Origin of the sequence: Candidatus Solirubrobacter pratensis, from assembly GCF_000425945.1 — a bacterium.
GTDB classification, from domain to species: domain Bacteria; phylum Actinomycetota; class Thermoleophilia; order Solirubrobacterales; family Solirubrobacteraceae; genus Solirubrobacter; species Solirubrobacter pratensis.
In genome coordinates this window covers 223,111-333,853 of record NZ_AUEK01000008.1, presented here as the reverse complement: position 1 = coordinate 333,853, position 110,743 = coordinate 223,111, and the positions used below count along the sequence as shown (strand labels likewise).

The window sequence follows — 110,743 nt, the reverse complement described above, 5'->3', positions numbered from 1 at the left end:
GGCCGCATGGTCGTCGTTCGAGGTCACGACGCCGTACACCGATCAGCCGACCTCGACGCACGGCAAGGTGTTCTTCACGCTGGGCGGCGTCGATTACGTCTGCTCGGGCACGGCGCTGCTGAGCGCGAACAAGAGCGTGGTGTGGACGGCGGGCCACTGCGTCAACGAAGGCCCCGGCGCCTACGCCACCCGATGGGCGTTCGTCCCCGGCTACAAGGATGGGGCCGCTCCGTTCGGCGTGTTCGCCTCGCGGGCCCTGATGACGACGTCGGCGTGGGGGAGCGGCGGCGACTTCGGCCACGACGAGGGAGCGGCCGTCGTCGGCACCGCGAACGGCAAGGCGCTGACCGATGCGGTCGGCGGCCGCGGGATCACGTTCAACTACAGCCGCTCCCAGCAGTTCCAGTCGCACGGCTATCCGGCCGCGCCGCCGTTCAACGGCGAGCGCCACTGGGTCTGCGACTCGGCGCCGGCGGCGTCCGACAGCTCGGCGTCACCGGCGACGATGGGGATCGGCTGCGACATGACGGGCGGCTCGAGCGGCGGCGGCTGGATCGTCGGCTCCACGCTGTACTCGGTCAACTCGTACGGCTACGCGAACCAGCCGAATGTGATGTACGGGCCCTACATGGACTCGACCGCGCAGTCGCTGTACACGGCGGCGGCGGCGGCGTGAGTGCGTGAGCGCGGGGCGGGCGCCCGAGCGCCCGCCCCCTCACCCCATCTCGTGGTGCGCGTGCGACTCGGGCAAGCGCGACGGCTTCCCGTCGCGGAGCCGGAACGCGGCTCCGGTCGCGAGCACAGGGCCGCCCGGCTTGCGTGAGATCGCGACCCGCGCGCGGCCCACGCGCGCGCCGTGGTGCATGAGCGAGCCGCGCCCGCGCGAGTCGAGCCTCACGTGCCCCGCGGCGCGCCACATGAAGCGCTCGCGCGAGTAGACCTGCAGGGTCGCGATCAGGCCCGGGCGCGCGCTGACGCGCACCATGTGGCCCGACAGCTTCACGCGCACGTCGATCCGCTCGGCCACCGTCACCGTCGCGCCCGGGCTCTCGCCCCAGGCGGTCCGCGCGCGGTAGACCGAGGTCGCCTCCGGGCGCACCCGGGCGGTGAACGAGCCGTCGGCGCCCGGCACGACGTCTCCCATCGGCGCCCACGCCGCGCCCGCTTGGCGCTCGATCGCCACCCCGGGCGTGCCCGCCGGCACGCGCCCTGCGAGCGACACGGTCTCGCCCGCGAACGCCGAGCCGCCGGCCAGCGTCGCCGCCACGACGTCGACCTCGCCCGCCATGAACGGGTGGATCGTGCACACGAACGGCTGGGGGCCCACGGAGTCGAACTCGTGCGTGAAGAACGAGGACGACGCCAGCGGCCCCGACTCGAATCCTCCGCCCTTGACGTCGTGCGCCGTCAGGTCGCCGTTGCGGAACAGCACGGCGTCGCCCGGGAGGATCGTGACCCGCGCCGGGGAGAACGACTTGCCGGGCATCGAGATCGTCGTCGTCTCGGCCGAGGCGGCGGCCGGCGCGGCGGCGAGGATCGCGGCGGCGCCGAGGATCAGGCGCTTCATCGGCTCACCCGGTAAAGCCCGATCATCCCCTGCATCATGTGGCTCTCGACGTGGCAGTGATAGAGCCACGTGCCCGGCGCGTCCTCGCGCCAGCGCACCGACCAGCTCTCCGCCGGCCCGACCGACCGCGTGTCCTGCGTCACGCCCGACGACGCGCGCCAGCGGTGCCCGTGCACGTGGAAGGTGTGGAACTCGTCGCCGAGCGAGAGCACGTCCCACTGCACCACGTCGCCGACGCGCGCCTTGAACACCGGCGTGTTGCCGACGAACGCCCGGCCGTCGATCGTCTCGAAGCCGCCGAGCGCGGTGAAGAACGCGACGAACTCGCGGTCGGGGCGCCGCTCGCCGCGCCGCAGGATGGACAGCGCGCCGTACATGCCGCCCTTCAGCGACGCCTCCATCGCCGGCCCGTGGTCGTGGTAGGACCACACGCCGCCTGAGTCGCGACCGGCGTGCAGCGTGTAGGTGACGGACTGCCCGACCTTCACCTCGGCGTCGCGGCCGGAGAAGCCGGGCACATAGGAGCCGTCGGAGGACGGCTTGTACTCGACGCCGTGGAAGTGCATGGAGTGCGGTGCGCGGGTCAGCGTGTCGAGGTTCTTGAAGTGGACCTTCAGCGTGTCCCCGACGCGCGCCTTGAGCAGCGGGCCGGGGATGCGGCCGACGCCCGACGCGGTGTCCTCGGCCGACGGCGCGGGCGCGCGGAAGCCGCGCGAGTAGCGCCGGTAGGTCACCGTCGGGAAGATCGTCGCAGCCGCGTCGTAGCGCGCGCCGTGGATCGCGTCCTGCCCGTTGATCACGGGGTTCCAGCGCGTGGGCACGGCGGCCACCCAGTACTCGCGCGTGGCGGCGGCGGACTCCGCCGGGTACGCCGCGGCGGCGAGGACCGCGCACAGCAGCCCTCGCCGGATTCCGCGCATCACTTGACGGTGATCGTGCCCTGCATCCACGGGTGGACGGCGCAGAAGTAGCTCAGCTTGCTGCCCTTCTTCGCGGTCACCTTGAACGTCACCTTGCCCTTGGGCGGCAGGAAGATCGAGTCGCCGGCCGTGGTCTTGGTGCCCTCGGTGTCGAAGCCGGGCCGGCCGGCGTCCACGAGCGGCTGCTTGACCTCACCGGTCGTCGGATCGGCCTGATGGGCCGCCAGCAGCGGCCCGCACGCCGCGCACTGCATGACCTGGGCGGCCGTCCTCGGCAGCGCCGACTTCTTCAGCAGCGACAGCGAGTGCGGAGCGCCGTCCTTGCTCTTGTTGCGCAGCGTGATCGTCGCGCCGGACTTGACGGTGATGTCGCCCGGGACGAACTTCTGGCCGTCCTGGATGTACTCGTTGATCTTGACCTTCGACGTTCCTTGGGCCTCGATCGTGTTGGCCTTCGGCGCGGCCAGCGCCGGCGCCGCCACGGCGAGCGCCGCGACGGCGGCGAGCGCCGGCGGGGTGCGACGGATCATCCTTGTCCTCCTTAGGTCACTGGGAAGGCGCATCCTCGTCGCACGGCCCCGGCGCCGCATCGGGGATATCCCTAGAACAGCCCTCGTGCTGCCCACACCACGCGCGGCGAGCCGCGCGGGCGCAGGCGCCATGTCGCGAGCGCGCGACGCGCGTCCAGGCGCCCCGCGACGACGTCGACCCAGTCCGCGTAGCGGCAGCGCAGCTCGACGTCGACGGACGCCGCGCGGCCTGCGGCCGCGCTCGCAGCGCCGTCGTGCACGACCAGGTGCCACGGCTCGGCATCGGAGAACTCCCACTGCACGGTGAACGGCCCCGCCGGTGCCGTGCGGTGATCGACGGCGCGCCGCAGCACGTCGAACAGCAGCTTCATCGCGTCCGGGTCGCGCGCGGGCGCGCCGTCGGCCGGCCCGGCGAAGCCGGCGCGCAGCATCGCAAGCGCCCGCTCGCCGCGCTGCTCGGGCGTCATGTCGAGCGGGAACACCTGCGGGCCCGGCAGCGACTCCAGCGGCAGTCCCGCCGCGCGCATCTTGGCCTCGAACGAGCGCGCCGCCTCGGCATAGATCTCCTCCAGCGTGAAGCCGAAGACCTCGGTGTACTCGCGGTTCCAGGCGGGCGGGACGAACACGGCGATCGAGTACGGCGTCGCGGTCCGGATCAGCGCAGCGACGGCATCGACCACGCCCGGATCCGACTCGGCCAGGTCGTGCAGCAGCCGCACGCCGAACGCGATGTGGCGCTGCTCGTCGAGCGCCACCTGCTTCATGCCCGCACGGAAGCCGGGCAGCAGCCCACGCCGCTCGAGCGCGTCGGAGATGAAGTGCTGGCCCGGCTGCGCGAGCGTCGCCTCGACGACGAGGTGGTACATCGTCACCGCCCGCGCCAGCGCGGCGCGCGAGCGGTCGCGCCGCAGCCTGCCGGTCTCCTCGCGCAGCAGGTCGAACGTGCGCCGGAAGCCCCACGTGAGCTCCGGCTCGGTCGCGCACAGGCCGGAGGCCACCGTCCCGTCGCCGCGCCCCACGACCTCGTGCATGAAGCGCTTGAAGAAGACGGCGTGGCGCGCCTCGTCGACCTGCTGCGTCGCGAGGAAGTACCTCTGCTCCTCCAGCGGCGCCGCGTCGATGAACGGCGCGAGGTCGGCGGCCACCGCGTCCTCGCCGTGGAAGAAGAGCGCGTAGTTCCACAGCGCCGCACGCCGCTCCAGCTCGCTCATCGCCGCCCACTGCGCGCGGTCCTCGGTGAAGTCGATCTCGGTCGCCCGCCAGTTGCCGCGCTCCCAGCGGGCGTAGAGATCGTCGTAGGAGACCTGCGCGACGGCCGGCACGAGGCCGGAACCTACTCCCCGCCGCCTATGCGGGGGTGCGATTCGTCACACGCCGCCCGAGCTCGTCGGCGAGCTCGGCGATCGGCACGCGCTCCTGCGTCAGCGAGTCGCGGTCGCGCAGCGTGACGGTGCGGTCCTCGATCGTCTGGTGGTCGATCGTGACCGCGTACGGCGTTCCGATCTCGTCCTGGCGCCGGTAGCGCCGGCCGATCGCGCCGCCGTCGTCGTACTCGGCGCTCATGCGCGTGCGCAGCGACTCGTAGACCTCGCGCGCGACCTCGGGATGCCCGGCCTTGCGCAGCAGCGGCAGCACCGCGACCTTCACCGGGGCGACCGACGGGTGCAGGCGCAGGACCGTGCGCTCCTCGCCGCCCAGCTCGTCGGTGTCGTAGGCCTCGCACAGCAGCGCGAGGATCGTCCGCCCGACGCCGGCGGCCGGCTCGATCACGTGCGGGACGTAGCCCTTGCCGGTCTGCGGGTCCTTCCACTCGAGCTTCTCGCCCGAGAACTTCGCGTGCTGCGTGAGGTCGAAGTCGCCGCGGTTGGCGACGCCCTCGAGCTCCGACCAGCCGATCGGGTACAGGTACTCGACGTCGGCGGTGCCGGAGGAGTAGTGCGAGAGCTCCTCGAGGGTGTGCTCGCGCAGCCGCAGCCGCTCGCGCGAGATCCCCAGGCGCGCGTACCAGTCCAGCCGCTCCTGGCGCCAGTAGTCGTACCACTTGCCCGCCTCGTCCGGCGGGACGAAGAACTCCATCTCCATCTGCTCGAACTCGAGCGTGCGGAAGATGAAGTTGCCCGGCGTGATCTCGTTGCGGAACGACTTGCCGACCTGCGCGATCCCGAACGGCGGCCGCTTGCGCGCGTATTGAAGCGTCTGCTTGAAGTCGAGGAAGATGCCCTGCGCCGTCTCCGGCCGCAGGTAGACCGCCGCGCCGGCCTCCTGTACGGGGCCGATCGTGGTCTCGAACATCAGGTTGAACGCGCGCGGCTCGCTCAGCTCGCCGCCGCAGACGGGGCAGACGACCTTCGCGGGGTCCTCGCCGCGCGCCTCGGCCTCCTCCTGGAGGTGATCCAGGCGGAAGCGCCGCTTGCACTTGCCGAGGCACTGGACAAGCGGATCGGTGAAGCCGGCGAGGTGCCCGGAGGCCTCCCACGTCCGCGGGTGCTGGATGATCGCGGAGTCCAGCGCGACGATGTCGTCGCGCTCGAAGACCATCGCGCGCCACCACTCGTCGATGACGTTGCGCTTGAGGAGCACGCCGTAGTGCCCGTAGTCGTACGTGTTGGCGATGCCGCCGTAGATCTCGGAGGCGGGGAAGATGAGGCCCCGGCGCTTGGCCAGGGCCACGACCTCGTCCATGGTGGCTGCGGGCATGGCCGCTGAGTCTAGGGCGCCTATACTCGGCCGCCGGCATGCCGATTTACGAGTACCGCTGTGAGAACGGGCACCTCTTCGAGGTGATGCAGAGGATCACCGAAGACCCGGTGACCGAGTGCGAGGTCTGCGGAGCGCCGGTGCAGCGGGTGTTCCATCCCGTCGCCGTGCACTTCAAGGGATCGGGCTTCTACAACACCGACTACGGCACGGCCAAGCGGCGCCGCGAGAGCGCGGACTCCGCCGCGTCGGGCGCCGACAAGCACGACGCCAAGGCCGCCGAGAAGAAGTCCGACAGCTCGGGGTCCTCCGCGCCCAGCACGTCGCCCTCGAGCGGCGGCTCGTCGTCCGACAAGCCATAAGCGGACCTGATCGGGCGGCCTACGGATCGTCATTGGTGCTGACGGGTGGGCGCTGGGACACTCGGTGTCCATGTCCGCACGCCACGCCTCGCTGCTCGCCGCGCTGGCCGCCATCTGGGGCGGCTCCTACCTGCTGATCAAGTACGCCCTCGACGGCTTCTCGGCCGCCGCGATCGTCTCGTTCCGCTGCCTGCTCGCCTCGGCGGTCCTGTACGCCGCGCTGCGCGCGACCGGCGCCGCCAAGCCGGCGCTCGCGGATCTCCGCGCGCGGCCGAAGTTGGCGCTGATCCTCGGCCTCACGGCGGTCGCGTTCCCGTTCCTGTTGATCACGTTCGGCGAGCACGTCGTCCCGAGCGGACTGACGGCCGTGCTGATCTCGCCCACCTCGCTGTTCGTCGCCCTGTTCGCGCCCGCCATCGACCCGAGCGAACGCATCGACCGCCGCCAGGCGGCCGGCATGGGACTCGGGCTGCTCGGCGTCGCGATGGTGGTCGGCGTCGACTCGGTGAGCACGGCGGGCGAGTTCCTCGGCGCGCTCGCGATGGTCGGCGCGGCGGCGTTCTACGGGCTCTCGACGTTCGTCGTGAAGGGCCGCTTCGGCCACCTGGCGTCGATGCAGACCTCGTGGATCTCGGTGACCGTGGCCGGCGTCGTCACGCTGCCGGTCGCGATCGCCACCACGCCCGGCCACACGCCGACGCTCGGCGCGAGCGCGGCGCTGGTCGTGCTCGGCGCCGTGGGGACGGCGATCGCGTTCGTGATCTTCTACAAGCTGATCAACGAGATCGGCGCCGGCCGCGCCTCGCTCGTCTCCTACCTGGCCCCGGGCGTCGCGCTGTTCTACGGCGCGGTCTTCCGCGACGAGGCGATCACGGTCGCGGCGGTCGCGGGCCTGGCGCTGATCCTCGGCGGCGTCTACATCGCGTCGCGCAAGCGCAAGGCCGCGCGACTGGTGAAGCCGGCGCCTTCCGCCGCCCGCGCGTAGTAGCGTGCCCCGGCAGTGGACCTGACGCTCTCGCCGGCCGAGGAGGAGTTCCGGGACGGGCTGCGCGCCTGGATCGCCGAGCATCACCCTGGCCGCGAGCCGGACGCCGACGAGGAGGCGTTCAGGTTCCGCCGCGACTGGCAGCGCAAGCTCAACGATCGCGGCTGGGCGGGACTGACGTGGCCGAGCGAGTTCGGCGGCGCGGGCGCGACGATGATCGAGCAGGCGATCTTCTTCGAGGAGATCGCCCGCGCCCGCGCGCCGCAGATGGCGAACGTGCTCGGGCTGACGATGGGCGGCCCGACCGTGATCGCGCACGGGACCGACGAGCAGAAGGAGCGCTTCCTCGCCCCGATCCTGAGTGCCGACGAGATCTGGTGCCAGGGGTTCTCCGAGCCGGAGTCGGGCTCCGACCTCGCCTCGCTGAAGACGCGCGCGGTTCCCTCCGGCGACGGCTACGTGGTCACCGGGCAGAAGGTGTGGACGACGTTCGCGCACGAGTCCAAGTGGTGCATGCTGCTCGCGCGCACCAACCAGGACGCGCCCAAGCACCGCGGCCTCACGTACTTCCTGATGGACATGGAGCAGGACGGCGTCGAGGTCCGCCCGCTCGTGCAGATCACCGGCGAGGCGGAGTTCAACGAGCTCTTCATCGAGGAGGCGCACATCCCGGCCGAGAACGTCGTCGGCGGGGTGGACAACGGCTGGCGCGTCGCGATCACGACGTTGATGCACGAGCGCGCGGGGCTCGCGTTCGCGCTCCAGGCGCGCGTGCAGATCGCGCTCGGCGAGCTGATCGACGAGCTCAAGGGGACCACCGATCCGATCGTGCGCCAGCGGCTGGCGCAGCTGTCGATCGAGGCCAACGTCCTGCGGCTGCTCGCCTACCGCGGGCTGACGACCGCGATGAAGTCCGGCGAGCCGGGGCCGGAGGGCTCGCTCGGCAAGTGGCTGTGGGCCGATGTCAACCAGGGGCTGACCGAGCTCGCGCAGGACGTGCGCGGCCCGCGCGCCGCGCTGGTCGACGACCGCTGGACCTACCGCTACCTGCGCGCCCGGGCCAACTCGATCGAGGGCGGGACGACGGAGATCCTCAAGAACATCGTGGCCGAGCGCGTCCTGGGGCTGCCGCGCGGATGAACTTCGACCTGACCGAGGACCAGCGCGAGATCAAGCGCACGGCGCGCGAGTTCCTGGCCGCCCGCTATCCGCTGGAGAAGGTGCGGCGGATCGCGCTCGACGGCGAGCCCGACCCGCACTGGGACGAGATCGTCGAGCTCGGCTGGCCGGGCATCGCCGAGTTCGGGATCGTCGAGCTGGCGGTCGTGGCGGAGGAGCTCGGCTACGCGCTGGCGCCGTCGCCGCTGTTCTCCACCTGGGCGGCGTCGCTCCTGCATCCGGGACTCGAGGGGCGCGGGACGATCGCGATGTGGGACGAGGACGGGCCGCCGCGCGAGGACGGCGGCCGCCTGACCGGCGCGAAGATCGCGGTCCCGAACGCCGACGCCGCCGACACGATCGTCGTGACCGCCGGGGACCGGCTCTTCGCGGTGGCGGAGGCCCAGGTCGAGTCGGCGCGCGCGCTCGACGCGACGCGGCCGCTGTCCACCGTGCGCTTCGACGGCACGCCCGCGCAGGAGCTGCCGGCGCGCCCGTGGGACCCCGTGTACGTCGCCGCCGCGGCCGAGGCCGTCGGGGTGGCGGAGCGCGTGACCCGGATGACCGTGGACTACGCGAAGGAGCGCAAGCAGTTCGGCCGCGCGATCGGCTCCTACCAGGCCGTCTCGCACGCCTGCGCGCAGATGTACCTCGAGACCGAGGGCGCGCGCTCGGTGACCTACTGGGCGGCCTGGGCGCTCGACCACGACCCGCAGGCCGCGCGGGCGGCGGCGTGCTCGGCCAAGGCCTACGCGTCCGACGCGGCGGTCAACGTCACGCGCCGCGCGCTCCAGCTCCACGGCGGGATCGGCTTCACGTGGGAGCACGACCTGCACCTCTTCCTCAAGCGCGCCGAGGCGAGCGCGCACGCGTACGGCGACGCCCGCTGGCACCGCGAGCAGCTCGCCTCGATCCTCCTCTAGTCAGCGTCGCTTGCGCGAGCGGCGGCGTCCGGCGCTAGCCCGCGAGGAACTTCTGGACGGCGCGGTGCTTGCTCGCGTCGTCGACGGTCAGGCCGGCGCCGCCGGCCGCGGTCGTGACCGTGCCCGTCGGCTTGAGCACCTGCGGCACCGAGGAGCCGGCGGTCAGCTCGGCGCCGACGAGGCCGAGCAGCGACGGGCCGGCCATGTCGGACCGGATCGCCTTCGGCGCCGCCCAGGACACCCAGGGCAGGCGCACGAACGTCTCGAACGACTTCACCTTCGCCTTGATCGCGCCGAGGATCTTCTGCTGGCGGCGGGCGCGCGTGAGGTCGCTCTCGCGCGGGTTGCAGTCGTTGTGCCGGGTCCGTGCGAGGGCGAGCGCCTGCTTGCCATTGATCTCGTGCGTGCCCGACGGCAGCCGCAGCGTGTAGCCGCCGTTCTTGAAGCCGCCGTTGAGCCGGGACACGACGCAGCTGCCCTTGTAGGTGACGCCGCCGAGCGCGTCGACCAGCTGCGGGAAGTTCTCGAAGTTGACCTCGATCAGGTGGTTGACGTCGATGCCGAGGAACTGCTCGACGGTGCGGATGGCGAGCGCCGGACCCCCGTACGCGTACGCGGCATTGATCTTGTCCTGGCCGTGGCCGGGGATGTTCACGACGGTGTCGCGCGGGATCGAGAGCGTCGCGTTCGCGCCGCCGCCGATCCGCATCAGCAGGATCGAGTCCGAGCGCGATCCGGCCTCGCCGATCGTCTGCGCTCCCGCCTCGTGCGTGCCCTTCGGGCGCGCGTCGGAGCCGAGCACGAGGATCGTGTTCGGCGACGTGAGCGGGTAGCCGGCGCCGCCGAGCTGCGCGTCGGCCGCACTCGAGGTCTTCGCCGACTGGATCTGCGCGGAGACGAGGAAGAGCACGAGCGAGACCAGCACCCAGCCGACCAGCGCCAGCGCGAGGTAGGCGAGGATGCGACCGGGGCGAAGGCGGCGACGCCGGCGCCTGGGCTTGTCCGGCTGGAAGCGCCGCGGCTCCTCGGGACGGGCCGGCGCAAGGTCCTCCTCGCCGCGCCGGAACAGCTTCGGCCGGGTCCGATAGAGCGTGTACTGCGGCTGTTCGTCGTCGTGCTGATCGGCCATGGCGGCTCGCGATATCGTGGCCGGCACATGGCCGAGGGACACGTCATCGGCGTCGATCTCGGCGGCACGAAGCTCCTGGCCGGCGCGGTCGGCTCCGATCTTTCGGTGATCCACCGTACCAACCGCCCGGTCCTCGGGCTCACCCAGGATCAACTCGTGCAGATGGTCGCCGACGCCGTCGAGGAGATCCGGACGGCGGTCGGCACGCCGATCGAGGCAGTCGGCTTCGGCATCCCGTGCACGTTCGACACCCGCACGGGGATGGCGGTGCAGGCGGTCAACGTGCCGCTCAGGGACATCGCGTTCGCGGAGGTGATGGCGAACCGGCTCGGCGTCCCGGTCATCGTCGACAACGACGCGAACTGCCACGTCTACTGCGAGGCGAAGCTCGGCATCGCGCAGGGCGCGTCCGAGGTGGTGCTGCTCACGCTCGGCACCGGCATCGGCGGGGGGCTCTTCCTGCGCGGCGAGGTCTACCGCGGCTGGATCGGCGGGGGCGCGGAGCTCGGGCACATGGTGGTCGAGATGAACGGGCGGCCGTGCCAGGGCAACTGCCCGAACTGGGGCTGCCTGGAGTCGGTCGCCTCCGGCTCGGCGCTCGTGCGCGAGGCGTCGCTGGCCGTCGCCCGCCGGCCGGACACGGAGCTGGGCGCGGCGCTCGAGGAGGGCCGCGAGCTCACGGGACCGCTGATCACCGAGCTTGCCAACGCGGGCGACCCGGTCGCCGCGGGCGCGATCGAGACGATCGGGCGCGCGCTCGGCGTCGGGATCGTGAACCTGCTGAACATCTTCAACCCGCAGGTCGTCGTCGTCGGCGGCGGCGTGATCGCGGCCGGCGAGCTGCTGCTGGCGCCCGCGCGCGGCGTGATGATGGAGCGCGCGCTGGCGCCCGGGAAGGACGTCGTGCGCGTCGAGGCGGCCCGCTACGGCCCCGAGGCGGGGATGATCGGCGCGGCGCTGTTCGCGCGCGAGCTGGCGGCTGGTCGCGCGACGGGGGCGATCGAGGCTCGCCCGTCGTGAGCGGGCGGCTGGTCGTCTGCCCGACGCCGATCGGCAACCTCGAGGACGTGACACTGCGGGTCCTGGCGGCGCTGCGCGAGGCCGACGTGGTGGCGTGCGAGGACACCCGCCACACGCGCGTGCTGCTGGAGCGCTACGGGGTGAGCGCGTCGCTGGTCTCCTACCACGAGCACAACGAGCGCGCGCGGGCCGCCGAGCTGGTGGGACGGATGCAGGAGGGCGCCGTGGTCGCGCTGGTGTCCGACGCCGGGATGCCGCTGGTGAGCGATCCCGGCTACGCGCTCGTGCATGGCTGCGTCGCCGCCGGGCTGGCCGTCGAGGTGCTGCCCGGGCCGTCGGCCGCGCTCACCGCGCTGGTGGCGAGCGGGCTTCCCTCCGATGCGTGGCGCTTCGCCGGGTTCCTGCCGCGCAAGCGCGGGGCGCTCGAGGACGTGCTGCGGTCGCCCGAGACGGTCGTGGCGTTCGAGTCGCCGCGGCGGGTGGCGGCGTCCTTGGCGGTGCTCGCTTCGCTCGATCCGCAGCGGCCCGTCGCGGTCTGCCGCGAGCTCACGAAGGTGCACGAGGAGATCGTGCGCGGGACGGCCGCCGAGCTCGCGGAGCGCTACGCGTCCCAGGACCCGCGCGGCGAGATCGTGCTCGTGATCGGCGGCGCTCCGGCTCGCTCGGAGCCGGACCCGGCCGCCGTCGAGGCGGTGCGGCGGCTCGTCGAGGCGGGCGCGCGGGCGAAGGTCGCCGCCGCGGTCGTCTCGGAGCTCACCGGCGCGCCCGCGAACGCGCTCTACCGCGCGGTCGCGACCTAGCCGTCTGACCCGCGCGCTTTGATCCCGCGGTCGTGGGGCGTGAAACGGGGCGACGGTTCGCTTGGCTGTGGGCGGCATATGCCGTCAGCACGTTCGGCACCTGGATCGCGTTCGACGCGTTCCCGCTGATCGCGATCCTCGCGCTGCACGCCGGCCCCGGCCAGGTCTCGCTGCTGGCCGCCGCGGGGCTCGCCGTGGGCGCGGCGGTCGCGGTGCCGCTCGGCCCGTGGGTCGAGTTCCGCCGCAAGCGGCCGGTGATGGTCGCGATGGACCTGATCCGGTTCGCGGCGCTGATGAGCGTTCCCGCCGCGTTCGCGCTCGGCCGGCTCACGTTCGCCCAGCTGCTGGTCGTGGCGGTCGTCGCCGGGGCTGCGGACATCGCGTTCAAGGCGGCGAGCGGCGCGTTCCTGAAGGCGCTCGTGGAGCCGGAGGACCTACTCGTCGCGAACGGCCGGTTCGAGTCCACGACCTGGACCGCGACCGCGCTCGGGCCGCCGCTCGGCGGCGCGGCGATCGGGCTGTTCGGCCCGGTCACGACCGTGGCGGCGAACGCGGTCAGCTTCCTGCTCTCGGCGCTGGGCATCCGCGCGATCGGCGGGCGCGAGCCGCGCCCCGTCCGAGCCGGCGCCCCGCGGTTGCGGGCCCGCGACCTGCTGGACGGCTGGCGCTACATCCTGTCGCACCCGGCGCTGCGGCCGCTGTTGTTCAACACGGTGCTCGTCAACGGGCTGATCATGGCGACCGCGCCGGTGATCGCCGTCCTGATGCTCGGCGACCTCGGGTTCGCGCCGTGGCAGTACGGCCTCGCGTTCGGCGCGCCGTGCGTCGGCGGCCTGATCGGCTCGCGGCTGTCGCGCCGGCTGGTCGCGCGGGCGGGGCAGCACCGGGTCATGCTCGCCGCGGGCGCGTTGCGCGCCTGCTGGTCGCTCGGGCTCGCCTTCGTCGGCCCGGGCGCCGCCGGCCTGGCGCTCGTGATCGTCGTCCAGCTCGGCCTGGTCACGTGCATGGGCGTGTACAACCCGGTGTTCGCGACCTACCGGCTCGAGCAGACGGCGAGCGACCGCGTCGCCCGCACGCTCTCGGCGTGGTCGGTCACCAGCAACGCGACGATCGCGGCGCTGACCGCGCTGTGGGGCCTGCTCGCCGCGGCCACCAGCCCGCGCGCCGCGATCGCGATCGCCGGCGTCCTGATGCTCGCGACCCCGGCGCTGCTCCCACGACGCGCGCTCGCACGGATCTAGTCGGTCAGCCTGCGATACCGCCTCACCGCCGGCGGCGCGAAGACGGCGACGAACACGACCGACCACGCCATCGTCGCGACCACCGGGTGCTGCTGCGGCCACACGTCGGGAACCGTCCGACCGGATTGTCGAACAGCTGCCGGCACGCGGTCGCGGCCGAGCTGAGCGGGTTGACCCAGGAGGCGGCGCGGTCCGTCGCGCCTCCGCGGGCGGCTCCCCGAGCGCGCGTGATTCCCGCCGCGTCCCGATGTCCGGGCGCAACCGCGCCTCGCCTCGCCGCGCCCGAGTCGCGCGCTCCGCGCGCGCGGTGATCTCGCCGCGCCCCGATGTCCGGGCGCGCCGCGCCTCGTCTCGTCCGGTGCGCCGGGGTCGCGCCTCGGCCGCGCTCGTCTCGCCTCGCTGCGCTCGCGCCGCCTGGCCGTGGCCGGACGCGTGCGCGGGCCGCGGCTCGCCCCCGGCGTGCGGCGCCTCTTCTCCCCGCGGCTCGGCAGGTCCGGCGAACTGCGCTGGTAAGGGAGCGGGTCAGGTTGCCTGCGCGGTTCGCGGGGCCGCGTGATCGGTTCGTGATCGGTTCGGGGGCACTACGCGAGGGGGTGCCTCACGAACCTTCGAATAGTTCGAAGGTTCGTGAGGCACCCCTCGGGGAACCCGCGCGAGGATGATCGAACATGCGCGAACCCGCCACCGCGATGATCGATCGTGATCGTCAGTCCGCCCCCCATCCCTTACCCGCACCGTTCGCCGATCCCGGAACGCGCCGCCGCCGAGGTTCGCGCACGAGCGAACCATCCGTGGCCCCGTCGGCCCGCCGAGCGGGATCGACCCGCATCCCTTACCCGCGCAGTTCGCCGATCCCGGAACGCGCGCCCGAGGTCGAAGTCACGCACCACCCACCTACCGCGCGGCCTTGACCCCGCCCACCACGGCCCACGTCTGCGTGATCTCGAGCGCGTCGCCGGCGAACCGTGCGCGCAACCCCGTCTCGGCGCCGCCTGACGCCTCGGCCCGCAGCGCTTCGCGGACGGGCTCGGGAGCGCCGTGTGCCTGCGCGAGCCAGCGCTCGGCGTCGATCCGGTGCTCGTGCTCGGAGACCACCGCCGCGTCGAAGCCCGCGTCGCCCACCAGCTCCAGCAGCCGCTCCCGGCTCAGCGCCGCGACGTGGCTCGTCCCGCAGGCGCTCGAGCTCGTTGTGTGTGAACCCGCCGTCGACCATGTCGACGATCGCGACCCGCGCTCCCGCGACGCCGACCCGCGCCATCTCGCGGAACGCCGCGACCGGATCGTCGAGGTGGTGGACCGCGAAGCGCGAGACGACCAGGTCGAACTGCGCGTCTGCGAACGGCATTGCCGAGGCGTCGCCGAGCACGTAGAGGACGTCGGGCCGCTTCGGGGCCGCGGCGAGCATCTCCGGGAGGAGGTCGAGCACCACGCAGGAGGAGGCACGGCCGACCAGATGCCGCCTCCACTCCGCGATCACGCGCAGGACCGGCGGCATCCCCGTCGTGGGCACGAAGATCCCGCTCACGAACATCAGCGGGAAGATGACGATGAAGAGCATCTGCTGCGCGCCTTCGCCGCTGCGCGCGATGGCGCCGGCGCCGACGATCAGCGGCCGTTCGTCGTCGCGTCGGCGCTCGCCGCGGTGCACGCGTCGGTCTTCGAGGTGGTGAAGCGGCGCGTCGTCGCGGGCGAGCGGCCGCGCGCGTTCATCCCCGAGCTGCTCGCCGAGGCCGACCGCGCGTACGACATGCTCGAAGCCGGTCTCTAGGTGAGGCTGGCGGCGACGACGAGCGCCGTCGCGACCTGGACGCCGCTCATGGTCCACGCGGCGGGGTGCAGCTTCGGCTCGAAGCAGTGCTGCGCGAGCTTGCCGGGGATCAGCAGGTCGAGGATGAAGATCCCGACCGCCTGCGTCGCGACGCCGACCGCGCCGTAGATCGCCGCGTCGTCGAGGTGCTCCCAGCCGGCGCCGGTGAAGAAGATCGCGAACCACATCACCACGCCGAGCGACACGAGCGACGTCGCCGACAGGAGCGCCGCGCCCGGGTTCCCGCCCATCACCTGCTCCCCGAGCTTGCCCGGCGTGAGGAGGTCCAGCACGTAGAAGCCGGCGACGAGGATGCCGAGGCCGACGCCGGTGTACGCGAGGATCAGCAGGACGTTCTCGAACATGGGGCTCCCGTCAGTCGGCGATGACGTGCGGCACGAACCGCGAGAGATTGTTGGTCACGAGCCCGTCGGACTCGCGGATTCCCAGCCCGGCGGGCTCCATGTCGACGGTCCAGACCCCGAGCACCGGGTGGTTGCCGTCGTAGTCGCCGAGGTCGGTGAACTGCTGGACGACGAAGCCCTCCTCGCCGTAGCCCTGGTCGGGCCCGCGGTCGGCCTCCTCGCCGTCGATCACGATCAGCGAGTTCGCGCCTTCGCGGGCGAGCAGCGGCTTGCGGACATAGCTCGTGAGGGAGTGGTCCTCGTCCTCGAAGTACGCGGGGAGGAGGTTCGGGTGGTCCGGGTACAGGCGCCAGAGCACCGGCAGGATGCCCTTGTTGGACCACAGCATCTTCCAGATCGGCTCGATCCAGAGCGTCTCGCCCTGGTTGTCGCCCATGCGCTGCAGCGCCTCGTCGGCGAACTCCTCGTGGACCAGCCACTCCCACGGGTAGAGCTTGAACGCGCTTCGGACCGGCCGGTTCTGGTCGTCGACGAAGCCCTTCTCCTCGTGGTGGCCGAGGCTCTCGATGGGCAACAGCTCGCAGTTGAAGCCGGCTTCGCGGGCCGTCTCGATCATGTAGCCGACGGTCATGAAATCCTCGCCGGAGCTCTCCGCCGTCGTGTGGAGGAAGTACAGGCGGTCGCCCGGGATGCGGGGCAGCAGCTCCTTCCAGCGCGCCACGAGCGACTCGTGGACCATGTTCCACTGGTCGCCGCCCTGACCGTAGACGTCCTGCACCCAGTGCCACTGCACGGCGGTCTCGACCAGCGACGTGGGCGTGTCGGCGTTGTACTCGAGCAGCTTGAAGCCTTCGGGACCGTAGGAGAAGTCGAAGCGCCCGTAGACCATCGGCGGCTCGGACTCCCACGTCTCCTTGATGCGCGGAACGGCCCAGCCGGGGATGCCCATCCGGGAGAACAGGTTCTCCTCGATGATGTAGTCGCCGGCCTCGACGAGCAGATCGAGCAGCACCTTCGCGGCGCCTTCCATCTCGTAGACCTCGGCGCCGGTCAGCGTGTAGGCGTGCGACTCGTGCCAGTACGGCATCGTCGAGCCGTCGGGCAACTCGGTCTTCCAGTAGACCAGCCCTTGCTCCTCGATGATCGCCGGCCACCCCTTGCGGGGCTCGACTTCAATCCGGTTCATCCGCCGCCGCTGTGCGCGATCGAGCGCCCGACGCCGCCGCTCTTGGCGCTCGATCCGAAGCCGCCGCGGCGCGCGTTCTCCGCGATGTCGGTGGAGACCACCCGGTCGCCGCCGCTGAGCTTGGTCCCGACGCGGGCGGCGCCGGCGCCGCCGTAGTACCAGAAGAAGCCGGGGTTGCCGCGGCCGTCGCAGTTGCGGTTCTCGACGACCTGGTCGTTCTTGTCGACGCAGTACGCGGTGTCGTTGCCGCCGCAGCCAGTCACCGCGGCGGCGAGCAGGGGCACGACGACGAGCGCGACGTCGCGGGAACGCCGGCGTTGACTCAACGAACGTCCTCCTGGGGCAGGGCGGCGGCGCGCTCGTGCGCGGCCACGACTTCGGGATCGCGGATCGCCCTCCCGGGCCGGCGGGCGAGGAAGTGACGCATGAGGCTGCGCGTCACCTCTGCGGCGAGAGGGCTCGTCACTGCGACGGAACAGTAACGCGAGTGCACCAACTCCGTGTCATGCGGGCCTCATCTCCCGCTCCCGCCGTACCGTCGCCCGATGACCCGCGCCACCGCCGCTCTCGCAGCCGCCGCGATCACGCTCGCCGCGACACTCCGGGGCACGGCGAGCGCCGAAGCGCGGCCACGTCCGGCGCCTCCGCCCGCCGTCGTCGCGGCATCGCCCCCGCCCGCGGCGTCTCCACGCGCCGTCGTCGCGGCATCGCCCCCGCCCGCGGCGTCTCCACGCGCCGTCGTCGCGGCGGCGTCCCCGCCCGCGGCGTCTCCTGGCGCCGAGTGGCGCCGGCCCGTCCCCGGCGCGGTCTCGCGGCCCTTCGCCTACTTGGCCGCCGAGCCGTTCGTCGCCGGCCGCCACCGCGGGGTCGATCTCGCGGCCCGCCCGGGCGCGGCGGTTCGCGCGGCGTGCTCAGGCCGCGTGGCCTTCGCCGGGCGCGATGTCGTCACCTTGCGCTGCGGCGAGTGGCGCGTCACGCACCTGCCGCTCACGGCGGTCGCCGTCCGGAGCGGGCAGCGGCTGCGCGCGGGGACGCGGCTGGGGTCGCTCGCGCAGTCGCCCGAGCATGCGGGGCTGCACCTCGGCGTCCGCCGCGCCGGTGACCGCTTCGGCTACGTCGACCCGCTCCCGTTCCTCCGCGGACCGAAGCCGCCGGTGGCGGTCCTGGGGCCGCGGCGCCGCGTGGGGCCGGCGCCGCGCCGGGGGCCGCTGCCCCACGCGGTGCCGGCGCCGCTCAAGAGGCCCGCGCCGCGCGAGCTCCTCCGTCTCCCGCGATCTCCGGCCCCGGCCGCGCGGGTTCGAGTCCCCCCGGAGCGGCCGATGGCGCCGTGGCCCGTGTGGGCCGGGCTCGCCCTCGCGCTGCTCGGCGCGGTCGGCGGCGGGATCCGCGTGCGCGTCCGCAGGAAGCGCCTCTTGGCGGAGGCTGTAGCGTCATGAGCGATGCTGGCCGCGCTCATCATCGGCTTCGGCCTCGGCGCCTCCGTGGCCGCGCAGCTCGGCCCGATCTCGCTGCTCGCGATCCGGTCGACGCTTCGCAACGGGATCGCGGTCGGGCTGGCGATCGGCGCCGGCGTGGCCGTGATCGACACGCTGTACGCGGCGGCGGGCGCGGCTGGTGCCGCGGGCGTCATGAGCTTCGAGCCGGTCCGCCTCGCCGCGGGCGTGATCGGGGCCGCCGTGCTGCTCTACCTCGGCGCCAAGACGCTCTGGTCCGCGTTCCGGATCCGGATGGGCGGCGAGGCGCGCGAGGAGCTCGCGACGCCGCGCTCCGCGTTCGTCACCACGCTCGGCGCGACCGCCTCGAACCCGCTGACGATCATCTCATGGGCCGCGATCTTCGCCGCCGCCTCCACCGCCGGCGCCGCCAAGGGCGCCACTGTCCTCGCGCTGCTCGCCGGCGTCGGGCTCGGCAGCCTGACGTGGATGTGCGTGCTGACCGGCGGCGTCTCGATCGCGGGCCGCTTCGTGGGCGACCGGATGCTGCGCGCCGTCGACGGCGTGGCGGGAGCCGGCCTCGTCGCCTTCGGCGGCCTGCTCGCCTACCGCACCCTGCGCGACTGAGGATCGCTCCGAGCCCCGGGCGCGGGAGAATCGCCCTGTGGGCGATCGCTCACGGCGACGCGAGCCCGCGGGCCGAGCTGATGCCACCCTCTAGCCTTCGACGCCGCGCATGAGCTTCTACGTCACCACGCCGATCTACTACGTCAACGCGGCCCCGCACCTCGGGCACGCGTACTCAACCATCGGCGCGGACATCCTCGCCCGTCACATGCGCCAGCGCGGCGAGGAGGTGTTCTTCCTCACGGGCACCGACGAGCATGGGGAGCCCGTCGCCCAGGCGGCCGAGCGCGAGGGCGTGACGCCGAAGGAGCTCGCCGACCGCAACGCCGCGCGCTTCGAGGCGCTGATGCCGCGCATCAACGCGTCCAACGACTTCTTCATCCGCACGTCGGACCCGCGCCACAAGCGCCGGGTCCAGGACGTGATGCAGAAGGTCTACGACAACGGCTACGCCTACAAGGGCATGTACGAGGGCTGGTATTGCCCGCGCTGTGCGGACTTCAAGACCGAGGCCGAGGTCGGGCCCGACCAGACGTGCCCGATCCACAAGATCGCGCTCGACCGCGAGCAGGAGGAGAACTGGTTCTTCCAGCTCTCCGCGTTCCAGGACCGGCTGGAGCAGCTCTTCGTCGACAACCCCGGGTTCGTCAGGCCGCGCCAGCGCTACAACGAGGCGCTCAGCTTCATCCGCGGCGGCCTGCAGGACATCAGCCTCAGCCGCTCCAAGATCACCTGGGGCATCGATGTCCCCTGGGCGCCGGGCCACGTCTTCTACGTCTGGTTCGACGCGCTCCTGAACTACTACACGGCGCTCTCGTTCGCCAAGGACGGCACGGACCTGACGGACGCGTTCTGGCCGGCGAACTTCCACATCATCGGCAAGGACATCCTCAAGTTCCACACGATCTACTGGCCCGCGACCCTGATGGCGGCAGGGATCGAGCTTCCCCAGCAGGTCTTCAGCCACGGCTACCTGCTGATGCGCGACGCGAGCGGGTCCGAGCACAAGATGTCCAAGTCGCTCGGCAACGTGCTCGATCCGTTCGAGGTGATGGACCGCTTCGGCACCGACGCGCTGCGCTACTACTGCTTCCGCGAGGTCTCGTTCGGCCAGGACGGCGGGGTCTCGACCGTCACGTTCGGCGAGCGCTACGAGTCCGAGCTCGCGAACGAGCTCGGCAACCTCGCCAGCCGCACCCTCGCGATGATCGGCCGCTACCGCGACGGCGTGGTGCCCGCGGTCGGCGTCGATCCCGAGCTGGAGCCGGACTTCGCCGGTCTCCACGCCGACGTGACCGGCCTGCTCGACCAGGCGGAGATCACCCAGGCGCTCGACCGCATCTGGACGCGCGTGCGCCGACTCAACCGCTACGTGGAGGAGCGCGCGCCCTGGCAGCTCGCCAAGGACGAGGCCAAGGCGGACGAGCTCGACCGCACGCTGCGCAGCCTCGCCGAGGGTCTGCGGGTCGTCGCGGTCTTCCTGCACCCGTACATGCCCGAGTCCACGACGAAGCTGCTCACCGCGCTCGGCACGCCTGAGACGCAGCTCTCGGACTTCGGATCGCACCCCGGCGGGCAGGCTGTGGAGAAGCTGCCCCCGCTGTTCCCCAAGCCCGAGTGAACGACAGCCACACCCACCTCGATCGCGGGCCCGCGCCCGAGGCCGAGCTCGTGGCCGAGGCCAGGGAGGCCGGCCTCACGCGCATCCTCACGATCGGCATGGATGCCGAGTCGTGCGCCGGCGCACTCGCGGCGACCGAGACGTACCCCGAGGTGTTCGCCGCCATCGGGCGCCATCCCAACGAGGCGACCGGCTACGACCAAGCCGTCACCGAGCAGCTGCGCGAGCTCGCCGCCCACCCCAACTGCCGAGCGATCGGCGAGACCGGCCTGGACTACTACCGCGACTACGCGCCGCGCGAGGACCAGGAGAAGGCGTTCGCCGCGCAGATCGGGATCGCGCGCGAGCACGGCAAGCCGCTGATCATCCACACGCGCGCGGCCGAGGACGACACGATCGCCGCGCTCGCCCGCGACGCGCGGGGCCTGCATGTCGTGCTGCACTGCTTCTCGATGCCCGATCGCCTCGAGGAGTGCCTCGACCACGGCTGGTGGATCTCGTTCGCCGGCAACGTGACGTACCCGAAGGCGACGGACCTGGCGGATGCAGCCGAACGCGTCCCACTCGACCGCCTGCTCGTCGAGACCGACGCCCCCTACCTGACGCCGCAGGTGCTGCGCAAGGAGCGCAACCGTCCGGCGTACGTCGCGCACACCGCGCGCTTCATCGCGGAGCGCCGCGGGATCGCCTACGCCGAGCTGGAGGCCGCGGTCGACGCCAACGCGGCGGCCCTGTTCGGCTGGTGAGCGAGCTCCCCGCGCAGCCGAGCCTGCGGCGGCTGAGGCAGTTCGGCATCCGCCCCAACCGCGAGCTCGGCCAGAACTTCCTGGTCGACTCGAACATCCTCGACGTGATCGGCCGCGCCGCGGAGCTCTCGGGCGACGACGTCGTGCTCGAGGTCGGCGGCGGCCTCGGCGTCCTCTCCGAGTACCTCGCCGAGCGCACCGCGCACGTCCACGTCGTCGAGATCGACCGCACGCTCGAGTCCGCGCTGCGCGACGCGCTGGACCCGCACGCCAACACGACGCTGCACGTCGGCGACGCCGTCAAGCTCGACCTGGCCGCGCTCGACCCCCATCCGACCAAGGTCGTCGCGAACCTGCCGTACGGCGTCGCGGCCACGGTCCTGATCCGTACGCTCGAGCTGGAGAGCGTGATGCTGTGGGTGGCGATGGTGCAACGCGAGGTCGGCGAGCGGCTCGCCGCGGCGCCGCGGACGGCGGCCTACGGCGTCCCCTCCGTGATCGCCCAGCTCGCCGCCGACGTACGTGTGCTGCGCCCCGTCTCCCGCAACGTCTTCTCGCCCGTGCCCAACGTCGACTCCGTGCTCGTCGGGCTCCGCCGCCACGGCCCCGCGGCCCCGAAGGAGCTGCGCGCCCTCGTGCAGCACGGCTTCGCGCACCGGCGCAAGGCGCTCGCCCGCTCGCTCGCGCTCTCGCCCGGGGGGAGCAACGAGCTGCGCGACCGCGTGCGCGAGGCGCTGCAGGCGCTCGGCCACCCCGCCGACGCCCGCGCCGAGACGCTCTCCCCGCCGGAATGGCGGGCGCTGTGGGAGCGGCTCGCGTGAAGGCGCGCGGCAAGGTCAACCTGTGCCTGCTCGTCGGCGCGCCGCGCACGGACGGCCTGCATCCGCTCGTGTCCGTGTTCCAGCCGACCGCGCTCGCCGACGAGGTGACGATCGAGCCGGCGTCGCCGGAGGAGATCGTGGCGATCGCGCGCCGGGAGGCCGCGGCGCGGCGCCGCGACGGCGCGTCCGGAGTCCGCGACCTCGTCGTCTGCCCCGGCGTCTACGGCGACAACCTCGCTCTCCGCGCGTTCACCGAGTTCCGCGCCGCCACGGGCTGGGACGGCGCGCCCCAGCGCATCTCGATCGCGAAGCGGATCCCGGTGGCCGGCGGCATGGCGGGAGGCTCGGCCGACGCCGCCGCCGCGCTGCGCCTCGCCGGGCAGGTCTCCGGCATCCCCGTCCCGAATCACCTCGCGATGCGCCTCGGCGCCGACGTCCCCGCCCTCCTGCACGACACCCGCGCGCTCGTCACCGGCGCCGGCGAGCACGTCGAGCCGGTCGCGGGCGCCGAGCTGCCCCTCGTGATCGTGCCGCTCGACGCGGCGCTCACCGCCAAGGAGGTCTACCGCGCGTTCGACATCCTCGGCGCCGCGCGCAGCGACGAGGAGCTCGCCGAGGCCGCCGCGCGGATCAGGGCCGGCCACGACCCGCCGCTCGTCAACGACCTCGAGCCGGCGGCGCGCAGGCTCTGCCGCGCGATCGACCCCGCGCTCGAAGCGCTCGAGAAGGAGGGCGCCGAGCACCCGATGGTGACGGGATCCGGCCCGACGGTCTTCGGCCGCGCCGCCGATCCGGAGCGCGTCGCGGCGCGCCTGCGCGAAGCCGGGTACAACCGCGCCGTCGCGGCATGATCGTCACCGCGCAGATCAAGTTCACCTGGCTGCTCGCCGCAGTCGCGCTCGCGGGGTGGCTGATCACCCGCCGGCACAAGCAGCAGCGCTGGTTCCAGGTGGTCGAGCTGATCGCGATCGCCGGCTTCGTGCTGATCGGCGTCGGGATCATCCACCTGCCGAACTTCGAGAAGGTGCTCGAGGACGCCGGCAAGCGGCTCGGGCAGTGGACCTACCTGGTCGTCGGCTTGCTCGCGTTCGCCGAGACGGGCGCGTTCCTCGGCTTCATCGCGCCCGGCGAGACCGCGGTGATCGTCGGCGGCCTGGTCGCCGGACAGGGGCAGATCTCGCTGCTGGTCCTGATCGCGATCGTATGGGCGTGCGCGGTCCTCGGCGACGTCACGTCCTACGAGCTCGGCCGCCGGCTCGGCCGCCAGTGGTTGCTGCGCCACGGCGAGCGCCTGAAGATCACCGACGAGCGGCTGGACCAGGTCGAGGGCTTCTTCGAGCGCCGCGGCGGCGTGACCATCCTGATCGGCCGCTTCATCGGCTTCGTGCGGCCGATCGCGCCGTTCATCGCCGGCGCCTCGAAGATGCCGTTCCGCCGCTTCCTGCCCTACGACGTGCTCGCCGCGGGAGCGTGGTCGACCACGTTCTGCGTGCTCGGCTTCCTGTTCTGGCGCTCGATCAACCAGCTGACCACGTACGTCAGCCGTGGCCTGTTCGCGTTCGGGACGCTCGTCGTGGTGATCGCGATCATCGTCGCCCTGATCCGCCTGCGCCGCGATCCCGAGGCGCGGGCGAGGGTCGCCGGGTGGCTGGACGAGCGCGCCGACCGGCGCGGCTGGCGCCCCGTCGTCAAGCTCGCGCGGCCGGCATGGCGGACGATCGGCCGGCCCGCCGCCGCCGTCGCCGACATGACCGCGCGCTTCTCGGCCGAGCGCCTGACACCCGGGAACCTCGGGCTCGAGCTGACGACGATGCTGGCGCTGCTGGCGGTCGGGACGTTCACCTTCTTCCTGCTCGGCGATGCGATCCTCGAGCCGGGCGAGCCGCGGATCGACCGCTGGGCGGAGGACGTCGCGAGCCGGCTGAACGCCGACGCGCTGGTGCAGGTCGCGAAGGTCGTGACCACGCTCGGCACGTTCGTCGTCGCCGTCGTCGCCGTCGTCCTGACCGGCGGCTGGGCGCTGATGCGCCGGCGCCACCTCGAGGCGGGGGCGCTCGTGCTCGGCCTCGCCGCCTCCTACGCCGCCGTGCACATCGCCAAGGCCGCCTACGACCGCCCGCGGCCGCCCGGCGCGCTGGTGCACACCGACCTCTCGGGCTTCCCCTCCGGCCACGCCTGCTACGCCGTGACGCTTGTCGCGTGCGCCACCGTCCTCGTCCGCGGCGGCGTCGGCTGGGCCGGACGCGTCGCGGCGGTGACGGTCGCCGTGATCGTCGTCGCGGTCGTCGCGATCACCCGCGTCTACCTGCGCGCCCACTACCTCACCGACGTGCTCGCCGGGGTCGCGCTGGGCGTGGCGATCTGGTCGCTGGTCGGCATCCTCGCGCTGTTCACGCGGCGCGTACGTCACAATGGCCGCGTCGCGAGATGACGCTCAACGAGGATCAGAAGACCTACATCATCGCCGGAGCGGCGGGCGCGATCTCCCTGATCGCCTGGCTCACGCTCGTGGTGGTGCCGGCGTGGAAGTCGTATTGGCGCCTGCGCGACCGCGTGATGGCGACGTTCCTGAGCGTCTACATCCTCGCCGCGTTCGTGCTCGCGGGCGCGGGCGTGGGTGCCGCGGCGCTGTGGTACTTCAGCGACCGCCTGGGCTGAGCCCCGGAGCCCGCGCTGAACTAGACTGGACGGGTGTCACAGCCCGCTCGCAAGGAGGCGGCGGCGCCTGACCTCGGTGCTCTCGAGGCCATCTCCGACGCCGTCGAGGCGGGCCTCGGACTCCCGGAGGTCGTTCGAGCCGCCGCCCGCGCGCTCGATGCGTCGCTTGTCCTGATCGACCGTTCGAGCGCCGTGCTCGCGGTCGCCGCGCGCTCGACGGCGGACGAGCGGGCGCTGATGCGCGACGCGGCGGGGGTGGAGACCCACGAGCTGCGGGTCGGCGACGAGATCGTCGGCCGCCTGCGGATGCGGGCTCGCGGCGGCGGGTCGCTGCCGCCGGCGATGCTGCGGATCGCGACGACGATGATGGCGTCCGAGGTCGAGCGCCTGCGCGCGCCGGATCGCGCATCGGAGGCCGCGCAGGCCGCGTTCCTGAGCGCGCTGTTCAAGCGCCGCGTGACCGATCGCGGCGACATCGTGGCCCGCGGCGAGGAGCTTGGGGCCGGGCTGGGCGAAGGCGGCGCCGTCGTCGTCGTACGCGCGCACCACTTCGCCCCCGCCGACGAGGATTGGCGCGCGCGCGTGCTCGCCGCCGCCGAGCGTGCTGCCCGCGCCGGCGCGCCCGGGTCGCTGGCCGCGGTGGTCGACGATCCCGCCAACCCGTCGGGCCACGTCGTCGTGCTGCTGCCCACGGCCGAGGACGCCGCGCTGCGGCGCGTCGCCGACGGGATCGCGCGCGAGCTGCACGCGTCCGTGCATGGGTTCCGGTTCGCGGTCGGGCACTCGCGGGTCGCGCACGACCCGGTCGACCTCTACCGCGCCGGCAACGAGGCGCTGCTGGCCGCCAACGTCGCCACCGCGGGCGGAGAAGGCCCGGCGGTGCTCGCGTTCGAGGACACCGGCGCCTACCGGCTGCTGCTGCCCGCGATGAGCGAGGATCCGGCCGAGCTGCAGCGCTTCTACGAGGAGACCGTCGCCCCGCTGGTCGCCTACGACGACCAGTACGAGACCGACCTCGTCCAGACGCTCGAGACGTTCCTGGAGGCGGACGGCAACGTCGCCGGCACCGCCGCCCGCCTCTACACGCATCGCCACACGGTCCGCTACCGGCTCGAGCGCGTGCGCGACCTCTCGGGCCTCGACGTCGCCTCGACCGACGGCCGCGAGAAGCTCGGGCTCGGCTTGAAGGCGATGCGCGTGCTCGGCATCGCCGCGCCGAGCGGGCCCGCCGCCGAGGCCGGAGCCGGCGGCGGGCGCGTCCGGCGCGAGGCGAAGGACCGCTAGCCCGCGTTCACTGTGAGCGAGCGGCCGCCCTTGACGGTCACCTCGACGCCGCGGTCGGTCGTCGCCGTGGCGAACTTCTTCACGCGCCGGCCGTCGACGTAGACCGACGACGCCGTCGAGCCGGGTGGCAGCGTCACGCCGAGCGTGAGCTTGACCCGCAGGTGCTCGAGCGAGACGCGCGTCGAGTACCGCTTGCCCGAACGCGCGCCGATGACCGTGGCCGAGCCGCCGCCGAGGCGGATGTCCTCGCCCTTGACGCTCGGCTGGCCGTCGGGGATCTGCGGCACGATCGCGAGCTTCCCGGCGTTGAGCGCCGGGCGCACGCCGAGCTGCTGGTGGATCACCGGCCATGCCGTGCCGTAGGTGCCCCAGGCCTGCAGGAACATCGAGCGGCACGTCCAGCAGCGGTCGATGTTCTTGCCGAAGCCCTCCGACGGGAGGATCTCCGGCATCGCCCCGGGCTGCTCGTCCGGCGTCCCGTTGGTGGCGGGCTCGCTGAACATCGTCTCGGCGTTGGCGTCCGTGTAGCGCTGCTGCTGCCCGGCGCCCATGCGGCCGTAGTTGCCGTCGCCAACGGCCTGGATCGAGGTGTTGAGCGAGAAGATCGACAAGTCGCCCTTGCCGTCCGCCCCGCCGCCGCGGCCGGTGTGGAAGAGGCCCTGGTTGTAGGGGCGGTCGCCGCTGTAGGTGGAGTTCTCGCGCCCGGCCAGCGCCGTCCGGCCGTGCTCGGTGCTCGCGAGCCCGGAGCCGTCCGCCAGCTCGGCCTCCATCGGCACCTGGCCGATCCAGTGCTTCTGGAACAGTTGCGCGTTGCCGTCGGTCAGCGAGTCGGCGTACTGGTTGTTCGCCGCGCTCCACCAGGTCGACTCGAAGCGCTGTTGCAGGTCGCGCGCCGTACGGGTCGTCCACGCCAGCGTGCCGGCGTCGCGCTTGGACTTCGCCATGTCGGCGAGGTCCAGCAGGGCGCGGATGTAGTAGACGGCGTTGTCGAGCTTCTCCGGTCCCATGCCGGTGCGCTCGACGTTGCCGGAGCCCTCGGGCCAGCCGTCCCCGTCCGCGTCCAGGTGGTCGCGCACGTAGAGCAGGTTGCGCTTGGCGAAGTCGTACATCTCGTCGCGGAAGCGATCGTCGCCGGTCCAGCGCCAGACGAGCGCGACGATGCTCGGGAACTTGACCGTCTCGTCGGTGTTGAAGTCGTTGGTCCCGTTGGCCTGCTTGGAGTCGTGCCCGAAGTAGATCGAGCCGTCCTGCACCGCCTCGTGGACGACCACGCCCGAGCGGTCGTTGAGGATGTCCGAGACGTCGCGCAGCGCGCGCAGGTGCGACTCGACCGTCTCGAACTGGCCGAGCGCGAGGCCGGCGAACGAGGTGTACTCGCCGTCGGTCGCGAACAGCCACGGATAGTCGGGGAAGCCGGCGCCGAACCACGTGGCCGACTTCACCGTGCCGAGCGGGGGCGGGAACTGCTGCTTGCCCTGGTTGGTCCAGCGGATCTGCAGGTTCTCGGCCGTCTGGGTGGCGTCGGCGAGGTTCTGCTTGCCCCACTCGACCGCGTCCTGCAGCAGCGGGTCGCCGGGCAGCGTGACCTTCGAGCGGCTCGCGAGCGCGGCGCGCGAGGCGAGCTTCTGGGCGAACAGCCGGTCCGGGTCCTTGACGGCGGCCGCCAGCTCCTGGCGGGCGGCATCCAGGCCCTGGTCGGAGCCGGCCGCGGCGACCCACACGGTCGCGCTGCGCCCGGCGGGAACGGTGACGCTGTAGCGCAGCTCGCCGCCGGTGCCCTTGCCGTACGGGCCGTCGTCGCAGGCGCTCGGCATCGACGTGCCGTCGCTCGCGGCGCACACCTTCCCCGGCTGCGGCCCGCGGTAGCCGCCGCCGGTCGCGGCCGCCTCGCCGGAGGCCGGCGTGCGGTCGGAGGCGACGAGCGCAGCGTAGTGGTGCTCAGGCGCGCCGTCGCCGAGCGAGCCGTCGTCGGTGAAGACGAGGGCGCCGTCGCTGTAGGCGCCCTTGTCGGGGATGTTGGCGCTCGCGTCCGGCGTGCCGCGGTTCGGATCGGTGCCCCACGGCCACGAGCCCATCAGCTCGGAGTGCGCGTCGACCTTGACCGTGACGGTCTTGGCCGTGCCGCCGGGGTTGCTCAGCTCGAGCCCGTACAGCGCGGCGCGCCGGCCGTCGGGGACGAAGTCGGTGCGGCGCAGGCTCAGCCCGCTCAGCGGCGGCAGGTCGTAGCGCACGTAGCCCTTGCCGCTGGTGAACTTCGTCGCCTGGCCGGCCCACTGGTCGCCGACCCCGAACCAGATCCCGTCGAGCATCTTCATCGGCGGCGTCCAGACGCCGCCCATCTCGCCGGTGATGTGCCAGCCGTTGGCGTAGAAGCGGCCGTCCTCGAAGCCGACCGAGTACGCCCGCGTCCCGCTCGCGATCTCGCGCCGGTCCTGGAGCCGGTCGCTCGTCGACACCTCATCCGCGGCGCGCGCCGCGGTCCCCGACACCAGGGTCATCGCGACCCCGAGTACGAGTGCGTTCCTCCAACGCATCTCGGCAGACCTCCCGTTCGCTTAAGCGCTTCAGCTCGAGGTACGGTACCCGCGATGCGCGAGGATGAATCACCGGTGCGCGGCGTTGACGCACTGAGGGCGCCGGCGAGGGTGTCGCGCCGGCGGGCGATCGGGCCGGGAACGGCGCGGTGAGCGCAGGGGCGCCGCGGCGGCGGCCGACGATCGCGGACGTGGCGCGCCGCGCGGGCGTCTCGCAGGCCGCGGTGTCCTTCGCGGTCAACGGACGCCCCGGCGTCTCGCCCGGGACGCGCGAGCGCATCCTCGCCGCCGCGCGCGAGCTCGGCTGGCGCCCGTCGGCGAGCGCCCGCGCGCTGACCGAGGCGCGCGCGCGGGCGATCGGGCTCGTGCTCGCCCGCGACCCGGCCCAGATCGAGCTCGACTCGTTCTTCGTGCGCTTCCTCGCCGGACTCGAGCGCACGCTCGCGCCCGCCGGCTACGCGCTCCTGCTGCAGCTCGTCCCGGCCGGGCCGGCCCTCGACGCCTACGAGCGGCTCGCGGCGGAGGGGCGCGTGGACGGGTTCGTGCTCACCGACGTCGAGGTCCCCGACGCGCGCTTCGAGCTGCTCGCCGAGGCCGGCACGCCGGTGGTGATCGCCGGCCACCCCGCCGGGGAGTCGCCGTTCCCGTGGGTCGAGACCCGGCACGCGGAGGGGATGGACGCCGCGGTCGCGCACCTGCGCGAGCTCGGCCACGAGCGCATCGGGTTCCTCGGCGGGCCGGCGGAGTACGAGCACGTCCAGGTGCGGCTGGCGCGCTGGCGGGAGGCCGCAGGCGAGGCGGCCGGGCGAGCCGTGCACGCGCGGCCGGAGCACGTCGCCGCGGCGGCGCGCGCGGTGCTCGCCGGCGCCCCGGCCCTCACCGCGGTCGTGTGCACGAGCGACCCGCTCGCGATGGCGGTCGTCGCCGCCGCCGGCGAGGCGGGCCTGGCGGTTCCGCAGGACCTCTCGGTCGCGGGCTTCGACGACTCCCCGCTCGCCGCGCTCGCCTCGCCCGCGCTGACCTCCGTCCGCGTCGACTACGGCGAGTTCGGCGCGGCCGCGGCGGCCGCGCTGCTGGCGGCCATCGCCGGCGAGCCGGCGCCGGCCTACTCGCCCTCGGCGCCCGCGCTCGTGGCGCGCGCGTCGACCGCCCGCCGCTGACGCCGGCGCCATACGAGCAATCCGGCCAGCAGGATCACGACGAGGCCTGCGGCGACCGGCCCCGCGATCGAGATCGCGCGCTCGGCAATGCTCCCGAGGAGGTAGATCGAGAGGGCGACGCTCGTCGCCCACGCGATCCCGCCGAGCGCGTTCCAGAACACGAACGTCGGCCAGCGCATGCGGTTCATCCCCGCCAGCCACGCCGACGCGATCCGCAGTCCCGAGACCCAGCGGCCGAGGAACACCGCCTTGGGCCCGTGCCTGGCGAAGAACGGCTCCCCGACCTCGAGCAGCCGCCGGCGGTGCGCGAGCAGCGGGCCGCGGGCCAGGAACAGCCGTCGCCCGTAGTGGCGCCCGATCGCGAAGCCGACGTTGTCACCGAGGATCGCGGCCGCCGACGCGATCACGATCAGCGTCCCGATGTCCATGCCGCCCTTGTGCGCGAGCAGCGCGGCGGCGATCAGCGCCGTCTCGGCCGGGACCGGGATCCCCATGGTCTCGATCGCGATCAGCGCGAACACGGCCACGTATCCGACGTTGGCCGGAATGTCGATCAACGCCGCGAAGGCCACCCGCCGAATGTATAGATTCTCGCCGCGATGCCCATCGGGATCATCACCGGCTCGGGGACGTACGCGCTGCCCGGCTTCGACGGCGCCGCGCCGGAGCCCGTCCCCACGCCGTGGGGCGAGGCGCTGGTCTCGCGCGGCACGTTCGCCGGCGCCGAGGTGCTGCACATCTCGCGCCACCAGGCGGGACACGTCAGGCTCTCCAACCAGGTCACGCACCGCGCGAACATCGCCGCGCTCAAGCAGCTCGGCGCCACGGGCGTGCTCGCCGTCAGCGTCTGCGGCGCGGTCGATCCGGCCGCGCCGCTGGGGTCGCTCGTCTGCTTCGACGACCTCCACTTCCTCGCCAACCGCCTGCCGGACGGCAGCCTGTGCACGTTCTTCACGGAGCCCGGCGCCCGCGACCGCGGCCACTGGATCTACGAGGGACCGTTCTCGGAGGACCTGCGCCGCGCGCTCCTGCACGGCGCCGGGGAGGCCGGCGTCGCGATCCGCGACGGCGGCTGCTACGGCCACGTCGACGGCCCGCGCTTCAACACCCGCGCCGAGATCCGCACGCTGGCCGCCGCCGGCGTCACCGCGGTCTCACAGACCGCCGGACCCGAGACCGTCCTCGCCGGTGAGGCCGAGCTGCCGTACGCGCTGCTCGGCTTCCTGACCGACTACGCCAACGGCGTCAGCGAGACCGCGACCCCCGTCGAGACGCTGATCGAGATGATGGCCGCGTCGACGGCCGCGTTCGCCGAGGTCCTCGCCAACGCGGTCCCGCGGGCGGCGCAGGCGGCCCCGGCTGCGCCCGGCATCGTCTACCGCATCGGCGGCTAGCCGCTAGCGCGTCACCCGCACGGTCGCCTCCGCGCGCCCCGAGATCCGGAGGCCGGCGTCGCGGAACGCCCGTTCTTGCGCGGCGCCGAGCCGCAGCGTCACGCCGTCGTAGCGGCCGTTCGCCTTGACCTGGTCCGACAGCTCGCGCAGCGTGCGCGGGCCCTCGTCGCCCGCGCCGTCGCCGGCCGAGTCGTCGCCGATGATGATCGTCGTGCCGAGCGAGGCGTCGCCGCCGTCGGCGTCGCGCCCGGCGAGCCGCAGCTTCATCCTGCCCGGCCGCGCGTCGCCGGGCACGCGCACCCTGTAGGTGCGCGTGAACTCGCTCCCACGCAGGCGCTGGAGGGTCGCGCGGGCCTTGACCGTCGTACCGCGGCGGATCGTCCGCGGCACGCTGATCCGGCGCAGGTAGGCCTGGTCGGCTCCGCGGTGCAGCTCGAGCAGGACCGAGACGCCGGTGATGCGCGGCGGCTTGCCGGTGTAGGCGTCGACGCTCGACAGCGCGGTGGCCAGGTCGCCCGCCGCGCCGGTCGTCACCGCGTTGCCGAGGCTGCCGTCGTCGCCCTGCTCCTGGGCGATCGAGACGTAGCGGTTGCAGAAGCGCAGCGGCGCCTTCAGCTCGGCCAGCCCGATCCGCGCGCACATCCGCCCGGTGACGCGGCCGGGCGTCGACCCGAGGACGTTCGTCGCCGCCTGCACGACCGCGAGCGGACCGACGGAGGTCAGCCACGAGCCGCCGCTGGGCAGGTCGACCGCCGCCTCGTCGGCGACGCGCGAGCGGATCGTCGCCGTCCTGCCCGTGTCGGTGTCGCGCGCCAGCGCGGTCACGGGCACCGTGTGCGGCAGCGCGCCGGTGTGGCCCGCGACGGCGTCCGTCGCGTCATTGGTGAGCGTCCCGAGGTCGTGGCCGAGCGCGGCGAGCTTGTAGGTCGCGGCCGTGGGGAGCTGGACCGGGTTGTTGATGACGCGGAACACGTAGGCGTCCTGGAGCAGCAGCGCGCGGGGCCCGGCGTCCTCGAGCGGGTGCCCGAACGCCCACACCTTGTCGCCGTCGACGTAGGAGACCGTCCCGACCGCGCCGTAGCGCAGATCGCCGTCGGAGTACGCCGTGCCGACCGCAGCGCCGGGCACGAGCGCCTGCTTCGGGTAGCCGCCGACCGGCCCGGCGGGCACCGCCAGCACCGTTCGCCCGGCCTTCTGCGCCGCCGCCTGCAGCGCGGTCGCGACCGTCGAGCTGACGCCGCTGATCGTCAGGGGCGCCGCGAGCGGCTTCGCCCGCGCCAGCAGATCCCGCGCCCAGCCCGCGCGCGCGGTGCTCGCGTGCCCGGCGTCCTTCGCCGCTTGTTTGGCGGGCGGGTCGACGGGCGTGCCGACGATCTGCTCGATCGGCGTCGCGAGCACGACCTTGCCGCCGTACTCGCCGATCGACTCCGAGATCGCCCCGATGTTGCGCGCCACGCCGGCGCCGTCGGCGCAGTAGATCGGCGAGCCCGAGAACCCCGGGCCGACGCCGGTCGCGTCGACGGCCGGGCCCGAGACCTGGACGAGGATCCGCGGCCCGCTCTCGTCCGGGTCGCCGTCGACGACGTCGAGCACCTCGACGCCGAACGACGCTATGTCGGTGCCGCGGACCACCGAGTAGGCGGTGCACTGCATCCCGGCCTGCACCTGCGCGAGGGGCATGATCGGGTCGCCCGCGGCCAGCGCCGGCGCGGCGGGCAGGAGCAGAGCCGCGGCCGCGGCGGCGAGCGAGCGTATGCGCATGTGCGGGCCACCCTAGGCGCTGCCGTCCCGAACGCGCGCACGCGCAGACGGATTTCCTACCGTGGCGCGCCGAGACTGGGGGGCAGGGACTCGAACCCCGATTCCCGGGACCAAAACCCGGTGTCCTGCCGTTGGACGACCCCCCAAACGGACGAGCGCGACGTCCCGGCGATACTACGATGCGAGCCGTGCCCGCGCCCACGGTCGTCATCATCGCCGCCGGCGAGGGAACGCGCATGCGCTCCTCCCTCCCGAAGGTCCTGCACCCGCTGTGCGGGCGCCCCCTGATCAATTGGCCCGTCACCGCCGCGCTGGAAGCCGGCGCCGGCAAGGTCGTCGTCGTCGACAATCCCAGGCGGCGCCTGGAGGACCATCTGCCTGACGGCGTCGAGGTGGCGGTGCAGCAGCACCCCAACGGCACCGGCGACGCGGTCGCCGCGGCCGGCTCGCACATCGACTCGACGTCGACCGTGGTCGTGATCAACGGCGACGTGCCGCTGATCACCGCCGAGGCGCTGCAAGGCCTCGTGCAGGCGCACGAGGACAGCGGCGCGGCCGGCACCGTGGCGACGATGGAGCTCGACGACCCGTCGGGCTACGGCCGCGTGGTGCGCGATCGCGAGGGCAACGTCGAGCGGATCGTCGAGACCAAGGTCGAGGGCGACGCGAGCGAGGCCGAGCTCTCCATCCGCGAGGTCAACACGGGCGTCTACGCCTTCGACGGCGGCAGCCTGCTCGCCGCGCTCGCCGACGTCGACGCCGCCAACGCGCAGGGCGAGGTGTACCTCCCAGACGTGCTGCCGAAGCTGCGCGAGCAGGGCAAGGTCGTGCACGGTCACCCGGTCACGGATCCGACGCTCACCCTCGGCGTCAACGACCGCGTGGAGCTGGCGCGCGTGCAGTCGCTGGCGCAGACGCGCATCCAGCAGGCCCATCAGCGCAACGGCGTCACGATCGTCAGCCCGGCCACCACGACGATCGACGCCGCCGTGAAGATCGGCCGCGACACGGTGATCGAGCCGGGCACGACGCTCAAGGGCGCGACCGAGATCGGCGCGGAGTCGGTGATCGGCCCGCACAGCACGCTGGTCGACGCCACGATCGGCGACGGCGTCAGCGTCGTGCACTCCTACGTGGTGCAGGCGACCGTCGAGGACCACGGCACGATCGGCCCGTTCTCCTACCTGCGCCCAGACGCCCACCTGCACCCGGGCGCCAAGGCGGGCGCGTTCGTGGAGATCAAGAACTCGACGATCGGCCGCGGCACCAAGGTGCCGCACCTGAGCTACATCGGCGACGCCGACATCGGCGAGAACACGAACATCGGCGCGTCGAACATCACCGCCAATTACGACGGAGTCCGCAAACACCGGACGAAGATCGGTGCGAACGTCCGCACCAGCGTGGACACTGCGTTCGTGGCTCCGGTCGAGGTCGGCGACGGCGCCTACACAGGCGCCGGCAGCGTGATCACCGAGGACGTCCCGCCGGGGGCGCTCGGCATCGCCCGGGCCAGGCAACGCAACGTCGAGGGATACGCAGACCGGAGGAAGGGATGACCGCGCCGACGCCTACACTGAACCAGGCCGTGAGCGCCCTGTCGCCTCGCCCGGTTCCCGCCTCGTCGCTGCCGCTCGGCTACGACAAGCGCCTGATGCTCTTCTCCGGCCGCGCCAACCCGGAGCTGGCGAACAAGATCGCCGGCAAGCTGGGCGTCGATCTCGGCGGCGTGATCCTTAAGACGTTCTCCAACGGCGAGGTCTACTGCCGCTACGAGGAGTCGATCCGCGGCGCCGACGTGTTCATCGTGCAGCCGACGTGCGGCAACCCCGCCACCGGGATCACCGCCAACGACGCGCTGATGGAGCTGCTGGTGATGATCGACGCGGCGGTCGGCGCGAGCGCCCACCGCGTGATCGCCGTCACGCCGTGGTACGGCTACTCCCGCCAGGACAAGAAGTCGGCGCCGCGCGAGCCGATCAGCGCCCGCCTGGTCGCCCACATGCTCGAGGCCGCGGGCGCCGACCGCGTGCTCACGATGGACCTCCACGCCGGCCAGGTGCAGGGCTTCTTCCAGAAGCCGGTGGACCACATGACGGCGATGTTCATCCTCACCCAGTACTTCCGCGACCAGCAGCTCGAGGACCTCGTGGTCGTCTCGCCGGACACCGGCCGCGTGAAGCTGGCGCAGAAGTTCGCCGAGAAGGTCGGCGCCGAGCTGGCCGTGCTCAACAAGGAGCGGCCGGCCCAGCAGGTGGCCGAGATCGCCTACGTGATCGGCGACGTCAAGGACAAGACGGCTGTCATCGTCGACGACATCATCGACACCGCGGGCACCCTGCGCGCCGCGGGGGAGACGGTCAAGGACGAGGGCGCCCGCCGCGTCTTCGCCGCCGCCACCCATCCGGTCCTCTCGGGCAACGCGTTCGAGAACCTCGCGGCCAGCCCGTTCGAGAAGATCGTCGTCACGGACACGATCCCGCTGCGGCCGGACACGCCGTCGAACATCACCGTCCTCTCGGTGGCCGACCTGCTGACCGACAGCATCCGCCGCATCTTCACCGACGACTCCGTCGCCGAGGTCTTCGGCGGAGAGAACCAGCTCTTCTGAGCGCCGCGCGCCTGCAATCGCTGCTCGGCCTCTCCGACGAGGAGCTGCTGCGCATCCTGGACTCGGAGCCGCTGGCGGTGATCATGGGCGAGGACGACACGCGCCCGGAGGTGGCGATCCTGCTGCAGCTGCTCGGCGAGGCGACGGAGCGCGTGAGCGAGGACACGCTGCGGCGCTGGGTGCGCGCGAATGGCGCGCGCCCGCTCAGGCTCCTGCTGGAGCACGATTTCGCCGCCTTCGAGGACGCGCTCGCCGAGCTGGCCGAGCGCGGATTCATCCTGCGCTCGAGCCCGCCGGCTGGGTGATCGTGGAGCGGTGGTCCATCTGGCAGTCGGCCTCGAGCACGCCGACCGCGCACAGGCCGCACTCGCCGCGCAGGCAGTCGTACATCACCTCGACGCCGTCGGCGCGCAGCGCCTCGAGCATCGAGCGGTTCTCCGGCACCGCGACGTCGACGCCGTAGCAGCTCGTCGAGGAACGGCATCTCCGCCCGCGCGTGCCCGGCATAGAGCATTCGCACCTCGGCGCCGGCGGCCACGAGCCGCTCGGCCATCCCGAGCAGCGGCGTGACGCCGATGCCGCCGCGGCTCGCGGCCGACCAAGGGCTCGTGGGTGGCGGTCACGGCGCTCCTCCCGATGCGTCGGATCGAGGAGCGGCTACCCAGCGGCCGCGGCGGCTATTCGTCCGGGTCCGGGCGCTTCTCGCCCGGCCAGAAGCCGGTGAGGTACTGCCACGCGATCGCGCCGTAGCGGTCGACCGTGACGCGCACGGTGCGGAAGATCACGCCCTGCAGCGCGGCGGCGCCGAGGATCTTCGGCCATGGGGCGTCCTGCGTCGTGCCCTTGGGCGGGTCCTCGTCGTCGAGCTTGGTCCACGCGAAGTCGAACAACCGCTTGCCGACCATCCCGGCGAGGATGCCGAGGATGAGCCCGATCGGCTTGTACAGGAGCTTCATCGGGGGCGACCTTATCCGTTCGACACCAGGGCCGGCACGAGGGGGGGTTCGTTCCGACCGCCGGGAGGTAAACATCAGGGGTACAACTGACGATGATCTCTCATAGGAGATCGCCATGGACGAAGAGCACGCAGAGGACCTGCTGAGAAGGGCCTTGATCGACGTTGGAGCCGCCGCTTCGGTGGCGCTGCGCGTCACGCCCCTCACGCTGAGCGACACGCTGACGGTCGTCTTCCACGGCCGCCGGGACCTTGGGACGATCCAGACCTACGTGGCCAACGGCGGCCACGGCGCCGGCGAGGCCGTCGGCCGCGCGGAGCTCATGCGCGTGCCGTGCGACCTCGATCTCGCCGCCGCGGGCGACCGCCAAGAGGCCGAGCACATGTTCGCGGAGCAGGCGGGCGCGCTGCGCGACGCGCTGGTCGGCGCCGACACCGTGCTCGACATCTGGCGCGAGCCGCTGGCCGACCTGGCGCATTCGCACGTGACCGTGGACCACAGCATCCAGCTCGACGTACGGTTGCCCGCGCACCGGCTGATGCCGACCGCGCTCGTGGCGCCCGACAAGCAGATCGTGGTGACGGCGGTCTGCAGCGCCCGCGGGCTCGCCGAGGGCCGGCCCCCGATGGGGATCGCCTGCGCGCAGCAGGACGTCGCGCGCGTGTACCCGCTGCCGGACGATCCGGAGCGCTGCCTGGAGGACTTCCTCGCGCTGGCGGCCGAGCACGCGCGCCGGATGGCGGAGCAGCTCGGGCGCCAGGAGGCCTCGGTGCAGCGCTTCCTCGAGCTGTCGGGGGACGACTTCCCGCAGACGGGGTAGCCGCCGCCCGCCGCGGCCGGGGCCGACTGAGCCACGTCGCGGGGGTTCCCTCACCGCGGGTGATTATCCTGCGGCGCCCTTGCGCCGGTCTCGCGTCCTGCTCGTAGTCGCGTTCGTCGTCTTCGTCTTCCTGGGCATCTCCGCGATGCTCGCGCGGGCGCTGTCCGCGGCCGGGACCGAGCGCGCGCGGGTGCTCGACGTCGCGCGGGCGCAGGCGCACGGCGACGCCTCGCGCGTGCTGGCGCTGATGCCCGCCTGCGCCGCCCAGCCCGCCTGCGCGGCCACGACGCGCGCGTTCGTCGCCAAGCTTGCCCGCCCCGGCGACGTCGAGCTGCTCCAGTACCGCCCGTCCGTGCAGGTGACGTTCACGCGCACGACCGGGACCGGGCGCGTCGCGTGGCGTGCCGGCCGCGACGGCCTGCCCGTCGTGCAATGCGTCCGCGTCCGCCGCGACGGCCCGCTGACGGGCAACACGGTGGAGCTCTTGTCCATCTCCGCACCCATCAATGGAGAAGCGAGCTGCCCATGAGGCCCTTTACCGCTCTTTCCCGCCGGACCCTGTGTTGACATTGCCCGTGATGCGCGCCCGACTGACATTCCTGCTCCCCGTGCTCGCCCTCCTCGCGCTGCTTCCAGCCCAGGCGCACGCGGCCGGCAAGCCCTCGGCCAAGACGCTCTACGCGGACGGCCCGGAAGGGCGCTACCTGATGGACGGCGAGTGGCTGTTCCGGCTCGACAACGCCGACCAGGGCGTCAAGCAGCGCCTCATGCGCCAGACGTCCAAGAGCGGCTGGAAGGCCGTCAAGGTCCCGAACGTCTGGAACCTCGGCGACCCGTCCAACGCGTCGATGGCGGGCGGGATCGGCTGGTATCGCAAGGACTTCCAGCTGCCCAGCGCCAGCGCGGCGCTGGACTGGGCGATCCGCTTCGAGTCGGTCAACTACCGCTCGAAGGTGTGGCTCAACGGCCGGCCGATCGGCGAGAACACGGGCGCGTACATCCCGTTCCAGTTCCAGCTCTCCGGCCTCAAGCGCACGGGCACCAACCGGCTCGTGATCCGCGTGGACTCGCGCCGCAAGCCGACGGACTTCCCGCCCTCGGGGCTCAACACCGAGGGGGTGCCGACCGGCGGCTGGTGGAACTACGGCGGCATCCAGCGCGAGGTCTATCTGCAGAAGCTGGACACGGTCGACTACAAGGACGTCCTGGTCCGCCCGGTGCTGCCGTGCGCCAACTGCGCGTCGGACGTCCAGATGAAGCTCACGCTGCGCAACGTGTCCTCGGGCGGCAAGCGCATCAAGGTCACCGGCACGTACGGCAACCGCAGCGTCAACCTCGGCACCAAGACCATGGGCCCGGGGGCGATCGCGGCGTTCTCGGACACGCTGCGGATCGCCAAGCCGCAGCTCTGGAGCCCGCAGCACCCGCACCTCTACAAGGTCCACTTCACGGTCACCGCCAACGGCAGGAAGGTCTCGGGCTACGACCTCCACAGCGGCATCCGCTCGATCAAGGTCTCCAACGGGCACCTGATCCTCAACGGGCAGGCGCTCAACTTCCGCGGCGTCGGCCTGCATGAGGACTCCAAGGCGGACGGCTTCGCGATCGACGACGCGCGCCGCGAGCAGCTGCTCAAGGACGCCAAGGAGCTCGGCGCGACGGTGATCCGCACGCACTATCCGCTGCACCCGTACACGCACGAGCTCGCCGACAGGCTCGGCCTGCTGATCTGGTCAGAGATCCCGGTCTACAGCGTCAAGACGCAGTACCTCAAGCTGAAGTCCGTGCGCCAGCTCGCGATCAAGGAGCTCGGCAAGAACATCGCGGCCAACCAGAACCACCCGTCGGTGATGCTGTGGTCGATCGGCAACGAGCTGTCCTCGCAGCCCGGGCCGGTGCAGAACGCCTACATCAAGGCGGCGGCGAAGTTCGCCAAGGAGACCGACCCGACGCGCCCCGTCGGCATCGCCGTCGCGGGCTACCCGTCATCGCTCTGCCAGGCCGCCTCGTACGCGCCGCTGGACGTGCTCGGCATCAACGACTACTTCGGCTGGTACCCAGGCCCGAACGGCCAGATCTTCGACCGCACGAAGCTCTCGGTCTACCTCGACGCCGTGCACGCCTGCTACGCGAACAAGGCGATCGTGATCACCGAGTTCGGCGCCGAGGCCAACCGCGACGGCCCGGTCGAGGAGAAGGGCACGTGGGCGTTCCAGCAGGACTGGGTCAACTTCCAGCTCAACACGTTCGCGACCAAGCCGTGGCTCAGCGGCGCGCTGTACTGGGCGCTGAACGAGTTCTGGGTCCGGCCGGGCTGGGACGGCGGCGACCCGCGCCCGCAGCCGCCCGTCTTCCAGAAGGGCCTGATCACCTACGACGGCGTGCGAAAGCCGGCATGGGCCGACGTCCAGCGCTGGTTCACTCAGACCCAGCAGCTGGTGCCGGCCACAGGCGGGACTTAGCGCATCGGAACCCTTGGTCTGATCCGGACCGGCTGGTGCTCGCGCTGTCGCACGCGCCGCCGGCTCGGATCGGCCATCTTGTCCGAGGCAGAACGCAGCCGAGTGTTGGACTGCACCGCGCTCGGGAGCGGGATACCGCCTGAAGGAGAGGTCTTGGGCTTGTCGGTGATGCGGTCGTTCCCACCACCACCGCCGTCGTCTTCGTCGTCCTGGGGCCAGGAAGAAGCGCCATCGGAACGCAAGAACATCACGAACAGGACGCCGCCGAGGGCCAAGGCGACAAAGTGCAGCACGCCGAAGATCACAAGCAGCTCCGCGTCGGGGGACATGTACTGAACATAATTACCCCTCGCGGGGAGGCGCCAGACGCCTTTCGCTACCATCGGCTGCCGCTCGTCGCGCCTTGATCCTCCCTGCCCGCGGCGCACCCAACGACATGGCCGACTCTTCCACGCTCTCAATCACCGCCCGCCAGCCTGAAGGCTCGCGAAATGCGCGCCGTCTCCGCCGATCCGGACTCGTTCCCGGCGTGATCTATGGCGGCGATATCGAGCCGACGCACTTCGCCGTCGACGCTCGGATCCTCAGAAATACGCTTGCCCATTCGGGTGCCATCCTCGAGGTCTCGCTCGACGGCGCAAGCGCTGCACCCGTGCTCGTCAAGCACGTGCAGCGGCATCCCGTCCGCGGTGAGGCGATGCACGTCGACTTCCTCCGCGTCCGGATGGACCAGGCGATCCAGACGACGGTCGTGCTCGACCTCGTCGGCGCCGAGCTCGCGCCGGGCACCGTCGAGGGCGGCGTGCTCACGCAGGAGACGCGCGAGCTGAACGTCGAGGCGCTCCCGGGGGACATCCCCGACACGATCCAGCACGACGTCTCGGGCCTGGAGATGAACGCGACGCTCACGCTCGGGTCGATCACGCCCCCGAAGGGCGTGACGCTGCTCGACGACCCGGAGACGGTCGTGGCCTCGATCACCCCGCCGACGGCCGAGCCGGTCGAGGAGGAGATCGAGACCGAGACCGAGCTGGTGGGCGAGGCCGCCGAGGGCCAGGCCGAGGGCGACACCGCCGAGGAGGCCGGGCAGTCCGCGGCCGACTCGGGCGACGAGTCCTGAAGCTCTTCTCCTCGACGCCGGTCGACTGGCTTGTGGTCGGGCTCGGCAACCCGGGCCCCGGCTACGCCGAGACGCCGCACAACGTCGGCTTCAAGGTCGCCGACGCGCTGGCGCGGCGCTGGGACCTGCCGAGGCCCAAGAAGAAGTACGCGGGCGAGCTGTCGGAGGGCCGCACCGGTCCGGGCGGCCCTCGCGTCGCGCTGCTCAAGCCGCAGACGTACATGAACGAGGCCGGCCGGTCCGCCGGGCCGGCCCGCGGCTCCTACCACCTCGACCTGGATCGGATCCTCGTGCTGCACGACGAGATCGACCTCCCGTTCGGCGAGATCCGCGTGCGCCTCGGCGGCGGGCTCGCCGGCCACAACGGGCTGAAGTCGCTCAAGCGCGAGCTCGGGGGCGCGGACTTCCATCGCGTGCGGATCGGCGTCGGGCGTCCGGACTCGACCGATCCGGAAATCGTCGCCTCCTACGTGCTGGGCAAGTGGCGCCAGCCGGCGAGCGACGTCGCCGCGCTGATCGACCGTGCGGCCGACGAGGCGGAGCGTGTCGTAGGCTCCGCGGCTTGACCGTCGAGGTCGCTCAGCTCGCTGAAGATCTCATCCGCGTCGGCTTCTTCCCTCCGGGCCGTCCGCCCGACTACCGCTCCGCCGCGGTCGCCGGCGAGTGGGAGCCGCTCGCGCGGCTCGAGCCGCCCGGCGGTGTCCGGTTCGAGGTCCTCGAGCCGGCGGGCGCCGGGATCGGCGACCTGCTCGGCCCGCCGCTGCGGGTCGTCATGCCGCGCCGCGAGGGCGAGCGGTTCTTCGGCTGCGGAGAGCGGACCGCCGGGCTGGAGAAGACCGGCTCGCGCCAGATCTTCTGGAACTACGACCCGCCCGAGGGCCACACGGCGTCGTTGAACAACCTCTACACGTCGATCCCGTTCGTGCTCTCGCTGGCGGGTGGCGTGTGCCGAGGCGTGTTCGTCGACAACCCGGGGCGCGTGGAGATGGATCTCGCGAAGGCGGACCCGGGCGAGGTCGTCTACGAGACCGCGACCGGCAACCTCGTCTACTACGTCTTCACGGGGCCGACGCCCGCCGCCGTCCTGGAGCGCTACACCGAGTTGACCGGGCGCGTCGGCCTGCCGCCGCTGTGGGCGCTCGGCAACCAGCAGTCGCGCTGGGGCCACGTGTCGGCGGACGAGGTCCGCTCGGTCGCGGACGGGTTCCGGTCGCGCGGCATCCCGTGCGACGTGCTCTACCTGGACATCGACTACATGGACGGGTTCCGCGTGTTCACGTTCGACGAGGAGCGCTTCCCGGACCCGGCGGCGTTCATCGCCTCGCTGGCCGAGGACGGCTTCCGCGTGGTGACGATCGTCGATCCGGGCGTGAAGGTCGACCTCGAGTACCCCGTCTACGTCGAGGGCCGCGAGCGCGGCTACTACTGCCGCACGTTCGGCGACGAGGAGTACCGGAACGTCGTCTGGCCGGGGCTGTGCGCGTTCCCGGACTTCACGAACCCGGCGGCGCGCGAGTGGTGGGGCGACAACCACGCGGCCCTTCTCGACCTCGGCGTGGCGGGGATCTGGTGCGACATGAACGAGCCGAGCCTGTTCGTGCCGGCGCAGTCGACGATGCCCGCCGACGTCGTGCACCCGGGGGGAGGGGAGCCGCGGCTGCACGCGCAGGTCCACAACCTCTACGGGTCGGGGATGGCCCAGGCGACCCGCGAGGGATTGGCGCGGCTGCGGCCGGACCGCCGTCCGTTCGTGATCTCGCGCGCGGGCTTCGCGGGGCTGCAGCGGCACGCGCTGCAGTGGACGGGCGACAACTCCTCCTGGTGGGAGCACCTGTGGATGAGCCTGCCGCAGCTGCAGAACCTCGGGCTGTCGGGGATGGCGTTCTGCGGCGTCGACTGCGGCGGGTTCTTCGGCGACTCCAACGGCGAGCTGCTGGCGCGCTGGACCGAGGCGGCGGTGTTCCAGCCGTTCCTGCGCAACCACTCGCAGATGGGGACGGTGCCGCAGGAGCCGTGGGCGTTCGGCGAGCCGTGGGAGTCGATCTGCCGCGACATGCTGCTGCTGCGGATGCGGCTGCTCCCGTATCTCTACGGGGCGTTCGAGGAGGCCTCGCGGACCGGCGCGCCGGTCATGCGGCCGCTGCTCTTCGAGTGGTTCGAGGACGAGGTCACCTACACCGCCGACGACGAGTTCATGCTCGGCGACGCGCTGCTCGTCGCGCCGATCACGCGGCCGGGGATCGAGCACCGGCACGTGTACCTGCCGGCCGGCACGTGGGTGCACTGGTGGACCGGTGACGTGGTGGCCGGGCCGGCGCACGTGCTGGCGCATGCGCCGCTGGGCCGGCCGGCGCTCTACGCGCGCGCGAACGCCGCGATCCCCCTCTGGCCTGAGCGGATGCACACGGGCGAGCCGGTGGACCGGCTGACGCTGCGCGTGTTCGCGGTGCCGTCGGCGGACGTGGTGACGCGCGAGCTCTACGAGGACGCGGGCGAGGGGTTCGGCCCGTCGTCGCGACGCAGCGTCACGGTGGACGCGGAGGCCGTGCGCGTGTCTGCGCCCGTCGGTGCCTTCGCGCCGGCGCCGCGTGTCGTCGAGGTCGAGGTGGTGCGAGGGGGCGCGGCGGTCGTGACCGAGATCGGCGACGGCGCCGCGGAGATCACCCTGCGCTGAGCAGCCCCTCGAGGTCCGCCAAGGCGCTCGAGATCGGCACCGTCGCTCCGCTGCCGCAGGTCGAAGTCGGCATGGGCTACGGCATCGTGGTGGAGCTGAGCGTATGCGATAGCGTACAGACGTATGCCGCCTCGTGAATGGAACGCGCCCTCGTACGAGCGCGTCTCGGCGCCGCTGGAGGCGATGGGCCGCGACGTGCTGGACCGCCTCGACCTCACCGGCGACGAGCGCGTGCTCGACGCCGGCTGCGGCACCGGGCGGGTGACCGCCGCGCTCGTGGAGCGCCTCCCGCGCGGCGAGGTCGTCGCCGTCGACGGCTCGCAGGCGATGGTCGACGAGACCAAGGCGCGGCTCGGCGACGGCGTCGAGGCGTTCGCCGCCGACCTCGTCGAGCTGGAGCTCGAGCGGCCGGTCGACGCGATCCTCTCGACCGCGACGTTCCACTGGATCGGCGACCACGAGCGGCTGTTCGCGCGCCTGCACGCGGCGCTGAAGCCGGGCGGCCGGCTCGTCGCCCAGTGCGGCGGCGCGGGCAACGTCGCGACGCTGCTGGAGGCGATCGCCGCCGTCGGCCACCCCGCCTTCGCCGGCTGGGACGGCCCGTGGAACTTCGCGACCACGCGCGAGACCAAGGCGCGGCTGGAGGCGGCGGGCTTCCGTGACGTGTGGACCTGGCCGCAGCACGTCCCCGTCGCGCCCGAGGATCCGCGCGAGTATCTGACGACCGTGATGCTCGGCTCGCATCTCGAGCGCCTTCCGGAGCACGAGCGCGACGACTACGCCGACGCGGTGCTCGCGGCGCTCGGCCCGCGCCCGACGTTCGAGTACGTGCGACTGAACATGCTCGCCCGTTCGTAGACTGGATGCGTGGCCCGCCGCGCACACAGCGCGGGCCTTTCGCATGCTCAGAACCTTCCTCGGACACCTCGAGAACGACCCCGGCGCCGCCGAACTGGCGGCGCGCGGCGGGTCGGCGTTCGTGTCCCAGTCGCTGCGGGCGTTCGTCGTCGCCGGGCTCGCCGACCAGGACGCGAGGCGCCCGACCGTGGTGGTCGTCGGCGACGACCGCGCCGCCCGCGACCTCGCCGCCGACCTGCGCGCGTGGCTGCACCCGCGGCCCGTCCGCTATTACCCGAGCCGCGGCGTCGCCTACGAGTCCCACCTCACGCCGCCGCCGCACCTCGTCGGGCTGAGGGTGGGCGCGCTGGACGCTTTGACCGACACGCCCGAGGGCTCGGAGCAGCCGGTCGTCGTGATCAGCGCGACCGCGCTGAGCGAGAAGGTCCCCGACCCGGCGCTGCGCCCACACGGGTTCATGCTGCGCGTCGGCGACCTGCTCGACCTCGAGGAGACCGCCCAGCAGCTCGTCGCCGCCGGCTACCAGCGCGTGGACCAGGTCGAGGACCGCGGCCAGTTCGCGATCCGCGGCGGCCTGCTCGACGTCTATCCGGCGACCGAGGAGCGCGCGGTCCGCGTCGACCTGTTCGACATCGAGATCGAGGCGCTGCGCTGGTTCTCCACCTTCACCCAGCGCAGCCTGGGGGAGACCGAGTGCGTCGAGATCTCGCCCGCCGCCGAGCTCGCGCCCGAGCACCGCGAGCTGGCGGAGATCGCCGCCACGGAGGAGGAGCGGCCGGACATCGCCGAGCTGCTGCCGGTCGACCGCTTCAAGGAGCTGCTGGACCTCCTGCCCGAGCGGATCCAGGTGATCGTCGCCGCCGAGGAGGACGTCGAGCCGGTCCTGCGCGACCACTGGGAGGACGTCTGCGTCGCGTTCAAGGACGAGGACGCGCGCCACCTCTACGTCAATCCGGCGCGCATCCACGAGGCGCTCGCGCAGCGCTCGGAGGTCCGGCTGTCGAGCATCAGCCACGACCAGCCGATCGAGATCCGCGCGCAGGCCGCCGACTTCGCCGCGCGCTCGCTCAAGGAGGCCGAGTCCGAGCTGGAGAAGCTCACCCGCTCGGGCTACACGACGGTCGTCACGTGGCCCCAGCAGGGCGCCGCCGAGCGCGCCGCCTACAACCTCGCGCGCGTCAAGGCCAGCCTCAACGGCAGCACCTCCGGGCTCGTGTTCACCGAGGCGACGCTCCGCGACGGCTTCGTCGCGCCCTCCTTCAAGCTCGCCGCCTTCCCCGAGCACCGGCTGATCCACCGCCGCAAGGCCTCGACGCGGCCGACGCGCTCCGGCCGCGGCCTGCTGCGCAGCTTCACCGACCTGCGGACGGGCGACATCGTCGTCCACGAGGACCACGGCATCGCGCGCTTCGCCGGATTCGACACCAAGACCGTCGCGGGCGTCACGCGCGACTACCTCAACCTCGAGTACCAGGGCGACGACAAGGTCTTCCTGCCGGTCGACCAGCTCGCGAAGATCTCGCGCTACGTCGGCGCCGACGGCGCGCACCCGCCGCTGTCCAAGCTCGGCGGCACGCGCTGGGACACGCTCAAGGCGCGCGCCCGCAAGGCGGCGCAGGAGCTCGCCGGCGAGCTGCTCAACCTCTACGCGGAGCGCAAGCGCCGCCGCGGCCATCCGTTCCCCGAGTTCTCCGAGGAGCTGCGCGACGTCGAGGCCGCGTTCCCGTTCCGCGAGACGCCCGACCAGCGCGACGCGATCGACGCGGTGATGGGCGACATGGAGTCCGAGCGCCCGATGGACCGCCTGATCTGCGGCGACGTCGGCTACGGCAAGACCGAGGTCGCGCTGCGCGCCGCGGTCAAGGCCGCCAGCGACGGCAAGCAGGTGATGATGCTCGTGCCGACGACGATCCTCGCCCAGCAGCACTACGGCACGTTCGCCGAGCGCCTGCGCGACCAGCCGTTCGTGATCGAGCACGTCAGCCGCTTCCGGCCGCCGGCAGAGCAGCGCGAGGCGGTCAAGCGGTTCTCGCAGGGCCAGGTCGACATCCTCGTCGGCACGCACCGGCTGCTCAGCCGCGACGTGCGCGCGAAGGAGCTGGGCCTGCTGATCGTCGACGAGGAGCAGCGCTTCGGCGTCAAGCAGAAGGAGCTGCTGCGCCAGCTCAAGCTCAAGGTCGACGTGATCGCGATGTCGGCCACGCCGATCCCGCGCACGCTGCAGATGTCGCTCGCCGGCATGCGCGACATCTCGGTGATCGAGACGCCGCCGGAGGGCCGGCGCCCCGTCAAGACCTACGTCGGCGAGTACGACGAGCAGCTCGTCAGGCAGGCGCTGCAGCGCGAGAAGGCGCGCGGCGGCCAGGCGTTCTTCCTGCACAACCGCGTCGACGACATCGAGGAGACGGCCGAGCGCCTGCGCGCGCTGTGCCCGGGCATGACGTTCAGCGTCGCCCACGGGCAGATGGACGAGAAGCAGCTCGAGGACCGGATGATGCACTTCCTGCGCGGCGAGGCCGACGTGCTCGTCTCGACCTCGATCATCGAGTCCGGGATCGACATCCCGCAGGCCAACACGCTGATCGTCGACCGCGCCGACCGCTTCGGCCTCAGCCAGCTCTACCAGATCCGCGGGCGCGTCGGGCGCTCGCGCGAGCGCGCCTACGCGTACCTGCTGTATCCGTCGGCCGCCGCGCTCACGGCCGAGGCCGCCGACCGCCTCAGCGCCCTGTCGGACTACACCGAGCTGGGCGCGGGCTTCAAGGTCGCGATGCGCGACCTCGAGCTGCGCGGCGCCGGCAACCTCCTCGGCGACGAGCAGTCCGGCCACGTCGCGGCGCTCGGCTTCGAGCTCTACATGCAGATGCTCGACGAGGCGGTCCAGGCGATGGACCCCGAGTCCGACGGCGCCGAGCCGCGCGAGCCCGTCCGGCTCGACGTCAACGTCGACGCGTACGTCCCGACCGACTACATCCCGTACGAGCAGGCCAAGGTCGACGTGCACCGTCGCATCGCGGGCGCGCGCGAAGTGTCGGAGCTGGTCGAGCTGCGGCGCGAGCTCGAGGACCGCTTCGGCGACCCGCCGCAGCCGATGGAGAACCTGATCACGCTGCAGAAGGCGCGGATCAAGCTCGGTCAGGCCGGCGCCCAGACCGTCAGCTTCCGCCAGGGCCGCCTGGCCGTGACCCCGATCGAGCTCGACGCCGCGACCGCGCGGCGGCTGCGCGAGGAGCTTCCCGGCGCGAATTATGAGGCGGGGCGCTCACAGCTGTCAGTGCGCGTACCGGATGATCCGGCGCAGCGGTTCCCCGCGGTGGTGCGGGCAGCGGACGCATTGCTGGCTGTGCAGACCGCTGCCTAAAGCTCCAGTGAAAAGATGAGTAAGTACCCCGAGGGCGCCGCTACCATGCCCACCCGGGAGAAGGTCACTTCCTGCGCCGGGTTCCGTGCGCCGGCCACTAGTCCCCGTCCCCCTTCTCAGCTCTCTATGAACAAGGCGTCACGTCTCATCCTCAGCGCCTGCGCCCTTGTCGGCGTGTGCGCGACTGTCGCGGCATGCGGCGGTGTGCCCGGCAACGCCGTGGCGACCGTGGACGGCGATTCCGTCAGCAAGACGGACTTCAGCCACTGGCTCACCGTCGCGGCGAAGTCGTCCGGGCAGGCGAACGCCGCGGTGCCGGATCCGCAATCGGACTACAAGAACTGCGTCGCGCAGAAGCGCAAGACGACGCCGGCCCCGGCCAAGGGCCAGCCGAAGGTGACCGACGCGCAGCTGAAGACCCAGTGCAAGACGGAGTACACGCAGCTCCGCGACCAGGTCCTCCAGCTCCTGATCTCCTTCAAGTGGATCCAGGGCGAGGCCGACTCGATGGGCGTCAAGGTCACCGACGCGGACGTCAAGAAGTCCTTCGACGAGCAGAAGAAGCAGAGCTTCCCGAAGGACGCGGACTACAAGAAGTTCCTCCAGACCTCGGGCCAGTCCGAGCAGGACATCCTCCAGCGCGTGCGCCTCGACCTGCTGTCGAACAAGATCCGCGACAAGGTCATCAAGGGCAAGGACAAGGTGTCCGACGCCGCGATCCAGGACTTCTACAACAAGAACAAGGCCCGCTTCGCGCAGCCGGAGAAGCGCGACCTGCGCGTCGTGCTGACCAAGAAGCAGGGCGACGCCCAGACCGCCTTCAACCAGCTCAAGAGCGGGGCGGCGTGGAAGACGGTCGCCAAGAAGTACTCGATCGACGACACGTCGAAGGCCGCCGGCGGCAAGCTGCCCGCGCAGGCCAAGGGCACGCTCGACAAGCAGCTCGACGACGCCGTCTTCTCGGCCAAGAAGAACCAGCTCGAGGGTCCCGTCAAGACGCAGTACGGCTACTACGTCTTCGAGGTCACCAAGGTCACGCCGGCCAGCCAGCAGACGCTCGCCCAGGCCAAGGACACGATCAAGCAGACGCTCCAGTCCCAGAACCAGCAGAAGGCGCTGGACGCCTTCGTGAAGGACTTCACGAAGCGCTGGAAGGACAAGACGGAGTGCTCGGACAACTACAAGACGACGGACTGCAAGAACGGCCCGAAGGCGACGCCGACGCCGACCGCGCCGGCCACGCAGGCGCCGCCGACGACGGGCCAGCCGACCCCCGCCGGCCAGTAGGCCCTTGGCGGACTCCACTGACGATGTCGAGGCGCTCCGGCGCCTCGACGCGTTAACGCGCCGGCTGCGGCGCGAGTGCCCCTGGGATCGCGAGCAGGACGAGCGCTCGATTGTCCCGCACACCGTCGAGGAGGCCTACGAGCTGGCGGCGGCCGCGCACGCTGACGACGACGCCAAGCTGCTCGACGAGCTCGGCGACGTGCTCTTCCAGGTGCACTTCCTCTCGCTGCTGCTCGAGGAGCGCGGCGCGGGCTCGCTCGGCGCCGTCGCCGAGCACGTGCACGCCAAGCTCGTGCGCAGGCACCCGCACATCTTCGGCGAGGTCGAGGTGGACTCGGCCGGCGAGGTGCTGCGCAACTGGGACGCGATCAAGAAGACCGAGGACGGGCGCGAGCCCGGCATCTTCGGCGAGGTGCCGGAGAACCTGCCGGGCCCGCTCTATGCCCGCAAGGTGCAGCGGCGCGCCGCCTCGACGGGCTTCGACTTCGACCACGTCCCGTATGACGCGATCCGCGGCGAGCTGGATGAGCTCGAGGAGGCGGCGAGCGACGAGCAGCGCTTCCACGAGATCGGCGACGTCCTGTTCGCCGCCGTCAACGTCGCGCGCAAGCTGAAGGTCGACCCGGAGCTGGCGCTGCGGGCGGCGTCGGAGCGCTTCCGCGGGCGCGTGGAGGGCGCCGAGGCGCTCGCGGCGGCCGACGGAGCCGACTGGGACGCGTTGACGCCCGCCGAGCAGCTGCACTACTACGCGCGGGCCCGGCTGAACTCGGAATAGCGGATATCGTGCCGCGCCGATGAGCCAGATCGAATCGGTGCACGCGCGGCAGATCCTCGACTCGCGCGGCAATCCCACGGTAGAGGTCGAGGTGCAGCTTCGCTCCGGCGCGCACGGCCGCGCCGCGGTGCCCTCGGGCGCCTCCACGGGCGAGTTCGAAGCGACCGAGCTGCGCGACGGCGGCGACGCCTACGGCGGCAAGGGCGTGACCAAGGCGGTCGCCAATGTGAACGGCGAGCTCGCCGAGGCGGTGGCGGGCAAGGACGCGACCGACCAGCAGGCGCTCGACAACGCGATGATCGAGCTCGACGGCACGCCGAACAAGTCGCGCCTCGGAGCCAACGCGATCCTCGGCGTCTCGCTCGCCGCCGCGCGCGCGGCGGCCGCGGAGGAGTCGCTGCCGCTGTGGCGCTATCTGGGCGGCGAGGCGGCCCACGTCCTGCCGGTGCCGATGATGAACGTGCTCAACGGCGGCGCGCACGCGGACAACTCGGTCGACTTCCAGGAGTTCATGATCGTCCCGGTCGGCGCGCCGTCGTTCGCCGAGGCGCTGCGCACGGGCGCGGAGGTCTTCCACGCGCTGAAGGGCACGCTGAAGAAGCGCAAGCTCAGCACGGCGGTCGGCGACGAGGGCGGCTTCGCGCCGGACCTCGAGTCCAACGAGGCGGCGCTCCAGGCGCTGATCGAGGGCATCGAGGCGGCCGGCTACGCGCCCGGCGACGACGTCGCGATCGCGCTGGATCCGGCGACGAGCGAGATCTTCAAGGGCGGCGAGTACGACCTCGAGCACGAGGGCCGCAAGCTGTCGCCGGCCGACATGGCCGCCTACTGGGCCGACCTGGCCTCGCGCTACCCGATCCTCTCGATCGAGGACGGGATGGACGAGGAGGACTGGGACGGCTGGAAGGAGCTGACCGGCAGGATCGGCTCGACCGTACAGCTGGTCGGCGACGACCTGTTCGTCACCAACGTCGAGCGCCTGCAGCGCGGCATCGACACGGGCGTCGCGAACTCGATCCTGATCAAGGTCAACCAGATCGGCACGCTGTCGGAGACGCTGGCGGCGATCGCGCTGGCGCGCTCGGCCGGCTACACCGCGGTGATGAGCCACCGCTCGGGCGAGACGGAGGACACGACGATCGCCGACCTCGCCGTCGCGACCGGCTGTGGACAGATCAAGACCGGCGCGCCCTCGCGCTCGGACCGCGTCGCGAAGTACAACCAGCTCCTGCGGATCGAGGAGGCGCTCGGCGGCGACGCGGAGTATCCCGGTCGCGCCGTGTTCCGCTCCTGAGAGATCGCGTGCACAGGAAGGGTGCCTGGCGCGTCGAACGAACGCGTCAGGCATGCATGCCCGTAGCCGGATTCGCTGGGACCGCCTTGGGCGCTGGGCGCTGATCGGCGTCTTCGCGCTCGTCCTGTATCTGTACATCGGGCCGGCGATCAGCTGGATCAAGACCTACCGCGAGGCGGGGCGCCAGCGCGCCGCGGTCGCGGAGCTCCGCGCCGAGAACGGCAAACTGCGCCAGCGGCGCCGCGAGCTCACCGAGAAGGGCGCGCTGGAGCGCGAGGCGCGCAAGCTCGGCATGGTCAAGGCGGGCGAGCGGGCGTACATCATCGAGGGGCTCGGGCGCTAGGGCTCGGGCGCGAGGGCCCGGGCGCGAGGGCCCGGGCGCGAGGGCCCGGGCGCGAGGGCCCGGGCCGCGAGGGCTCGGGGCGCGAGGGCTCCGGATTAATCGGTTTCGCCCTCCGGTCGTCTTCGCCGCAGCGCAGCCCGCATCGCGGGCGCGGGCCGGCGAATCCGACCTCCGTGCGACGATACAGGGGCGAATCCGACCTCCGTGCGACGATACCTGGGTGCCGTACGAGATCGCACGGGACCAGTGGGAGGCGGGACTGCGGCGGCTCGACGAGGCGTTCCCCGAGCAGGCGCCGACGCTCGAGCGCGTCACCCGCGCGGTGCAGGCGGAGCTGCGCCGCCGGCTCGGCGGCGCGTTCACGCTCGACGAGCTGGTCGACCTCTACGACGAGGGCACCGGCTGGTGCACCGACCTCGCCGTCGAGGTCGCGCCCGAGGAGCCGTTCGCGTGGGACGCGCGGATCGTCGCCGACGCCGCGTTCGGGCGCTACCAGCGCGCGGCGATCGACTACGCCGGCGGACGGCGAGTCTAACCTCGCACGGATAGAAGGTTTCGCCCTCCGGTCGTCTCCGCCGAGCTCCCGCTGGTCTCGCTGAGACAAGCGGGCGAATCCGACCTGCGGGCCACGTTACAAGGGTGTTCTTACGAACGAGTACCGGCGCCAGACCGGCACGAACCCGATCCGCTGATACAGCCGCTTCGGGCGGTCCTCGTCGTCGGCCACGATCCAGTTGGTGTGGTGCCCGACCGCGGCGAGCGCTCCGGAGATCAGGCGCTGTCCGATCCCGCGCCCGCGCTGCGCGGGGGTGACGTAGGCCTGGTCGATCTCGGCGGCGCCGGCGCCGGGCGGCGAGAAGACCGCGACGAACCCGATCGGACGGTCTTCGGCGAGCACCGCGAACGCGCGGTTGCGGTTGCGCGCCGCGACCGCCTCGGCCGATTCGAGGTGCAGCGCCTCCTCCTCGCCCCAGGCTTCCGAGCGATGCCACTCCAGCCGCAGCGACCGCGTCTGCTCGAACGGGACCTCGACGACGTCGCCGGGCGCCTCCGGCGGCGGTCCTTCGCGCAGCATCATCACGAGCCGGTCGGCGATCCAGCCGGCTTCGCGGAACGCGGGCCGCAGCCGCTCCCCGGTCTCCTCGTCCTCGATGACGATGCGCCGGTGGCGCAAGCCGTCTTGCAGGACGTCGACCATCTCCATCAGCTCCGGCGCCTCCAACTCGGGCGCCGGACCCTCCACGCGCACGGTGTTGACATCCCAGTAGTCGGGCGCCAGCGGGGTGCGCAGGACGGTGCCGTGCGCCCACGGCTCCACCGTCGCGACCATCAGCTCCTGCTGCGCGCGCTGCCAGGCGACCGCGCGCGCACGTGCGTCAGTCTTCGCCGTCGTCCTCGCCGCCTGCGCGGCGGATCACGATCTGGTCCTCCTCGATCGTGATCTCGACGGGGCGGTGGCCCGCCCAGTGCTCGGCGTACACGGGGTCGTCCTGCACGGCCGGGTCGAGCCACAGCCCGTAACCCTCCTCGCCGTGGTCGAACGTGCCCTCGAGCGGCCCGACAGGCGCGGTCCGGCGGCGCGAGCGGCCTCCGCGACGGCGCGCGGGGCGCTTGGCCTTCTCGGCATCGGAGGGCTCGGGCTCGGCTTCGGCCTCGGCCGCCTTGCGGGCGGCCTCCTCGGCGGCGCGCGCCTCCTCCTCGGCCTGGCGCGCAGCCTCTTCCTCAGCCTTTCGGGCGGCTTCGGCTTCGAGCTCCGCGGCGATCTGCGCGTCGTCTTCCGCGCGCAGGTCGACTTCTTCGGTGGCGGCGCCAGCTTCGTCGGCGTCCGGCTCCAGGCCCTGCTCTCGCTTGAAGGCTTGGATCTGCTGGACGGTCACTTCGAGCTGGTGCGCGATCCACGCGTCGGTGCGACCCTGTCGCACCCACCCGCGGATCTGGTTAAGCTGGGGACGCAGGGACCGGCGGCTCATAGGAGGGCCGGAGACTAGCAACACCCCCCTAGGGACCGTCCCAGAAACCGTCCCACCCACCTTCGGGTGCACGCCCCATACCCTTATCCACCCCCATCAACTAGCCTCACCCGTGCTCACCTCGAGGACAGGAGCGGGCCTGTCCGGGAGAGCGAGTCCGAATTCGCCAGGGAGGCGGCGTCATGCTGGTACTGACACGCAAGTCCAACCAGTCGATCATGATCGGCGACGACATCGAGGTCTCGGTCCTGTCGATCATGGGCGAGAAGGTACGCATCGGCATCCAGGCCCCTCGGGACATCCCGGTGTTCCGTAAGGAGGTCTACCTCGAGATCCAGCAGGAGAACGTCGCGGCAGGCGCCTCCGCGCGGGCCGAGGTGGACGACGCGCTCAAGCGCTTGAGCACGCAGAACCAGCGCTAGCGCCCGGCGGCGCCACACGGCGTCGGCCGGCTCAGCCCAGCAGGTAGTACAGGGTCTGGAACATCGCGATCGTCACCGCCACGGCCGTGCCGAGCAGGATCAGCACGAGCACGACGAAGCGCATCGAACCATGGCGGTGCGTGCGCTCGCGATGGCGCGCGAGCTGGCGCTGCTCGGCGCGGCGGCGCAGCCGCTCCCGGCGCTCGCGGTCCTCCTCGATCTCCTCGAAGAAGGCCTGCTCGATATCGGCCACGCTCTGGCGCATCCGCATGGGTTCGAAGCCTAACAGCGGCTCCATAACCCCAGACGCGCTCGCCGGGCCGACACGGCCAGGCGCCGCAGCTCGGCGGCGTGCGCCACGTTCGGGCGGATCATGAGCGGCTTTGCATAACCGCGCCGGACCAGCTCCGCATTGACGAACAGGCCGTCGCGCGTCCGGTAGACGTACGCGAGCCGGCGGCCGTAGCGGTCGCGCGCCTCGGCGTCGCCGACCAGGCGCACGCGCTCGCCTGCGACGAGCCGCCGGTTCGCGGCCGCGGCCGCCTTGCCGAAGCACTGCACGCGCGTGCCCGGCTTGACCGACTCCGGCGTGTCCACGCCGATGTAGCGCACGCGCTCCTCGCGTCCGCCCGCGCGCACGACCACCGTGTCGCCGTCCACGACGCGCACGACGGTGGCGCCGTCCGACGCGCGCAGCGTCCCGGCGACCTTCCCGCCGGCGAGCGCGAGCAACGCGATCGCGATCGCGGCGATGGCCAGTTTGTGCATCACGCCGACCGTAGGTCTTCAGGTGGACGGGCTCGCCCCCCTACGATCTTGTGAATGTCCAGTCTGCAGGCCCCGTCCGGGCTTCAGCCGTCCGCTTCGTACTCGTTCACGATGCGCATCGAGCTGCGCCAGCTCCCCGGCGCGTTCGCCCAGGTCGCCGGCGCGATCGGCGCCGAGGGCGCGATCCTCGGGGCCATCGACCTCGTGCGCGTCGACAAGCGCGGCGTCACGCGCGACGTGACGGTGGCCTGCTTCGACGCCGCCCACGGCGAGCGCGTCGTCAACGCCGTGCGCTCGCTCGAGGGCATCAAGGTCGTCAGCGTCTCCGACCGCACGTTCCTGATGCACAAGGGCGGCAAGATCGAGATCACGCCGAAGATCGCGATCAAGACGCGCGACGACCTCTCGATGGCCTACACGCCCGGCGTCGCGCGCGTCTCCTCCGCGATCGCCGAGGACCCGGAGTCGGCCTGGGCGCTGACGATCAAGGGCAACACCGTCGCCGTCGTCTCAGACGGCACTGCCGTGCTGGGGCTCGGCAACATCGGGCCGGAGGCCGCGATGCCCGTGATGGAGGGCAAGGCGATGCTGTTCAAGGAGCTCGCCGGCGTCGACGCGTTCCCCCTCTGCCTCGACACGACCGACGTCGACGAGATCGTGCGGATCGTCGAGGGCGTCGCGCCGACGTTCGGGGGCATCAACCTGGAGGACATCGCCGCGCCGCGCTGCTTCGAGGTCGAGCGGCGGCTGAAGGAGACGCTCGACATCCCGGTCTTCCACGACGATCAGCACGGCACGGCGATCGTCGTGCTCGCCGCGCTGCTGAACGCGCTGCGCGTCGTCGGCAAGCGCGTCGAGGACGCGCGCGTGGTGATCGTCGGCGCCGGGGCGGCCGGCATGGCGTGCGCGAAGATCGTCCTCAACGAGGGCGTGCGCGACCTCGTCGTGTGCGACATCGGCGGCATCCTGCATCCCGAGCGGCCCGACCTCGACGGCGAGCTCGCGGCGATGGCCGCGCGCACCAACCCGCGCGGGCTGCGCGGCACGGCCGACGAGGCGCTCGACGGCGCCGACGTCGCGATCGGCGTCTCGGTGCCCGGCGCGTTCACGGCCGGCGCCGTGCGCACGATGGCCGAGGGCGCGATCGTCTTCGCGATGGCCAATCCGACGCCTGAGGTCCAGCCCGAGGAGGTCTGGAACGACGTCGCGATCATGGCGACCGGGCGCTCGGACTACCCGAACCAGATCAACAACGTGCTGGCGTTCCCCGGCGTCTTCAAGGGCGCGCTGGAGGTGCGGGCGCGCGCGATCGACGAGACGATGAAGCTCGCCGCCGCGCGCGCGATCGCAAGCGTGATCCCGGAGCACGACCTCGGGCCGGAGTACATCGTCCCGAGCGTCTTCAACCGGCGTGTCTCGGTCGCGGTCGCCGACGCCGTGGCGCAGGCCGCGATCGAGTCCGGCTCCGCGCGCCGCGACCGGGCGCCGGCGCGCGAGCCGGAGGCGCCGCCCGTGCCTTAGACGGCGGCGCCCTTCTCAGCTTCGTCGTAGACCTTGATGAAGCGCAGGTAGTTGTCGGCGATCTGCTCGGCCGACGCGCGCCGGTCGCCACCGTTGACGAAGGACTTCAGCGCGTCCCACCAGATCGAGCGGCCGATCGCGAAGCCGACGAAGCCGTCGACGGGCGCGGCGACGCGCAGCCAGTGGTCGACCTTCTCGTCGCTGGCGCCGCGGCCGAGGAGCACGCACTTGACGTTCTCGCGGCCCTCGCCCTTGCGCGCCTGCTCGGCGAGCATCTCCGCGTCCTCGCGCGTCTCGACGCCCTCGATCTTCCAGATGTCGACCTCGACGCCTTCGTTCTGGAAGTGCTCGATCGCGCGCCGCATCAGCTCGGGGCGCAGCTCGGCGTCGTAGCGGTCGGTGTCGCCGCCGACGGACTCCAGCTGGGCGTCCTCGGCCGGGACGAGCAGCTCGAAGAGGAACTTGCGGTCGTGCTCGTGCAGCCAGTCGGCGAGCCGCTTCAGCCGCTCGGTCTGGCGCGCGTTCATCGCCTTGTCGCCGTCCGGGTTGTAGCGGACGAGCACCTTGGTGGCGAGGAGGTCGTACTTCTCGATGTGCGCGGGGAACTCGTCGCCGTACTGGAAGTCGAACTCGTTCTGGCCCGACTTCTCGGCCGGCATCGTGAGCGAGAGGCCGTGCTTGGGCGCGAGCTCGGGGATGTCGGAGCCGAACTGCTCGTCCACCAGCACGCCCGCCGAGGACGGATCCAGGCCGCGCTCGACGGCGATCTCCATGCCCTCGAAGATCAGCTTCTTCGCGTCGGAGATCGTCTCGGTCTCCTCAGGGGTGGGATCGCCTTCGATCCCGAACATCTTCTTCTGGAAGGACCCTCGGTGATCGAAGGCCAGGATGTACAGCTTGCCGTCGTAGCCAAGGGCCATCTCGCGTTACCTCGCGTCGTCGTTCCGTCTGATCTCCTCGTACTCTACGCGGCCACCTATGGAGCCGAAGTTCAACGGTCCTGCGTATACGGTCGGCATCGAGGAGGAGCTGATGATCCTCGACAGCTCGTCCTACGCGCTCGTCAATCGCATCGACGACCTGGTCGAGGACTCTCCGCACGGGGAGATCAAGCCGGAGCTGATGGAGTCGGTGCTGGAGATCTCGACCAGGCCGGCCGCGGATCTGCGCGAGGCGGCCGAGCAGCTGCGCGGGCTGCGGCGTCAGGTTCGCGACAAGGCGGCGGAGCACGAGCTGGCGATCGGGTCGGCCGGGACGCACCCGTTCGCGAAGTGGGAGGACCAGCGCATCACCGCCGCGCCGCGCTACCGCGACCTCGTCGACGAGCTGCGCTTCGTCGCGCGCCAGGAGGTCATCTTCGGCCTGCACGTGCACGTCGGCGTCGACGATCCCGACAAGGCGATCCACGTCGCCAACGGGATGCGCGTGCACGTCCCGATCCTGCTCGCGCTGTCGGCCAACTCGCCGTTCTGGCGCGGCGACGCGACCGGACTGGCCTCGACGCGGATGCCGATCTTCCGCGCGTTCCCGCGCGTCGGCATCCCGCCGTATTACGCCGACTGGTCCGACTACGAGCGCCGCATCGGCTTCATGGTCGACGCGGGCGTGATGGAGGACTACACGTGGCTCTGGTACGACGTGCGCCCGCACCCCAACTTCGGCACGGTCGAGATCCGCGCGATGGACGGGCAGACGCACGTCGAGCACACGCTCGGGCTCGCGGCGCTCATCCAGGCGATGGTCAAGGAGCTCTCCGAGCACTTCGAGGCCGGCAAGCGGCTCGCCGACTTCCCGTACGAGATGCTCGACGAGAACAAGTGGCTGGCTTCGCGGCACGGGCTGGAGGGCGAGCTCGTCGACCTGCCGGAACGGCGCACGGTGCCCGCCAAGGACCTCGCGCGGCGGCTCTATGACCGGCTGAAGGAGCACGCGCAGGATCTCGGCGGGGCCGACGCGCTGGAGGGCGTCCTCGACCTGATCGAGCGCGGCGACGAGGCCCACCGGCAGCGCAAGGTCTACGAGGCCAACCGCGACTTCACCGAGCTCCTACGGGACATCGTGGGGGCGTCCGCGCCCTAGTCGATTAAAGGTGTCGAGGAGGCCGCGGTCGGCGCGTAGACTTGAGGTCTCTCATGTCCAGCGGTCCTGACCTGTCCTTGGTCTGCAAGAGCTGCGGCGCGGAGGTGTCTCCGTACATCACCGAGTGCCCGTACTGCGGTGCGCGCGTGCAGAAGCGCGCGCCCAAGCTCGACCGCGGAGGCGTGCCGCGGCCGCCGAAGAAGGGCCGCTCGCGGCCGCAGCTGCCGCGCCTGCGCCCCGGCGAGATCCCCGGCATCCGGGCCGACCGGCGCCCGTGGGCCACGTGTCTGATCGTGCTCGGCTCGCTGGCGGTCACGGTGGGGATCAAGTCCGGGCTGCTGGATCTCGCGAACTTCATCTACGGCCCGGGCTTCGACGAGCCCTGGCGCGCGGTCACCTCGCTGTTCGCCTACACGCACACGGCGTACGAGATCGCGGTCGTGGGCGCGGTCGCGCTGTTCGGCTGGCTGCTGGAGCGCCGGCACGGCGCCTGGGCGCCGATCCTGGTCTTCTTCCTCGCGGGCGCCGGCGGCGCGTACGTGGACGTCGCGGTGGCCAACGACGGCCTGGTCCTGGGCGCCAACGGCGCCGCGCTGGGCATGCTCGCCGCGTGGGCGATGCGCGACGTGCTCGGCCGCCGCGCCGGGCGCGAGGACGAGAGCGACCTGCTCGGCGTGCTCGCGATCGCGGCGCTGCTCGTGCTGCTCCCGCTCGCGTCCGACGAGGCCGGCGGCATCGCCGGGCTTGTCGGCGGCCTGATCGGGATCGTGCTCGGGCTCGGCCTCGCCCGCCTCCCGGAACGCTAGTCGCGAGCTCCCGCGCTACTCCGCCCGCAGCACGGCCGAGGCGCTGGTGGCCGCCGCCCGGCGCGCGGGCAGCGAGCCGGCGAGCGCGCTGACCGCGAGGACGAACGGGATCACCAGGATGAGCGCCCCGATCCCCGGGGTGCCGACGATGTCGGTGCCCTCGCTCGGGTTCATCGCCGCCATCAGGGCGCGGAAGATCACGATGCCCGCGGGGATGCCGGCGACCGACGCGATCAGGCCGAGCGTCGCGCCGCCGGCGTTGACGACGGCGAGCACGCCGCGCGGCGTGAGCCCGATCGACTTGAGGATCGCGAAGTCCCGTGCCCGCTCGCGCGTGACGAGCAGCAGCGTGGTGAGCAGGTTCACGAGCCCGACGGCGACGAGCAGCGCGCTCGAGCCGTAGACGATCGGGCGGATGTCGGCGCGCTCCTGGCGGACGTCGTCGCTCACCAGCGCGGCGGAGACGCGCTCGCGCTGCAGGTCGCGGACCAGCGTGTGCCCGTCGGCGCCGGACGCGAGGCGGGCGACCACGTCCCCGCCGCCGATCCGGTCGCTGACCGTCGCGGGCAGCGTGCCGCGGCTGAAGATGACGACCTTGCCGTCGTCGTCGGGCTCGACATGGCGGCCGACGAGCTTGACCCGGATGGGCGTGCCACCGGACGTGAGCGTGATCGTGTCGCCGACGTGCACATGCAGCGCGTCGAGCAGGCCGCGGCCGGCGATCGCCTCGCCGGGCTTGGCGAACATGCGCCCGTCGGGGACGGCGTAGGGGAAGCGCGCGTAGCCGTTGCCGAGCGCGCGGCCGTGGACCTCGAGGCCACCGGCGGCCTGGAGCGGGACGTCGGCGATCGTCGTCGCGCGCTCCACGCCGGGGTGCTCGGTGACGAGCCGCAGCGCGCCGGGCGTGCCGAGCTCTCCGGCGCCGGCGCGCACGTCCCACGGCTTCGCCCGCAGCGCGGGGTCGTGGATCACGCGGCTGTAGGTCGCCTCCATCGAGAGCGCGGATACGAGCGTCACGACCATCAGCCCGAGCGCCCCGACCGTCAGCACGGCGCGCGTGCGCGCGGCGAACGCGTCCTTGACGCCGAGCCGCGCGGTCGCGGGCAGGCGCAGCGCGGCGGCGAGGCGAACCGCTCTCGACGTGCGGCCGTTGCCGGCCGCGCGGCCGAGGGCGAGCGCGTCGACGGTGTTCAGGCGGCCGGCCCGTAGCGCGGGGAGGGCGGTGAACAGCGCGACCGCGAGCAGGATCAGCGCGAGCGACAGCGCCAGCGGCCCCGGCTGGAGCGCGCTGGGCGTGGGCGTCGCCAGCAGGCTCGACATGGGCCGCAGGAGCGTGGGCGCGATCAGCGTCCCCGCGACGAGGCCGAGCAGCCCCGCGGCGAGGCCCAGCGCGAGGTACTCGCCGACGAGCAGCGCGACGATCCCGCGCGGGGTGAGGCCGACCGCCTTGAGCAGCCCGATCTCACGCCGCTGCGCGAGCACGCGGCCGCTGATCACGGTCGCCAGCGTGAAGCCGACGACGATCAGCGCGAGCAGCGTGTTGGCGCCGATGATGATCGTGTTGGTGCGCGCCTGGTCGGTGATCGTGTCGCGCACGTCGTGCCAGCTGACGAAGCTCAGGCGCCGGCCGGGGAGCTTCGCCTGGGCGGCGGCCTGGAAGGCGTCGATGGCCTCGGGATCGGCGAGCCGGACGCCGAGCCGCTGCGGCGGCTCGCCGCCCGCGAGCGCGCGGACGTCCTGCTCGGCGCCCCAGACGAGGCCCGGGGCCCAGTTGGGGTAGCTCGCCTGCTCGGTGGTGACGGCGATGCCGGTGACGGCGAGGTCGACGGCGCCGCCGTGGCCCGCCAGGTGGATGTGGTCGCCGACGCGCAGGCCCGTGTCGTTCGCGAAGCTGCGCTCGACCGCGATCTCGCCCGGGCGCCCGGGGCGGCGGCCCTGGGTGAGGTCGATGCGGTCGACCGGCGCGTCGGGCGCGGGGAGGCGCTCGAGCCCGACGTCGACCGCGCGGCCCTGCAGTGTCGTGGTCCCGTCGGCGAACGGGCGCGCGTCCGCGGCCTGGACGCCCGGAAGATCCTTCAGTCCGCCGACGCCGCTGCCGATCACGGCGACGTGCGCGCCGCGTGTGGCGGCCTGCGCGTCCTGGAACGGATCGTCGAGGCCGGAGCGCAGCGCGAGCGTGACGAGCAGCGCGGCCGCGGCGGCGAAGATGGCGAGCGCGGTCAGCGCGGTCTGGCCGCGGCGCGCGAGCAGGTCCGCACGCCCGACGCGCAGCGCGGCGGTGAACACGCCTCGGCGGGTCATCTCACGCCCCCAGTTCCATCAGGCGCGAGACCGTCGCGCTGACGTCCCCGCGCGTGTCGTCCAGGCGCGTCTCGCTCGAGACCGCGCCGTCGCGCATCGCGATCACGCGGTCCGCGCGCGCCGCGACACGTGCGTCGTGGGTGACGAGCACGATCGTCTGACCGCGTTCGTCGTGCGCCGCCCGCAGGAGCGCCATCACGTCGCGGGCGCTGGAGGAGTCCAGGTTGCCGGTCGGCTCGTCCGCGAGCAGCACGCGCGGACGGTTGACGAGCGCGCGGGCGATCGCCACGCGCTGCTGCTGGCCACCCGAGAGGCGCCCAGGGGCGGCGTCCGCGTGCTCCTCGATGCCGAGCGAGGCCAGCAGCTCCCTGCGCCGCGCGCGGGCCTCCTTGGCCGGCAGTCCGGCGAGCAGCCCGGGCAGCTCGACGTTGTCGGCGACGCTGAGGTTGCCGATCAGGTTGAAGAACTGGAACACGAACCCGATCTCGCGCCGGCGCACCAGCGCCCAGCGCCCCTCGCTGAAGCCGTCGACCCGCCGGCCCGCGAGCTCGATCTCGCCACGGCTCGGCCGGTCCAGGCCGCCGAGCAGGTTCAGCAGCGTCGACTTGCCGCAGCCGCTCGGGCCCGTGACCGCGACGAACTCGCCGTCACCGATCTCCACGTCGATGCCGCGCAGTGCATGCACGCCGCCGTCGTACTCCTTGGCGAGGCCGCTCGTGCGGATCACTGGCTCCATCGGTTCAGCTCCCATCGGTCATCTGTCGTTCGCACAGTTCGAGCCACTTCAGGTCCGCCTCGAGATGCAGCGCCGCGCCCTCCACCAGCAGCGCGGCGGTGTCGTCGCCGTTCAGGGAGGTCGCGACGTCGTCGAGCTCGCGCAGCGCCTGCAGGTACGCGCCGCGCTGGCGGTCGATCAGCCGCAGCGGGTCGGCGATGCCGGACGAGCGGGCGAGCACGAGCTTCATGAAGAAGTCGTCCTTCAGGCGCGGCGAGGGCGTCGCCTCAGCGAGCCACGCGTCGAGCTCCTTGCGGCCCTCGCCCGTCAGGCGGTACACGCGCTTGTTCGGCCGCCCGTTCTGCGCGACCGCGTCGTCGTCCACCAGCCCGTCGCGCTGGAGCCGGCTCAGCGTCGTGTAGATCTGCCCGGCGTTCAGCGGTGGGAGCACCGAGCCGAACCGCTGCTCGAGCTGCGACTTGAGCTCATAGCCGTGGGCGGGGCCCGAGGCGAGGAGGGCGAGCAGCGGAAACCGCATCTAGATACTCGTTATACATATCGAGTATCTAGCTGTCAACTCGCGGGTTCGCGCGGCGACTGCGACGCGTCGTCGCCCCTCGCCGCGGATCTCGGCGCCCGTCAGGACACGCGGATCGCGCCCGCCGGACCCTTGGTGAGCCGGCCGACGACCCAGCCGTCGATCTCGCCCGCCCGCTCCGGGGCGACCGCCGCGAGCAGGCCGCCCGACGTCATCGCGTCGCATGCGAGCCGCCTGCGCGGCTCCTCGACGTCGCCCCATGAGGTGAACGTCTCCGCGTCCGCCCGGTTGCGCCTGGACCCGCCCGCCAGCGAGCGCTCGTCGGCGAGCAGCTCGAGCACTCCCGGAATCGCCGGGACCGCGCGCGCGTCGATCTCCGCCGCCACCCCGCTGGCGGCGGCGAGCTCGTGGACGTGCCCCAGCAGGCCGAAGCCGGTGACGTCCGTCAACGCGCTCGCGCGCGCCTCCCGCGCCTGCGCGCCCGCCACGTCGTTGAGCGTCGTCATGACCTCGACCGCCCGGGCCACCAGCTCGGACGACGCGAGCCCGCGCTTCAACGCCGTCGCCACCGTCCCCGCGCCCAGCGGCTTCGTCAGCACGAGCGCGTCGCCCGCGCGGCCGCCCGCGTTGGTCAGCACCGCGCGCGGGTCGACGACGCCGGTGACCGCGAGCCCGTACTTCGGCTCCGGGTCGTCGATCGAGTGCCCCCCGACGATCGAGGCCCCCGCCGCGGCGACGGCGTCCGCGCCGCCCCGCAGGATCTCGCGCAGCACGTCGGGCCCCAGGACGTCGAGAGGAAACGCGACGAGATTGAGCGCGCTCACCGGCCGGCCGCACATGGCGTAGACGTCCGAGAGCGCGTTGGTCGCCGCGATCCGGCCGAAGGCGTACGGGTCGTCGACGATCGGCGTGAAGAAGTCGACCGTCTGCACGAGCGCCAGATCCGGCGTCAATCGAACGACGCCCGCGTCGTCGGAGGTGGCGGTCGAGACGAGCACGCGCGGGTCGGTCACGGGCGGGAGCCCGGCGACGATCGGGCGCAGGTCGGCGGCCGACAGCTTGCAGCCGCAGCCGGCGCCGTGTGAGAGCGAGGTCAGGGGAACGGCCACGCGTTCGTATGATGGCTGCCCAGTGGCCGCTCGCCGCGCCTACACCGATGAGGAGGTCGAAGCCGCAGTCCAGGCGCTCTCGGATCCCGACCGGCTGGAAGAGGCCCAGCGCGTCGTCGCATCCAATGCGCCCGCGCTGCAGCGCATCCTCAACCAGGTTCTGCAGGAAGCGGACTGGTTCGGCGCTGCGCACCAGACGCAGGTGCTCGAGGCCGCCGGCACGGCGGACATCGAGGAGCGCCTGAGGGCGGTGCGGACGCTGTTGGCGGAGGAGACGCAGGTGAGCATGCTGGTCGGGGTCGCGGTCGGTTACGAGCTGGCCCACGAGCTGATGGACAAGGAGAAGAGCTGATGGCCGTTGACGTCCGTTTCCTGGGGCATGCCGCGTTTCACATCTCCGGTGCTGGAGCCGACATCCTGGTTGACCCGTTCCTGACCGGCAACCCCAAGGCCGCCGCGACGGCCGACGAGGTCTCCGCCGACGTGATCCTGGTCACGCACGGGCACGGCGACCACGTCGGCGACACCGTCGACATCGCCAAGCGCACCGGCGCGACCGTCGTCGCGATCGTCGAGCTCGCGGCCGAGATCGAGGAGGCGGGCGTCGAGACCGTCGTCAATCCGAACTACGGCGGCACGGTTACATTCGACTGGGGGTGGGTCAAGCTCGTTCCCGCCTGGCACACGGCGGTGTCGCCGTCCGGCACCGCGCACATGCCCGCCGGCCTGCTGATCCACTACGGCGGCCACCTGATCTACCACCTGGGCGACACGGCGCTGTTCTCCGACCTGCGGCTGATCGCGGGCCGCGGCGACCGCGTCGAGCTGGCGCTGGTGCCGATCGGCGGCCACTTCACGATGGATCGCTACGACGCCGTCACCGCCGTCGAGCTCGTCAACCCGTTCCAGGTCATCCCGATCCACTACGACACGTTCCCGCCGATCGAGACCGACGCCCAGGCGTTCAAGCAGGACGTCCAGAACGCCGGCTTCTCCGAGGTGATCGTGCTCGAGCCCGGCGCGACGCATTCGCTGCGATGACCCACGCGGTCGTCCTGATCGAGGCGGAGCGGGGGGCGATCGCGTCGCTCGGCGGGCTCCTCGCGGACGTCGAGGGGGTCGCCGAGGCGTACTCGGTCACCGGGGAGTGGGACTTCGTCGCGATCCTGCGCGTGCGCAACCCCGAGGAGGTGGCGCAGGTGGTCACGCACCGCTTCGCCGACATCGAGGGGATCCGGCGCACGCACACGATGGTCGCGTTCGAGGTCTTCTCCCAGCACGACCTCGAGGCCCTGTTCTCGATCGGCAACTGAGTGGCCGTGTCCGGAAGTCCGACGCATTCCGGCGGGCCCGGCCCGCCGCTCCCGGGCCGCGGCAGCCGCACACGTGCCACCAGCATGCGAGCGCCTGCCGCGGCCGGCAGCGACGACCCGTGCATTCGCCGGGCGATACGACGTCCTTACGGACACGACCACTGATGGCCGTCCTGGTCAGCCCTGAGTTCCGGCCGACGCTGCGCGACGAGCTCGCGGGCTTCGGTCCGCGCGTTCGCGCCGCCGTCATCGCGCTGCTGGCGCTGATCGTGGTCGTCGTGCTGGTGCTGCTGCTGCGCTCGTCCTCGCAGCCCGGGACGCGCGTCGTGCACCGCGGGCCGGTGGCGTTCAACCTGCGCTACACCGGCCCGCTGAAGCAGCTCAAGGCGGGCCCGGGCGAGCTCCTGCGCCTCGAGTGGCGCCGGCACGGAACGCTGCTCGCGTCGTTCGTGGTCGAGCCGCTGAGGCTGCCCGCCTACTCCGGCGACGTCGGCGGCGTCTTCCCGGTGGTCGCCTCGCGCGACCAGTCCGTGCTGCAGCGGCGCTTCCCGGCGCTCGAGCCGGTCGAGGAGGGCAAGGCGCGCGTGAACACGGTCCCGGCCTACAGCACGACGTTCCGCGCCAGCCGCAAGCCGCGTCTTTACGGCCGCACGGTCCTGCTCGCGGCGCCGCAGCCCGGCGCCCGCGACGGCTTCCGGATCGTCATGCTGGCCACGCCCGACGGCGGCGCGAACAAGGCGCGGGACGTCGCGGCGCGGGGCGTCCTGAAGACGCCCTACCGCACGTTCCGCTTCGGCACGGACGCTCCATGATCGAGTACGACGACTTCGCGAAGGTCGACATGCGCGTCGGGCGCATCGTCGGCGTCGAGGACTTCCCCGAGGCGCGCAAGCCGGCGTGGAAGCTCACGATCGACTTCGGCGAGGAGATCGGGCTCAAGAAGTCCTCGGCCCAGATCACGAGCTACCCGCGGGAGGAGCTCGAGGGCCGGCTCGTGGTCGGCGTGGTGAACTTCCCGCCGCGGCAGATCGGCCCGGTCCGCTCCGAGGTGCTCGTGCTCGGGGCCTCGGACGACGACGGCCGCGTGATCCTGCTCGGCCCCGGCAGCGACGTGCCGCTCGGGGCCCGGATCCACTAGGACCCTGTTGAACTTCAATCCGGCGCCGCGGGCGTGCCGCATCGCGCGGCGGGGAAAGTTCAACGGGCTCCTAGGGCATCGGCGTCGGGCTCGCCGCGGGCGTGCTCGTCGGCGTCGACGACGGCTGCGGCGTGACCGACGGGGTGGGCGTGGCGGTCGGCGTCGCGTCCGGGGTCTCCGTCGGCGTGGGCGTCGGCGTCGGCGCCGGCGTCAGCTCGGGCTGGGGGCCCGTCGGGACGCCGGCGAGCACCGGCCCGCCCTGACCCGGCTGCGGCGACGGGGCCGGCGTGATGCCGCCGCCGCCGGGCTGCGCGGTGCCCTGGGTGTCGGTCGGCAGCACCGTCGTGTCGCCGTCGCGGATCTCGACGTTCGTCGGCGTGCTCGTGGGCGTCGCGGCCGGCGTCGCCGTGGCCTTGGCGTCGACCTCCTTCGAGGCGGGCGTCCCGGCCGGCTCCACGGGCGTCTTGACGACGCGCCGGTGCTGCACCAGCGGCTGCGGCTCGGAGGCGACCGGCACAGGCGCGGTCGTCGGGGCGGCGGTCGCCGCGGGCGTCGCGACGACCTTCGCGACCGCCTCGCTGCGCTTGTGCGCCACGCGCGGATGCGAGGCGTGGTTGACCTCGACGGCGCCGGCGGTGACGATCGCCGCGGCGGCGATGCCGGCGACCGCTTTGGAGGCGACCGTGCCGAAGCCGACCTGCAGCGCCGCGCCGGCTCCCGCGCCGCCCGCGACGGCGCCGCCGGCCGAGGCGGCGGCCCCGCCGCCCGCGGCCGCGGTCGTGCCGAGGTGGGCGAGCAGCGACTTCTTGAGCAGCAGTAGGACGCCGACCGGATAGAGCGCGGCCATCGCGCGGTTGTTCGCGCGCAGCTGCTTGCGGAACGTCGTGCAGCGCTCGCACGTGCGCAGGTGGCGGCGCACCGGGGCGGTCGTGCGCTTGAGGCCCTCGGCGACCTCGCCGAGCTCGATCCGAACCTCGTCGCACGAGAGCATGCGCGCCTCGGCGGCCTCGGCGAGCGAGACGCGGGCGCGGACGAGCAGCGACTTGACCGACGGGACCGTGGTCTCCATCACGTCGGCGATCTGGTCGTAGGACAGCGCGTCGATCTCGCGCAGCAGCAGCGCCGTGCGCTGCGTCTCCGGCAGCTCCTGCACGTCGGCGATCAGGAGCCGGAACTCCTCGCGGCGGTGGACCTTGTCCGCCGTGGTGAGGCCGCCCTCGGAGAGGTGGACGTCCATCGAGTCCATCCCGACCGCCTGCGTCCGGCGCAGGTGGTTGAGCGAGCGGTTGCGCGCGATCCGGTACAGCCACGGCCGCACGTTGATCTCGCGCGCGTCGGCGAGCATCGCGTTGAAGGCGGCGGCGAAGACCTCCTGCAGCACGTCCTCGGCGTCCTCGCGCGAGCCGAGCATGTGCCGGCAGAACGCGAGCAGGCGCGACTGGTAGCGGGCCACCAGCGCCTCGAACGCATGGTGGTTGCCGCGCCGGATCAGGGCGACCAGGCGCTCGTCGGACTGCAGGCGCAGCAGGGGTGAGCGACCGTGGAGGCCGGCGGCGCCGGCGTGCTGAAGGGCTGAGGCTTCCAACTGGGGATGTGGGCGGCAGACGTGGTTGCCCACACGCAGAACCGATCGCGTGTGGGGAAGTTGCGCCGAAAGCAGGCTAGTACCCCCCGGCGGAGCCCCGAACGGGCGGTCGCGCCGTGCCACTACGATCCCCTGTCGGCCCGGGTGGCGGAATTGGTCAGACGCGATCGGCTTAAACCCGATTGTCCTGAGGGGCGTGTGGGTTCGAGTCCCACCCCGGGCACTGGAATCGCTCGAGCCGGGCGTGACGGGCCTCGGTGTAGGTTGCGGCCGATGGGGGACCTGGCGATCCGTCTCCAGCCGCGCTCACGGCGCGAGGAGGTGGTCGGCGAGCGTTCGGGCGCGATCGTGATCCGCGTCACGGCGCCGCCGGTCGACGGCAAGGCGAACGCCGCCCTGTGCGCGTTCGTCGCCCGCGCCGCGGGCGTCCCGCCCTCGCGGGTCAGCGTGATCCGCGGGCAGACCGCGCGCGACAAGGTCCTACGCGTCGAGGGCGCCGATGAGCTGGCGCTGCGGCGCGCGCTCTTGGGTCAGCGCACGGACCTGTGAATGCCCGATGGACAGTGAACCGGAGCTTCGAACCCGAGTCCGCGCGCGGACGAGGGACGGCGGATGACCGCGTCCGCGAGCGGTTGCCCCGCGGTCAGGAGGCGGACACCCGGCGGGCCCTCGGCACGGGTCCGCGTGCGGACGCGCAGCGGGCCGTGGCGACTGGAGCGCCGGTCCGCATGAGGACCCTCGCCCCGGCCGCCGCACGGGCGCCGGGCTCCAGGGAGTCGCGCGCCGCTGTCAGTGTTCGGACGCCGGCCCGCGAGGGCGGGCCGGCTCCGGAACTAGGCGGCGGCGACCGCTCCGCCACGCGTGCGCGCGCGGGCGAAGCCGTCGAGGACGGCGCCGGCCAGCGCGTCGCGGCCGCTGACCGCGAGAGCGTCCGACGAGCCCTCCGGCCCGAGCGCGCGGACCCACGCCGCGACCGTGCCGCGCACGGTCGCCTCGGGCTGCTCGCCGCCGACCTCGGACACCTCGGCGCGCCCGTCGCCGAGCGTCACGAGGTACTGGCGCTCAGGCGAGTCGCCCTCGGCCTCGACGATCAGCTCGACGGTGCCTTCCAGGCTCGCGGGCGGCTCGAGCAGGCCCGGCGCAAGGCGGAAGATGGCGCCGACGTTGACGTCCTCGCCCGGCCGGGGCGCGCTCCACGTCCAGTCGTAGCCCCAGCGGGCGAGCGCCCCGAGCACCGGGATCAGCTCCCGCGAGCGCTCGGTCAGCTCGTAGTCCACGCGCGGCGGCACCTCGCGATAGCGCTGTCGCGTCAAGAGCCCGTCGGCCACCATCCGGTTCAGCCGCGAGCGCAGCTGCTCCGTGGAGATGCCCGGCAGCACTCGCTGCAGCTCGACGAACCGCCGCGGGCCGGCCGCGAGATCGCGAATGATGAGTAGCGTCCATTTGTCCCCGACGAGGTCCAGGGCGCGCGCGTCTGGCGACCACTGGTCGTATGGGTGGCGTTTGGGCGGCGGAACAGGTGGTATTGGAGGCTCCCTGAGATGCGGCCTTGAAGTGCGGGCAGAATAACCGGTTCAGCGGTGGAAAGGTTGACGATGTCGACATCTCCGGCCGATCACACGGATGTGAGCGAGTGCGCAAGTTCGATCCTCTTCGCGCGTTTTATGGGTGCGTCGGGGGCATCAGCTTTCGCGTCTGCATTGACACGAGACGAGGATGGACGGTATGGGTGATCTCATCAGGCTGGAGGACCGCCGGGCCAGGCGGCCCCGGCCGGATGCGGCCGCGGGGGGTGCGGCGGTGCGAGCGGAGTTCTTCTTCGATCTCGGCTCGCCCTTCACCTACCTGGTGGCAGAGCGGGTCGACCGCGCGTTCGACGCGGTCACGTGGACGCCCGCGGGCGCGACGACGCTGCGGTGCCGTGATCTACCGGCAGGGGAGGCCGAGGCGGGAGAGGTAGCCGGGCGGGCCCAGGAGCGCGCGGTCGCGCTGCGACTGCCGCTCGAGTGGCCCGAGCGCTGGCCTGCGCCGGTGCCGGCGGCGATGCGCGTCGCCCATCACGCGGCCCAGGAGGGCCGCGGAGCCGCGTTCGTGCTGGCCGCGACGCGGCTCGCGTTCGCGGGCGGCTTCGACCTCGAGGACCTCGACATCCTCACCGAGGCGGCGGCCGCGGCCGGGTTGCCGCTCGACGCGTGCCTGCGCGCCGCGCGCGAGGATCGCCGCGACGGCGCGATCGAGGCGGCCGCGCGCCGGCTGCTCGGCGCCGGCGTGGACCGGCTGCCGGCGCTGGCGATCGACCGGCAGGTCGTCTGGGGAGAGCGGCGCGTCGGCGACGCGGCGATCACCGCGCGCGAGCGGGCCGCGGCGCTCAGCCGCGTGTGAGCGACACGGGCGCCGCTCGGCGCCCTCTCGAGCGCCGGGCTACGGCGATACGAGCCCGGCGAGGATCTGCGAGTCCAGCGACTCGCGCGGCTCGCCCTCCGGCTCGCGCGGCGACGCCAGGATCGGATCGTCGCGATCGCGCTCCACGAGCAGCAGCTCGAGGTCGGCGTCGGTGATGGTCTTGACCGTAGGCTCGTTCATGTCCGAGTCCTTTCCTCGCTCTCCGGCGTCAGACGCTACCCCGTGCCGACGTCCCGGGAATCGCCGAACCAGAGCCGATCCCCCCAGGCGGGGGGTAGGGTGCCGTCCGATGACGACGGAGGCGAACGAAAGCACGCGGCTGCACGGCGGCCGCCTGATCGCCCGGCGCCTGAAGGCACACGGCGTGAGCCGGATCTTCACGCTGTCCGGCGGCCACCTCTTCTCGCTGTACCAGGGGTGCGTAGCGGAGGGCATCGAGCTCGTCGACACCCGCCACGAGTCGACGGCCGCGTTCGCGGCCGAGGGATGGGCGAAGGTGACCCGCGAGCCGGGCGTGTGCGCGCTGACGGCCGGGCCGGGCGTGACCAACGGCATGAGCGCGATGGCGTCGGCGCTGCAGAACAACTCGCCGATGCTCGTGCTCGGCGGCCGCGCCCCCGCGTCGCGCTGGGGCCGCGGCTCGCTGCAGGAGATCGACCACGTCCCGTTCGTGCGCCCGGTGGTCAAGCTCGCCGCCACGGCCGGCGCCACGCGCGAGATCCCGGGGCTGGTCGACGAAGCGTTCGAGGTCGCCCGGCGCCCTCACACCGGCCCGGTGTTCCTCGACTTCCCGCTCGACATCGTCTTCTCCGAGGACGTGCCGGACGAGGGCCGCGAGGTCGCCGCGCCGCGCGCAGGCCGCGCGGCGCAGCCGGCGCTCGACCGCGCCGCCGCACTGCTCGACGACGCCGAGCGCCCGGTGATCATGGCGGGGACGAACCTCTACTGGGGCCGCGGCGAGGAGGCGCTGCGCGAGCTCGCCGAGCAGCGCGGGATCCCGGTCTTCCTCAACGGCCTCGCGCGCGGCTGCGTCCCGGCCGACCATCCGCTCGCGTTCGCCCGCGCCCGCTCATCCGCGCTCAAGGGCGCCGACGTGGCGCTCGTGATCGGCGTCCCGATGGACTTCCGGCTCGGCTTCGGCGGCGCCTTCGGCGACGAGACCGAGATCGTCGCGATCGACGTGGCCGAGCCGGCGCGCGAGCACGCCCGCAAGGTGGCCGCCGAGCTCTACGGCGACCTCACGGACACGCTGCGCGCGCTGCGCGGCTCCGGCAACGACACCAAGCGCTGGGTCACCCGCCTGCGCGGGATCGAGACCGAGAAGCGCGAGAGCGAGCGCGAGCAGCTCGAGGACCCGCGCGCGCCGCTGCATCCCATGCGCGTCTACGGCGAGCTCTCCAAGCTGCTCGACCGCGACGCGATCGTCATCGGCGACGGCGGCGACTTCGTCTCCTTCGCGGGCCGCGTGGTCGACTCCTACACGCCCGGCTGCTGGCTGGACCCCGGCCCGTTCGGATGCCTCGGCAGCGGCCCGGGCTACGCGCTGGCGGCCAAGCTCGCGCACCCCGAGCGCCAGGTCGTGCTGCTGCTCGGCGACGGCGCGTTCGGCTTCAGCGGGCTCGAGTACGACACGCTCGTGCGCCACGGCGTCGACGTCGTCGGCGTGATGGGCAACAACGGGATCTGGGCGCTGGAGAAGCACCCGATGGAGTTCCTCTACGACGGCTGGTCGGTGGTCGCCGACCTGCGTCCGGAGACGCGCTACGACCAGGTCGTCGAGGCGCTGGGCGGCCACGGCGAGGTCGTGCGCGAGCCGGGAGAGCTGCGCGGCGCGCTCGAGCGCGCGCTCGGCGCCGGCAAGCCGGCGCTCGTCAACGTGCTCACCGACCCGTCGGTCGCCTACCCGCGGTCGGCGAACCTCGCCTGAAGGCCGCCCGCGCGCCGCGGGCGGCCTCCAGGCGGCCTGCTACGGCGCCGTCGTGGACAGCGTGAACGTGACCGCCGCGCCGTAGGCGCCCGTGCGCAGCGGCTCGCTCGCGCCGATCGCCTGCCGGAACGCGATCGCGAACGCGTCGTTGCTCACCGGCTCCGTCCACGCCGACCGCGACGGCACGACCTCGAGCGGGGCGGCGAGGCTGTATGCGCCGTTGGCCGGCGTCGCCGCCGAGGCGGTGAGCGCGGCGCGCGCGGCCTTCGACGTCACGGTCGCCGTCGTGGACGTCTCGTACGTGCGCGCGACGCCCGAGCGCGATCGACTGCGCGACGGCGTGCACGTCCGCCTTCAACCCGGCGCCCCAGCGCACCCAGCCGGTGAAGCCGCCCGTTGAGACCGCGCCCGCGGCCGGCGTGCCGACGTACGGCACGCCCTCGCTGCGCTCCACGCCCGCTGTGCGCGCGTGTGCGCCGACCATCGCGACGGGCTTGCCGCTCGCGGCGTGGAAGTCGCTCAGCAGCTTCTGCACCGATGCGCGCTCCGGCGCCTCGGTCAGGTCGTCGATCCCGTCGTGCGCGAACACCGCGACGTCGTGGATCGACGGGTCCTCCTCCGCCGCCGCGAGCGCCTGCGGGGGCGTTAAGAGAAGCCGCCCGCGGCGGGGGCGGGCGGCTTCGAGATGGCCCCGTCAGGACGGGCAGGGGTACGTGCCTTGAGGGGCCTATTGGATGGTCCGGGCGGCGGGAGGCGCCGATGATGCGGCATCGCCCGGACCTATGTGTCGTTGGACGGCGGCGGGAGGCACGACCGCCCTTCCGACGCCCGTGATTCTCCACCTCAAGCGATCGCCCGGGCAATCGAACAGATGTCCATCCCCGGACATCGTTGCTCTTGACATCAGGCGGAAGTTGTGCTTGCGAGGGCGACGCCCCAGAGGATGTCCCGCTCGGACACCTCGACGCGATCCAGATCGTAGGCCTCGAGCACCCGGATGAGGATCACGACTCCCGCCACCATCACCGATGCGCGGTCAGGATGCAAGCCCGGCACGCGCTTGAGCTCCTCCAGCGGCAGCGCGGCGAGCCGGTCGCGGATCGCGCAAAGGCGCTCCAACGAGAGCACGTAGCCCTCGACTCTCCCGGAGTCATAGGGCTCGAGGACGAGGTCGATCGCGGCGCACGAGGTCGCGGTGCCGGCGACGGCGACTGCGGCCTTGGCCGGCGCGGTCGGAATACGGACGTCGGCGGCGAGCTCCTCGAGCTCCTGCGCCGTCGGCGGATCGTGGTGCAGGTGGCGCTCGGTGTGGCGCACGACGCCGTTCTGCGTCGAGACGTGGAAGGAGACCACGCCGCGCGTGCCCACGACCAGCTCGGTCGAGCCGCCGCCGACGTCGATCACCAGCAGCGGCTCATGGTCGTCGCGCAGCGCGGTCGCGCCGCGGTAGGTGAGCTGCGCCTCCTCGTCGCCGGTCAGCGTGCGCGCGCTGAGCCCGTACTCGCGCGCGACGCGCGTCGCGAACTCGCTCCCGTTGGCGGCGTCGCGGACCGCCGAGGTCAGCACGCCGGTGCGGACGTCGGCGCTCGCGATCGCGTCGCGGTAGCTGTCGAGGGCCTCGAGCACGCGCTCCTGCGCCGCTTCGCCGAGCCGGCCGGAACGGTCGACGCCCTCGCCGAGGCGGGTGACGGCCGTGCGGCGGTCGAGCTCGCGCACGGCGCGCGGGAGAACCGCCCTCGGGGCGATCGCTCTGGGAAACGTGAGCCCGCAGGGCGAATCGTCGCCCTCGACCTCCGCGACCAGCAGGCGCGTAGAGTTCGTGCCGATGTCGACGACCGCGACGCGGGTCACGTGGCGGGGTACGGCATCGGCCGTCCTGCGAGCGCGGCGAGCAGGTTCTCGGCGGCCATCGCGGCCATGCGCGCGCGGGTGCGCACGGTCGCGGAGCCGACGTGCGGCACCACCAGCAGGTTCGGCGCGTCGAGCAGCGGGTCGTCGGGCGGGAGCGGCTCCGGGTCGGTCACGTCGAGCCCGGCGCCCGCGATCGCGCCGCCGATCAGCGCCTCGCGCAGCGCGGCCTGATCCACCACGCCGCCGCGGGCGGTGTTGATCAGGAACGCCGTCGGCTTCATGCGCTCGAGCGCCGCGGCGTCGATCAGGTGGCGCGTCGCGGGCGTGAGCGGGGTGTGGAGGGAGACGAAGTCGGCCCGCTCCAGGAGCTCCTCCAGCGGGATCCCGGACGAGCGCGAGCTGTGCACGACCTCCATCCCGAAGCCTTCGCCGCGGCGCGCCATCGCGTCGCCGATGCGGCCGCGCCCGACGATCCCGAGCGTCGCTCCCGCGACATCGGCCCCGAGCCCGTGCGCCGGCTGCCACGGGCCCCAGCGGCCGTCGCGCACCTCGGCGGCGCCCTCCGGCAGCCGGCGGGCGACCCCGAGCAGCAGCGCGAAGGCGAGGTCAGCGGTGGTGTCGGTCAGCACGCCGGGCGTGTTGCCGACCGCGATGCCGCGCGCGGCGGCCGCCTCGAGATCGATGTTGTCGGTCCCGACGGCCATGTTGGCGATCGCGCGCAGACGCGGCGCGGCGTCCAGCAGCGCCTCGTCGACGCGCTCGGTCAGCATCGTCAACAGGGCGTCGGCTCCCGCCGCCCGCTCGCGCAGCGCTTCCGGCGGCGGCGGGTCCGGCCGCTCCCACACGTCGACGGCGTGCTCGGCGCGCAGGCGATCGACGGCGTCGAAGGGCAATTCGCGCGTGATGAAGATCCGGCCCACGGGTTGATCATCGCGGTTAGAGTCGCGCGATGAAGCGTGCCCTCGTGACCGCGTCCACCCAGCACAAGCCGAAGCTCTTGGACTGCCGGCAGGAGGGCCCGATCGTCGAGTTCGAGGTCAGGTGAGCGAAGCCCCGCCCGTACACATCGGCTGCTCGGGCTGGAACTACCCGCACTGGCGGGAGGTCGTCTACCCGCGCGGCCTGCCGGCGCGGCGCTGGCTCGAGCACTACGCGACGCTGTTCGAGACCGTCGAGGTCAACACGACCTTCTACCGGCTCGCCAAGCCGGACGCGGTCACGCGCTGGGTGGCCGAGACGCCGCCTGAGTTCGTGTTCTCGGCCAAGGCGAGCCGCTACATGACGCACATGAAGCGGCTGACGGACCTCGAGCAGGGGCTGGAGCGCTTCTACGCCGCGATCGAGCCGCTGACGGAGTCGCCCAAGCACGGTCCGGTGCTGTGGCAGTTCCCCGCGAACTTCAAGCGCGACGAGGACCGGCTCGCCGACGCGCTGGCGCTGCTCCCGCCGGGCCGCCACGCGTTCGAGTTCCGCGACCGCTCGTGGTTCACGCACGACGTCTTCGAGCTGCTGCGCGCCTACGGCGCCGCGCTGGCCTACGGCGACCACCCCGAGCGCCCGTGGCAGCCGCTCGAGCTCACCGCCGACTGGTCCTTCGTGCGCTTCCACTACGGCAGGCGCGGGCGCCGCGGGAACTACTCGGAGACCGAGCTGCGCGAGTGGGCGGACAAGCTGTCCGAGGTCAGGCAGCACGCGGAGCTGTTCGTCTACTTCAACAACGACTGGGAGGGCTTCGCGGTGCGAAACGCCCTCCGCTTGAAGGAGCTGATGCGGTGCTAGTATTGACTGCCCAAGCGACGCGGGGTGGAGCAGTCAGGTAGCTCGTCGGGCTCATAACCCGAAGGTCGCAGGTTCGAATCCTGCCCCCGCTATTCCACAGTTCTGAGCAGTGTTCTAAGGATGCGCTGCTGGAACTGGAGGCGCCGGTCGAAGCTGGCCCTTCACACGACGAAGCCGCCCATGAGGCGGCTTCGTGCGTCTAGGGGCGGTTCTGAGGCGCCGATGTCCGGAATGAAGCTGTACGTGTGGGGCATGTCGGGGTCGCCCATGACCAGCGCGGTCTTGTCGGCGAGCGCCGGCGGTATCACCCGATCACCGATCAACGACTGCGCGCCGGCGCGCGGCCCGAAGAAGTCCGACGCCCGACCGACGGTGACCTGGACCCGACCAGCGGCATGGGCGGCCATCAGGTCGCGGGCCATCGCCGCGCGGACGTGGCCCTTGCGCGTGTGGGCGTCGTAATCGCGCTCCTCGGTGAACGGCCGTCCCTGGGCCCGCCCGTACATGTACACGTTGTCCATCACGACCAGTCGCGCGCCGACGGACTGCGCCGCGGCGATCGCCGCGGCTTGCAGACCGGGAAACTCCTGCGCCCAGCGGTGATACGGCGGGTTCAGCGCCTGGTAGACGACGCGCGCGCCACGCGTCGCCGACGCCGCGAACGCGGATCGGTGACGTCACCGGCGACGGATCGGACGTCCGCCACCGGCTCGCGCAGCCCGGAGCGGCTGACGACCCGCACCGACTCCCCGCGAGCGGCCAGCGCCTCGGCGACGGCCATCCCGACGGCACCGGCGCCGAGCACGACATGGTCGACGGCGTCCATCACGCCGCCCGGGCGCTGACGGGCGTCAAGCGCGCGAGCAGCAGGCCGCTGAGCAACGTGAACAGCAGCGCGCCGCCGGCGCCGAACACCGTGAACTGGTCATCGACGCCGATAGCGAAACGTTCCGTGTGCTTGGCTGCACGCGATGCACGACGAGTGGCGGAGGGCCACTGGTCGCGACACCTCCGATGGCTGAGCGGCTGATCCTGCGCGGAGCTGCTTGCGTCCTGGGACCGCGAAACGCCCCGCAGCAGTCGGCGTTCAGGCGCCCGCCGGTCCATGCGCGGCCTCGAAACGCTGCTCGAGGAACGCGTGCTCGACGGCGTTGTCGGTCAGCGCGATCGCCGCCTGGTAGGCGACCGCCGCTTCGGCGTCGCGGCCGAGGCGATGCAGCAGGTCGGCCTTCGTCGCCGGCAGGTAGCGATAGCCGGCGAGCCGGCCGTCGCGCTCGAGTGCCTCGACGCTGCGCAGCGCCGCCTCGGGCCCGTCGACCATCGAGAGCGCGACCGCGCGGTTGAGCGCGACGACGGGCGACGGCCAGATCCGCAGCAACTCGTCGTAGAGCGTGAGGATCTGCGGCCAGTCGGTCGCCTCGTAGCTCGGCGCCTGCGCGTGCAGGGCGGCGATCGCGGCCTGCAGCAGGAAGCGCCCCGGCGGGCCGGCGCGCAGCGCCTCGACGATCAGCCTGTCGGCCTCCGCGATCAGCTCGCGGTCCCAGGCCGAGCGGTCCTGCTCGGCCAGGCGGACGAGCCGGCCGGCGGCGTCGGTGCGCGTCTCGCGCCGCGCCTCGTGGACGAGCAGCAGCGCGAGCAGCCCGGCCGCCTCCCGCTCGTCGGGCAGCAGCCCGCGCAGCATGCGGGCGAGGTCGAGCGCCCGAGCGGTCAGCGCGTCGCGCACGAGCGCCTCGCCCGTCCTCGCCGTGTGTCCGGTCGTGTAGAGCAGGTGGATCACGGTCAGCGCCGCGTCGACCCGTGCCGGCAGCTCGCCGGCGGACGGCACCGCATAGGGAATCCGCGCCGCGGCGATCTTCTTCTTGGCCCGCGTCAGGCGCGCGGCCATCGTCGGCTCCGACACGAGGAACACGTGCGCGACGTCCGGCGTCGCGACGCCGCACACCAGCCGCAGCGTGAGCGCGACCTGCGCCTCCAGCGCGAGTGCCGGATGGCAGCACGTGAAGATCAGCCGCAGCCGGTCGTCAGGGATCTCGTCCACGTCGGTCTCGGGGTCGGGGTCGGTGGCATCCGTGGGTCCCAGCAGCAGCGGGAGCTTGGCCTCGAGCGTCCGCCGCGAGCGGAGGAGGTTGAGCGCGCGGCGCCGGGCGACCGTCGTCAGCCACGCCCCGGGGTTCGCGGGCACGCCGTCGCGCCCCCACGTCGCGAGCGCCTGGACGTAGGCGTCCTGGACCGCCTCCTCGGCGGCGTCGAGGTCGCGCGTGACGCGCACCGTCGCGGCGAGCACGTAGACCCACTCGCGGCGGTGCGCGCCGGCGACGGCGTGCTCGACGGCGCTCAGGCGTCCTCCAGGACCTCGAAGCCCACCAGCGGCCGCACCTCGACGCCGCCGTCCACGATCGGCGTCAGCCTGGCGAGCGCGAGCGCGTGATCGAGGTCGCGCGCTTCGAGCACGAACACGCCGCCGAGCACCTCCTTCGTCTCCAAGAACGGGCCGTCGGTGATCGCGCCGCCGCGGATCACGGTCGCCGTGTCGGGGTGCTCGAGCGCCAGCCCCGCCACGATCCGGCCGCCCTGCTCGGCGACCCGCGCGGGCAGGTCCATGTGGCCCTGCATGACCTCGGGCGGGAGGTCCGCCGGTGCCACCCGCTCGAAGATCAGCACCGCATACTGCGCCATCACGCCACCCTTTCGCCGTCGAAGACGCCGGCGACCCAGTCGCCCCACGCCCGTTCGCTCGCCGCCTGGTCGACATCTTCGCCGAAGAGATGGAGCGCGACGCCGACCGGCCAGCCCCAAGTGTCGCGCCCGTAGAGGCGGTACAGCGCGTCGGCGCTGCGGACGCCGAGGAACGACCCCGTCACGTAGTCCACCACGCCGTCGATCGGCTCCAGGCCCGCGGGCGTCAGCCGCACCCGATCGCCGGTGACCACGTCGCCGGCAAGGCCGAGCGCGCGGCGCAGTGCGAGGAACCCTCCCTGCGGGGATGACTCGGGGCCGTCGACGCTGACGTAGGCCGCCTCGCGACCGGCGAAGTGGCACGCGTACTGGCCGAGCGAGTGCTGGTAGAAGGACGTGTGGTGCCGGCACGCGGCGAGCTGGCGATCGTAGTCGCCGGCGGGCACCGCGGTGCGATGCACGTAGCGCAGGTAGGTGGCCGAGCCGACCGGCTCGAGCCGGTAGTCGAGCTCGTTCACGCCGTCGCGCTCGGTCTCCGGGCGCGTGCGCGTCGAGAAGTGGCGCAGCGGCGCCCACGCCGTCACCGTGCCGCCACCGGCCGTCAGCCCGCGCTCGGCCCCGCCGATCCACGGCTCGTACTCGATCGTCCACATGTAGCCGGCGCTGTGCCGGGTGATCGCGTCCCAGACCTCCTGCGGCCCGGCGGGCAGCTCGCCCTCCCACCGCACCTCGAACTCCTTCACCATGTCCGCCTCCTTCACTCGCCGGGTGAGCCGCCAGGCGGCTCCATCTATCCCCTCGACACGCGGGAGTCGCCGAAATCGACAGGCGCTTTCATGCAATGCGAGCGACGAGCGCGTAGACGAGGTCGTCGACGTCGCCGGCGAACGGCCCGCCGGCGCGGACCTCATAGGCTGCACGCGGTGACCGCGGGCTCCGTCGAGACCGACAAGCGGCTGGCGGCGGAGTACGCCGCGAGCCTGGTGCAGGACGGCATGCGCGTCGGGCTCGGGACGGGGACCACGGTCGCGCCGCTGCTCCCGGCGCTCGGCGCCCGCGGGCTGCGCCTGCGCTGCGTCGCCACGTCGCCCGCGACGGCCGCCGCGGCCCGCGCGGCCGGGCTCGCGGTCGAGCCCTTCGAGAGCCTGACCGAGCTCGACATCGCGATCGACGGCGCCGACCAGATCGCCCCGGGACCGTGGCTGGTCAAGGGCGGCGGCCGGGCGCACACGCGCGAGAAGATCGTCGCCGCCGCGGCCGCCCGCTTCGTCGTGATCGCGTCCGGCGAGAAGCGCGTGGAGCGCATCCGCCCCCCGGTCCCCGTGGAGCTGCTGGCGTTCGGCACCGCGTCGACGCTGCACCGGCTCGGCCACGTCGTCCTGCGTGGTGGGCCGCCGAGCCCCGACGGCGGCGTGATCGCCGACTGGACCGGCCCGGTGGAGGATCCCGCCGCGCTCGCGGCCCGGCTGGACGCCGAGCCGGGCGTCGTCGCGCACGGGCTCTTCGGCCCCGAGCTCGTCACCGACGTCGTCGTGGCGAGCGCCGGGGACCTTGCCATTCGAGCGCCTCGCTGACCCGCCGAGCCCGCGATGGCAGGCGCCCCGCCGGCTCCTGCGCGGATGCGGCGACCGGCGCTGCGAGCAGCGCGAGTGCAACCAGTGAAATGATCTTCACCGGGCGGAAGTTACCCGGAATGAGCCCCGCATGAAGGGATGGATGCGGCAGAAGTACGTGTACGTACCGGGCTTGAGGCTCTTCGGCGTCTTCCACGTGTCGCGGTTCGCGGCGGGCGTGTAGCCGGACGGGCCGTAGCCGAGCTCGCCGGAGTCGAACGTGACCTTGCCGTCGGCGAGCGGGTACGCGATCCCCGTCGCGCGGCTGCAGGGCGCGCGGCAGGCCGTGATCGTGTGGTAGGCCGACCTGCGCGGCGACATCCCGCGCGTCGCGTCGAGGTTCTTGAAGGTGAGCGAGCGGCCGGCGCGCACGACCGGCGGCCGGCCGGTGGCGTTGCTCGCCGACAGGTCGCCGCGGCCGTAGACGTAGCCGCGGATCGCGACCGCCGCGGTGCGCGCGCCGTCGGGCAGCGTGCGGGCGTCCGGGAAGCCGAACGGGCCGCCGCCGTGATGGTCGTTCTCCGGCAGGTGGCCGTGCGTGAGCTGCCCGTGCCAGTCGACCGGCTGCGCGAACGGGTCCGCGCCCGGCACGCCGCTCGCGTAGAAGAGCACGCTGATGCCCATCGACTCGTACCACGACGCCTTGCGCGTGTCGTACGTCGTCGCGAGCTCGAGCCGGTCCCCGGCCCGCAGCGCCACGCGCCAGCCGGGCTTGGTCACGGTCGTCGCGACGTCCCACGAGACCGCGCCGGCCGGCTCGAAGTACTTCGCCTCGGACCGGAAGATGCGCCTGCTCGCGCCGCCGCGCTCGACGTCGATGTCGTTCCACAGGCCACCGGGGTGCAGGTGCCCGGACGCCGCGATCAGCGTCACGTCGGCCGGAGCGGTCCAGGTCGCGGCGGCGCCGACCTTGTCGCGCTGCGCCTTGCCGGCCTCCTCCGGAAACGTGTAGCGCCTGCCCGATCCCTTCAGCGCGTCGAAGACCGGGTACGCCTTGATGCCGGCGACGTCCATCCACAGCGGCTTGACCGGCGTCAGCGCCGTCCCGGAGCCGTCGGGCACGAAGTCGACGTCATAGGTCAGGTAGACGCTCGCGGGCGTCTGCGTGAGGTTGTGGATCATGTAGCTGAGCACCCAGGCGTCGGACGGCTCGTAGCGCAGCCCGAAGCCCTGCGGCAGCTGCATGATCGTCTTCTCCTCGCCGGCCGCGAAGGTCGGGTAGCCGTTGACCACCCATACGCCGTGGTGCAGGTGCAGCACGTCGACTCGCGGCACGCCGCCGCCGTCCGCGTAGACGAGGTTGGGCGAGAAGCGCGTGATGAAGCCGGGCACCGAGGGGCGCGGCAGGTCCGTGCCGGTCTCGATGCTGTTCTGCCCGGGCTCGATCGCGATCGGTCCGTAGCGGTACTGCAGGTGCTGAACGCCGGCGTACCCGACCGCCGGGATCACATCCGTCTGCGAGATGTGGGCGCCCGGGAGCGCAGCGGCGCGGGCGGGTGACGCCGCGAGCGCAGCGGCGACGGCCAGCGCGGCGGCTAGGACTCTCGGCGTCGCCGGAGCTCCTGGTTCGCGCGCTTCTCGCCGCGTGCCTGGATGACGGCGTAGACGATCAGGCCCTGGACGAGGACGGGGAAGGCGATCACCCACACCAGGATCACGATGATCGAGGACGTGAGCGCTTTGTCGGCGAGAACGAACAGCACGGGCGGGACGTTAGCTCATCCGGGCGGCGGAGCGGCGGCGAACGCGTCCAGCGCCCCCGTGAGCCTATGCCCTCAGCTCGCCGAGGCGGTGATCGCCGCCGTGCCGAGCAGCAGTCCCTCCGCGAAGGCCGTGGTCCCGAACGCCTGGTTGAACGCCGCCGCGGCCGGCGCCGTCAGCTTCAGGGCGACGTTCGCGAGCCTGATGTCGCGCCCCTTGACCGACGGCTTGAGCGCCGCGCGGTCCAGCGACGCGATCGGGACGCGCGTCCCGCCGACCAGCGCGGTCAGCTGCGGCGCCGCCGAGACATCGATCATGAAGTCGGTCAGCGCCACCGTCGTCGCGCCGTTGGTCAGCGCGACGCCTCCGGCGTGGGTGATCGAACCGGCGAACGTCTTGACGTCGACGCGTCCGCCGGTGACGGGGAACGACAGCGCGGTCGAGGGAGCGAGCGGCGCGGCCGCGATGCCGAGGCTCTGGAGCGTGGACGCGGCGCCCGGAGCGAGCGCGACCGCGGTCGCGCCCGTATCGGCGAGCGCGACCGACTTCGGCCTGGCGCGCAGCGAGAGGGTGCCGAGCCTCAGGCCGGCGCGCACGCCGAGGGCCTTGGCCGCGGCGGCGCTCAGCCGGGCGCGCACGCGGGCGATCTTCGTGTCGAAGCCGGCGCGCGAGACCTTGCCGCCGTTGAGCTTGAGCAGCGTCACGCGCGCGCCGTGGACCTTGGCGCTGAGCGTACGGCGCTTGCCGAGCCTGATGACCAGGCTGCGCGCGGTCACCTTCTTTGAGCCGGCGCGCACGCGCAGCGTGCCGGCGTGCCGGATCGTCCCCCTCGCGTGGCCGCTTTCGAGCGTGCCGCCGGTGATGCGGAACGACGCGCGCGAGACGTGTACGGTGCCTGACAGCCCCTTGGCCGGCCTCAGGGTGGTGGTGCCGCCCGCGAGCGGATCGCGGGCTTGCGCGGCCGGCGCGGCCACGAGCAGGAGGGCGACGGAGGCGCCGATGATCCGTACGGTCATGCCTCTCGCTACGGGGCGGGCGGCGGCCGCGGTTGGAAGCTGGCGCACCCGCGCGCCGATGCCCGGGGCGGACGCTGCGATGCTCGCCGGGTGGATCGTGACGAGCGTCGGCTCGCCAAGCGCCTGCGGCGCCGCGATCCTGAGGCGCTGCGCGAGGCCTACGAGCGCTACGGGCGAACGACGTTCGGCCTGCTGGTCCGATCGCTCGGCGATCGTGCCGCCGCCGAGGACGTCCAGCAGCAGGTCTTCCTCGAGGTCTGGCAGCGTGCGGACCGCTACGACGACGGGCGCGCGAGCCTGCTCGCCTGGATCCTCACGATCGCGCGCAGCCGCGCGCTCGACCAGCTGCGCCGGCGCGTGCCCGAACCGCGCGATCCGGCCACCGCCGTCGCGCTCGCCGGGACCGCGGACGACGCGTGGATCGACGAGCTCGTCGAGCGCTGGCACCTCGCGCACCTGCTCGCCCGGCTCGATCCGACCGAGGCCGAGCTGCTGCGGCGGCGGTTCTACCTCGGCCAGAGCCAGAGCGAGATCGCGCAAGCGACCGGGATCGCGCTCGGGACGGTCAAGATGCGCATGGTCAACGGCCTGCGGAGGCTCCGGGGCCTGCTGGACGCGGAGGGGTATCGGAGGGCTCGATCCCGCCCCACGGCCGGTCCCAGGCCTAACGGCGGTTGACGGCGCCCGGGCGCCCACGGAGGATGTGCGGCGCATGGGCGATCGGGACGCCTTCGGGCGCGAGAAGGGCGAGGACTCGCTGCGGGAGATGGGCTGGCGCGCGTCCGGCCCGGCGTCGCGGGAGCCGGCGGCGGTCACGCGCCGCGACCCGCGCGCCGATCCGCTGCCCGGCCTGGCGGCGCAGGCCGCCCCGGCGGCTGATCCCGCCACGGCGGTCTTCGCCGCCGGCGAGGCGACGGCGCCGTTCCTGCGCGCCAAGCCGGCCGAGCCGCGCACGCCATCGCGGAACCGGCGCCGCGGCCCGAGCCTGGCGAAGCTGCTGATCCTTGTCGCAGTGCTCGGCGTCAGCGCGATCGGCGTGAACGCGGCGGTGGATGCCGGCCGCGACGCGGTCGACGGGATCCGTGGCCGGATCTCCCCGGGCGCGTCACCCAACGCCGCCTCCGCCGACTCGCTGCTGCGTCCCGCCGCCCTGCGCGCCGCGCTCGCCAAGCTCCCCGAGGGACGGCTCGAGCAGCCGCTGCGGATCGCGCCGGACCGCATCAACGCGCAGGTCGTCAGCGGCCGGACGCGCCACATCGTGCAGATCGGCGCCGACGGGAGCCGGATCGACGTCAAGGCGCCGGTCGGCGTGCGGCAGTCCGCGCTGCGGACGGTCGCCACCGGCGCGCCCGCCCGCATCGTCCGCGCCGCCGCCCGCATGGCCGGGCGCCTGGCCGCCGACGTCGGCTACCTCGTGCTCACCGGCGACGGCTGGGTGCTCGTCTTCAAGGGCGGCAGCCCCGCCTACCGCGCCACGCCTGCGGGGCGCGGCGTCAAGAAGATCGGCTAGCGCCGACCGCCCGTCGGGTCAGCGCAGGCCCGCGAGCGCCTCGTCGCGGTTTTCGTAGAGCGCGAGCAGGCGCTCGACGCCGCGGAAGCGGAAGATCGACGGCGGCCGCTCGCCGTGCACGAGCGCGACGGCGCCGCCGCGCTCGCGCGCCTGCGAGCTCGCGCTCAGCAGGGTCGACAGCCCGGAGGAGTCGATGAACTCCACGGCCGAGAGGTCGATCACGAGGTTGCGGGCGCCCGCCTGCAGGGCGCCGGCGAGCTCGCGGCCGAGGCCGTTGACGTTCGAGAACGTGATCTCGCCGGCGATCGCGACGAGCGTCGTCTCGGCGTCGAGGGCGTCCGCGCGCACGGTCATCGCTCCAGGGTCAGGCGGCATGCTCGCGCTCCAGCTCGAGCCACACGAGGTGGCGGTCTCCGCGCTCGGCGCCCCAGCGCGCCGCGCACCGATCGACGAGGTACAGGCCCCAGCCGCCTGGGCCCTGCGGCGCCGTGACCGGCCGCTCCGGCAGCGCGAAGCCCGGCCCGTCGTCGGCGACGCTCAGGTGCACGACGTCGCCGGTGAGCCGCACGCGCACCTCCAGCGAGCCCTTCGCGACGCCGCTGTGGCGGACGGCGTTGGCGACAAGCTCGGTCGTCAGCAGGCGCAGGTCGGCGGCCACCTCCGGTCCGAGCTCGCCGGAGAGCGGCTCGAGCACCTCGGCCACGTCGCGCGCGGCGTGCAGCGTCGCCGGGAACTCGCGCGCGATCACCGGCCCCGAGCGTGGGAGCATGAGCGCAAGCGCCGCGATGTCGTCGCGCGGCTCGCCCTCGGCGATCCGCACGGCGGTCTGCTCGAGCGCGTCGACCACGGCGGCCGGGCCAGAGGACGCGCGCTCGGCGATCAGCACGGCGAGGTCGGTCTCGTCGAGCAGCACGCGCGGCGCCGCCGCCTCGGTGACGCCGTCGGTGTAGAAGGCGACGAGGTCGTCGGGCTCCAGGTCGATCGTCAGCTCGGGCAGGTCCGGGTCGCTCACGATCCCGAGCGGCGTCCCGACCTCGCCGAGCGGCGCCGCGCCGCCGGCGCGAGCGAGCACCGGCGCGGGGTGCCCGGCGCTCGTGACCTCCATCCGCGCGCCCGCCGGCGTCAGCTCGACGCGAGCGAGCACGACGGTGACGAACCCGGGCGCGCGCTGGCGCAGCAGCGCCTCGTTCAGGCGCAGCAGCAGGTACGCCGGGCTGAGCGCCGCGGCAGCGTGGGCGCGCAGCGTGTAGCGCGCGAGGGCCGTCACCGCGGCGGCCTGCGGCCCCTTGCCGCAGACGTCGCCGACGACCACCACGAAGCTGCCGTCGGACTGCTCGAAGACGTCGTAGAAGTCGCCGCCGACCTCGTTGCCCGCCCCCGCGGCGCGGTAGCCGGCGGCGAACAGCAGCCCCTCCGGCTCCGGCAGGCTCGGCGGCAGCAGCGCGCGCTGCAGCGTCTGCGCGGTGCGCGTGCGCTCCTGGTACAGGCGCGCGTTCTCGATCGCGATCGCCGACTGCGCCGCGATCCCCACGACCATCCGCTCGTCCTCCTCGGAGAACATGCCCGGCTCCGGATGGCCGAAGAACAGCCCGCCGAGCACGTCGCCGGTCGACGCGATCACCGACACGGCGAGGTAGCTGCGGACCGGCAGATGGCCCGGCGGCATGCCGTGGTAGGGCTCCATGTGGCCGTAGCGCGAATCGGCCTTGACGTCGTCGAGCCGGACGATCCCCTCGCCGTTGAACGTCGGCGCGAAGATCTGCGTGTTGCGCGGCATCGGGAAGCGCTCGAACGCCGAGCGCTCGACGCCCGACAGCGTGTAGAGCATGTAGGACTCGCCCGCGTCCGAGAGCACGTTGTAGAAGAACGCGCCGAACGAGGCGGGCGTCAACTCGCGCGCGGCGTCGGTGGCGAGCTGCACGATCTCGCGCAGCTCCAGCCGCGCCGTCAGCGCGGCGCCGACGCGCTGCAACGCCTCGGCGCGCTGCTTCTCGCGCAGCAGGCGGCGGCCGGTCTCCTCGGCCTCCACGCGCGCGGCGTGCTCGCGCGCGAGCAGCTCGAGCGTCTCGATCGCATTGGCCGCCATCTGGGCCAGCTGCGCGAGGATCGCCTCGTCGGCGTCGCTGAACGGCGTGCCGTCGCGCTTGTCCGAGAGCTCGATCACGCCGATGCTGCGGCCGTCGCGGGCCAGCAGTGGGGCGACCAGGCGCGGCCCGGGAGGCGGCAAGTCGGCGGGATCGCGGCGTGCGGAGCCGTACGTCGTGCCGATCACCGAGCGCGCCGCGTCGGCCGCGATGTCGAGCACGTCCTCGACCGTCGCCGCCGCCGTGACGGCGCGCGCGGCGACGGCGAGCAAGCGCAGCGCATCCGCGTCTCCGACGAGCATCAAGGCGATCGTAGTGGTACAGGACCGCTGACGTGACGGTTGCGGCGCGCGACCTCCCCGCTAGAGGAGGTCCGCCGCCGGCCGGCGCGCGTCGTCGAGCGCGCCGTCCAGCCCGGGCGCAAGGCCGCGCACCTTCGCCGCCAGCGCCTCGGGCGAGAGCGGGTGCTCCGGTGAGCCGCGCGCCGCCGTCGTGTGCGCCAGCTCCTCACCGCCGGCGAAGAGCCGGAACTCCGACTCGCGCAGGCCGGGGTCGGTGCGCACGCCGATGCGGGCCGAGAGCCGCTGCGCCTCCGGATCGAGCGTCGCGAAGGCCGCGACGTCAGGCGGCCCGTGCAGGAGCGTGTAGGCGGTCGTGTACGGGATCGAGAACTTCGCCTGCAGGGACGTCTCGACGGCGTCGTAGCCCGCGGCCTGGCGCGAGACGGGATGGGCGAGCACCGTCAGCGGCCCGTCGGGGACGCCGTCGACCGCGTCGGCGCACTCGATCGCCCCGTGCGTCTGCAGGCAGCACGGCCAGGGCTTGATCCAGTTCTCCGCGATCGCGGGGCGCTCGGGGTCGGGCTCCGCCCACTGGCCGCCGTAGGCGTCGCGCCAGGCGCTCGCGACGCGCTCCTTCGGCACGCGCGCCCCGGCCGCGGCGAGGCGTGCGGCGGCGACGCCGGCGGACGCGCCCAGGCCGACCTGGAGCGACTTGCCGTCGGAGCCGAAGGCCGCCCGCAGGCCCGAGGCGCGCAGCAAGGCGAGCGCGACCGCGGCGTCCTCCGGCGCCTCGAGCAGGCGGGCGGCGGCGACGGCCGCGCCGACCGAGCCGCACACGCCGGTCGGATGGAATCCGCGGTCATAGAGCGCCGGATGCGACGCGCGGGCGAGCGCGCCCATCGCCTCGAAGCCGGCCGCGTAGGCGTCGAGCAGCTCCTGGACGCCGGCGCCGGTCTCGGCGGCCAGCACGAGCGCCGCGGGCGCGACCGGCGCGCTGAGGTGCGCGATGCCGGGTAGGAACGTGTCGTCGAAGTCGAGCACATGGCCGGCGGCACCGAGGGCGGCGACGGGGTCGCCCGCCGCGCGGGCGGCGCGGGCCGCCGGTTGGTCATGCCCGCCCTTCGCACAGGCCAGCCAGTCGAGGAACGCGGCACGATATGACACGCCCCGATGATCGTTCACTCGCGCGATCCGCTCAACGCGGAGACACCACGCTCAGGCCTGACCTCGGTGCTGACCGCCACCGGCGCGTTCTACGTGCGCAACCACGGGCCGATTCCGGGGCCGCCGGCCTCGTTCCGGGTCGGCGGGCTGGTGGAGCGCGAGCTGGAGCTCACGGTCGCCGACCTGCGCGCCGGCTTCGAGGCGCGCGAGCTGGTGGCGACGCTGCAGTGCGCGGGCAACCGCCGGGCCGGGCTGATGGCGGTGCGCGACATCCCGGGCGAGACGGCCTGGGGTCCCGGCGCCACGGGCACCGCGCTCTGGCGCGGCGCGGCGCTCGCGGACGTGCTGGCGGCCGCGGGGCTGCGCGAGGAGGCGGCGCACGTCGAGCTGGTGGGCGCGGAGCCGGCGGAGGAGTCCGGCGAGCCGTTCGGCGGGTCGATCCCCCGCGCGAAGGCGCTCGGGGGCGAGGTGCTGCTCGCGTGGGAGATGAACGGCGAGCCGCTGACGGCCGAGCACGGCGCGCCGCTGCGCGCCATCGTGCCGGGGTACATCGGCGCGCGCAGCGTCAAGTGGCTCACGCACGTCAACGCGTTCGCGGAGCCCTCGCGCAACCACTTCCAGGCGGTCGCCTACCGGCTGATCCCGGCCGACGATCCGGACGGCGACGGCGTCGCGCTCGGCGCCGTCGCGGTCAATGCCGACATCATCGTCCCCGAGGACGGCGCACGGGTCGCGGCGGGCGAGCTCGAGGTGCTCGGGTACGCGTTCGCCGGGGACGACCGCCTGATCGTCCGCGTCGACGTCTCGACCGACGGCGGCCGCCACTGGCGCGAGGCCGACCTGCTCGGCGACCCCGCGCCGTGGGCGTGGCGGCAATGGCGGACGGTGCTCGACGCGCGGCCGGGGCCGCTCGAGATCGTCGCGCGCGCGTGGGACAGCGCCGCCGCGACGCAGCCCGAGGACCCCGCGTCGCTCTGGAATCCCAAGGGCTACGTGAACAACTCCTGGGCGCGGGTGGAGGTCCAGGTGGGCTGAGGGCGTGGCATCATCGGAACTATGAGTGACATCGAGCGCCGCCGGGGCTCCCGGCCTTCCCGCAAGCAGCGCGAGCAGCGCGCCTACCGCCTCGTGCTGGCGGGCGGGACGCTCGGGATCCTCGGCGTGGTCGGGCTGGTGCTGGCGATCCTGACGTCCTTCGGCGCCGGCCTGCCGATCCTCGCCCTGATCCTGGCCGCCGTCTGCTTCTGGCTCTTCCGCCGCACCGTTTCCTGAAGACCGCAGGGGCCTCCATCTAGGCGCGGGCGGTCTTGCGGCGTGTCGCGGTCAGGCCGGCGATGCCGGCGATGAGCCCGAGCGCGCCGACGATCAGCGCGGCGACCGCGAGGCCGTTGGAGCCGTCGCTCTTGGTGGCCGTGGACGTGGCGGCCGCCGCCGGCGTGGCGGCGGGCTTCGCCGAGTCGCCCGCGGCGGTGACCGCGACCGTCGGGGCCGGGTTGTCGGAGTCCTTGGCGCCGATCCAGCGCACGACGTCGCCGTTGCTGTAGGTCTGCAGCGCCTTGAACGTCAGCTCGTCGCCGGCCTTGCCGGGCACCACGACCGAGAGCCCGAAGTCCTGGAATCCGCCGGGCGGGATGCTGCCCTGCTTGCCGTTCCCCGTCCAGGTGATGCGCGAGACGCCCTCTGTGATCTCGCCGTCGTCGGTCATGATCGGCTTCGGGAGCTTGACCTTGGTCACCTTCACGCTCCAGCCGGGGACCGGCTGGAAGGAGGCCGAGGCGAAGCCGGGCGGCAGTTGCAGGTCGACCTTCACGGTCGAGGCGTCGCTGCGCTCGTTGGGGACGCGGACGTCGAGCAGCGTGTCGTCGCCGCCGGCGGGCACCGAGGACGGCTGCAGCGTGACATGGGCCTGCGCGGTCGCGGGGAGCGCGAGGGCGGCCGTCGCGAGTGCCGCGGCGAGCGTACGGGGTCGCATCAGGGTTCTCCGGGTCATTCGATAGGAGCGGTGAAGCGGGTCTGGTACTCGTCGAAGTCGGAGACGCGGTCGACCACGGTCAGCGTCCACTTCCCCTTCACGGCGAGCTTCGCGCCGTCGACCACGAAGTGGCCGGGGCCGGCGACATGGGGCGTCATCGCGATCGGCGCGATGCCCTTGCCGGGCAGCGCCGCGGTGACGCGGATCTCCTCGGTCTGATCGAACGGCGCGCCGGTCTTGCGATCGAACAGATAGAGGTGCAGCTGGTTGGGCCCGACCTTCGCCGGGTCGACGGTGACCTCCAGGCGCGCCGGGCCGATCACGGCGCTCGTGGCGTACGGGCCGGACGACATGGCGATCGACGGCGCGTACGTCGACAGAGCGCCGGTGGCGCCGAGCGCCGTGAGCCCGAGCAGGAGCTCGGCCTTGAGCGTGCGGCGCAGCAGCACGCCGGCACGGCCGGGCGTGGTCGCCGAGCGCAGCGCCGGCAGCAGGCGCTGCCGGTTGAGGGCGCCGAGCGCGACGATCGCCAGCGCGACGGCGATCTTGATCAGCACGGCCCGGCCGAACGCGGTGTCGAGCAGGTGGGCGAACGTGCGCACCTCGACGATGCCCTGCACGGCGCCGGTCGCGAGCAGGACGGCGATCGCGATGCCGGCGACGCTGGAGAAGCGGCTGACCGTGGCGGCCAGCAGGCGGCCGCGATCCGCCGGGTCCAGACGCGCGGTCGCGGCTCGCAGCGCCAGCACGAGCATGGCGATGCCGCCCAGCCACGCGCTCATCGCGAGCACGTGCAGGACGTTGGCCGGGAGTAGGAGCGCGACGGGCGACTGCACGCTCGCGTGGCCGCCCATCGCGGGCAGGAACGCGAGGGCGAGCAGCGGCAGCGCGAGCGCCGCCAGCCGCGGGCTCGGCAGCGCGAGCCCGGTCGCGCCGACGCTCGCCGGCTGCAGCCGGGGTAGGGGGCGCTGGATCGCGAGCGCGCCCAGGACCTCCGCCCATGCGACGGCGCCGAGGCCCCACGCGGTCCCGAAGCGCGTGCCGAGGACCTCGTTGACGACGCCCGGCTTGAGCGCGTCCCAGAAGGTGGAGCCCTGGCCGACGGCGCCCTGGAGCACGAGCGCCGCGGCGCCGGAGAGCAGGCCGGCGATCCCTGCCGCGACGAGGATCCGCTGCGCCCGGGCGGCGAAGGCGTCCGACGCGGCCTGCCAGGTCGCGTCGCCGCCCGCGACGGCGCGCAGCGCGGGCAGCCAGCACAGCAGCAGGAACGCGAGCGTGCCGAGGCCGAGTGCGATCGCCGCGTACTGCACGGCGCGAACGACCGCGAAGGCAGAGTCCGTGATCGGACCGGTGCTCTCGCCGGCGAGCAGCGAGTCGACCGACTTCCCGGCCGGCCCGGCGTCGCCGACGCTGAACACGAAGCCGCTCGAGACCGGGTGCCCGTCCGCGGAGATCACGCGGTAGGTCGCGGTGTACGTGCCGTCCTTCAGGCCGGGCTTGAGCTTGACGGCGACGTGGCTGCCGTTGCCGTCGGGGTGGAAGGCGTCGCCCTCCTGCACCGGGCGGCCTTGGGAGTCGAAGACCCGCAGGGCGCCGAACGTCGCCTCGACCGCCTCGTCGAAGCGGAACTCGACCTGCGCCGGCGCCTTGGCGAGCTGCGCGCCGCGCGCGGGGACCGTGCTCTCGAGCGTCGCGTGCGCGGACGCGGCCGCGGGGGCGAGCGCCAGCGCGAGCGCCGCGACCGCGAGCGCGGCCCAGGCGCGCGCCGCGGGGACGGGGCGGCGCAATCGCCCTTTTGCGGCGAGCCGGCCACCGGCCTCCCGGCGCGCGGTCACGACGCGTCCGCGGGCCTCGCCGCGCGCGGTCACCACGCGTCCGCGGGCCTCGCCGCGCGCGGTCACGACGCGTCCGCGGGCCTGCCGGCGCGCGGTCATCACGCGTCCGCGGGCCTGCCCGCGCGCGATCACCACGCCTCCGCCGGGCCCTTCTTCTCGCCCACCGGCGCCTGCGCCCGCCGCCGGCGGATCAAGAACACGGCGAGCAGGAGCAGGATCAGCAGGGCCGCGAAGGCGAAGATCGCGCCCAGCGGGAGCGGCTCGCTCGGCTTCGGCACCCACGTCAGCGTCCCGCCCACAGCGCCCGTCGCCGTCCCGACCTTGATCGGCACGGACCAGTCGTCGATCTTCGTGGTCCGGCTCTTGTCCTTGAGGTTCGGCGGGTCGCCCTTGCCCATCCAATGCATGCGGTGGTCGTGCCAGTCGTAGCGCCCGTTGCGCGAGACGACCTTCCACGCCGGCGTGCTGGACAGGCCCTTGGGCACCGTCTCCTCGCCGTAGCGGTCCTCATTGAGGTAATACGCCTCGGAGTTGGTGTTGACCGAGACCGTCCCGTTCGCGTCCGCGCGGATGTACGGCTGCTGCTTGTAGTCGAGCACCGTCACCTGGTCGCCTGACGTGTTCTGCATCAGCAGGCGGTCGTCGTAGTTGAGGACGGACACGGTCAGGCCCTTGGTGGCCGGCGTGATCGTCTTGACCACGGAGCGGTAGTTGGGGTTGCCCTGGTGGGCGAGCGCCGCCGCGGGCGCGCCGAGCGTCAGCGCGGCCGCCGCGACGACCGAGGCGAGGGTCCGCAAGGGATCTCCTTCAGTAGTCGTCGTGAGCTGGGCCGCATCGCCGGGACGGCGATGCTCTCTGCGGGATGCGCCTGCGGCGCCGGCGCGCCTAGGCGGGGACGGCGTGGGCAGGCGGCCCGCGGAGCAGGCTGGTGCTGCGCTCGAGCAGCGACGCGAGCGCACGCTGACGGACCGCGGGCCAGCGCCGGCGAGCGGGGCGGCGGCGACGTGCGGGCGCGCGCTTCGCGCAGCGAGCGAGGATCGCCTGCTCGCCGATGAAGCGGCCGCTCAGCAGCAGTCCCAGCACGAGCAGGAACGGCCCGGCGTAGAACGCCAACTCGGTCACACCCGTCAGGCCCTGGACGCCGGCGACCAGCAAGGCAGCGAAGCCCAGCAGGATCAGGAGGGCCCGAGGGGTGCGCATGACCGCCACAGCCTAGACATATACGCCGCGCCGGTACAGTCCGTTCGCCTTGCCTTTCAAGATCATCGTCATCGCCGCGCTCGCGGCCGCGCTGGCCGGCTGCGGGAGCAAGAGCACCAGGTCCGCGTCCTCCGGCGAGGACGTCTTCGCCTCGGCCGGGTGCGCCAACTGCCACACGCTCAAGGCGGCCGGCGCCAACGGCCGCGTCGGCCCGGACCTCGACCAGCTCAAGCCGACGGCCGCCGTCGTGACGCGGCAGGTGGAGAACGGCGGCGGAGGGATGCCCGCGTTCAAGGGCACGCTGACCGCGGCGCAGATCAAGGCGGTCGCGAACTACGTCGCGGCGAACGCGGGCAAGTAGCGCCGCGCCCGTCAAACGCATGCAGTAAGGAAGTGCGCGGAGAGCGCGCGCGTTTCGCGCGCGATCGACCACGTCCGCGCCCCGCTGAGGCATCGGGCCCGGTCCCGAAAGGACCCACTCCCTTACCAGCGCAGTTCCCGCTCCCGGAGAGGCGCAGCGCGGAGGCCGCGCCGAGGCGCGCGGCGACTCGCGGAGATCGCGCCGAGGCGCGCGGCGACTCGCGGAGATCGCGCCGAGGCGCGCGGCGACTCGCGGAGATCGCGCCGCGGCGAGCGGCGACTCGCGGAGATCGCGCCGTGGCGAGCGGCGACTCGCGGGGCGGCGCAACGGCGCCGCGGTGACGCGCGGCCCGAGGTCGCGGCGCGCGCCGCCGACCCCGCGGCGCGCGGAAGCGATGCCTACGACGCCTGGCTGCGCGGCGCGCGCCGCCGGCCGCGCCGGGGACGCCCGCTCGCGGGGCCGCCGCCGTCCGCGTGGGGGCGGGCGCTGCCCTGGGGGCGGGCGCGGCGGCGGGCTTCGCCCTTCGCGGCCGGTCCGCGGCCGGACGTGACGTGCGGGCGCGGGGCCGCGAGGCCCGCGCGCTCGAACTCGGCGTGCAGGCGCAGGTCCGCCGCGATCTTGCCGACGTCGCGCACCTGGTCGACCTCGACGAACGTGATGCCGACGCCCGTGCGGCCCGCGCGGCCTGTGCGGCCGATACGGTGGACGTAGCTCTCGCGGTCCTCGGGGGCGTCGAAGTTGATGACGTGCGAGATGCCCGTGACGTCGATCCCGCGGGCGGCGACGTCGGTCGCGACGAGCGTGTCGGCGCGGCCGGAGCTGAACGCGGCCAGCGCGCGCTCGCGCTGGTTCTGCGACTTGTTCCCGTGCATCGCCACCGCGCGCACGCCGGCGCCGTCGAGCTTCTTCACGAGCCGGTCCGCGCCGCGCTTGGTGCGCACGAACACGAGCGCCAGCTCGCGGTCGGCGGCGCCGAGCTCCTCGACCAGCGCGTCGATGCGATCGTCGCGCGAGACCGCACGGAAGCGGTGCTCGATGTCGGCCTTGCGCTCGGGCGCGGGACGGTGCTCGTGCAGGGCGGCGTCGACGGTGTACCGCTCGGCCACGCGGCCGGCCTCGCCGTCGAGCGTCGCCGAGAAGAAGAGCGTCTGGCGCTCGTCCGGGCACTGCGCCACGAGCCGGTCGACGGCCGGGCGGAAGCCCATGTCGAGCATCCGGTCGGCCTCGTCGAGCACGAGCATCCGCACCTTGGCCAGCGAGAACGTCCGCCGCGCGAGCAGGTCCTCGAGCCGGCCCGGGGTGGCGACGATCACGTGCGCGGCACGCGCATCGCGCGTCTGCTTGTCGAAGCCGACGCCGCCGTACACGGAGGCGACCTTGAGCGCCCGCGCATGCGCCAGCGGCCGCATCTCCTCGACGATCTGCGAGACCAGCTCGCGCGTCGGCGCGAGGATCAGCGCCGACTGCTTGGGCCCGTTGGAGTCCAGGCGGTCCACCAGCGGCGTCGCGAACGCGAGCGTCTTGCCGGAGCCCGTGGGGGACTTGGCGAGGACGTCGCGGCCGGCGAGCACGTCGGCGATGACCAGCGACTGGATGGCGAACGGGGTCTTCGCGCCGCGCGCGGCGAGCGCGCGCACGACGGGTTCGGATACGCCGAGATCGGCGAAGGACTGCTGTGACAAGGAAAAGCTCCTGTTGAACGGCGGCGTTCGATGAGCCGCGAACGGTTCGGGAGGCTGATGGCTGGCCCGAACCGCGCGTAGGCGGGACTCAGAACTGCGGCAACCTCACGGGGGCAGGATCGCCGCCCGTCGAACAACAGTGTAGCCGAGCCGTCAGGCAGGCAGCGTCGCGCGCACCTGGTAGACCGAGATGAAGCCGCTCTCGAAGCCCTGACGGGAGACGCGCAGGTAGATGCGCCACACGCGCGTCCGCTCGTCGCCGCCGAGCTGCCGTGCCCGCTCGATGTTCGCCTCGAAGCGCTTCTGCCACTCCAGCAGCGTGCGCGCGTAGTCCTGCGGGAAGTCCTCGACGTGCTCGGTGTGGAAGCCGGCGCGCTCCAGGGCGAGCTGGATCCGCGACAGGTGCAGCGGCGCCGCGTCCGGGAACACGTAGCGCTCCGAGAACGGACCCGCCTCGGCTTCGCCGACGCGCAGGCGCGCGATGCCGTGGTTGAGCAACCGGCCGCCGGGCTTGAGCAGCGACGCCAGGTTCGCCGCGTAGAGGTCGATGTTGACGCTGCCGACGTGCTCGACCATGCCGATCGAGGCGATCGCGTCGAACGTCTCGCCCTTGATCTCGCGGTAGTCCATCACGCGGATGTCGACCTTGTCCGCCACGCCGGCCGTCGCCGCACGCTCGCGCGCCAGCCGCGCCTGCGGCTCCGACAGCGTGATGCCGGTCACGTGCGCGCCGTACTCCTTCGCCGCGTGGATCGCGAACGCGCCCCAGCCGCAGCCGACGTCGAGCACGCGGTCGCCCGCCTTGAGGCCGAGCTTGGTGCACACGAGGTCGCGCTTGGTGAACTGCGCCTCCTCGAGCGTCTCGGCTCCGCGCGAGAAGATCGCGCACGAGTACGTCATCGACTCGTCGAGGAACAGCGCGAAGTACTCGTTGGAGAGGTCGTAGTGGTGCGTCACCGCGCGCTTGTCGCGCATGAGCGAGTGGCGCTTGCCCTTCGGCCGCAGCTCCATCGCGGGCACCTTCGGCACTTGCCGGAGCGCGCCGGCCTTGATCGCCGCGAGCGCGATGTCCTTCTTGGTCCGCGTGTCGATCGGCGGCGGGCTCCAGCTCGCCAGCAGCGCGAGCGCCGCGTCGATGTCGTCGACGTCGATCCCGCCGCTGACGTAGGCGCGGCCCACGCCGAGCTGGCTCGGCGCGCGCAGCACGTGGCCGAGCGCGGTCGGAGAGGTCAGGCGGAACGTCGGGCCGGGCGGTCCGCCGTTCGTGGTCGAGTCCAGCGCCGTCCCATCCCACAGCTCCAGGCGGAAGGGCCGCTCCGGGAGCGCCGCAGCCAGCGCGTCCTTCAGGTCCGAGGTATCACTCATCGATTCACCGCGCCCGGGAGAATCGCCCCCTGGGCGATTGCTCCCGGCAACGCGAGCCCTTTGGGGCGAGTCGTTGCCACTCACGCCGCGAGCTTAGCCGCCTGCCGTTCCGGAGAGATCTTCACGACGTCCCACGCCAGGCCCGTCTTCTCCAGCGCCCAGATGACCCAGGCGGAGGGATCGAACTGCCAGGCGCGCATACCGTGGCGGGCCGACGTCGGGAACGCGTGGTGGTTGTTGTGCCACGCCTCGCCGAACGTGAAGAACGACAGCCAGAAGAGGTTGCGCGACTCGTCGCCGGTCTTGAACCGGCGCCGCCCGAAGAAGTGGCAGAGCGAGTTGATGCTGTAGGTCGCGTGGTGCAGGACGAGCATCCGCACCGCGCCGCCCCACAGCAGGCCGGTCAGCCCGTCGGCGACCGTCCCGCCGATCAGCCAGCCGAGCACGAACGGCGCGGCCAGACCGGCGATCACCCACACGACGAACGTGTCGGAGATCTTGCGCACGACCGGGTCGGCCAGCAGGTCCGGCGCGTAGCGCGTCTTCAGCCCGCGCTGGGTGTGGATGAACAGCCAGCCGACGTGGGCGTGCAGCAGGCCCTTGAGCGCGCCAGTGACGCCGGAGCCGCGGTCGACGTGCGGGGAATGCGGGTCGCCCTCCTTGTCGGAGAACGCGTGGTGCTTGCGATGGTCGGCGACCCAGGAGATCACCGGCCCTTCGATCGCGGCCGAGCCGAGGATCGCGAGGATCGCGCGCACGGTCTTGCCGGTCTTGAACGAGCGGTGCGTGAACAGGCGGTGGAAGCCCACCGTCACGCCGAGCCCGGTCACGACATACATGATCGCGAAGACGATCAGGTCGCTCCAGCCGAGGACCTCGGCCCACAACTGCCAGCCCACGACGCCGAGGCACAGCACTGGAATCACCGTGACCGTTCCGGTCAGAAAACGGTCAAGCGTTTCGTTGGCGACGGGTTGGACGTCATCGCGGTCGGTCGGGGTGATGGTGGCGGACATCGGGACCCAAGTCTGTCATGGACTCCAGCGCCGCGACGCGCCACCGGCGGAAGAGTTGGCTAAGCGGTGTTAGCGGCGCGCCGCTTCGCGTCATCGTGATGACGCCCGTGCTTCTTCTTGTGCCTCGGCATCGGCCGCGTGACGCGGATCGTCGTCTGAACGACGCCCGCCGGGCCGCTCGGCCCGCGCGCCTCGATGCGCAGCCGGTAGCGGCCGCGTCCCGGCGGGTTCCACGCCAGCATGTGGCGCCCGCGAGGGAGCTGGAGCTCGCGCGAGAAGCCGAGCCCGCGTGTTCCCCGGACGGTCACCTTGACCGCTGAGATCTTCGACAGTGTGAACGCGAGCCGGGTCGCGCTGAACGCGCGCGGCTTGCGCACCGGTGCGACGGCGATCTTGGTCGGCTCCTTCTCGTAGCGCTTGAAGCGCGCGCCCGTGCGGCAGTAGACCTTGGCCTGCAGGCGCTCGCACAGCCCTTTCAGGAAGCTGGCCGTGAGCACGTGGTAGTCGAGCGTCGACTCCGCGCCGCGGGCGGAGTAGAGCGACCAGGCGCCCGTGTCGAAGCCGGCGACGGCGCGTCGCGCGGCACGGTCGCCGCGGCGGAACAGCCGGCGCGCGACGGCCGAGTGCGTGAGCGTCGCCGTGTCGCGCAGCCCGAGCACGGCCTGCAGGTCGGCGTTGATCACCCGGTAGCCGGGCGCGAACGAGTACAGGAGGTATTGGTTCCCGCCCGGCGCGGGCACCGAGACGCCGAGCGGCGGCGGCTGCTCGAACGCGCCGAGCGCGCGCAGTGCGGTCCGCCGCCAGCGCTCCTCGCCGAGCGCGCGATAGCCGCGCGCGAGCGCCTGCGCGGCGGTGGCCTGCGTCATCCCGCTGACCCACGGCGGCGTGCCCGTGCCGTAGGCGAAGTAGTACTCCCACGCGGTGTAGCCGCTGCGCGTCGCCGCAAGCGCCGAGAGCCGGTCGAGGGTCGCGGTCAGCGCGGCATGCCGGCACGGATGCTTGCGGCTGCCCGTCCGCAGCGCCTTCAGGCATGCGCCGGCGAGCGCGTTCGCCTTGCCCCAGCTCGCAAGCGGCTGGAGCTGCATGCCGTGGCCCGGGTAGTACTGGAAGATCGCGGGGTCCCGTCCGAAGGTCGTCCGGTAGCCGCTCGCGGGCATCGGCGCGCGGGCCCAGAACGTCGTGTTGGTGCGCAGGATCAGGAACGCCGGCGCGATCCGCCCGGCGGTCAGCGCGCGCTGGGCCGCGAGCGAGGAGACCGCGCCGATGACGTACGCGAGCTCGCTCCGCCGCACGCCGGCCAGCGTCCAGAGCGTCGCGTTGGCGCGTGCCCAGTCTCCGCGCAGCCGCGCCTCGGCGGCGGGGGTGATGCGGCCCGTGAGCCGCGCGGCGCGCAGCGCGCCGAAGACCGTGGGCGAGCGGCGCGCCTGCGCGATCGCGGCGCGCAGCCGCGCGGCGGCCTCCGCCTGCGCCCGCCGCGCGTTCGCGTACGCGACGTCACGGGCGCCGCGGTCGTCGGGTACGGCGGGCACCGGTGCGAGCGGGGTCGGCGCCGGCCGGGCCGCCGGCGGGGCGCACCCGGCGAGGAGCGCGAGGGCGACCAGCGCAAGTCTCCTCACGTCTGCGAGATCGGCGTGACGTCCCGCCGCCTTGAGCACGCTTCAACCTTGGCACCGGAAAGGTGACTCTGCGCTGGACTTTCGCCTACGCTTGAGCCGTTCCGGGGAAGGAGAGCGCATGCAGGGCCTGATGTCGTCCTATCAGCTGACGCTGCCGCACCTGTTCGGCCGCGCCGAGCGGCTGTTCGCCGACAAGGAGCTCGTGACCGTCACACGCGGCGGAGTCGAGCGCACGACCTACGGCGAGTGGGCGGAGCGGACCCGCCGGTTGGCGGGCGCGCTGGACGCGCTCGGGATCTCCGCCGACGGCCGCGTCGCGACGTTCGCGTGGAACACCGTCCGCCACCTCGAGCTGTACTTCGCCGCGCCGTGCAGCGGCCGCGTCCTGCACACGCTCAACATCCGCCTCTTCCCGGATGACGTCGTCTACATCGCCGACCACGCGGAGGACGAGATCGTCTTCGCCGACCGGTCGCTGCTGCACGTGCTGTGGCCGCTGGTCGACTCGTTCAAGACCGTCAAGCACGTGGTCGTCATGGACGACGGCGACGACGCGGAGATCCCGGACGACCCGCGCGTGCTCCACTACGAGGAGCTGCTCGCCGGGGCCGAGCCGGTCGCGAAGTTCTCGATCGAGGACGAGAACCAGGCGGCGGCCATGTGCTACACGAGCGGCACCACCGGCCATCCCAAGGGCGTCGTCTACTCGCACCGCTCGGTCGTCCTGCACTCGATGGGCTCGATGCTCGCGGACGCCGCCGGCGTCAGCGAGCGCGACCGCGTGATGCCTGTGGTCCCGATGTTCCACGCCAACGCGTGGGGGCTCTGCCAGGCGGCGGTGATGGCCGGCGCGTCGCTCGTCATGCCGGGTCCGAACCTCCAGCCGAAGCCGCTCGCGGAGCTGATGGAGCGCGAGAAGGTGACGCTCGCGGCCGGCGTGCCGACGATCTGGATGGGCGTCCTGCCGGAGCTCGAGGGGCGCGACCTGTCATCGCTGCGGGAGATCCTGTGCGGCGGCTCGGCGGTCCCGCGCAGCCTCTCGGAGGCCTACCGCGAGCAGATCGGGCAGCCGATCCTGCAGGCCTGGGGGATGACCGAGACGAGCCCGGTCGCGACGACAGGTCGCATCAAGTCGACGTTGCAGGACCGCTCCGAGGACGAGCTGGCCGACCTGCGGGCGGCGCAGGGCCTCCCGATCGCGCTGGTCGACCTGCGCATCGTCGACCCCGGCACCGACGAGGAGCTGCCGTGGGACGGCGAGGCGCGCGGCGAGCTGCAGGCCGCGGGCCCCTGGGTCGCGGCCGGCTACTACAACGACGAGCGCTCCCCGGACTCGTTCACCGAGGACGGCTGGCTGCGCACCGGCGACGTCGCGACGATCAGCCCGGACGGCTATGTGCGGCTCGTCGACCGCACGAAGGACCTCGTGAAGTCCGGCGGCGAGTGGATCTCGTCCGTCGAGCTCGAGAACGCGATCATGGCCCACCCGAAGGTCGCCGAGGCCGCGGTCGTCGGCATCCCGGACGAGCGCTGGAGCGAGCGGCCGCTCGCCTGCGTGGTGCTCGCCGAGGGAGAGGAGCTGACGCTCGACGAGCTCAAGGAGTTCCTCTCCGGGCGCGTCCCGAAGTGGTGGATCCCGAACGACATGGAGGTGATCGACGAGGTGCCGAAGACGTCGGTCGGGAAGTTCTCGAAGAAGACGCTGCGCGAGCAGTTCAAGGACCGCCAGTCCGCGCCGGCGCGTTGAGCGCCGCGGGGCGCCGTCTCCGGCGCCCGCGGGTGGTGCGTTCTTTTACGCGGCCAGGGCGACCGCGGGCTGGTGGAGGGCGATGCCGCCCTCCTCGTCCAGCCCGGCGAGCACGTGCGACCCGTCGGCCAGCTCGCCCGCGAGGATCGCGCGGGTGAGGACCTTCTCCAGCGTGCGGCGCACGTGGCGCTGCAGCGGCCGGGCGCCGAGCTCGGCGTCGAAGCCCTCCTCGGCGAGCCGGGCCACCAGCTCCGGCGCGACCTCGAGCTGGATCCCGCGCTCGGTCTGCAGGCGCTCGGCGACCCGCGCGACCATCAGACCGGCGATCTCCTGCACCTGCGCGGGCTCGAGCGCCCGGAAGGTGACGATCTCGTCGATCCGGTTGATGAACTCCGGCAGGAACGCCTCCTTGGCGGCGGCGGTCATCCGGTCGTCGTCCGCGGCGGGCTCGCCGGCCGTGAAGCCGATCCCGCGCTTGGCCTTGCCGGCGCCCAGGTTCGACGTCATGACGATCACGGTGTTCGTGAAGTCCACCGTGCGGCCCTCGCCGTCGGTCAGGCGCCCGTCGTCCATCACCTGCAGCAGCACGTTCCAGACCTCGGGGTGGGCCTTCTCGATCTCGTCGAGCAGCACGACGCTGTACGGCCGCCGGCGCACGGGCTCGGTCAGCTGCCCGCCGTCGCCGTAGCCGACGTAGCCGGGCGGCGAGCCGATCAGCCGCGCCACCGTGTGCGGCGCGCGGTACTCAGACATGTCGATCCGGACCAGCGACTTCTCGGTCGCGAACAGCCGCTCTGCCAGGGCCTTGACCAGCTCGGTCTTGCCGACGCCGGTCGGGCCGAGGAACAGGAAGCTGCCCAGCGGGCGGTCGCCCTCGGAGAGCCCGACGCGGGCGCGGCGGATGGTGTCCGCGACGACCTCGACGGCCTCCTCCTGGCCGATCACGCGCTCGTGCAGGTCGGTCTCGAGGTCGTTGAGCCGCTCGAGCTCGCCCGCGACCAGCTCCCCGACGGGGATGCCGGTGCGCGCGGCGACCACCGCGGCCACCTCGGCCTCGCCGACCTCGGCGGGACCGGAGTCACGCGCTCCGCCGGACTCCTCGATGCGCTGCTTGAGCCACGCGGCCTTCTCGTAGTCCTCGGCCGCGACGGCGGCCTCGAGCTGCGCGCGCATGCTCTCGGGCGAGCCGGCCGTGCGCAGCCGCAGCTTCGCGGCGGCCTGGTCGATCAGGTCGAGCGCCTTGTCAGGCAGGCGGTATTCGGTGATGTAGCGGTCCGACAGCCGCGCGGCCGCCGCGACCGCCTCGTCGTTGATGAACACGCCGTGGTGGGACTCGTACGCGCCGCGCAGCCCGTGCAGGATCGCCACGGTGTCCTCGACCGAGGGCTCCTCGACGGTCACCGGCGAGAAGCGCCGGGCCAGCGCGGAGTCGCGCTCGATCGAGCGGTACTCGGCCAGCGTGGTGGCGCCGATCACGCGCAGCTCGCCGCGGGCGAGCAGCGGCTTGAGCATGTTCGCGGCGTCCATCGCGCCCTCGGCGTTGCCGGCGCCGAGCACGGTGTGCAGCTCGTCGATGAACAGCACGATCTTGCCGTCGGCCGCCACGACCTCCTCGAGGGCGGCCTTGAACCGCTGCTCGAACTGGCCGCGGAACTGGGCGCCGGCGATCATGCCGGACAGGTCGAGCGCGACCAGGCGCGCGCCCTGGAGCGTCTCCGGGACGTCGCCGGTGTGGATGCGCAGCGCCAGGCCCTCCGCGATCGCGGTCTTGCCGACGCCCGCCTCGCCGATCAGCACGGCGTTGTTCTTGCGCCGGCGGGCGAGGATCTCGACCGTCTGCTCGATCTCGTCCGCGCGGCCGACGACCGGGTCGATGCGCCCGGCGGCGGCGTCGGCGGTCAGGTCACGTCCGAACGAGTCCAGCGCAGGGGTCTTGGACTGCTGCGGCTCCGACTGCCCGGGGACCTGGCCCGCAGCGACCTGCGACGCGCACTGCTCGCACAGGATCGCGCTGCCGCGCCCGTTGGCGAAGACCACGCGCACCGCGCCCGGCCGCTGGCCGCAGGCCGGGCAGGTGGGTAGTCCCGCTCGGGGGAAGGTGCTTGGGGTCTCGTTCAAAGCCATCTCCAAATCTCAGTGGGGATGACTCAGATTAGCGCAGTAGGTGCGCGCGCAACTAGGGGTGTGACCAGCGTCACACCCCCAGCGCGTCCAGACCCGGTGGCTAGAGGCGGATCGACTGCGAGATGCCCGTCACGCCGCCCTTGTGCGTGATCGCGATCCGCAGCGTGTACTTGCCCTTGAGCGCCTTCTTGGAGCGCAGGGTGGCCTTCGTCTTGCCCTTTGACAGCTTCGTCGAGGTGGTGGCGAGGATCGACCTGCCCTTGGCGATGCGGAAGCGGACGGCGATGCCGGCGCTCTTCGCATCGGTGCCCGTGGCGGTGCACGAGACGCTGACCTTCTTGCCGCCGCCCTTGGTCGAGCAGGACAGCTTCAGCTTGGCGGGCTTGCCGGAGGTCGTCGTGACCGGCGTGCCGTTGGCCGGGGGAGTGATGGTCCCGGCGGCGACCGAGAGGTCGTCGGCGTTGCCGTGCTCGACCGTGCCGCCCACGGTGACCTGCCCCTGCAAGCCCGGCGTCGGGGTCGGGGTCGGGTTGCCCGAGGGCGTGCCGTCCGGCGGCGTCTTGACGACCTCGCCGGTCTCCGGGTCCAGGAACACCTTCGGCGCGCGCTTGCCGTTGGCGCTGAAGTCGAACATGTTCTCCAGCGAGCCGGCCTTCGCGTCGAAGGACTGGTCGCCGATCCGGCCGAGGTTCCAGTTGTCCTCGATGAACTTCAGGATCGAGGTCTGGTCGGTCAGCGAGTGGTCGACGAAGTTCTGCTTCGCGTACGGCGAGACGACCATCAGCGGCAGGCGCGGGCCGTAGCCGCAGCGGTCGGTGTAGGCCGTGGAGCCCGCCGGCACGTTGCCGCACTTGCCGGCGCCGTTGAGCCGGTCGGCGTTGGCCGCCGACGGGCTGACGATCGGCGACATGACGTGGTCGTACCAGCCGTCGGAGTCGTCGTAGGCGAGGACGACGGCGGTGCTGCTCCACTCGGGGGACTGCTCGAGCGCGTTGATCGTGCGGGTGACGAAGCGCTGCTCGTCGAGCGGGTCCGAGTTGCTCGGGTGGCCGTCCTCGAAGGCGGCGGCCTTCAGGAACGACACCGACGGCAGGTTGCCGGAGGCCAGCGCCTTGTCGAAGTCCGAGAGGTCGTACTGGTGGTTGGCCGGGTCGGTCGTGCCGACGGCATTGACCGACGTCGGCGCCACGTGGTGCGGGTTGGCCGTCGAGGCGTAGTACTCGAACGGCTCGTGGTGCGCGCTGTAGTCCTTCGACGAGCCGTTGGCCACGTTGACGTGTGTCGCGCCGCAGACGGACTTGCCGTTGCTCGTCGAGGTCGGCCGGAAGCCGCCCTGGAACCAGCCCCACGTGACGCTGTGCTTGTTGAGCAGGTCGCCGACGTTCTTGCCGGACATCTTCACCCCGCCGACGCCGCAGTCGTCGAGCTCGGCCGCCGGGTCGGGGTCGCCGATCACGGTGTTGTTCTCGACGCCGCCGGCGGTCGGCAGGTCGGTGCCGTGCGTCTGGCCGCTGATGAGGTTGATCGCGCCGACCGTAGAGGGGCCGAAGTTCGTGTCGAACGAGTTGTCGCTCATCGCGAAGTGCTGCGCGAGGTTCCACATCCCGGTGACGGTGTTGCCGTCGTAGTAGTCCATGACGACGCCGTTGCCCTGACCCGTCGAGAACGTGCACGAGTCGCTCGCCGTGTTCTCGGGGAACTTGTCCATCAGGCCGTTGTCGAACGCGCTCTGCTCGGCCGAGTAGCCGTGGTTCTGCGAGCAGGTGACCGCCTGCGAGCGGTCGAGCCGCTTCGGCGCCGCCGAGTTCGGGTTGTTCTCGAGCAGCGTCTGGTTGAGGCCGTTGACCGACGGCGTGTCGGGCAGCGCGTTGAAGCGCGGCTCGCCGGGCGGGTTGGCGGCGTTCGGATAGGTGCCGAAGTAGTGATCGAACGAGATGTTCTCGCCGAAGATCACGACCAGGTGCTTGATCGGCGTGGTCGACGGGGCCACCGCGGACGGCGTGTCGGCGTGGGCCGCCGTGAGGCCCACCGCGACCGCTGCCGCCGCGGCGGCGAGGCCGCCGGCGAGGATCGACGGGGTGCGCAAGTCTTGGCTCCTTCTTCCGGGATGAGAGGATCGACCGAGGGCGCGCCCGTTCATCCGGTTGCCGGCGCGCCGCCGCATCCTGCGGCGCGGCTCGCGGCCACTTGTCACCTCCCCGTGAACCTGATTCCGGCATGAGAGCAGGGCTGTTTCCGCTCACGAAGCGATAACAAATCCTTGACGGACGGCCATCCGGGGTCACCTAGCCTGCGCCATCCGTGACCGTTCGACGCCTCCCCTTCGCGGTCGCGCCGGTCGTCCTCGCCGCGGTGCTCGTCGCCGTCCTGCTGGGGGTGGGCGAGCGCGATCCAAAGCCGCGGCTGCTGTCCCACGCCGCCGTCGCGCCCGGCCGTTCCGCCCCGCGCGCCGACGGAACGGTGTTCGGCACCGACGAGTCGCCTCAACAGGTCGCGCGCGAGGCCGTCGAGAACAGCACCGGACCCGATGGGACGGTGCTGCCGGACCTCCACCCGATCCCGGCGAAGGCCTTCCGCGCCCCCGTCGCGCGCTATCGCGAATACGCCGTGGTCCAAGCGCGGGCCATGGACGCGGCGGCGACTTCCCTGCGGAGCGCCGTCGCGCGGGGCGACCGCACCGCGGCGCGCACGGCGTTCGGCACGACGTTCGACCACTGGCTGCTCGCCGGCGCCGCCTACGGCGCCCTCGGCTCGCTCGACGCGACGATCACGGGGTCCTTGGACGCGCTGGAGGCCGGGCTCTGGTCGCGCCGGCCGGTGGGCTCGCTGCGCGCCCCCGCAGGGGCGCTCGCCGGCGCGGGCCGCCGGCTGCCCGCCGCCGTGCGCCGCGCGGAGCTGACTCCGCTCGACTTCGCCACGCGCGCGCACGAAATCCTCGAGGACGTCCAGCGCGATCGCCTCGGGGACCGCCTCGGCGTCCGTGCGACCGCCGACTCGCTCGCCGCCACGCGGGCCGTCATCGGCGACCTCGAGGGGCTGCTGCGGGCACGCGGCGACGTGCTCGCCCAGGTGCAGTCGGGGCTCGGGCAGCTGTCGAGCACGCTTGCCGCGATCCGCCGGCGCCACGCCGGCTGGCCGCCGCCGCAGCGCCTGACCCGCGCCGAGCACGAGCGGCTCACCGGGCGCCTCGGTGCGACGCTGGAGGCGCTCGCGGGCGTGCCCGGCGACCTCGAGACGACGTATCCGCCGGCCATCCCCAAGCTCGCTGGAGGCGGAAGGTGAGCGTCTCGCGCCGCGGCTTCCTCGCCGGCTCGGCGGCCGCCGTCGGCGCGGCGGCCTCGGGCCGGCTCGCCGCCGCCGGCGCCGAGGCGCCCCCGCCTGCCGCGCCCGTGCCGTTCGACGGCCCTCACCAGGCCGGCGTGCTCGACGCGGGCCAGGCGCAGGCGACCTACGTGGCGCTCGACGCCATCTCGCCCGAACGCGGCGCGCTGTCGCTCGGCCTCGAGGCGGTCAGCTCGAAGGCCCGCCGGCTGACGGCCGGCGCGAGCCTGATCCGCGCCGACGTCGACGAGCCGCCGAGCGACTCCGGGATCCTTGGCCCGTCCTACGAGCCGGACGGTCTCACCGTCACCATCGGCTTCGGCGCCTCGTTGTTCGACGGCCGCTACGGCCTGAAGGCCCCGGCCGGCCTGCAGAGGATGCCGTCGTTCCCCGGCGACGACCTCGACCCCGCCCGCTGCCATGGGGACGTGCTGCTGCAGATCTGCGCGAACAACCGCGACACCGTCGTGCACGCGCTGCGCGAGCTGATGCGGCCGGTCCGCTCGGCGTTCGCGCTGCGCTGGACGCTCGACGGCTTCCAGGGCGCGTCGCGCTCGAAGGGCTCGCGGCGCAACCTCTTCGGCTTCCGCGACGGCACCGCCAACCCCGACGTGCGCGACGACGCGCTGATGCGGCGGCTCGTGTGGACGCCGGAGGGCGGCACGTTCCAGGTCGTGCGCGCGATCCGCATGCACGTCGAGTTCTGGGACCGCGTCGGCCTGCGCGAGCAGGAGAACATGATCGGCCGCACGCGCGACACCGGGGCGCCGCTGGGCGGCACGCAGGAGCTCCAGGATCCGCGGCTCGACCTCGACCCCAAGGGCGACCGGATCCCGCTCGACGCCCACATCCGGCTGGCCAACCCGCGCACGCCGCAGACCGACGACCAGCGCCTGCTGCGCCGCGCGTTCAACTACCACCGCGGCTTCGACGAGGCCGGCCAGCTCGACCAGGGCCTGATCTTCGTCGCCTTCAACCAGGACATCGAGCGGCAGTTCGCGACGATCCAGAAGCGGCTGGCGGGCGAGCCGATGGCCGACTACGTCACGCCGGTCGGCGGCGGCTACTTCTACGCGCCACCGGGTTCGCGCGGGCCAAATGATTGGGTGGGCTCGGGCCTGTTCACGTAGTCTCGGCACGTGATCTTCCGCCAGATCGCCCACGAGGACCTCGGATGCGCTTCCTACCTCGTCGGCGACGAGGACGCCGGCGTGGCCGCGGTGATCGACCCGCGGCTGGAGATCGACGAGTACCTGCGTCTCGCGCGCTACCTCTCGGTCACGATCGAGCACATCCTCGAGACGCACAACCACGCCGACCACGTGTCCGGTCACGGCCGGCTCGCGGCGGCGACCGGTGCCCGCATCCACGTCCACCGCGACGCGGGCGCGGAGTACGAGCACGAGCCGTTCGACGACGGCTGGGAGCTGGAGCTCGGCGGCGTCCGCGTGCGCGCGCTGCACACGCCCGGCCACCGGCCGGAGCACACCGCCTTCGCGCTGATCGACACCGAGCGCGGCGACGAGCCGTGGGCGGTGCTGACCGGCGACTCGCTGTTCGTCGGCGACATCGCCCGGCCTGACCTCGCCGTGGAGAAGGCCGAGGGCGCGCGGGAGATCTTCCGCTCGCTGCACGAGCGGCTGCTGCCGCTGGGCGACGACGTCGAGGTCTGGCCCGGGCACCTCGGCGGCTCGCTGTGCGGCGGGCCGGCGATGGACATGAAGGTGTCCTCGACGGTCGGCTACGAGCGCCGCCACAACCAGCTGCTCGGCATCGGCAGCGAAGCGGCGTTCGTGGAGCGCTCCACCACCGGCCTGCGCCCGCAGCCGCCGAACTTCGAGAAGATCGTCGCGCTCAACCGCGGTCCGCTGCGGCGCGACACGGTCGACGCCCATCCGCTCACGCCGCGTCAGATCGCGCCCGGCGCGCTGGTGATCGACGTCCGCACGGCGCTGCAGTTCGACGAGGCGCACATCCCCGGCTCGATCTCGAACACGATCCTGCACGCCGGCTTCGGCACGCGCCTGGGCTGGATCGCCGCCGCGGACGACGAGATCGTGCTGGTCGGCCGCGACGACGCCGATGCGCTGCGCGCCGCCGAGCTGGCCGCCGCCGTCGGGCTCGCCCGGATCGGCGGCTACCTCGCGGGCGGGATGACCAGCTGGCGCGAGGAGCGGCTGCCGACGCAGCGGATCGAGCGGATCACCGTCCCGCAGCTGCATGCGCGCGCGGATGGGCTGCAGATCCTCGACGTGCGCGAGCGCGACGAGTGGGAGCACGGCCACATCCCGGATTCGCTGTTCACGCCCTACCACCAGCTCCGCGGGCTCCCCGACGGGCTCGACCCCGAGCGGCCGGTCGCGGTGATCTGCGCCTCCGGTCAGCGCGCCGCGGTCGGCGCCAGCCTCGTCCAGCGCCACGGCGCGCACGAGGTGCTGCACGTGATCGACGGCGGCGTTTCGCACTGGGTGCGCAACGGCTGGCCGGTCGTGCGCTAGCGTCCGGTCATGGCCGTTCCCCGCCTGCGCGTCCCACCCACCTCCCCGGACGGGATGCGCCAGGCCGTGGGCTCGGAGGAGGTCGAGCTCTACCACCGCACGTATACGACGCTGCTGCGCTCGTCGGGCGAGACGCGGCTGCGCGTGCTCGAGCCCTCGCACGCGGCGATGAGCTCCAGCCTGCACTCGCTCGCGGGCTCGCTCGAGGAGATCGACCTCGGCGCGTTCCTGTACGCGCTGCGCCGCCTGCCGGCGATGGTATGGCGGGCCAACGTGATCGTGATGGGTCAGGAGACCGAGCAGTTCTCCCGAGCGGGCGTGGGCCGGATCGAGGACTGGGAGGCGGTCGAGGCTCCGGCGCGGCGGCGGCGCTGGTACGACTCGGGCACGGGCACGCTGGCGGTCCTGCTCGCCTCGACGTCCGATCTCGACGACGTGATCCCGACGCTCGTCGCCTATCAGCTCGAGTGGAACAAGCTGAACGCGCTGCTGCGCGGGGCCGAGCTGCCCGAAGAGCCCGAGGCCGCGGACATGGCCGACCGGCTCGGCGGCAGCGAGGCCGACTGGGAGCGCGTGCGCGCGGCGTGGCCGGACGGGCTCGCGGGCTTCGTCGCCGAGGTGCGCGAGCTGCGGCTGGACCTGCGGATCCGCATGCTCGGCGGGTCGCAGATCGGCTACGCGCGGCTGACGCGCCGCTGGTGGGCGCCGGTGCGGGCGACGCTCACCGACCAGGGGCTCGGCGACCGCCCGATCTACTTCGTCTCCTCCAACCCGCACTCGCTCGTGAACCTGGTGACGACCGGCGCCGGCGCGAGCGAGGGCGAGATCGTGTCGTTCGTCGACGCGCGCGGGCCGGACTACCTGATGGACGAGCTCGAGCGCTTCCGCTCGTCGCGCACCGTCGGCTCGTGGGAGAACTTCCTCTACTACGGCGCGCGGCTCTTCTATGCGGCACAGCCCGAGGACGGCCCGGTGTGGGAGCTGCGCCGCCGCCACGAGCGCGAGCTCGGCATCACCCACCTCTCCTCGCGCACCGGCCTGCGCGTCAGCGCGCAGGTCATCCAGCTCAGCAAGCTCGACCCGGCGGGGCTGGACTCGCGGCTCGGGCCGATCGACGGCGAGCGGCTCGCGCGCTCGCCCGCGGTGGTCGTGAACATCGAGTACCCGCTCGGCCTGGCCGCCTACAACATCCTGCGCGAGATCGCCGTCGCGCACGACACGCTGCGCGGCGTCTACGTGCTCGGCAAGGCGGCGACGCTGAACGCCGACGTGGGGGACGTCCTGATCTCCGGCGTGATCCACGACGAGCACTCCGGCTCGACGTACTGGCTCGACAACGCGTTCAGCTTCGACGACATCGCGCCGTACCTCGTGTTCGGCTCAGGGCTCGACAACCAGCGTGCGGTGACGGTCAAGTCGACGTTCCTGCAGAACCGCCAGTACCTCGACTTCTACTACCGCGAGGCGTACACGGTGGTGGAGATGGAGGCGGGGCCGTTCTGCAACGCCGTCTACGAGATCGCCGACGCCGACCGCTATCCGCAGGGCGAAGCCGTCAACTTCGCCAAGCTGCCGATCGACCTCGGGATCATCCACTACGCCTCCGATACGCCGTACACGCAGGCGCGCACGCTTGGCGCGCGCGGGCTGAGCTACTTCGGGATGGACTCGACGTACGCCTCGTCGGTGGCGATCATGCGCCGCATCTTCGCGCTCGAGGGCATGTATTCCTAAGGGGCCCGTTGAAGAATTCCGGTAGGAAGCTGGTCGCGGAAGAGCTGCCGGAGTCGATCGGCGAGCTCGGCGGCCTCGAGCGCCTATACGCCGCCGAGGCCGGCATCGAGGCCGTCCCGGCGTCGATCGCGCGCCTGACGCGCCTGCGCACGCTCGACATCGGCCACAACCGGCTCGCGTCGCTCCCGGCGGCGATGACCGCGCTGCAGGCGCTCGAGATCCTCTACATCCACGACAACCGGCTCGGCACGCTGCCGGACTGGCTCGGCGAGCTTCGCGGGCTCACGTACCTGAACGCGGCGGAGAACGGGCTCGCCTCGCTGCCGGAGCTGGCCGGCCTGTCGAACCTGATCGAGCTGCGGCTGATGCACAACCGGCTCGCCGGCGTGCCGGCGCTCCCGCCTTCGCTGCGCGAGCTGCACCTGCGCGGCAACCTGTGCGCGGCGGTGCCCGAGGCGGTCCGCGGCCTGCCGGAGCTGCGGATCCTCGACCTGCGCGCCAACCGGCTGGCCGGCCCGCTTCCACAGTGGCTCGCGGAGCTGCCGCGGCTCGAGAAGCTCGACCTGCGCTGGAACTCGTTCGACGACCCGCCCGTGCCGCCCGAGCTGCCGGGCTGCGTCGTGCTGGTCGAGTGATCAGGCGTCGACGCCGTTGAGCTCGAGCCAGGCGGCGACCGGCGGCGGCGGGTCGTCGTGGAACTCGGCACGGACGG

General features: G+C 72.8%; 115 protein-coding genes, 3 tRNA genes and 1 pseudogene (2 of these 119 running past the window's edge). 63 read left to right on the top strand and 56 right to left on the bottom strand.

Annotated features, from left to right (window positions below; all coding sequences use genetic code 11):
• Positions 1 to 676 carry the 3' portion of a trypsin-like serine peptidase gene (locus H958_RS36700; protein ID WP_156027939.1) on the top strand. It extends 212 nt beyond the left edge of the window, so the window shows 676 of its 888 coding nt (coding positions 213–888); its start codon lies off the left edge, out of view; it ends in the stop codon at positions 674 to 676.
• Between the two features lie 39 nt (positions 677 to 715).
• On the opposite strand, the gene H958_RS43260 is transcribed toward H958_RS36700, so the two are convergent.
• From H958_RS43260 to H958_RS0112065, 5 genes are all read right to left on the bottom strand, one after another.
• Positions 716 to 1,567, bottom strand: a complete 852-nt coding sequence (locus tag H958_RS43260) for a cupredoxin domain-containing protein (RefSeq protein ID WP_051324141.1) — start codon at positions 1,565 to 1,567, stop codon at positions 716 to 718.
• Complete coding sequence (locus H958_RS0112080) at positions 1,564 to 2,487, bottom strand: multicopper oxidase domain-containing protein (RefSeq protein ID WP_028058867.1); 924 nt, start codon at positions 2,485 to 2,487, stop codon at positions 1,564 to 1,566. The genes H958_RS43260 and H958_RS0112080 overlap by 4 nt, the downstream gene beginning before the upstream one ends.
• Positions 2,487 to 3,017, bottom strand: a complete 531-nt coding sequence (locus H958_RS0112075; RefSeq protein ID WP_028058866.1) for a cupredoxin domain-containing protein — start codon at positions 3,015 to 3,017, stop codon at positions 2,487 to 2,489. The genes H958_RS0112080 and H958_RS0112075 overlap by 1 nt, the downstream gene beginning before the upstream one ends.
• A 71-nt stretch (positions 3,018 to 3,088) precedes the next feature.
• Complete coding sequence (locus tag H958_RS0112070) at positions 3,089 to 4,339, bottom strand: ribonucleotide-diphosphate reductase subunit beta (RefSeq protein WP_028058865.1); 1,251 nt, start codon at positions 4,337 to 4,339, stop codon at positions 3,089 to 3,091.
• A gap of 25 nt (positions 4,340 to 4,364) precedes the next feature.
• A complete protein-coding gene (locus H958_RS0112065; protein ID WP_196807321.1) occupies positions 4,365 to 5,714 on the bottom strand; it encodes a glycine--tRNA ligase in 1,350 nt (449 codons plus the stop codon).
• Positions 5,715 to 5,752: 38 nt separating this feature from the next.
• Between H958_RS0112065 and H958_RS0112060 the strand changes: the two genes are divergently transcribed.
• The 4 genes from H958_RS0112060 (at position 5,753) to H958_RS43255 (ending at position 9,142) form a co-directional block, all read left to right on the top strand.
• A complete protein-coding gene (locus H958_RS0112060) occupies positions 5,753 to 6,076 on the top strand; it encodes an FmdB family zinc ribbon protein (protein WP_028058863.1) in 324 nt (107 codons plus the stop codon).
• Between the two features lie 70 nt (positions 6,077 to 6,146).
• Positions 6,147 to 7,061 carry a DMT family transporter gene (locus tag H958_RS0112055; protein WP_037409907.1) on the top strand — a complete coding sequence of 305 codons (915 nt, stop codon included), beginning with the start codon at positions 6,147 to 6,149 and terminating at the stop codon, positions 7,059 to 7,061.
• A gap of 15 nt (positions 7,062 to 7,076) precedes the next feature.
• Positions 7,077 to 8,201 (top strand): acyl-CoA dehydrogenase family protein, encoded by a 1,125-nt coding sequence (locus H958_RS0112050; RefSeq protein WP_028058861.1) that lies wholly within the window; start codon positions 7,077 to 7,079, stop codon positions 8,199 to 8,201.
• Positions 8,198 to 9,142: an acyl-CoA dehydrogenase family protein gene (locus tag H958_RS43255; protein WP_051324139.1), complete on the top strand. Its 945-nt coding sequence runs from the start codon at positions 8,198 to 8,200 to the stop codon at positions 9,140 to 9,142. The genes H958_RS0112050 and H958_RS43255 overlap by 4 nt, the downstream gene beginning before the upstream one ends.
• Before the next feature lie 34 nt (positions 9,143 to 9,176).
• Here H958_RS43255 and H958_RS43250 read toward each other — a convergent pair whose 3' ends face one another.
• Positions 9,177 to 10,271 (bottom strand): LCP family protein, encoded by a 1,095-nt coding sequence (locus H958_RS43250; protein WP_051324138.1) that lies wholly within the window; start codon positions 10,269 to 10,271, stop codon positions 9,177 to 9,179.
• A 27-nt stretch (positions 10,272 to 10,298) separates the two neighbouring features.
• Between H958_RS43250 and H958_RS0112035 the strand changes: the two genes are divergently transcribed.
• The 3 genes from H958_RS0112035 to H958_RS0112025 are packed head-to-tail and all read left to right on the top strand — an operon-like array spanning position 10,299 to position 13,332.
• Entirely contained in the window at positions 10,299 to 11,291 is a 993-nt protein-coding gene (locus H958_RS0112035; protein WP_028058860.1) for an ROK family protein, read from the top strand.
• The gene (rsmI, locus tag H958_RS0112030; protein WP_028058859.1) at positions 11,288 to 12,091 is read left to right on the top strand and encodes a 16S rRNA (cytidine(1402)-2'-O)-methyltransferase; all 804 of its coding nucleotides are present in this window, start codon (positions 11,288 to 11,290) and stop codon (positions 12,089 to 12,091) included. The genes H958_RS0112035 and rsmI overlap by 4 nt, the downstream gene beginning before the upstream one ends.
• A 32-nt stretch (positions 12,092 to 12,123) precedes the next feature.
• The gene (locus H958_RS0112025) at positions 12,124 to 13,332 is read left to right on the top strand and encodes an MFS transporter (RefSeq protein WP_028058858.1); all 1,209 of its coding nucleotides are present in this window, start codon (positions 12,124 to 12,126) and stop codon (positions 13,330 to 13,332) included.
• An 894-nt stretch (positions 13,333 to 14,226) separates the two neighbouring features.
• Here H958_RS0112025 and H958_RS48180 read toward each other — a convergent pair.
• Positions 14,227 to 14,454: a hypothetical protein gene (locus H958_RS48180; RefSeq protein ID WP_028058857.1), complete on the bottom strand. Its 228-nt coding sequence runs from the start codon at positions 14,452 to 14,454 to the stop codon at positions 14,227 to 14,229.
• A 148-nt stretch (positions 14,455 to 14,602) separates the two neighbouring features.
• A pseudogene (locus H958_RS49050) lies at positions 14,603 to 14,737 on the bottom strand (methyltransferase domain-containing protein); the annotation flags it as partial.
• Positions 14,738 to 14,974: 237 nt separating this feature from the next.
• Between H958_RS49050 and H958_RS49045 the strand changes: the two are divergent.
• Positions 14,975 to 15,100 carry a hypothetical protein gene (locus H958_RS49045; RefSeq protein WP_407641140.1) on the top strand — a complete coding sequence of 42 codons (126 nt, stop codon included), beginning with the start codon at positions 14,975 to 14,977 and terminating at the stop codon, positions 15,098 to 15,100.
• Here H958_RS49045 and H958_RS0112005 read toward each other — a convergent pair.
• From H958_RS0112005 to H958_RS0111995, 3 genes are read right to left on the bottom strand one after another with little or no spacing between them, the layout of a single operon-like run.
• A complete protein-coding gene (locus H958_RS0112005; RefSeq protein WP_028058855.1) occupies positions 15,097 to 15,504 on the bottom strand; it encodes a DUF350 domain-containing protein in 408 nt (135 codons plus the stop codon). The two genes, H958_RS49045 and H958_RS0112005, sit on opposite strands and share 4 nt — an antisense overlap.
• A 10-nt stretch (positions 15,505 to 15,514) precedes the next feature.
• Positions 15,515 to 16,690 carry a glutathionylspermidine synthase family protein gene (locus tag H958_RS0112000; protein ID WP_028058854.1) on the bottom strand — a complete coding sequence of 392 codons (1,176 nt, stop codon included), beginning with the start codon at positions 16,688 to 16,690 and terminating at the stop codon, positions 15,515 to 15,517.
• The gene (locus tag H958_RS0111995; protein WP_156027938.1) at positions 16,687 to 17,016 is read right to left on the bottom strand and encodes a hypothetical protein; all 330 of its coding nucleotides are present in this window, start codon (positions 17,014 to 17,016) and stop codon (positions 16,687 to 16,689) included. Before H958_RS0111995 ends, H958_RS0112000 begins: the two co-directional genes overlap by 4 nt.
• Before the next feature lie 219 nt (positions 17,017 to 17,235).
• On the opposite strand from H958_RS0111995, the gene H958_RS43245 reads away from it, so the two are divergent.
• The 9 genes from H958_RS43245 (at position 17,236) to H958_RS0111945 (ending at position 25,880) form a co-directional block, all read left to right on the top strand.
• Entirely contained in the window at positions 17,236 to 18,126 is an 891-nt protein-coding gene (locus H958_RS43245; protein ID WP_051324137.1) for a murein hydrolase activator EnvC family protein, read from the top strand.
• 3 nt (positions 18,127 to 18,129) lie between these two features.
• Positions 18,130 to 18,750 carry a LysE family translocator gene (locus H958_RS0111980; RefSeq protein WP_028058852.1) on the top strand — a complete coding sequence of 207 codons (621 nt, stop codon included), beginning with the start codon at positions 18,130 to 18,132 and terminating at the stop codon, positions 18,748 to 18,750.
• 109 nt (positions 18,751 to 18,859) lie between these two features.
• Positions 18,860 to 20,371, top strand: coding sequence for a methionine--tRNA ligase (gene metG, locus H958_RS0111975; protein WP_028058851.1), 1,512 nt, complete (start codon positions 18,860 to 18,862; stop codon positions 20,369 to 20,371).
• Entirely contained in the window at positions 20,368 to 21,117 is a 750-nt protein-coding gene (locus H958_RS0111970; protein WP_028058850.1) for a TatD family hydrolase, read from the top strand. The genes metG and H958_RS0111970 overlap by 4 nt, the downstream gene beginning before the upstream one ends.
• A complete protein-coding gene (rsmA, locus tag H958_RS0111965) occupies positions 21,114 to 21,938 on the top strand; it encodes a 16S rRNA (adenine(1518)-N(6)/adenine(1519)-N(6))-dimethyltransferase RsmA (RefSeq protein ID WP_028058849.1) in 825 nt (274 codons plus the stop codon). Before H958_RS0111970 ends, rsmA begins: the two co-directional genes overlap by 4 nt.
• On the top strand, positions 21,935 to 22,789 hold the full coding sequence (locus tag H958_RS36675; protein ID WP_051324136.1) for a 4-(cytidine 5'-diphospho)-2-C-methyl-D-erythritol kinase: 855 nt from the start codon (positions 21,935 to 21,937) through the stop codon (positions 22,787 to 22,789). Before rsmA ends, H958_RS36675 begins: the two co-directional genes overlap by 4 nt.
• A complete protein-coding gene (locus tag H958_RS43240) occupies positions 22,786 to 24,369 on the top strand; it encodes a VTT domain-containing protein (protein WP_051324135.1) in 1,584 nt (527 codons plus the stop codon). Before H958_RS36675 ends, H958_RS43240 begins: the two co-directional genes overlap by 4 nt.
• Complete coding sequence (locus H958_RS0111950; protein ID WP_028058848.1) at positions 24,366 to 24,596, top strand: hypothetical protein; 231 nt, start codon at positions 24,366 to 24,368, stop codon at positions 24,594 to 24,596. The genes H958_RS43240 and H958_RS0111950 overlap by 4 nt, the downstream gene beginning before the upstream one ends.
• A gap of 33 nt (positions 24,597 to 24,629) precedes the next feature.
• Positions 24,630 to 25,880, top strand: coding sequence for a PucR family transcriptional regulator (locus H958_RS0111945; RefSeq protein WP_028058847.1), 1,251 nt, complete (start codon positions 24,630 to 24,632; stop codon positions 25,878 to 25,880).
• On the opposite strand, the gene H958_RS0111940 is transcribed toward H958_RS0111945, so the two are convergent.
• The gene (locus tag H958_RS0111940; protein WP_196807320.1) at positions 25,877 to 28,378 is read right to left on the bottom strand and encodes a glucosidase family protein; all 2,502 of its coding nucleotides are present in this window, start codon (positions 28,376 to 28,378) and stop codon (positions 25,877 to 25,879) included. The two genes, H958_RS0111945 and H958_RS0111940, sit on opposite strands and share 4 nt — an antisense overlap.
• Positions 28,379 to 28,605: 227 nt before the next feature.
• On the opposite strand from H958_RS0111940, the gene H958_RS0111935 reads away from it, so the two are divergent.
• Entirely contained in the window at positions 28,606 to 29,574 is a 969-nt protein-coding gene (locus H958_RS0111935) for a LacI family DNA-binding transcriptional regulator (RefSeq protein ID WP_196807319.1), read from the top strand.
• Here the strand turns inward: H958_RS0111935 and H958_RS36665 are convergent.
• Entirely contained in the window at positions 29,520 to 30,146 is a 627-nt protein-coding gene (locus H958_RS36665) for a DedA family protein (protein ID WP_051324134.1), read from the bottom strand. The two genes, H958_RS0111935 and H958_RS36665, sit on opposite strands and share 55 nt — an antisense overlap.
• A 27-nt stretch (positions 30,147 to 30,173) precedes the next feature.
• On the opposite strand from H958_RS36665, the gene H958_RS0111925 reads away from it, so the two are divergent.
• The gene (locus tag H958_RS0111925) at positions 30,174 to 30,968 is read left to right on the top strand and encodes an MTAP family purine nucleoside phosphorylase (protein WP_028058844.1); all 795 of its coding nucleotides are present in this window, start codon (positions 30,174 to 30,176) and stop codon (positions 30,966 to 30,968) included.
• A 3-nt stretch (positions 30,969 to 30,971) separates the two neighbouring features.
• Here the strand turns inward: H958_RS0111925 and H958_RS0111920 are convergent, their stop codons facing one another.
• Both H958_RS0111920 and H958_RS0111915 read right to left on the bottom strand, forming a co-directional pair.
• Positions 30,972 to 32,729 carry a hypothetical protein gene (locus H958_RS0111920; RefSeq protein WP_028058843.1) on the bottom strand — a complete coding sequence of 586 codons (1,758 nt, stop codon included), beginning with the start codon at positions 32,727 to 32,729 and terminating at the stop codon, positions 30,972 to 30,974.
• 75 nt (positions 32,730 to 32,804) lie between these two features.
• Positions 32,805 to 32,875 (bottom strand) — tRNA-Gln (locus H958_RS0111915).
• Positions 32,876 to 32,917: 42 nt separating this feature from the next.
• Here H958_RS0111915 and glmU point away from each other — a divergent pair.
• From glmU to H958_RS0111900, 3 genes are all read left to right on the top strand, one after another.
• Complete coding sequence (gene glmU / locus H958_RS36660) at positions 32,918 to 34,288, top strand: bifunctional UDP-N-acetylglucosamine diphosphorylase/glucosamine-1-phosphate N-acetyltransferase GlmU (protein ID WP_407641139.1); 1,371 nt, start codon at positions 32,918 to 32,920, stop codon at positions 34,286 to 34,288.
• A gap of 95 nt (positions 34,289 to 34,383) precedes the next feature.
• The gene (locus H958_RS0111905; protein ID WP_037409993.1) at positions 34,384 to 35,340 is read left to right on the top strand and encodes a ribose-phosphate diphosphokinase; all 957 of its coding nucleotides are present in this window, start codon (positions 34,384 to 34,386) and stop codon (positions 35,338 to 35,340) included.
• A 77-nt stretch (positions 35,341 to 35,417) separates the two neighbouring features.
• Positions 35,418 to 35,645, top strand: a complete 228-nt coding sequence (locus tag H958_RS0111900; protein ID WP_231379231.1) for a hypothetical protein — start codon at positions 35,418 to 35,420, stop codon at positions 35,643 to 35,645.
• Here the strand turns inward: H958_RS0111900 and H958_RS0111895 are convergent.
• Positions 35,614 to 35,847, bottom strand: coding sequence for a 2Fe-2S iron-sulfur cluster-binding protein (locus H958_RS0111895; protein WP_028058841.1), 234 nt, complete (start codon positions 35,845 to 35,847; stop codon positions 35,614 to 35,616). The two genes, H958_RS0111900 and H958_RS0111895, sit on opposite strands and share 32 nt — an antisense overlap.
• A gap of 170 nt (positions 35,848 to 36,017) precedes the next feature.
• Entirely contained in the window at positions 36,018 to 36,296 is a 279-nt protein-coding gene (locus H958_RS0111890; RefSeq protein ID WP_028058840.1) for a DUF4235 domain-containing protein, read from the bottom strand.
• A 115-nt stretch (positions 36,297 to 36,411) separates the two neighbouring features.
• Here H958_RS0111890 and H958_RS0111885 point away from each other — a divergent pair, with 115 nt between their 5' ends.
• The 3 genes from H958_RS0111885 (at position 36,412) to H958_RS0111875 (ending at position 39,578) form a co-directional block, all read left to right on the top strand.
• On the top strand, positions 36,412 to 37,116 hold the full coding sequence (locus H958_RS0111885) for a hypothetical protein (protein WP_156027937.1): 705 nt from the start codon (positions 36,412 to 36,414) through the stop codon (positions 37,114 to 37,116).
• Positions 37,117 to 37,195: 79 nt separating this feature from the next.
• A complete protein-coding gene (locus H958_RS0111880) occupies positions 37,196 to 37,645 on the top strand; it encodes a hypothetical protein (protein ID WP_028058838.1) in 450 nt (149 codons plus the stop codon).
• Between the two features lie 49 nt (positions 37,646 to 37,694).
• A complete protein-coding gene (locus H958_RS0111875; protein ID WP_037409905.1) occupies positions 37,695 to 39,578 on the top strand; it encodes a glycoside hydrolase family 2 protein in 1,884 nt (627 codons plus the stop codon).
• On the opposite strand, the gene H958_RS0111870 is transcribed toward H958_RS0111875, so the two are convergent.
• Entirely contained in the window at positions 39,575 to 39,907 is a 333-nt protein-coding gene (locus tag H958_RS0111870; protein ID WP_156027936.1) for a hypothetical protein, read from the bottom strand. The two genes, H958_RS0111875 and H958_RS0111870, sit on opposite strands and share 4 nt — an antisense overlap.
• A gap of 107 nt (positions 39,908 to 40,014) precedes the next feature.
• Between H958_RS0111870 and H958_RS36655 the strand changes: the two genes are divergently transcribed.
• The 10 genes from H958_RS36655 (at position 40,015) to H958_RS0111820 (ending at position 51,825) form a co-directional block, all read left to right on the top strand.
• Positions 40,015 to 40,698, top strand: a complete 684-nt coding sequence (locus H958_RS36655) for a 50S ribosomal protein L25 (RefSeq protein WP_081685806.1) — start codon at positions 40,015 to 40,017, stop codon at positions 40,696 to 40,698.
• Positions 40,699 to 40,730: 32 nt separating this feature from the next.
• Positions 40,731 to 41,264, top strand: a complete 534-nt coding sequence (pth, locus tag H958_RS0111860) for an aminoacyl-tRNA hydrolase (RefSeq protein WP_028058835.1) — start codon at positions 40,731 to 40,733, stop codon at positions 41,262 to 41,264.
• On the top strand, positions 41,261 to 43,372 hold the full coding sequence (locus H958_RS36650; protein WP_051324132.1) for a glycoside hydrolase family 31 protein: 2,112 nt from the start codon (positions 41,261 to 41,263) through the stop codon (positions 43,370 to 43,372). The genes pth and H958_RS36650 overlap by 4 nt, the downstream gene beginning before the upstream one ends.
• Before the next feature lie 123 nt (positions 43,373 to 43,495).
• Entirely contained in the window at positions 43,496 to 44,230 is a 735-nt protein-coding gene (locus H958_RS0111850; protein WP_028058834.1) for a class I SAM-dependent methyltransferase, read from the top strand.
• A gap of 43 nt (positions 44,231 to 44,273) precedes the next feature.
• Complete coding sequence (gene mfd, locus H958_RS0111845) at positions 44,274 to 47,591, top strand: transcription-repair coupling factor (RefSeq protein ID WP_028058833.1); 3,318 nt, start codon at positions 44,274 to 44,276, stop codon at positions 47,589 to 47,591.
• 174 nt (positions 47,592 to 47,765) lie between these two features.
• On the top strand, positions 47,766 to 48,878 hold the full coding sequence (locus H958_RS0111840; RefSeq protein WP_196807318.1) for a peptidyl-prolyl cis-trans isomerase: 1,113 nt from the start codon (positions 47,766 to 47,768) through the stop codon (positions 48,876 to 48,878).
• Between the two features lie 4 nt (positions 48,879 to 48,882).
• Positions 48,883 to 49,653, top strand: a complete 771-nt coding sequence (mazG, locus tag H958_RS0111835; RefSeq protein ID WP_028058831.1) for a nucleoside triphosphate pyrophosphohydrolase — start codon at positions 48,883 to 48,885, stop codon at positions 49,651 to 49,653.
• A gap of 19 nt (positions 49,654 to 49,672) precedes the next feature.
• Positions 49,673 to 50,947, top strand: coding sequence for a phosphopyruvate hydratase (gene eno, locus H958_RS0111830; RefSeq protein WP_028058830.1), 1,275 nt, complete (start codon positions 49,673 to 49,675; stop codon positions 50,945 to 50,947).
• Between the two features lie 52 nt (positions 50,948 to 50,999).
• Positions 51,000 to 51,290 carry an FtsB family cell division protein gene (locus H958_RS0111825; RefSeq protein ID WP_028058829.1) on the top strand — a complete coding sequence of 97 codons (291 nt, stop codon included), beginning with the start codon at positions 51,000 to 51,002 and terminating at the stop codon, positions 51,288 to 51,290.
• A gap of 220 nt (positions 51,291 to 51,510) precedes the next feature.
• Positions 51,511 to 51,825, top strand: coding sequence for a hypothetical protein (locus H958_RS0111820; protein ID WP_028058828.1), 315 nt, complete (start codon positions 51,511 to 51,513; stop codon positions 51,823 to 51,825).
• 96 nt (positions 51,826 to 51,921) lie between these two features.
• Here the strand turns inward: H958_RS0111820 and H958_RS0111815 are convergent, their stop codons facing one another.
• A complete protein-coding gene (locus H958_RS0111815; protein WP_028058827.1) occupies positions 51,922 to 52,620 on the bottom strand; it encodes a GNAT family N-acetyltransferase in 699 nt (232 codons plus the stop codon).
• Between the two features lie 46 nt (positions 52,621 to 52,666).
• A complete protein-coding gene (locus H958_RS0111810) occupies positions 52,667 to 53,212 on the bottom strand; it encodes a hypothetical protein (protein WP_231379230.1) in 546 nt (181 codons plus the stop codon).
• 230 nt (positions 53,213 to 53,442) lie between these two features.
• On the opposite strand from H958_RS0111810, the gene csrA reads away from it, so the two are divergent.
• On the top strand, positions 53,443 to 53,682 hold the full coding sequence (gene csrA, locus H958_RS0111805; protein WP_028058825.1) for a carbon storage regulator CsrA: 240 nt from the start codon (positions 53,443 to 53,445) through the stop codon (positions 53,680 to 53,682).
• Positions 53,683 to 53,713: 31 nt separating this feature from the next.
• On the opposite strand, the gene H958_RS0111800 is transcribed toward csrA, so the two are convergent.
• Together H958_RS0111800 and H958_RS36645 are read right to left on the bottom strand one after the other, a co-directional pair.
• Complete coding sequence (locus H958_RS0111800; protein WP_028058824.1) at positions 53,714 to 53,953, bottom strand: hypothetical protein; 240 nt, start codon at positions 53,951 to 53,953, stop codon at positions 53,714 to 53,716.
• A gap of 11 nt (positions 53,954 to 53,964) precedes the next feature.
• On the bottom strand, positions 53,965 to 54,450 hold the full coding sequence (locus H958_RS36645) for a thermonuclease family protein (RefSeq protein ID WP_051324131.1): 486 nt from the start codon (positions 54,448 to 54,450) through the stop codon (positions 53,965 to 53,967).
• Between the two features lie 54 nt (positions 54,451 to 54,504).
• Between H958_RS36645 and H958_RS0111790 the strand changes: the two genes are divergently transcribed.
• Entirely contained in the window at positions 54,505 to 55,971 is a 1,467-nt protein-coding gene (locus H958_RS0111790) for an NAD-dependent malic enzyme (RefSeq protein WP_037409903.1), read from the top strand.
• Here H958_RS0111790 and H958_RS0111785 read toward each other — a convergent pair.
• On the bottom strand, positions 55,968 to 56,891 hold the full coding sequence (locus H958_RS0111785) for a 2-deoxy-5-keto-D-gluconate 6-phosphate aldolase domain-containing protein (RefSeq protein WP_028058822.1): 924 nt from the start codon (positions 56,889 to 56,891) through the stop codon (positions 55,968 to 55,970). The two genes, H958_RS0111790 and H958_RS0111785, sit on opposite strands and share 4 nt — an antisense overlap.
• Positions 56,892 to 56,949: 58 nt before the next feature.
• Here H958_RS0111785 and H958_RS0111780 point away from each other — a divergent pair, with 58 nt between their 5' ends.
• Together H958_RS0111780 and H958_RS0111775 are read left to right on the top strand one after the other, a co-directional pair.
• The gene (locus H958_RS0111780; protein ID WP_028058821.1) at positions 56,950 to 58,050 is read left to right on the top strand and encodes a carboxylate-amine ligase; all 1,101 of its coding nucleotides are present in this window, start codon (positions 56,950 to 56,952) and stop codon (positions 58,048 to 58,050) included.
• Between the two features lie 53 nt (positions 58,051 to 58,103).
• The gene (locus H958_RS0111775; RefSeq protein ID WP_081685803.1) at positions 58,104 to 58,856 is read left to right on the top strand and encodes a rhomboid family intramembrane serine protease; all 753 of its coding nucleotides are present in this window, start codon (positions 58,104 to 58,106) and stop codon (positions 58,854 to 58,856) included.
• A gap of 15 nt (positions 58,857 to 58,871) precedes the next feature.
• Here the strand turns inward: H958_RS0111775 and H958_RS0111770 are convergent, their stop codons facing one another.
• From H958_RS0111770 to selD, 4 genes are all read right to left on the bottom strand, one after another.
• Entirely contained in the window at positions 58,872 to 61,157 is a 2,286-nt protein-coding gene (locus tag H958_RS0111770; RefSeq protein WP_028058819.1) for an ABC transporter permease, read from the bottom strand.
• Position 61,158: 1 nt separating this feature from the next.
• Positions 61,159 to 61,893: an ABC transporter ATP-binding protein gene (locus tag H958_RS0111765; protein WP_196807317.1), complete on the bottom strand. Its 735-nt coding sequence runs from the start codon at positions 61,891 to 61,893 to the stop codon at positions 61,159 to 61,161.
• A gap of 4 nt (positions 61,894 to 61,897) precedes the next feature.
• Entirely contained in the window at positions 61,898 to 62,410 is a 513-nt protein-coding gene (locus H958_RS0111760) for a helix-turn-helix transcriptional regulator (RefSeq protein ID WP_028058817.1), read from the bottom strand.
• Between the two features lie 101 nt (positions 62,411 to 62,511).
• Entirely contained in the window at positions 62,512 to 63,519 is a 1,008-nt protein-coding gene (gene selD, locus H958_RS36640; RefSeq protein WP_037409902.1) for a selenide, water dikinase SelD, read from the bottom strand.
• Positions 63,520 to 63,541: 22 nt separating this feature from the next.
• Here selD and H958_RS0111750 point away from each other — a divergent pair, with 22 nt between their 5' ends.
• The 5 genes from H958_RS0111750 (at position 63,542) to H958_RS0111730 (ending at position 65,970) form a co-directional block, all read left to right on the top strand.
• Positions 63,542 to 63,871 carry a hypothetical protein gene (locus H958_RS0111750; protein ID WP_028058816.1) on the top strand — a complete coding sequence of 110 codons (330 nt, stop codon included), beginning with the start codon at positions 63,542 to 63,544 and terminating at the stop codon, positions 63,869 to 63,871.
• Positions 63,871 to 64,560, top strand: coding sequence for a metal-dependent hydrolase (locus tag H958_RS0111745; RefSeq protein ID WP_028058815.1), 690 nt, complete (start codon positions 63,871 to 63,873; stop codon positions 64,558 to 64,560). The genes H958_RS0111750 and H958_RS0111745 overlap by 1 nt, the downstream gene beginning before the upstream one ends.
• Positions 64,557 to 64,832, top strand: a complete 276-nt coding sequence (locus H958_RS0111740; protein ID WP_028058814.1) for an Lrp/AsnC family transcriptional regulator — start codon at positions 64,557 to 64,559, stop codon at positions 64,830 to 64,832. Before H958_RS0111745 ends, H958_RS0111740 begins: the two co-directional genes overlap by 4 nt.
• A 164-nt stretch (positions 64,833 to 64,996) precedes the next feature.
• The gene (locus H958_RS0111735) at positions 64,997 to 65,644 is read left to right on the top strand and encodes a hypothetical protein (RefSeq protein WP_028058813.1); all 648 of its coding nucleotides are present in this window, start codon (positions 64,997 to 64,999) and stop codon (positions 65,642 to 65,644) included.
• Positions 65,641 to 65,970, top strand: coding sequence for a tRNA-binding protein (locus H958_RS0111730; RefSeq protein ID WP_028058812.1), 330 nt, complete (start codon positions 65,641 to 65,643; stop codon positions 65,968 to 65,970). Before H958_RS0111735 ends, H958_RS0111730 begins: the two co-directional genes overlap by 4 nt.
• Before the next feature lie 70 nt (positions 65,971 to 66,040).
• Here H958_RS0111730 and H958_RS0111725 read toward each other — a convergent pair whose 3' ends face one another.
• Positions 66,041 to 67,555: an RNA polymerase sigma factor gene (locus tag H958_RS0111725; RefSeq protein ID WP_028058811.1), complete on the bottom strand. Its 1,515-nt coding sequence runs from the start codon at positions 67,553 to 67,555 to the stop codon at positions 66,041 to 66,043.
• 138 nt (positions 67,556 to 67,693) lie between these two features.
• Here H958_RS0111725 and H958_RS0111720 point away from each other — a divergent pair.
• Positions 67,694 to 67,778 (top strand) — tRNA-Leu (locus H958_RS0111720).
• 50 nt (positions 67,779 to 67,828) lie between these two features.
• On the top strand, positions 67,829 to 68,104 hold the full coding sequence (locus H958_RS0111715; protein WP_037409989.1) for a DUF167 domain-containing protein: 276 nt from the start codon (positions 67,829 to 67,831) through the stop codon (positions 68,102 to 68,104).
• Positions 68,105 to 68,388: 284 nt separating this feature from the next.
• Here H958_RS0111715 and H958_RS43235 read toward each other — a convergent pair whose 3' ends face one another.
• Entirely contained in the window at positions 68,389 to 69,018 is a 630-nt protein-coding gene (locus tag H958_RS43235) for a winged helix-turn-helix transcriptional regulator (protein ID WP_196807338.1), read from the bottom strand.
• Positions 69,019 to 69,280: 262 nt separating this feature from the next.
• On the opposite strand from H958_RS43235, the gene H958_RS0111705 reads away from it, so the two are divergent.
• Complete coding sequence (locus tag H958_RS0111705) at positions 69,281 to 69,937, top strand: DsbA family protein (protein WP_196807316.1); 657 nt, start codon at positions 69,281 to 69,283, stop codon at positions 69,935 to 69,937.
• 39 nt (positions 69,938 to 69,976) lie between these two features.
• On the opposite strand, the gene H958_RS46230 is transcribed toward H958_RS0111705, so the two are convergent.
• Complete coding sequence (locus H958_RS46230) at positions 69,977 to 70,138, bottom strand: hypothetical protein (protein WP_156027935.1); 162 nt, start codon at positions 70,136 to 70,138, stop codon at positions 69,977 to 69,979.
• Between the two features lie 109 nt (positions 70,139 to 70,247).
• Between H958_RS46230 and H958_RS0111695 the strand changes: the two genes are divergently transcribed.
• Entirely contained in the window at positions 70,248 to 71,885 is a 1,638-nt protein-coding gene (locus tag H958_RS0111695; protein ID WP_028058808.1) for an acetolactate synthase, read from the top strand.
• A 39-nt stretch (positions 71,886 to 71,924) separates the two neighbouring features.
• Here H958_RS0111695 and H958_RS0111690 read toward each other — a convergent pair whose 3' ends face one another.
• The 3 genes from H958_RS0111690 to H958_RS0111670 all read right to left on the bottom strand — a co-directional run bounded on the left by H958_RS0111690 (position 71,925) and on the right by H958_RS0111670 (position 74,656).
• Positions 71,925 to 72,161, bottom strand: coding sequence for a hypothetical protein (locus H958_RS0111690; protein ID WP_028058807.1), 237 nt, complete (start codon positions 72,159 to 72,161; stop codon positions 71,925 to 71,927).
• Positions 72,162 to 72,788: 627 nt separating this feature from the next.
• Complete coding sequence (locus H958_RS0111675; protein WP_028058805.1) at positions 72,789 to 73,736, bottom strand: Ppx/GppA phosphatase family protein; 948 nt, start codon at positions 73,734 to 73,736, stop codon at positions 72,789 to 72,791.
• Positions 73,733 to 74,656 (bottom strand): 2-hydroxyacid dehydrogenase, encoded by a 924-nt coding sequence (locus H958_RS0111670; protein WP_028058804.1) that lies wholly within the window; start codon positions 74,654 to 74,656, stop codon positions 73,733 to 73,735. The genes H958_RS0111675 and H958_RS0111670 overlap by 4 nt, the downstream gene beginning before the upstream one ends.
• Positions 74,657 to 74,777: 121 nt before the next feature.
• Between H958_RS0111670 and H958_RS0111660 the strand changes: the two genes are divergently transcribed.
• Together H958_RS0111660 and H958_RS0111655 are read left to right on the top strand one after the other, a co-directional pair.
• A complete protein-coding gene (locus H958_RS0111660; protein WP_028058803.1) occupies positions 74,778 to 75,515 on the top strand; it encodes a DUF72 domain-containing protein in 738 nt (245 codons plus the stop codon).
• 18 nt (positions 75,516 to 75,533) lie between these two features.
• Positions 75,534 to 75,607: transfer RNA gene (locus H958_RS0111655), tRNA-Met, on the top strand.
• A gap of 69 nt (positions 75,608 to 75,676) precedes the next feature.
• On the opposite strand, the gene H958_RS43230 is transcribed toward H958_RS0111655, so the two are convergent.
• The 6 genes from H958_RS43230 to H958_RS0111625 are packed head-to-tail and all read right to left on the bottom strand — an operon-like array spanning position 75,677 to position 78,937.
• Positions 75,677 to 76,075, bottom strand: coding sequence for an NAD-dependent epimerase/dehydratase family protein (locus tag H958_RS43230; protein WP_407641142.1), 399 nt, complete (start codon positions 76,073 to 76,075; stop codon positions 75,677 to 75,679).
• Positions 76,076 to 76,128: 53 nt separating this feature from the next.
• Positions 76,129 to 76,341 (bottom strand): NAD-binding protein, encoded by a 213-nt coding sequence (locus H958_RS43225; protein WP_028058801.1) that lies wholly within the window; start codon positions 76,339 to 76,341, stop codon positions 76,129 to 76,131.
• Complete coding sequence (locus tag H958_RS46225; RefSeq protein ID WP_156027933.1) at positions 76,341 to 76,622, bottom strand: hypothetical protein; 282 nt, start codon at positions 76,620 to 76,622, stop codon at positions 76,341 to 76,343. The genes H958_RS43225 and H958_RS46225 overlap by 1 nt, the downstream gene beginning before the upstream one ends.
• Entirely contained in the window at positions 76,603 to 77,799 is a 1,197-nt protein-coding gene (locus tag H958_RS0111635) for an RNA polymerase sigma factor (protein ID WP_028058800.1), read from the bottom strand. The genes H958_RS46225 and H958_RS0111635 overlap by 20 nt, the downstream gene beginning before the upstream one ends.
• A gap of 50 nt (positions 77,800 to 77,849) precedes the next feature.
• Positions 77,850 to 78,191 (bottom strand): YciI family protein, encoded by a 342-nt coding sequence (locus H958_RS36625; RefSeq protein ID WP_037409901.1) that lies wholly within the window; start codon positions 78,189 to 78,191, stop codon positions 77,850 to 77,852.
• Positions 78,191 to 78,937: an SRPBCC family protein gene (locus H958_RS0111625; RefSeq protein WP_028058799.1), complete on the bottom strand. Its 747-nt coding sequence runs from the start codon at positions 78,935 to 78,937 to the stop codon at positions 78,191 to 78,193. The genes H958_RS36625 and H958_RS0111625 overlap by 1 nt, the downstream gene beginning before the upstream one ends.
• Before the next feature lie 177 nt (positions 78,938 to 79,114).
• Between H958_RS0111625 and rpiA the strand changes: the two genes are divergently transcribed.
• The gene (gene rpiA, locus H958_RS0111620; protein ID WP_028058798.1) at positions 79,115 to 79,765 is read left to right on the top strand and encodes a ribose 5-phosphate isomerase A; all 651 of its coding nucleotides are present in this window, start codon (positions 79,115 to 79,117) and stop codon (positions 79,763 to 79,765) included.
• Between the two features lie 96 nt (positions 79,766 to 79,861).
• On the opposite strand, the gene H958_RS0111615 is transcribed toward rpiA, so the two are convergent.
• The 3 genes from H958_RS0111615 to H958_RS0111605 all read right to left on the bottom strand — a co-directional run bounded on the left by H958_RS0111615 (position 79,862) and on the right by H958_RS0111605 (position 82,521).
• Entirely contained in the window at positions 79,862 to 81,253 is a 1,392-nt protein-coding gene (locus tag H958_RS0111615) for a cupredoxin domain-containing protein (RefSeq protein ID WP_028058797.1), read from the bottom strand.
• 86 nt (positions 81,254 to 81,339) lie between these two features.
• A complete protein-coding gene (locus H958_RS46220) occupies positions 81,340 to 81,507 on the bottom strand; it encodes a hypothetical protein (protein ID WP_156027932.1) in 168 nt (55 codons plus the stop codon).
• Between the two features lie 72 nt (positions 81,508 to 81,579).
• The gene (locus tag H958_RS0111605; protein WP_028058796.1) at positions 81,580 to 82,521 is read right to left on the bottom strand and encodes a hypothetical protein; all 942 of its coding nucleotides are present in this window, start codon (positions 82,519 to 82,521) and stop codon (positions 81,580 to 81,582) included.
• Positions 82,522 to 82,611: 90 nt separating this feature from the next.
• On the opposite strand from H958_RS0111605, the gene H958_RS36620 reads away from it, so the two are divergent.
• Together H958_RS36620 and H958_RS0111595 are read left to right on the top strand one after the other, a co-directional pair.
• Positions 82,612 to 83,199: an RNA polymerase sigma factor gene (locus tag H958_RS36620; RefSeq protein WP_051324129.1), complete on the top strand. Its 588-nt coding sequence runs from the start codon at positions 82,612 to 82,614 to the stop codon at positions 83,197 to 83,199.
• A gap of 34 nt (positions 83,200 to 83,233) precedes the next feature.
• Entirely contained in the window at positions 83,234 to 84,031 is a 798-nt protein-coding gene (locus H958_RS0111595; protein ID WP_028058795.1) for a hypothetical protein, read from the top strand.
• Positions 84,032 to 84,049: 18 nt separating this feature from the next.
• On the opposite strand, the gene H958_RS0111590 is transcribed toward H958_RS0111595, so the two are convergent.
• The 3 genes from H958_RS0111590 to H958_RS43215 are packed head-to-tail and all read right to left on the bottom strand — an operon-like array spanning position 84,050 to position 87,560.
• Positions 84,050 to 84,385, bottom strand: a complete 336-nt coding sequence (locus H958_RS0111590; protein WP_051324128.1) for an STAS domain-containing protein — start codon at positions 84,383 to 84,385, stop codon at positions 84,050 to 84,052.
• 10 nt (positions 84,386 to 84,395) lie between these two features.
• Entirely contained in the window at positions 84,396 to 86,417 is a 2,022-nt protein-coding gene (locus H958_RS43220) for a SpoIIE family protein phosphatase (protein ID WP_051324127.1), read from the bottom strand.
• 60 nt (positions 86,418 to 86,477) lie between these two features.
• Positions 86,478 to 87,560 (bottom strand): MmgE/PrpD family protein, encoded by a 1,083-nt coding sequence (locus H958_RS43215; RefSeq protein WP_028058793.1) that lies wholly within the window; start codon positions 87,558 to 87,560, stop codon positions 86,478 to 86,480.
• A gap of 6 nt (positions 87,561 to 87,566) precedes the next feature.
• Between H958_RS43215 and H958_RS0111575 the strand changes: the two genes are divergently transcribed.
• On the top strand, positions 87,567 to 88,595 hold the full coding sequence (locus H958_RS0111575; RefSeq protein WP_028058792.1) for a sulfite oxidase: 1,029 nt from the start codon (positions 87,567 to 87,569) through the stop codon (positions 88,593 to 88,595).
• A gap of 21 nt (positions 88,596 to 88,616) precedes the next feature.
• Positions 88,617 to 88,832, top strand: a complete 216-nt coding sequence (locus H958_RS0111570) for a hypothetical protein (protein WP_028058791.1) — start codon at positions 88,617 to 88,619, stop codon at positions 88,830 to 88,832.
• Positions 88,833 to 88,851: 19 nt separating this feature from the next.
• Here H958_RS0111570 and H958_RS0111565 read toward each other — a convergent pair whose 3' ends face one another.
• The 4 genes from H958_RS0111565 to H958_RS0111550 form a co-directional block, all read right to left on the bottom strand.
• A complete protein-coding gene (locus H958_RS0111565) occupies positions 88,852 to 89,532 on the bottom strand; it encodes a YcnI family protein (RefSeq protein ID WP_028058790.1) in 681 nt (226 codons plus the stop codon).
• A gap of 14 nt (positions 89,533 to 89,546) precedes the next feature.
• The gene (locus H958_RS0111560; protein ID WP_156027931.1) at positions 89,547 to 91,499 is read right to left on the bottom strand and encodes a copper resistance CopC/CopD family protein; all 1,953 of its coding nucleotides are present in this window, start codon (positions 91,497 to 91,499) and stop codon (positions 89,547 to 89,549) included.
• Positions 91,496 to 92,164 carry a hypothetical protein gene (locus H958_RS0111555; protein WP_028058788.1) on the bottom strand — a complete coding sequence of 223 codons (669 nt, stop codon included), beginning with the start codon at positions 92,162 to 92,164 and terminating at the stop codon, positions 91,496 to 91,498. The genes H958_RS0111560 and H958_RS0111555 overlap by 4 nt, the downstream gene beginning before the upstream one ends.
• 88 nt (positions 92,165 to 92,252) lie before the next feature.
• Complete coding sequence (locus H958_RS0111550) at positions 92,253 to 92,567, bottom strand: hypothetical protein (RefSeq protein ID WP_156027930.1); 315 nt, start codon at positions 92,565 to 92,567, stop codon at positions 92,253 to 92,255.
• 49 nt (positions 92,568 to 92,616) lie between these two features.
• Here H958_RS0111550 and H958_RS0111545 point away from each other — a divergent pair, with 49 nt between their 5' ends.
• On the top strand, positions 92,617 to 92,928 hold the full coding sequence (locus H958_RS0111545) for a c-type cytochrome (RefSeq protein ID WP_028058786.1): 312 nt from the start codon (positions 92,617 to 92,619) through the stop codon (positions 92,926 to 92,928).
• A gap of 398 nt (positions 92,929 to 93,326) precedes the next feature.
• On the opposite strand, the gene H958_RS0111540 is transcribed toward H958_RS0111545, so the two are convergent.
• From H958_RS0111540 to H958_RS0111525, 4 genes are all read right to left on the bottom strand, one after another.
• A complete protein-coding gene (locus tag H958_RS0111540; protein ID WP_028058785.1) occupies positions 93,327 to 94,610 on the bottom strand; it encodes a DEAD/DEAH box helicase in 1,284 nt (427 codons plus the stop codon).
• A gap of 153 nt (positions 94,611 to 94,763) precedes the next feature.
• The gene (locus H958_RS36605; protein ID WP_051324126.1) at positions 94,764 to 95,975 is read right to left on the bottom strand and encodes an SAM-dependent methyltransferase; all 1,212 of its coding nucleotides are present in this window, start codon (positions 95,973 to 95,975) and stop codon (positions 94,764 to 94,766) included.
• Positions 95,976 to 96,055: 80 nt separating this feature from the next.
• On the bottom strand, positions 96,056 to 96,991 hold the full coding sequence (locus tag H958_RS36600) for an acyl-CoA desaturase (RefSeq protein ID WP_231379229.1): 936 nt from the start codon (positions 96,989 to 96,991) through the stop codon (positions 96,056 to 96,058).
• Between the two features lie 59 nt (positions 96,992 to 97,050).
• Positions 97,051 to 98,607: a D-glucuronyl C5-epimerase family protein gene (locus H958_RS0111525; RefSeq protein WP_156027928.1), complete on the bottom strand. Its 1,557-nt coding sequence runs from the start codon at positions 98,605 to 98,607 to the stop codon at positions 97,051 to 97,053.
• Positions 98,608 to 98,725: 118 nt separating this feature from the next.
• Between H958_RS0111525 and H958_RS0111520 the strand changes: the two genes are divergently transcribed.
• A complete protein-coding gene (locus H958_RS0111520) occupies positions 98,726 to 100,354 on the top strand; it encodes a long-chain fatty acid--CoA ligase (RefSeq protein WP_028058783.1) in 1,629 nt (542 codons plus the stop codon).
• A gap of 45 nt (positions 100,355 to 100,399) precedes the next feature.
• Here the strand turns inward: H958_RS0111520 and H958_RS36595 are convergent, their stop codons facing one another.
• Positions 100,400 to 102,472: an ATP-dependent Clp protease ATP-binding subunit gene (locus tag H958_RS36595; RefSeq protein ID WP_231379228.1), complete on the bottom strand. Its 2,073-nt coding sequence runs from the start codon at positions 102,470 to 102,472 to the stop codon at positions 100,400 to 100,402.
• Between the two features lie 106 nt (positions 102,473 to 102,578).
• Positions 102,579 to 104,564: a phospholipase C gene (locus H958_RS36590; protein WP_196807315.1), complete on the bottom strand. Its 1,986-nt coding sequence runs from the start codon at positions 104,562 to 104,564 to the stop codon at positions 102,579 to 102,581.
• Between the two features lie 215 nt (positions 104,565 to 104,779).
• Between H958_RS36590 and H958_RS0111505 the strand changes: the two genes are divergently transcribed.
• From H958_RS0111505 to H958_RS46210, 5 genes are read left to right on the top strand one after another with little or no spacing between them, the layout of a single operon-like run.
• A complete protein-coding gene (locus H958_RS0111505; protein WP_028058782.1) occupies positions 104,780 to 105,760 on the top strand; it encodes an EfeM/EfeO family lipoprotein in 981 nt (326 codons plus the stop codon).
• Positions 105,757 to 106,929: a Dyp-type peroxidase gene (locus tag H958_RS0111500; RefSeq protein WP_028058781.1), complete on the top strand. Its 1,173-nt coding sequence runs from the start codon at positions 105,757 to 105,759 to the stop codon at positions 106,927 to 106,929. The genes H958_RS0111505 and H958_RS0111500 overlap by 4 nt, the downstream gene beginning before the upstream one ends.
• A 9-nt stretch (positions 106,930 to 106,938) precedes the next feature.
• Positions 106,939 to 108,297, top strand: coding sequence for an MBL fold metallo-hydrolase (locus tag H958_RS0111495; protein WP_028058780.1), 1,359 nt, complete (start codon positions 106,939 to 106,941; stop codon positions 108,295 to 108,297).
• Positions 108,298 to 108,306: 9 nt separating this feature from the next.
• Positions 108,307 to 110,031: a DUF6909 family protein gene (locus H958_RS46215; protein ID WP_156027926.1), complete on the top strand. Its 1,725-nt coding sequence runs from the start codon at positions 108,307 to 108,309 to the stop codon at positions 110,029 to 110,031.
• Positions 110,032 to 110,039: 8 nt separating this feature from the next.
• A complete protein-coding gene (locus H958_RS46210; RefSeq protein WP_028058779.1) occupies positions 110,040 to 110,666 on the top strand; it encodes a leucine-rich repeat domain-containing protein in 627 nt (208 codons plus the stop codon).
• Here H958_RS46210 and H958_RS0111480 read toward each other — a convergent pair whose 3' ends face one another.
• Positions 110,667 to 110,743 carry the 3' end of a hypothetical protein gene (locus H958_RS0111480; protein ID WP_028058778.1) on the bottom strand. It continues 292 nt past the right edge of the window, so the window shows 77 of its 369 coding nt (coding positions 293–369); the start codon falls outside the window, past its right edge — the gene reads right to left on this strand; the stop codon is at positions 110,667 to 110,669.

Coding starts and splice junctions, on each gene's coding strand:
- H958_RS43260 (WP_051324141.1), bottom strand. CDS start 1,567: ATGAAGCGCCTGATCCTCGGCGCCGCCGCGATCCTCGCCGCCGCGCCG.
- H958_RS0112080 (WP_028058867.1), bottom strand. CDS start 2,487: ATGCGCGGAATCCGGCGAGGGCTGCTGTGCGCGGTCCTCGCCGCCGCG.
- H958_RS0112075 (WP_028058866.1), bottom strand. CDS start 3,017: ATGATCCGTCGCACCCCGCCGGCGCTCGCCGCCGTCGCGGCGCTCGCC.
- H958_RS0112065 (WP_196807321.1), bottom strand. CDS start 5,714: ATGCCCGCAGCCACCATGGACGAGGTCGTGGCCCTGGCCAAGCGCCGG.
- H958_RS0112060 (WP_028058863.1), top strand. CDS start 5,753: ATGCCGATTTACGAGTACCGCTGTGAGAACGGGCACCTCTTCGAGGTG.
- H958_RS0112055 (WP_037409907.1), top strand. CDS start 6,147: ATGTCCGCACGCCACGCCTCGCTGCTCGCCGCGCTGGCCGCCATCTGG.
- H958_RS43255 (WP_051324139.1), top strand. CDS start 8,198: ATGAACTTCGACCTGACCGAGGACCAGCGCGAGATCAAGCGCACGGCG.
- H958_RS43250 (WP_051324138.1), bottom strand. CDS start 10,271: ATGGCCGATCAGCACGACGACGAACAGCCGCAGTACACGCTCTATCGG.
- H958_RS0112035 (WP_028058860.1), top strand. CDS start 10,299: ATGGCCGAGGGACACGTCATCGGCGTCGATCTCGGCGGCACGAAGCTC.
- H958_RS0112005 (WP_028058855.1), bottom strand. CDS start 15,504: ATGTTCGAGAACGTCCTGCTGATCCTCGCGTACACCGGCGTCGGCCTC.
- H958_RS0112000 (WP_028058854.1), bottom strand. CDS start 16,690: ATGAACCGGATTGAAGTCGAGCCCCGCAAGGGGTGGCCGGCGATCATC.
- H958_RS43245 (WP_051324137.1), top strand. CDS start 17,236: ATGACCCGCGCCACCGCCGCTCTCGCAGCCGCCGCGATCACGCTCGCC.
- H958_RS0111980 (WP_028058852.1), top strand. CDS start 18,130: ATGCTGGCCGCGCTCATCATCGGCTTCGGCCTCGGCGCCTCCGTGGCC.
- metG (WP_028058851.1), top strand. CDS start 18,860: ATGAGCTTCTACGTCACCACGCCGATCTACTACGTCAACGCGGCCCCG.
- H958_RS43240 (WP_051324135.1), top strand. CDS start 22,786: ATGATCGTCACCGCGCAGATCAAGTTCACCTGGCTGCTCGCCGCAGTC.
- H958_RS0111950 (WP_028058848.1), top strand. CDS start 24,366: ATGACGCTCAACGAGGATCAGAAGACCTACATCATCGCCGGAGCGGCG.
- H958_RS0111940 (WP_196807320.1), bottom strand. CDS start 28,378: ATGACCCTGGTGTCGGGGACCGCGGCGCGCGCCGCGGATGAGGTGTCG.
- H958_RS0111925 (WP_028058844.1), top strand. CDS start 30,174: ATGCCCATCGGGATCATCACCGGCTCGGGGACGTACGCGCTGCCCGGC.
- H958_RS0111920 (WP_028058843.1), bottom strand. CDS start 32,729: ATGCGCATACGCTCGCTCGCCGCCGCGGCCGCGGCTCTGCTCCTGCCC.
- H958_RS0111905 (WP_037409993.1), top strand. CDS start 34,384: ATGCTCTTCTCCGGCCGCGCCAACCCGGAGCTGGCGAACAAGATCGCC.
- H958_RS0111895 (WP_028058841.1), bottom strand. CDS start 35,847: ATGCCGGGCACGCGCGGGCGGAGATGCCGTTCCTCGACGAGCTGCTAC.
- H958_RS0111890 (WP_028058840.1), bottom strand. CDS start 36,296: ATGAAGCTCCTGTACAAGCCGATCGGGCTCATCCTCGGCATCCTCGCC.
- H958_RS0111885 (WP_156027937.1), top strand. CDS start 36,412: ATGGACGAAGAGCACGCAGAGGACCTGCTGAGAAGGGCCTTGATCGAC.
- H958_RS0111875 (WP_037409905.1), top strand. CDS start 37,695: ATGCGCGCCCGACTGACATTCCTGCTCCCCGTGCTCGCCCTCCTCGCG.
- H958_RS0111870 (WP_156027936.1), bottom strand. CDS start 39,907: ATGTCCCCCGACGCGGAGCTGCTTGTGATCTTCGGCGTGCTGCACTTT.
- H958_RS36655 (WP_081685806.1), top strand. CDS start 40,015: ATGGCCGACTCTTCCACGCTCTCAATCACCGCCCGCCAGCCTGAAGGC.
- H958_RS0111850 (WP_028058834.1), top strand. CDS start 43,496: ATGCCGCCTCGTGAATGGAACGCGCCCTCGTACGAGCGCGTCTCGGCG.
- mfd (WP_028058833.1), top strand. CDS start 44,274: ATGCTCAGAACCTTCCTCGGACACCTCGAGAACGACCCCGGCGCCGCC.
- eno (WP_028058830.1), top strand. CDS start 49,673: ATGAGCCAGATCGAATCGGTGCACGCGCGGCAGATCCTCGACTCGCGC.
- H958_RS0111825 (WP_028058829.1), top strand. CDS start 51,000: ATGCATGCCCGTAGCCGGATTCGCTGGGACCGCCTTGGGCGCTGGGCG.
- H958_RS0111815 (WP_028058827.1), bottom strand. CDS start 52,620: ATGGTCGCGACGGTGGAGCCGTGGGCGCACGGCACCGTCCTGCGCACC.
- csrA (WP_028058825.1), top strand. CDS start 53,443: ATGCTGGTACTGACACGCAAGTCCAACCAGTCGATCATGATCGGCGAC.
- H958_RS0111800 (WP_028058824.1), bottom strand. CDS start 53,953: ATGCGGATGCGCCAGAGCGTGGCCGATATCGAGCAGGCCTTCTTCGAG.
- H958_RS36645 (WP_051324131.1), bottom strand. CDS start 54,450: ATGCACAAACTGGCCATCGCCGCGATCGCGATCGCGTTGCTCGCGCTC.
- H958_RS0111790 (WP_037409903.1), top strand. CDS start 54,505: ATGTCCAGTCTGCAGGCCCCGTCCGGGCTTCAGCCGTCCGCTTCGTAC.
- H958_RS0111785 (WP_028058822.1), bottom strand. CDS start 56,891: ATGGCCCTTGGCTACGACGGCAAGCTGTACATCCTGGCCTTCGATCAC.
- H958_RS0111780 (WP_028058821.1), top strand. CDS start 56,950: ATGGAGCCGAAGTTCAACGGTCCTGCGTATACGGTCGGCATCGAGGAG.
- H958_RS0111775 (WP_081685803.1), top strand. CDS start 58,104: ATGTCCAGCGGTCCTGACCTGTCCTTGGTCTGCAAGAGCTGCGGCGCG.
- H958_RS0111770 (WP_028058819.1), bottom strand. CDS start 61,157: ATGACCCGCCGAGGCGTGTTCACCGCCGCGCTGCGCGTCGGGCGTGCG.
- H958_RS0111765 (WP_196807317.1), bottom strand. CDS start 61,893: ATGGAGCCAGTGATCCGCACGAGCGGCCTCGCCAAGGAGTACGACGGC.
- H958_RS0111760 (WP_028058817.1), bottom strand. CDS start 62,410: ATGCGGTTTCCGCTGCTCGCCCTCCTCGCCTCGGGCCCCGCCCACGGC.
- H958_RS0111745 (WP_028058815.1), top strand. CDS start 63,871: ATGGCCGTTGACGTCCGTTTCCTGGGGCATGCCGCGTTTCACATCTCC.
- H958_RS0111740 (WP_028058814.1), top strand. CDS start 64,557: ATGACCCACGCGGTCGTCCTGATCGAGGCGGAGCGGGGGGCGATCGCG.
- H958_RS0111735 (WP_028058813.1), top strand. CDS start 64,997: ATGGCCGTCCTGGTCAGCCCTGAGTTCCGGCCGACGCTGCGCGACGAG.
- H958_RS0111730 (WP_028058812.1), top strand. CDS start 65,641: ATGATCGAGTACGACGACTTCGCGAAGGTCGACATGCGCGTCGGGCGC.
- H958_RS0111715 (WP_037409989.1), top strand. CDS start 67,829: ATGGGGGACCTGGCGATCCGTCTCCAGCCGCGCTCACGGCGCGAGGAG.
- H958_RS0111705 (WP_196807316.1), top strand. CDS start 69,281: ATGGGTGATCTCATCAGGCTGGAGGACCGCCGGGCCAGGCGGCCCCGG.
- H958_RS46230 (WP_156027935.1), bottom strand. CDS start 70,138: ATGAACGAGCCTACGGTCAAGACCATCACCGACGCCGACCTCGAGCTG.
- H958_RS0111695 (WP_028058808.1), top strand. CDS start 70,248: ATGACGACGGAGGCGAACGAAAGCACGCGGCTGCACGGCGGCCGCCTG.
- H958_RS43225 (WP_028058801.1), bottom strand. CDS start 76,341: ATGGACGCCGTCGACCATGTCGTGCTCGGCGCCGGTGCCGTCGGGATG.
- H958_RS46225 (WP_156027933.1), bottom strand. CDS start 76,622: ATGGACCGGCGGGCGCCTGAACGCCGACTGCTGCGGGGCGTTTCGCGG.
- H958_RS36625 (WP_037409901.1), bottom strand. CDS start 78,191: ATGGCGCAGTATGCGGTGCTGATCTTCGAGCGGGTGGCACCGGCGGAC.
- H958_RS0111625 (WP_028058799.1), bottom strand. CDS start 78,937: ATGGTGAAGGAGTTCGAGGTGCGGTGGGAGGGCGAGCTGCCCGCCGGG.
- H958_RS0111605 (WP_028058796.1), bottom strand. CDS start 82,521: ATGACCGTACGGATCATCGGCGCCTCCGTCGCCCTCCTGCTCGTGGCC.
- H958_RS0111595 (WP_028058795.1), top strand. CDS start 83,234: ATGGGCGATCGGGACGCCTTCGGGCGCGAGAAGGGCGAGGACTCGCTG.
- H958_RS0111590 (WP_051324128.1), bottom strand. CDS start 84,385: ATGACCGTGCGCGCGGACGCCCTCGACGCCGAGACGACGCTCGTCGCG.
- H958_RS43220 (WP_051324127.1), bottom strand. CDS start 86,417: ATGCTCGTCGGAGACGCGGATGCGCTGCGCTTGCTCGCCGTCGCCGCG.
- H958_RS0111575 (WP_028058792.1), top strand. CDS start 87,567: ATGATCGTTCACTCGCGCGATCCGCTCAACGCGGAGACACCACGCTCA.
- H958_RS0111570 (WP_028058791.1), top strand. CDS start 88,617: ATGAGTGACATCGAGCGCCGCCGGGGCTCCCGGCCTTCCCGCAAGCAG.
- H958_RS0111565 (WP_028058790.1), bottom strand. CDS start 89,532: ATGCGACCCCGTACGCTCGCCGCGGCACTCGCGACGGCCGCCCTCGCG.
- H958_RS0111550 (WP_156027930.1), bottom strand. CDS start 92,567: ATGCGCACCCCTCGGGCCCTCCTGATCCTGCTGGGCTTCGCTGCCTTG.
- H958_RS36605 (WP_051324126.1), bottom strand. CDS start 95,975: ATGAGTGATACCTCGGACCTGAAGGACGCGCTGGCTGCGGCGCTCCCG.
- H958_RS36600 (WP_231379229.1), bottom strand. CDS start 96,991: ATGTCCGCCACCATCACCCCGACCGACCGCGATGACGTCCAACCCGTC.
- H958_RS0111520 (WP_028058783.1), top strand. CDS start 98,726: ATGCAGGGCCTGATGTCGTCCTATCAGCTGACGCTGCCGCACCTGTTC.
- H958_RS46215 (WP_156027926.1), top strand. CDS start 108,307: ATGGCCGTTCCCCGCCTGCGCGTCCCACCCACCTCCCCGGACGGGATG.